General features: G+C 58.8%; 111 protein-coding genes and 7 pseudogenes (2 of these 118 running past the window's edge). 57 read left to right on the top strand and 61 right to left on the bottom strand.

What is annotated here, in order from left to right:
• Window positions 1-706 carry the 3' portion of a DMT family transporter gene (locus ACYZT6_RS15980; RefSeq protein WP_462027741.1) on the top strand. It extends 302 nt beyond the left edge of the window, so 706 of the gene's 1,008 nt are visible here — the last part of the coding sequence; its start codon lies beyond the left edge, outside the window; it ends in the stop codon at window positions 704-706.
• On the opposite strand, the pseudogene ACYZT6_RS15975 reads toward ACYZT6_RS15980, so the two are convergent.
• Window positions 662-1,147, bottom strand: a pseudogene (locus ACYZT6_RS15975) (TetR family transcriptional regulator C-terminal domain-containing protein); the annotation flags it as partial. The gene ACYZT6_RS15980 and the pseudogene ACYZT6_RS15975 sit on opposite strands and share 45 nt — an antisense overlap.
• A gap of 173 nt (window positions 1,148-1,320) precedes the next feature.
• Between ACYZT6_RS15975 and ACYZT6_RS15970 the strand changes: the two are divergent.
• Window positions 1,321-2,337, top strand: a complete 1,017-nt coding sequence (locus tag ACYZT6_RS15970; RefSeq protein WP_462027740.1) for a M14 family metallopeptidase — start codon at window positions 1,321-1,323, stop codon at window positions 2,335-2,337.
• Window positions 2,338-2,387: 50 nt separating this feature from the next.
• Here ACYZT6_RS15970 and ACYZT6_RS15965 read toward each other — a convergent pair whose 3' ends face one another.
• A complete protein-coding gene (locus ACYZT6_RS15965) occupies window positions 2,388-2,543 on the bottom strand; it encodes a hypothetical protein (protein WP_462027739.1) in 156 nt (51 codons plus the stop codon).
• A gap of 163 nt (window positions 2,544-2,706) precedes the next feature.
• On the opposite strand from ACYZT6_RS15965, the gene ACYZT6_RS15960 reads away from it, so the two are divergent.
• The 8 genes from ACYZT6_RS15960 (at window position 2,707) to ACYZT6_RS15925 (ending at window position 11,282) form a co-directional block, all read left to right on the top strand.
• A complete protein-coding gene (locus ACYZT6_RS15960; protein WP_462027738.1) occupies window positions 2,707-3,087 on the top strand; it encodes a RidA family protein in 381 nt (126 codons plus the stop codon).
• 184 nt (window positions 3,088-3,271) lie between these two features.
• On the top strand, window positions 3,272-4,621 hold the full coding sequence (locus tag ACYZT6_RS15955) for a GntT/GntP/DsdX family permease (protein WP_462027737.1): 1,350 nt from the start codon (window positions 3,272-3,274) through the stop codon (window positions 4,619-4,621).
• A gap of 138 nt (window positions 4,622-4,759) precedes the next feature.
• Window positions 4,760-6,085 (top strand): OprD family porin, encoded by a 1,326-nt coding sequence (locus tag ACYZT6_RS15950; RefSeq protein WP_462027736.1) that lies wholly within the window; start codon window positions 4,760-4,762, stop codon window positions 6,083-6,085.
• Window positions 6,086-6,918: 833 nt separating this feature from the next.
• Complete coding sequence (locus tag ACYZT6_RS15945; protein ID WP_462027735.1) at window positions 6,919-7,557, top strand: hypothetical protein; 639 nt, start codon at window positions 6,919-6,921, stop codon at window positions 7,555-7,557.
• Window positions 7,557-7,988, top strand: coding sequence for a phage holin family protein (locus ACYZT6_RS15940; protein WP_462027734.1), 432 nt, complete (start codon window positions 7,557-7,559; stop codon window positions 7,986-7,988). The genes ACYZT6_RS15945 and ACYZT6_RS15940 overlap by 1 nt, the downstream gene beginning before the upstream one ends.
• Window positions 7,985-8,809, top strand: a complete 825-nt coding sequence (locus ACYZT6_RS15935) for a DUF3618 domain-containing protein (protein ID WP_462027733.1) — start codon at window positions 7,985-7,987, stop codon at window positions 8,807-8,809. The genes ACYZT6_RS15940 and ACYZT6_RS15935 overlap by 4 nt, the downstream gene beginning before the upstream one ends.
• 355 nt (window positions 8,810-9,164) lie before the next feature.
• Window positions 9,165-10,094: a ZIP family metal transporter gene (locus ACYZT6_RS15930; protein WP_462027732.1), complete on the top strand. Its 930-nt coding sequence runs from the start codon at window positions 9,165-9,167 to the stop codon at window positions 10,092-10,094.
• 36 nt (window positions 10,095-10,130) lie between these two features.
• Entirely contained in the window at window positions 10,131-11,282 is a 1,152-nt protein-coding gene (locus tag ACYZT6_RS15925) for a carboxylate-amine ligase (protein WP_462027731.1), read from the top strand.
• Window positions 11,283-11,532: 250 nt separating this feature from the next.
• On the opposite strand, the gene ACYZT6_RS15920 is transcribed toward ACYZT6_RS15925, so the two are convergent.
• Together ACYZT6_RS15920 and ACYZT6_RS15915 are read right to left on the bottom strand one after the other, a co-directional pair.
• The gene (locus ACYZT6_RS15920) at window positions 11,533-13,239 is read right to left on the bottom strand and encodes an amidase (protein WP_462027730.1); all 1,707 of its coding nucleotides are present in this window, start codon (window positions 13,237-13,239) and stop codon (window positions 11,533-11,535) included.
• 128 nt (window positions 13,240-13,367) lie between these two features.
• A complete protein-coding gene (locus ACYZT6_RS15915) occupies window positions 13,368-14,261 on the bottom strand; it encodes a LysR substrate-binding domain-containing protein (protein ID WP_462027729.1) in 894 nt (297 codons plus the stop codon).
• A gap of 127 nt (window positions 14,262-14,388) precedes the next feature.
• Here ACYZT6_RS15915 and ACYZT6_RS15910 point away from each other — a divergent pair, with 127 nt between their 5' ends.
• From ACYZT6_RS15910 to ACYZT6_RS15890, 5 genes are all read left to right on the top strand, one after another.
• Entirely contained in the window at window positions 14,389-15,735 is a 1,347-nt protein-coding gene (locus ACYZT6_RS15910) for an NAD(P)/FAD-dependent oxidoreductase (RefSeq protein WP_462027728.1), read from the top strand.
• Between the two features lie 50 nt (window positions 15,736-15,785).
• Window positions 15,786-17,441, top strand: coding sequence for an FAD-dependent oxidoreductase (locus tag ACYZT6_RS15905; protein WP_462027727.1), 1,656 nt, complete (start codon window positions 15,786-15,788; stop codon window positions 17,439-17,441).
• 4 nt (window positions 17,442-17,445) lie between these two features.
• Window positions 17,446-18,615 (top strand): NAD(P)/FAD-dependent oxidoreductase, encoded by a 1,170-nt coding sequence (locus tag ACYZT6_RS15900; protein WP_462027726.1) that lies wholly within the window; start codon window positions 17,446-17,448, stop codon window positions 18,613-18,615.
• Between the two features lie 70 nt (window positions 18,616-18,685).
• Entirely contained in the window at window positions 18,686-19,483 is a 798-nt protein-coding gene (locus ACYZT6_RS15895) for a transporter substrate-binding domain-containing protein (protein WP_462027725.1), read from the top strand.
• A gap of 164 nt (window positions 19,484-19,647) precedes the next feature.
• Complete coding sequence (locus ACYZT6_RS15890) at window positions 19,648-20,040, top strand: GFA family protein (protein ID WP_462027724.1); 393 nt, start codon at window positions 19,648-19,650, stop codon at window positions 20,038-20,040.
• Window positions 20,041-20,058: 18 nt separating this feature from the next.
• Here ACYZT6_RS15890 and phnE read toward each other — a convergent pair whose 3' ends face one another.
• From phnE to ACYZT6_RS15865, 5 genes are all read right to left on the bottom strand, one after another.
• The gene (gene phnE / locus ACYZT6_RS15885) at window positions 20,059-20,826 is read right to left on the bottom strand and encodes a phosphonate ABC transporter, permease protein PhnE (protein WP_462027723.1); all 768 of its coding nucleotides are present in this window, start codon (window positions 20,824-20,826) and stop codon (window positions 20,059-20,061) included.
• On the bottom strand, window positions 20,823-21,650 hold the full coding sequence (locus ACYZT6_RS15880; RefSeq protein ID WP_462027722.1) for a PhnE/PtxC family ABC transporter permease: 828 nt from the start codon (window positions 21,648-21,650) through the stop codon (window positions 20,823-20,825). The genes phnE and ACYZT6_RS15880 overlap by 4 nt, the downstream gene beginning before the upstream one ends.
• Window positions 21,644-22,441, bottom strand: coding sequence for a phosphonate ABC transporter ATP-binding protein (locus tag ACYZT6_RS15875; RefSeq protein WP_462027721.1), 798 nt, complete (start codon window positions 22,439-22,441; stop codon window positions 21,644-21,646). Before ACYZT6_RS15875 ends, ACYZT6_RS15880 begins: the two co-directional genes overlap by 7 nt.
• Window positions 22,438-23,289 carry a putative selenate ABC transporter substrate-binding protein gene (locus ACYZT6_RS15870; RefSeq protein WP_462027720.1) on the bottom strand — a complete coding sequence of 284 codons (852 nt, stop codon included), beginning with the start codon at window positions 23,287-23,289 and terminating at the stop codon, window positions 22,438-22,440. Before ACYZT6_RS15870 ends, ACYZT6_RS15875 begins: the two co-directional genes overlap by 4 nt.
• A gap of 175 nt (window positions 23,290-23,464) precedes the next feature.
• A complete protein-coding gene (locus ACYZT6_RS15865) occupies window positions 23,465-23,947 on the bottom strand; it encodes an HIT family protein (protein ID WP_462027719.1) in 483 nt (160 codons plus the stop codon).
• A 195-nt stretch (window positions 23,948-24,142) separates the two neighbouring features.
• Here ACYZT6_RS15865 and ACYZT6_RS15860 point away from each other — a divergent pair, with 195 nt between their 5' ends.
• The gene (locus tag ACYZT6_RS15860) at window positions 24,143-24,526 is read left to right on the top strand and encodes a VOC family protein (protein WP_462027718.1); all 384 of its coding nucleotides are present in this window, start codon (window positions 24,143-24,145) and stop codon (window positions 24,524-24,526) included.
• 418 nt (window positions 24,527-24,944) lie between these two features.
• Window positions 24,945-28,490: an Ig-like domain-containing protein gene (locus ACYZT6_RS15855; protein ID WP_462027717.1), complete on the top strand. Its 3,546-nt coding sequence runs from the start codon at window positions 24,945-24,947 to the stop codon at window positions 28,488-28,490.
• 144 nt (window positions 28,491-28,634) lie between these two features.
• Here ACYZT6_RS15855 and ACYZT6_RS15850 read toward each other — a convergent pair.
• Window positions 28,635-29,026, bottom strand: a pseudogene (locus ACYZT6_RS15850) (IS4 family transposase); the annotation flags it as partial.
• 256 nt (window positions 29,027-29,282) lie between these two features.
• Here ACYZT6_RS15850 and ACYZT6_RS15845 point away from each other — a divergent pair.
• Window positions 29,283-32,378 carry an Ig-like domain-containing protein gene (locus tag ACYZT6_RS15845; RefSeq protein WP_462027716.1) on the top strand — a complete coding sequence of 1,032 codons (3,096 nt, stop codon included), beginning with the start codon at window positions 29,283-29,285 and terminating at the stop codon, window positions 32,376-32,378.
• 316 nt (window positions 32,379-32,694) lie between these two features.
• On the opposite strand, the gene ACYZT6_RS15840 is transcribed toward ACYZT6_RS15845, so the two are convergent.
• Together ACYZT6_RS15840 and ACYZT6_RS15835 are read right to left on the bottom strand one after the other, a co-directional pair.
• Window positions 32,695-33,057 carry a DUF6124 family protein gene (locus ACYZT6_RS15840; protein ID WP_462027715.1) on the bottom strand — a complete coding sequence of 121 codons (363 nt, stop codon included), beginning with the start codon at window positions 33,055-33,057 and terminating at the stop codon, window positions 32,695-32,697.
• Window positions 33,058-33,480: 423 nt separating this feature from the next.
• Window positions 33,481-33,729 carry a hypothetical protein gene (locus ACYZT6_RS15835; protein ID WP_462027714.1) on the bottom strand — a complete coding sequence of 83 codons (249 nt, stop codon included), beginning with the start codon at window positions 33,727-33,729 and terminating at the stop codon, window positions 33,481-33,483.
• A gap of 206 nt (window positions 33,730-33,935) precedes the next feature.
• Here ACYZT6_RS15835 and ACYZT6_RS15830 point away from each other — a divergent pair, with 206 nt between their 5' ends.
• Both ACYZT6_RS15830 and ACYZT6_RS15825 read left to right on the top strand, forming a co-directional pair.
• Window positions 33,936-34,277 (top strand): hypothetical protein, encoded by a 342-nt coding sequence (locus tag ACYZT6_RS15830; protein WP_462027713.1) that lies wholly within the window; start codon window positions 33,936-33,938, stop codon window positions 34,275-34,277.
• A gap of 191 nt (window positions 34,278-34,468) precedes the next feature.
• On the top strand, window positions 34,469-35,467 hold the full coding sequence (locus tag ACYZT6_RS15825) for an acyltransferase family protein (RefSeq protein ID WP_462027712.1): 999 nt from the start codon (window positions 34,469-34,471) through the stop codon (window positions 35,465-35,467).
• Between the two features lie 84 nt (window positions 35,468-35,551).
• Here ACYZT6_RS15825 and ACYZT6_RS15820 read toward each other — a convergent pair whose 3' ends face one another.
• The 3 genes from ACYZT6_RS15820 to ACYZT6_RS15810 form a co-directional block, all read right to left on the bottom strand.
• Window positions 35,552-36,154, bottom strand: coding sequence for a P-loop NTPase family protein (locus tag ACYZT6_RS15820; RefSeq protein ID WP_462027711.1), 603 nt, complete (start codon window positions 36,152-36,154; stop codon window positions 35,552-35,554).
• Window positions 36,155-36,478: 324 nt separating this feature from the next.
• The gene (locus ACYZT6_RS15815) at window positions 36,479-36,913 is read right to left on the bottom strand and encodes a GNAT family N-acetyltransferase (RefSeq protein ID WP_462027710.1); all 435 of its coding nucleotides are present in this window, start codon (window positions 36,911-36,913) and stop codon (window positions 36,479-36,481) included.
• 81 nt (window positions 36,914-36,994) lie between these two features.
• Window positions 36,995-37,372 carry a winged helix-turn-helix transcriptional regulator gene (locus ACYZT6_RS15810; protein ID WP_462027709.1) on the bottom strand — a complete coding sequence of 126 codons (378 nt, stop codon included), beginning with the start codon at window positions 37,370-37,372 and terminating at the stop codon, window positions 36,995-36,997.
• 91 nt (window positions 37,373-37,463) lie between these two features.
• On the opposite strand from ACYZT6_RS15810, the gene ACYZT6_RS15805 reads away from it, so the two are divergent.
• The gene (locus tag ACYZT6_RS15805; protein ID WP_462027708.1) at window positions 37,464-38,621 is read left to right on the top strand and encodes an alkene reductase; all 1,158 of its coding nucleotides are present in this window, start codon (window positions 37,464-37,466) and stop codon (window positions 38,619-38,621) included.
• 169 nt (window positions 38,622-38,790) lie between these two features.
• On the opposite strand, the gene ACYZT6_RS15800 is transcribed toward ACYZT6_RS15805, so the two are convergent.
• Window positions 38,791-39,309, bottom strand: coding sequence for a cysteine hydrolase family protein (locus ACYZT6_RS15800; protein ID WP_462027707.1), 519 nt, complete (start codon window positions 39,307-39,309; stop codon window positions 38,791-38,793).
• Window positions 39,310-39,703: 394 nt separating this feature from the next.
• Between ACYZT6_RS15800 and ACYZT6_RS15795 the strand changes: the two genes are divergently transcribed.
• Window positions 39,704-40,162: a metallophosphoesterase family protein gene (locus tag ACYZT6_RS15795; RefSeq protein WP_462027706.1), complete on the top strand. Its 459-nt coding sequence runs from the start codon at window positions 39,704-39,706 to the stop codon at window positions 40,160-40,162.
• A gap of 95 nt (window positions 40,163-40,257) precedes the next feature.
• Here the strand turns inward: ACYZT6_RS15795 and ACYZT6_RS15790 are convergent, their stop codons facing one another.
• A complete protein-coding gene (locus tag ACYZT6_RS15790; RefSeq protein ID WP_462027705.1) occupies window positions 40,258-41,322 on the bottom strand; it encodes an alpha/beta fold hydrolase in 1,065 nt (354 codons plus the stop codon).
• Window positions 41,323-41,649: 327 nt separating this feature from the next.
• Between ACYZT6_RS15790 and ACYZT6_RS15785 the strand changes: the two genes are divergently transcribed.
• Window positions 41,650-42,249: an HD domain-containing protein gene (locus tag ACYZT6_RS15785; protein ID WP_462029964.1), complete on the top strand. Its 600-nt coding sequence runs from the start codon at window positions 41,650-41,652 to the stop codon at window positions 42,247-42,249.
• A 72-nt stretch (window positions 42,250-42,321) separates the two neighbouring features.
• On the opposite strand, the gene ACYZT6_RS15780 is transcribed toward ACYZT6_RS15785, so the two are convergent.
• Both ACYZT6_RS15780 and ACYZT6_RS15775 read right to left on the bottom strand, forming a co-directional pair.
• Window positions 42,322-42,690: a DoxX-like family protein gene (locus tag ACYZT6_RS15780; protein WP_462027704.1), complete on the bottom strand. Its 369-nt coding sequence runs from the start codon at window positions 42,688-42,690 to the stop codon at window positions 42,322-42,324.
• The gene (locus ACYZT6_RS15775) at window positions 42,687-43,139 is read right to left on the bottom strand and encodes a thiol-disulfide oxidoreductase DCC family protein (RefSeq protein ID WP_462027703.1); all 453 of its coding nucleotides are present in this window, start codon (window positions 43,137-43,139) and stop codon (window positions 42,687-42,689) included. The genes ACYZT6_RS15780 and ACYZT6_RS15775 overlap by 4 nt, the downstream gene beginning before the upstream one ends.
• Window positions 43,140-43,354: 215 nt before the next feature.
• Between ACYZT6_RS15775 and ACYZT6_RS15770 the strand changes: the two genes are divergently transcribed.
• On the top strand, window positions 43,355-43,813 hold the full coding sequence (locus ACYZT6_RS15770; RefSeq protein ID WP_462027702.1) for an arsenate reductase ArsC: 459 nt from the start codon (window positions 43,355-43,357) through the stop codon (window positions 43,811-43,813).
• Between the two features lie 83 nt (window positions 43,814-43,896).
• Here the strand turns inward: ACYZT6_RS15770 and ppk2 are convergent, their stop codons facing one another.
• A complete protein-coding gene (gene ppk2, locus ACYZT6_RS15765) occupies window positions 43,897-44,814 on the bottom strand; it encodes a polyphosphate kinase 2 (RefSeq protein ID WP_462027701.1) in 918 nt (305 codons plus the stop codon).
• Window positions 44,815-45,013: 199 nt separating this feature from the next.
• On the opposite strand from ppk2, the gene ACYZT6_RS15760 reads away from it, so the two are divergent.
• Window positions 45,014-45,949 carry a Ppx/GppA phosphatase family protein gene (locus tag ACYZT6_RS15760; RefSeq protein ID WP_462027700.1) on the top strand — a complete coding sequence of 312 codons (936 nt, stop codon included), beginning with the start codon at window positions 45,014-45,016 and terminating at the stop codon, window positions 45,947-45,949.
• Between the two features lie 197 nt (window positions 45,950-46,146).
• Here the strand turns inward: ACYZT6_RS15760 and ACYZT6_RS15755 are convergent.
• The 3 genes and pseudogenes from ACYZT6_RS15755 to ACYZT6_RS15745 form a co-directional block, all read right to left on the bottom strand.
• Window positions 46,147-46,218: pseudogene (locus ACYZT6_RS15755) on the bottom strand (DUF3077 domain-containing protein); the annotation flags it as partial.
• A gap of 258 nt (window positions 46,219-46,476) precedes the next feature.
• Window positions 46,477-46,935: pseudogene (locus tag ACYZT6_RS15750) on the bottom strand (DNA cytosine methyltransferase); the annotation flags it as partial.
• Window positions 46,896-47,096, bottom strand: a complete 201-nt coding sequence (locus ACYZT6_RS15745) for a Com family DNA-binding transcriptional regulator (RefSeq protein WP_462029963.1) — start codon at window positions 47,094-47,096, stop codon at window positions 46,896-46,898. The pseudogene ACYZT6_RS15750 and the gene ACYZT6_RS15745, both read right to left, overlap by 40 nt.
• Before the next feature lie 141 nt (window positions 47,097-47,237).
• On the opposite strand from ACYZT6_RS15745, the gene ACYZT6_RS15740 reads away from it, so the two are divergent.
• Entirely contained in the window at window positions 47,238-47,525 is a 288-nt protein-coding gene (locus tag ACYZT6_RS15740) for a hypothetical protein (RefSeq protein ID WP_462027699.1), read from the top strand.
• A 34-nt stretch (window positions 47,526-47,559) separates the two neighbouring features.
• On the opposite strand, the gene ACYZT6_RS15735 is transcribed toward ACYZT6_RS15740, so the two are convergent.
• Window positions 47,560-48,549, bottom strand: coding sequence for a hypothetical protein (locus ACYZT6_RS15735; protein ID WP_462027698.1), 990 nt, complete (start codon window positions 48,547-48,549; stop codon window positions 47,560-47,562).
• Window positions 48,550-48,575: 26 nt separating this feature from the next.
• On the opposite strand from ACYZT6_RS15735, the pseudogene ACYZT6_RS15730 reads away from it, so the two are divergent.
• The 4 genes and pseudogenes from ACYZT6_RS15730 (at window position 48,576) to ACYZT6_RS15715 (ending at window position 50,125) form a co-directional block, all read left to right on the top strand.
• Window positions 48,576-49,114, top strand: a pseudogene (locus ACYZT6_RS15730) (PAAR domain-containing protein).
• Window positions 49,115-49,360, top strand: coding sequence for a hypothetical protein (locus ACYZT6_RS15725; RefSeq protein WP_462027697.1), 246 nt, complete (start codon window positions 49,115-49,117; stop codon window positions 49,358-49,360).
• A 24-nt stretch (window positions 49,361-49,384) separates the two neighbouring features.
• Window positions 49,385-49,801 (top strand): peptidoglycan recognition protein family protein, encoded by a 417-nt coding sequence (locus tag ACYZT6_RS15720; protein WP_462027696.1) that lies wholly within the window; start codon window positions 49,385-49,387, stop codon window positions 49,799-49,801.
• Between the two features lie 36 nt (window positions 49,802-49,837).
• Complete coding sequence (locus ACYZT6_RS15715) at window positions 49,838-50,125, top strand: hypothetical protein (protein WP_462027695.1); 288 nt, start codon at window positions 49,838-49,840, stop codon at window positions 50,123-50,125.
• Between the two features lie 304 nt (window positions 50,126-50,429).
• On the opposite strand, the gene ACYZT6_RS15710 is transcribed toward ACYZT6_RS15715, so the two are convergent.
• The 3 genes from ACYZT6_RS15710 to ACYZT6_RS15700 all read right to left on the bottom strand — a co-directional run bounded on the left by ACYZT6_RS15710 (window position 50,430) and on the right by ACYZT6_RS15700 (window position 52,244).
• The gene (locus ACYZT6_RS15710; protein ID WP_131063042.1) at window positions 50,430-50,723 is read right to left on the bottom strand and encodes a DUF3077 domain-containing protein; all 294 of its coding nucleotides are present in this window, start codon (window positions 50,721-50,723) and stop codon (window positions 50,430-50,432) included.
• Between the two features lie 943 nt (window positions 50,724-51,666).
• Window positions 51,667-51,873 carry a helix-turn-helix transcriptional regulator gene (locus ACYZT6_RS15705; protein WP_462027694.1) on the bottom strand — a complete coding sequence of 69 codons (207 nt, stop codon included), beginning with the start codon at window positions 51,871-51,873 and terminating at the stop codon, window positions 51,667-51,669.
• Complete coding sequence (locus tag ACYZT6_RS15700) at window positions 51,870-52,244, bottom strand: hypothetical protein (protein ID WP_462027693.1); 375 nt, start codon at window positions 52,242-52,244, stop codon at window positions 51,870-51,872. The genes ACYZT6_RS15705 and ACYZT6_RS15700 overlap by 4 nt, the downstream gene beginning before the upstream one ends.
• 178 nt (window positions 52,245-52,422) lie before the next feature.
• Here ACYZT6_RS15700 and ACYZT6_RS15695 point away from each other — a divergent pair, with 178 nt between their 5' ends.
• Entirely contained in the window at window positions 52,423-52,758 is a 336-nt protein-coding gene (locus tag ACYZT6_RS15695) for a hypothetical protein (RefSeq protein WP_462027692.1), read from the top strand.
• A 294-nt stretch (window positions 52,759-53,052) separates the two neighbouring features.
• On the opposite strand, the gene ACYZT6_RS15690 is transcribed toward ACYZT6_RS15695, so the two are convergent.
• From ACYZT6_RS15690 to ACYZT6_RS15680, 3 genes are all read right to left on the bottom strand, one after another.
• Window positions 53,053-54,738 (bottom strand): sensor domain-containing diguanylate cyclase, encoded by a 1,686-nt coding sequence (locus ACYZT6_RS15690; RefSeq protein ID WP_462027691.1) that lies wholly within the window; start codon window positions 54,736-54,738, stop codon window positions 53,053-53,055.
• Window positions 54,739-54,925: 187 nt separating this feature from the next.
• Window positions 54,926-55,234: a DUF7693 family protein gene (locus ACYZT6_RS15685; protein ID WP_462027690.1), complete on the bottom strand. Its 309-nt coding sequence runs from the start codon at window positions 55,232-55,234 to the stop codon at window positions 54,926-54,928.
• A gap of 55 nt (window positions 55,235-55,289) precedes the next feature.
• Window positions 55,290-55,877, bottom strand: coding sequence for a thioesterase family protein (locus tag ACYZT6_RS15680; protein WP_462027689.1), 588 nt, complete (start codon window positions 55,875-55,877; stop codon window positions 55,290-55,292).
• Window positions 55,878-55,982: 105 nt separating this feature from the next.
• On the opposite strand from ACYZT6_RS15680, the gene ACYZT6_RS15675 reads away from it, so the two are divergent.
• The 3 genes from ACYZT6_RS15675 (at window position 55,983) to ACYZT6_RS15665 (ending at window position 59,121) form a co-directional block, all read left to right on the top strand.
• Window positions 55,983-56,948 (top strand): GlxA family transcriptional regulator, encoded by a 966-nt coding sequence (locus ACYZT6_RS15675; protein ID WP_462027688.1) that lies wholly within the window; start codon window positions 55,983-55,985, stop codon window positions 56,946-56,948.
• A gap of 38 nt (window positions 56,949-56,986) precedes the next feature.
• Window positions 56,987-57,376: a c-type cytochrome gene (locus tag ACYZT6_RS15670; RefSeq protein WP_462027687.1), complete on the top strand. Its 390-nt coding sequence runs from the start codon at window positions 56,987-56,989 to the stop codon at window positions 57,374-57,376.
• 536 nt (window positions 57,377-57,912) lie between these two features.
• Window positions 57,913-59,121: an MFS transporter gene (locus ACYZT6_RS15665; protein WP_462027686.1), complete on the top strand. Its 1,209-nt coding sequence runs from the start codon at window positions 57,913-57,915 to the stop codon at window positions 59,119-59,121.
• 134 nt (window positions 59,122-59,255) lie between these two features.
• On the opposite strand, the gene ACYZT6_RS15660 is transcribed toward ACYZT6_RS15665, so the two are convergent.
• Together ACYZT6_RS15660 and ACYZT6_RS15655 are read right to left on the bottom strand one after the other, a co-directional pair.
• The gene (locus ACYZT6_RS15660) at window positions 59,256-59,912 is read right to left on the bottom strand and encodes a hypothetical protein (protein ID WP_462027685.1); all 657 of its coding nucleotides are present in this window, start codon (window positions 59,910-59,912) and stop codon (window positions 59,256-59,258) included.
• Between the two features lie 33 nt (window positions 59,913-59,945).
• The gene (locus tag ACYZT6_RS15655; protein WP_462027684.1) at window positions 59,946-60,464 is read right to left on the bottom strand and encodes a hypothetical protein; all 519 of its coding nucleotides are present in this window, start codon (window positions 60,462-60,464) and stop codon (window positions 59,946-59,948) included.
• Between the two features lie 222 nt (window positions 60,465-60,686).
• On the opposite strand from ACYZT6_RS15655, the gene ACYZT6_RS15650 reads away from it, so the two are divergent.
• Window positions 60,687-61,166: a VOC family protein gene (locus ACYZT6_RS15650; RefSeq protein ID WP_462027683.1), complete on the top strand. Its 480-nt coding sequence runs from the start codon at window positions 60,687-60,689 to the stop codon at window positions 61,164-61,166.
• A 26-nt stretch (window positions 61,167-61,192) separates the two neighbouring features.
• On the opposite strand, the gene ACYZT6_RS15645 is transcribed toward ACYZT6_RS15650, so the two are convergent.
• The 8 genes from ACYZT6_RS15645 to ACYZT6_RS15610 all read right to left on the bottom strand — a co-directional run bounded on the left by ACYZT6_RS15645 (window position 61,193) and on the right by ACYZT6_RS15610 (window position 73,343).
• Entirely contained in the window at window positions 61,193-62,086 is an 894-nt protein-coding gene (locus ACYZT6_RS15645; protein ID WP_462027682.1) for an alpha-amylase family protein, read from the bottom strand.
• Window positions 62,053-63,027: an alginate O-acetyltransferase AlgX-related protein gene (locus tag ACYZT6_RS15640; protein ID WP_462027681.1), complete on the bottom strand. Its 975-nt coding sequence runs from the start codon at window positions 63,025-63,027 to the stop codon at window positions 62,053-62,055. Before ACYZT6_RS15640 ends, ACYZT6_RS15645 begins: the two co-directional genes overlap by 34 nt.
• Window positions 63,024-63,677 carry an alginate O-acetyltransferase AlgF gene (locus ACYZT6_RS15635; RefSeq protein WP_462027680.1) on the bottom strand — a complete coding sequence of 218 codons (654 nt, stop codon included), beginning with the start codon at window positions 63,675-63,677 and terminating at the stop codon, window positions 63,024-63,026. The genes ACYZT6_RS15640 and ACYZT6_RS15635 overlap by 4 nt, the downstream gene beginning before the upstream one ends.
• A gap of 8 nt (window positions 63,678-63,685) precedes the next feature.
• Complete coding sequence (locus tag ACYZT6_RS15630) at window positions 63,686-66,229, bottom strand: NfrA family protein (protein ID WP_462027679.1); 2,544 nt, start codon at window positions 66,227-66,229, stop codon at window positions 63,686-63,688.
• A complete protein-coding gene (locus tag ACYZT6_RS15625; RefSeq protein ID WP_462027678.1) occupies window positions 66,226-68,340 on the bottom strand; it encodes a glycosyl transferase family protein in 2,115 nt (704 codons plus the stop codon). The genes ACYZT6_RS15630 and ACYZT6_RS15625 overlap by 4 nt, the downstream gene beginning before the upstream one ends.
• Window positions 68,341-68,352: 12 nt before the next feature.
• Window positions 68,353-70,566, bottom strand: coding sequence for a hypothetical protein (locus tag ACYZT6_RS15620; RefSeq protein WP_462027677.1), 2,214 nt, complete (start codon window positions 70,564-70,566; stop codon window positions 68,353-68,355).
• A gap of 41 nt (window positions 70,567-70,607) precedes the next feature.
• A complete protein-coding gene (gene wecB / locus ACYZT6_RS15615) occupies window positions 70,608-71,846 on the bottom strand; it encodes a non-hydrolyzing UDP-N-acetylglucosamine 2-epimerase (protein WP_462029962.1) in 1,239 nt (412 codons plus the stop codon).
• A 609-nt stretch (window positions 71,847-72,455) separates the two neighbouring features.
• On the bottom strand, window positions 72,456-73,343 hold the full coding sequence (locus ACYZT6_RS15610) for a LysR substrate-binding domain-containing protein (protein WP_462027676.1): 888 nt from the start codon (window positions 73,341-73,343) through the stop codon (window positions 72,456-72,458).
• A 135-nt stretch (window positions 73,344-73,478) separates the two neighbouring features.
• On the opposite strand from ACYZT6_RS15610, the gene ACYZT6_RS15605 reads away from it, so the two are divergent.
• The 4 genes and pseudogenes from ACYZT6_RS15605 to ACYZT6_RS15590 all read left to right on the top strand — a co-directional run bounded on the left by ACYZT6_RS15605 (window position 73,479) and on the right by ACYZT6_RS15590 (window position 77,683).
• Window positions 73,479-74,531, top strand: coding sequence for an agmatine deiminase family protein (locus ACYZT6_RS15605; RefSeq protein WP_462027675.1), 1,053 nt, complete (start codon window positions 73,479-73,481; stop codon window positions 74,529-74,531).
• A 4-nt stretch (window positions 74,532-74,535) separates the two neighbouring features.
• Window positions 74,536-75,442, top strand: a pseudogene (gene aguB, locus ACYZT6_RS15600) (N-carbamoylputrescine amidase).
• Between the two features lies 1 nt (window position 75,443).
• Entirely contained in the window at window positions 75,444-76,541 is a 1,098-nt protein-coding gene (locus ACYZT6_RS15595; RefSeq protein WP_462027674.1) for an extracellular solute-binding protein, read from the top strand.
• Window positions 76,542-76,564: 23 nt separating this feature from the next.
• Window positions 76,565-77,683, top strand: a complete 1,119-nt coding sequence (locus tag ACYZT6_RS15590; protein WP_462027673.1) for an agmatine deiminase family protein — start codon at window positions 76,565-76,567, stop codon at window positions 77,681-77,683.
• A 49-nt stretch (window positions 77,684-77,732) separates the two neighbouring features.
• On the opposite strand, the pseudogene ACYZT6_RS15585 reads toward ACYZT6_RS15590, so the two are convergent.
• A pseudogene (locus tag ACYZT6_RS15585) lies at window positions 77,733-78,090 on the bottom strand (DUF6124 family protein).
• Window positions 78,091-78,588: 498 nt separating this feature from the next.
• On the opposite strand from ACYZT6_RS15585, the gene ACYZT6_RS15580 reads away from it, so the two are divergent.
• Window positions 78,589-79,056, top strand: a complete 468-nt coding sequence (locus ACYZT6_RS15580) for an NUDIX hydrolase (RefSeq protein WP_462027672.1) — start codon at window positions 78,589-78,591, stop codon at window positions 79,054-79,056.
• 177 nt (window positions 79,057-79,233) lie between these two features.
• Here ACYZT6_RS15580 and ACYZT6_RS15575 read toward each other — a convergent pair whose 3' ends face one another.
• Window positions 79,234-79,470 carry a hypothetical protein gene (locus tag ACYZT6_RS15575; protein WP_462027671.1) on the bottom strand — a complete coding sequence of 79 codons (237 nt, stop codon included), beginning with the start codon at window positions 79,468-79,470 and terminating at the stop codon, window positions 79,234-79,236.
• Window positions 79,471-79,947: 477 nt separating this feature from the next.
• On the opposite strand from ACYZT6_RS15575, the gene ACYZT6_RS15570 reads away from it, so the two are divergent.
• Window positions 79,948-80,772, top strand: coding sequence for an alpha/beta fold hydrolase (locus ACYZT6_RS15570; protein ID WP_462029961.1), 825 nt, complete (start codon window positions 79,948-79,950; stop codon window positions 80,770-80,772).
• A 118-nt stretch (window positions 80,773-80,890) separates the two neighbouring features.
• Here the strand turns inward: ACYZT6_RS15570 and ACYZT6_RS15565 are convergent, their stop codons facing one another.
• Window positions 80,891-81,808, bottom strand: coding sequence for a LysR family transcriptional regulator (locus tag ACYZT6_RS15565; protein WP_054598044.1), 918 nt, complete (start codon window positions 81,806-81,808; stop codon window positions 80,891-80,893).
• A 125-nt stretch (window positions 81,809-81,933) separates the two neighbouring features.
• On the opposite strand from ACYZT6_RS15565, the gene ACYZT6_RS15560 reads away from it, so the two are divergent.
• From ACYZT6_RS15560 to ACYZT6_RS15535, 6 genes are all read left to right on the top strand, one after another.
• The gene (locus tag ACYZT6_RS15560; RefSeq protein WP_462027670.1) at window positions 81,934-82,692 is read left to right on the top strand and encodes a 5-oxoprolinase subunit PxpA; all 759 of its coding nucleotides are present in this window, start codon (window positions 81,934-81,936) and stop codon (window positions 82,690-82,692) included.
• Window positions 82,693-82,786: 94 nt separating this feature from the next.
• On the top strand, window positions 82,787-83,032 hold the full coding sequence (locus ACYZT6_RS15555; protein WP_095079351.1) for an acetyl-CoA carboxylase: 246 nt from the start codon (window positions 82,787-82,789) through the stop codon (window positions 83,030-83,032).
• A 10-nt stretch (window positions 83,033-83,042) separates the two neighbouring features.
• Window positions 83,043-84,416 (top strand): acetyl-CoA carboxylase biotin carboxylase subunit, encoded by a 1,374-nt coding sequence (locus ACYZT6_RS15550; RefSeq protein ID WP_462027669.1) that lies wholly within the window; start codon window positions 83,043-83,045, stop codon window positions 84,414-84,416.
• Window positions 84,413-85,285, top strand: coding sequence for a 5-oxoprolinase subunit B family protein (locus ACYZT6_RS15545; protein WP_462027668.1), 873 nt, complete (start codon window positions 84,413-84,415; stop codon window positions 85,283-85,285). Before ACYZT6_RS15550 ends, ACYZT6_RS15545 begins: the two co-directional genes overlap by 4 nt.
• On the top strand, window positions 85,282-86,256 hold the full coding sequence (locus tag ACYZT6_RS15540) for a 5-oxoprolinase subunit C family protein (RefSeq protein WP_462027667.1): 975 nt from the start codon (window positions 85,282-85,284) through the stop codon (window positions 86,254-86,256). Before ACYZT6_RS15545 ends, ACYZT6_RS15540 begins: the two co-directional genes overlap by 4 nt.
• Window positions 86,257-86,367: 111 nt before the next feature.
• On the top strand, window positions 86,368-87,690 hold the full coding sequence (locus ACYZT6_RS15535) for a purine-cytosine permease family protein (RefSeq protein WP_462027666.1): 1,323 nt from the start codon (window positions 86,368-86,370) through the stop codon (window positions 87,688-87,690).
• Here the strand turns inward: ACYZT6_RS15535 and ACYZT6_RS15530 are convergent.
• Together ACYZT6_RS15530 and ACYZT6_RS15525 are read right to left on the bottom strand one after the other, a co-directional pair.
• Complete coding sequence (locus ACYZT6_RS15530) at window positions 87,673-88,473, bottom strand: alpha/beta fold hydrolase (RefSeq protein WP_462027665.1); 801 nt, start codon at window positions 88,471-88,473, stop codon at window positions 87,673-87,675. The two genes, ACYZT6_RS15535 and ACYZT6_RS15530, sit on opposite strands and share 18 nt — an antisense overlap.
• A gap of 187 nt (window positions 88,474-88,660) precedes the next feature.
• On the bottom strand, window positions 88,661-89,242 hold the full coding sequence (locus ACYZT6_RS15525) for a hypothetical protein (protein ID WP_462027664.1): 582 nt from the start codon (window positions 89,240-89,242) through the stop codon (window positions 88,661-88,663).
• Between the two features lie 268 nt (window positions 89,243-89,510).
• On the opposite strand from ACYZT6_RS15525, the gene ACYZT6_RS15520 reads away from it, so the two are divergent.
• Window positions 89,511-90,437, top strand: coding sequence for a Gfo/Idh/MocA family protein (locus tag ACYZT6_RS15520; protein WP_462027663.1), 927 nt, complete (start codon window positions 89,511-89,513; stop codon window positions 90,435-90,437).
• 16 nt (window positions 90,438-90,453) lie between these two features.
• On the opposite strand, the gene ACYZT6_RS15515 is transcribed toward ACYZT6_RS15520, so the two are convergent.
• The 3 genes from ACYZT6_RS15515 to ACYZT6_RS15505 all read right to left on the bottom strand — a co-directional run bounded on the left by ACYZT6_RS15515 (window position 90,454) and on the right by ACYZT6_RS15505 (window position 92,774).
• Window positions 90,454-90,615 carry a DUF2986 domain-containing protein gene (locus ACYZT6_RS15515; RefSeq protein ID WP_462027662.1) on the bottom strand — a complete coding sequence of 54 codons (162 nt, stop codon included), beginning with the start codon at window positions 90,613-90,615 and terminating at the stop codon, window positions 90,454-90,456.
• Between the two features lie 83 nt (window positions 90,616-90,698).
• Window positions 90,699-91,394, bottom strand: coding sequence for a tRNA (adenine(22)-N(1))-methyltransferase (locus tag ACYZT6_RS15510; protein WP_462029960.1), 696 nt, complete (start codon window positions 91,392-91,394; stop codon window positions 90,699-90,701).
• A 462-nt stretch (window positions 91,395-91,856) separates the two neighbouring features.
• Window positions 91,857-92,774: a LysR substrate-binding domain-containing protein gene (locus ACYZT6_RS15505; protein ID WP_462027661.1), complete on the bottom strand. Its 918-nt coding sequence runs from the start codon at window positions 92,772-92,774 to the stop codon at window positions 91,857-91,859.
• A gap of 345 nt (window positions 92,775-93,119) precedes the next feature.
• Between ACYZT6_RS15505 and ACYZT6_RS15500 the strand changes: the two genes are divergently transcribed.
• Entirely contained in the window at window positions 93,120-93,572 is a 453-nt protein-coding gene (locus tag ACYZT6_RS15500; protein WP_462027660.1) for an Ohr family peroxiredoxin, read from the top strand.
• A 104-nt stretch (window positions 93,573-93,676) separates the two neighbouring features.
• Window positions 93,677-94,882, top strand: coding sequence for an epoxide hydrolase family protein (locus ACYZT6_RS15495; RefSeq protein WP_462027659.1), 1,206 nt, complete (start codon window positions 93,677-93,679; stop codon window positions 94,880-94,882).
• 139 nt (window positions 94,883-95,021) lie between these two features.
• Here the strand turns inward: ACYZT6_RS15495 and ACYZT6_RS15490 are convergent, their stop codons facing one another.
• The 3 genes from ACYZT6_RS15490 to ACYZT6_RS15480 form a co-directional block, all read right to left on the bottom strand.
• Window positions 95,022-95,474, bottom strand: a complete 453-nt coding sequence (locus ACYZT6_RS15490) for a hypothetical protein (protein ID WP_462027658.1) — start codon at window positions 95,472-95,474, stop codon at window positions 95,022-95,024.
• Between the two features lie 55 nt (window positions 95,475-95,529).
• Window positions 95,530-96,561 carry an NADPH-dependent aldehyde reductase Ahr gene (gene ahr / locus ACYZT6_RS15485; RefSeq protein ID WP_462027657.1) on the bottom strand — a complete coding sequence of 344 codons (1,032 nt, stop codon included), beginning with the start codon at window positions 96,559-96,561 and terminating at the stop codon, window positions 95,530-95,532.
• 300 nt (window positions 96,562-96,861) lie between these two features.
• Window positions 96,862-97,290: a nuclear transport factor 2 family protein gene (locus ACYZT6_RS15480; protein ID WP_462027656.1), complete on the bottom strand. Its 429-nt coding sequence runs from the start codon at window positions 97,288-97,290 to the stop codon at window positions 96,862-96,864.
• A 243-nt stretch (window positions 97,291-97,533) separates the two neighbouring features.
• Between ACYZT6_RS15480 and ACYZT6_RS15475 the strand changes: the two genes are divergently transcribed.
• Complete coding sequence (locus ACYZT6_RS15475) at window positions 97,534-98,865, top strand: IS4 family transposase (RefSeq protein WP_462027655.1); 1,332 nt, start codon at window positions 97,534-97,536, stop codon at window positions 98,863-98,865.
• 58 nt (window positions 98,866-98,923) lie between these two features.
• On the opposite strand, the gene ACYZT6_RS15470 is transcribed toward ACYZT6_RS15475, so the two are convergent.
• Window positions 98,924-99,247 carry a hypothetical protein gene (locus ACYZT6_RS15470; protein WP_462027654.1) on the bottom strand — a complete coding sequence of 108 codons (324 nt, stop codon included), beginning with the start codon at window positions 99,245-99,247 and terminating at the stop codon, window positions 98,924-98,926.
• A 131-nt stretch (window positions 99,248-99,378) separates the two neighbouring features.
• Complete coding sequence (locus ACYZT6_RS15465; RefSeq protein ID WP_462027653.1) at window positions 99,379-99,951, bottom strand: chorismate mutase; 573 nt, start codon at window positions 99,949-99,951, stop codon at window positions 99,379-99,381.
• 190 nt (window positions 99,952-100,141) lie between these two features.
• On the opposite strand from ACYZT6_RS15465, the gene ACYZT6_RS15460 reads away from it, so the two are divergent.
• The gene (locus tag ACYZT6_RS15460) at window positions 100,142-101,047 is read left to right on the top strand and encodes a LysR family transcriptional regulator (RefSeq protein ID WP_462027652.1); all 906 of its coding nucleotides are present in this window, start codon (window positions 100,142-100,144) and stop codon (window positions 101,045-101,047) included.
• 2 nt (window positions 101,048-101,049) lie between these two features.
• On the opposite strand, the gene ACYZT6_RS15455 is transcribed toward ACYZT6_RS15460, so the two are convergent.
• Window positions 101,050-101,451, bottom strand: coding sequence for a RidA family protein (locus ACYZT6_RS15455; protein ID WP_462027651.1), 402 nt, complete (start codon window positions 101,449-101,451; stop codon window positions 101,050-101,052).
• A gap of 196 nt (window positions 101,452-101,647) precedes the next feature.
• A complete protein-coding gene (locus tag ACYZT6_RS15450; protein WP_462027650.1) occupies window positions 101,648-102,010 on the bottom strand; it encodes a hypothetical protein in 363 nt (120 codons plus the stop codon).
• 218 nt (window positions 102,011-102,228) lie between these two features.
• On the opposite strand from ACYZT6_RS15450, the gene ACYZT6_RS15445 reads away from it, so the two are divergent.
• Genes ACYZT6_RS15445 through ACYZT6_RS15435 form a run of 3 tightly spaced genes read left to right on the top strand, consistent with a single transcriptional unit; the run spans window position 102,229 to window position 104,574 of the window.
• Window positions 102,229-103,779, top strand: coding sequence for a phospholipase effector Tle1 domain-containing protein (locus ACYZT6_RS15445; protein ID WP_462027649.1), 1,551 nt, complete (start codon window positions 102,229-102,231; stop codon window positions 103,777-103,779).
• Window positions 103,779-104,432, top strand: coding sequence for a DUF2931 family protein (locus ACYZT6_RS15440; RefSeq protein WP_462027648.1), 654 nt, complete (start codon window positions 103,779-103,781; stop codon window positions 104,430-104,432). The genes ACYZT6_RS15445 and ACYZT6_RS15440 overlap by 1 nt, the downstream gene beginning before the upstream one ends.
• Window positions 104,433-104,490: 58 nt before the next feature.
• Window positions 104,491-104,574, top strand: a complete 84-nt coding sequence (locus tag ACYZT6_RS15435; protein ID WP_462029959.1) for a GNAT family N-acetyltransferase — start codon at window positions 104,491-104,493, stop codon at window positions 104,572-104,574.
• A gap of 460 nt (window positions 104,575-105,034) precedes the next feature.
• Here the strand turns inward: ACYZT6_RS15435 and ACYZT6_RS15430 are convergent, their stop codons facing one another.
• Together ACYZT6_RS15430 and ACYZT6_RS15425 are read right to left on the bottom strand one after the other, a co-directional pair.
• Window positions 105,035-105,334 (bottom strand): hypothetical protein, encoded by a 300-nt coding sequence (locus ACYZT6_RS15430; RefSeq protein WP_462027647.1) that lies wholly within the window; start codon window positions 105,332-105,334, stop codon window positions 105,035-105,037.
• Between the two features lie 120 nt (window positions 105,335-105,454).
• Window positions 105,455-106,129, bottom strand: a complete 675-nt coding sequence (locus tag ACYZT6_RS15425) for an NADPH-dependent F420 reductase (protein ID WP_462027646.1) — start codon at window positions 106,127-106,129, stop codon at window positions 105,455-105,457.
• A gap of 392 nt (window positions 106,130-106,521) precedes the next feature.
• On the opposite strand from ACYZT6_RS15425, the gene ACYZT6_RS15420 reads away from it, so the two are divergent.
• A complete protein-coding gene (locus ACYZT6_RS15420; protein ID WP_462027645.1) occupies window positions 106,522-107,898 on the top strand; it encodes a cytochrome ubiquinol oxidase subunit I in 1,377 nt (458 codons plus the stop codon).
• Between the two features lie 12 nt (window positions 107,899-107,910).
• Entirely contained in the window at window positions 107,911-108,912 is a 1,002-nt protein-coding gene (gene cydB / locus ACYZT6_RS15415) for a cytochrome d ubiquinol oxidase subunit II (protein WP_462027644.1), read from the top strand.
• A 10-nt stretch (window positions 108,913-108,922) separates the two neighbouring features.
• Here cydB and ACYZT6_RS15410 read toward each other — a convergent pair whose 3' ends face one another.
• The 4 genes from ACYZT6_RS15410 to rclC form a co-directional block, all read right to left on the bottom strand.
• Window positions 108,923-109,453, bottom strand: coding sequence for a cupin (locus ACYZT6_RS15410; protein WP_462027643.1), 531 nt, complete (start codon window positions 109,451-109,453; stop codon window positions 108,923-108,925).
• 219 nt (window positions 109,454-109,672) lie between these two features.
• On the bottom strand, window positions 109,673-110,167 hold the full coding sequence (locus tag ACYZT6_RS15405; RefSeq protein WP_462027642.1) for a PaaI family thioesterase: 495 nt from the start codon (window positions 110,165-110,167) through the stop codon (window positions 109,673-109,675).
• A 114-nt stretch (window positions 110,168-110,281) separates the two neighbouring features.
• A complete protein-coding gene (locus ACYZT6_RS15400; protein ID WP_462027641.1) occupies window positions 110,282-110,515 on the bottom strand; it encodes a DUF2790 domain-containing protein in 234 nt (77 codons plus the stop codon).
• A 26-nt stretch (window positions 110,516-110,541) separates the two neighbouring features.
• On the bottom strand, window positions 110,542-110,682 hold the end of the coding sequence (rclC, locus tag ACYZT6_RS15395; RefSeq protein ID WP_462027640.1) for a reactive chlorine resistance membrane protein RclC. Its footprint extends 432 nt past the window's final position; only the last 141 of its 573 coding nucleotides appear in the window; its start codon lies beyond the right edge, outside the window — the gene reads right to left on this strand; the stop codon is at window positions 110,542-110,544.

Raw genomic sequence — 110,682 nt, 5'->3', positions numbered from 1 at the left:
AATGACCACCCTGTATTTTTCCGCGCCGATCATGGTTACGGTGCTGGCGGCGGTGATTCTCAAGGAGCGCTCCAGCGGTTGGCAGTGGTTTTCCCTGATCATCGGTTTTGTCGGGGTCATCATCGCCTGCCGCCCGAGCAACATCGCCGATCCGTGGCCGATTGTGCTGACACTGCTGGCGGCGATGTGCTGGGCGTTCACTTACATTCAACTGCGCCAGGTGGATGACCAAACCTCAGTGCTGGAGCAGATGCTGATCACCAACGTGGTGTTTGTGTTGTGCATGACGATCGCGTTGCCCTGGACGCACACCCCGGCACCCACCCCGGCCTGGCTGGGCATGCTGGTTGCCGGCCTGGTGGGCGGTATCGGCCAGTTCCTGTTGTTCGCCAGTTTTCGACGAGCCACCGCCACCTTGCTCGCGCCGTTCGAATACACCGGGCTGATCTGGGCGTTCCTGCTGTCGAGTCTGATCTGGGGCACGCTGATGGACGTGTCGCTGATGATCGGTGCCGGGCTGATCGCGGTCAGCGGCACCCTGGCGATGATCTTCGGTCGTCACCCATCACAGGACGTCGTCGGCGCTGAATGCTCCGTGACGCAACCCCTTTATCCAGCAACGACAGATGTGGAGGCCGTTGGCGGGGCTGAAGGTTTCGGGGTTGAGGCACCACTCGATCCAGAGTCCGTCGAGCATCGCCGATAAACCGATGGCGGCCAGGCGCGTGTCGTGAATCACGAAACCTTCGCTGGCGGCCATGTCATCGAGCAGTTGGCGCAGCAGATCGAGGTAGGCGCGGTAGCTTTTTTCGTGGGACAGGCTGACGTGTTCCGAGTGCCGAATCAGGCTCCAGAACACCACCCAGACACTCAGCAATTGCGGGTCCATGACCCTTGGCGAAAAAGAGCCTTTGAGAAAAGCGTCCATCTTTTCCGCCGGGGTGCCGACCTGTTGGATTTCATGGAGCAGGGCGGTGGTCAGTTCGTTCGCGATCTTCTGGTACGTGTCGGCGATCAACGCATCGATGCTGCCGAAATGGTGATTGAGCAGGCCGACGGACACCCCGGCTTCGGTGGCGATACGGCGCACGGAAATGCCCGCATGACCGTCACGCACCAGGCAACGCACCGTGGCGGCCACCAGCATTTCGCGGCGCTCATCGGGTTCTGTGCGACGGTTCTTTGGAGAGGGGGTTGTCACAAGGGAATCCTTGGGTGCAGTGCCTGGTTGGCGAGCTTAGTTGAACATGCGTTCAATCTCCAGTGTCGGCCGCCGCGATGCACCGGTTTTTAACGTTCATGACGGGGGAGGACAAGCAGATGGCGCAGGATATTTCGTTCAGTGTTCGCAACAATAACGGCGACGCGGTGCCGGTCGGCGCGTGGCGTTTCGAGGGCGACGGCAGCGGGCCGAAAGTGCACTTACAGGCCGGCGTGCATGCCGATGAAATTGCCGGGATGCTGGTGCTGCATCTGTTGATGCAACGGCTTCACGTCGTCGAGGCCGAGGGCCGGCTCAAGGGCAGTGTGACGGTGGTGCCGCAAGCCAATCCCCTGGGCATCGGGCAGTTTCGCCAAGGGCGGATTCTCGGTCGCTTTCACGATGCGACCGGGCATAACTTCAACCGTTCGTTCGACCAGTCCGCAGCGATGGAGCGACCTTCGACCAACGTCCAGGAATGGCAAAAAAGCCTGGTGCAACTGGCGGCCACGGCGGATGTGATGCTCGACCTGCACACCGATGACGAGGCCTTGCCGTACCTCTACGTGCACCGCAGTTTCTGGCCCCGAGCTCGCGAATTGGCGGCGGCGATGAAGATGGACGTGGCGATCATCTGGGATGACGGCGGCGACGGCTCCTTTGAAGAAACCATCATCGCGCCGTGGCTGCGTGATGGCGTCACCGACCAGCGCATGGCCGCGACCCTGGAGTTGCGCGGGCAGGGCGATGTCAGTGATCGGTTTGCCGAGCAGGATGCCGCGGGGCTGTACGCCTGGCTGTGCAGTTGCGAGGTCATCGACGAGGCGTTGTCACACGGTGAGTGGCCTGTCGAGGTGATGGAAATGGGCCAGATGGAGACCATCCTCGCACCGCAGCCCGGGGTGTTGATCTTTGAAAAGGAACTGGGCGATTTCGTCGAGGAAGGGCAGCGCTTTGCGCGGATTCTGCGGCGCCCCGGTGATCCGTCTTCCGAAGTGGTGCTGGTGGCCGAGCAAGCGGGACGGATGGTGACACGCTATCGGGATCGGCTGGTGTCGCAGGGCATGGTCGTGGCGAAATTCACCGGGAGCCGTGTTTCACGCAATTGGAGCGGCGGTTTGCTGGACCCGAACTAGGTACAAAGCATTGGCCACGCCGCTGAACACCAGCGGTCGTGGCCTTCACGCTAGTTCCCATCCGCCACTTTGCGTTGTATCTCGTCTATTTTTCGTTGGAGCACCTCCGATTCCTCTTCTTCGGGAAGCGTTGCCGGATCGGCCTCTTCGGCGTCCCTGTCCTTCCGATCCCGTTCGGTGTCATTGACACTGTCATCGTTGTTCATCTCACCTACCTCCGTTGACCTAAACATTGGATGCAGCGGCAGGGATGGAGTTCGAGATTTTTTTGCCGGGGTTCAAGCGCACACGCAATCCCGGCTTCGGGCTGTAAACTGTCCGCGCAAAAGGCATCGACCGCCTCTTTACTACTTCACGCAAGAGACTCCCATGGCAAACCAAGACATCGCGTTCACCCCCGATCCCGACGCGGACTCCATCTCCTCCGACGTCGCTGGTTTTGGCGGCATTCTGGTCTCCACCCAAATCCCTACCCACGCCGACGGCAGCCTGGAGCTGGGCGATATCACCCTGCAGAGCGAATGCACGTTGCAGGCGCTGAAGGTCGCGCTTGAGCGCGCCGGCAGTTCCATGGACCGGGTTCTGCACCTGACCATCTACCTCACCGACATGGCCGACCGCGCCGCGTTCAACGAGGTCTACAAGCGTTTCTTCGCCAAGCCGTGGCCGGTTCGCGCCGCCGTAGGCGTGGCCGCGCTGGCGGTCGAAGGCATGCGCGTGGAAGTCACCGCGATGGCAGCCAAAGCCTGACGTTTCGGGTCAGGTGTGATGAAAATCCGCCTGACCCAGTTTCAAAAACAACGACGACTCATGCCTCTGTGCGACAAGCCTTATCCCTCTACGAAAATTAGTTTCGCCTCGTTTGAAAATCACGCCTCGAAATGTTTTATGAGTTTCACAACCCATTCGACGTGACCCTTTCGAGGAGTACCGCATGACCCTGTCCTTCGGCTATTGGCTGCTGGTGTATGCCGCCATCGCCATTATTGCGCTGATCGTTCTGATCGCCCGTTACCGACTCAATCCCTTCATTGTGATCACCCTGGTCTCCATCGGCCTGGCGCTGCTGGCGGGCATGCCGCCGTCCGGCGTGGTCGGCGCGTATGAGGCGGGGGTCGGCAAAACCCTGGGGCACATTGCGCTGGTGGTGGCGCTGGGCACGATGCTCGGCAAGATGATGGCCGAGTCCGGTGGTGCCGAGCAGGTGGCGCGGACCTTGATCGACCGTTTCGGCGAGAAGAACGCGCACTGGGCGATGGTGTGCATCGCCTTTCTTGTCGGGCTGCCGCTGTTCTTCGAGGTCGGTTTTGTGTTGCTGGTGCCGATCGCCTTTACCGTGGCCCGCCGCGTTGGCGTGTCGATCCTGATGGTCGGTTTGCCGATGGTCGCCGGCCTCTCGGTGGTGCATGCGCTGGTGCCGCCGCACCCGGCGGCGATGCTGGCGGTGCAGGTGTATGGAGCGTCGGTGGGGCAGACCTTGCTCTATGCGATTCTGATCGGCATTCCGACCGCGATCATTGCCGGCCCGCTGTACGCCAAATTCATCGTGCCGCGCATCCAACTGCCGGCGGAAAACCCGCTGGAACGGCAGTTCCTCGACCGCGAGCCGCGCGACAGCCTGCCGGGGTTCGGCATCACCATGGCGACCATTCTGTTGCCGGTGGTGCTGATGCTGATCGGCGGCTGGGCCAACCTGATCTCCACGCCGGGCAGCGGTTTTAACCAGTTTCTGTTGTTCATTGGCAACTCGGTGATCGCCTTGCTGTTGGCGACCTTGCTGAGCTTCTGGACCCTCGGCATCGCCCAGGGTTTTAGCCGCGAATCGATCCTCAAATTCACCAACGAATGCCTGGCACCGACCGCCAGCATCACCTTGCTGGTCGGCGCCGGCGGCGGGTTGAACCGGATTCTGGTGGATGCCGGGGTGACCAACCAGATCGTCAGCCTCGCCGATGAATTTCACCTGTCGCCGCTGATCATGGGCTGGCTGTTTGCGGCGTTGATGCGGATCGCCACCGGTTCCGCCACCGTGGCGATGACCACGGCGTCGGGGATCGTGGCGCCGGTGGCCATTGGTCTGGGTTATCCGCATCCGGAGCTGCTGGTGCTGGCGACCGGTGCCGGGTCGGTTATCTTTTCCCACGTCAACGACGGCGGCTTCTGGTTGATCAAGGAATACTTCAACATGACCGTCGCCCAGACCTTCAAGACCTGGACCGTGCTCGAGACCATTATTTCGGTGGTCGCTTTTGCGCTGACAGTGGGTCTTTCCTACCTGATCTAACCCGAACACTCCGATCGCTTTCCTCAAGGCTCATGGTCACCCATCGAGCGCGTCATCGTGCGCGCCGCTGTTGGGTGCCAGCAGCGGAGAGCGGTCGCCAACACTTAAAAAAAACAAAAAATCACCCTGGAGCACCGTATGTTCAAGCGAGCAATCCCCACCGCATTCTTGTTGGCCACAGGTTCCATGTGTGCACAGGCAGCCGACTCTTCTGCCCACGGTTTTCTGGAAGACAGCAAAGCCAGCCTGTCGATGCGCACCTTGTATTTCAACAGCGACAACCGCGACGGTGCCGCCGATCCCTCGAAAACCGAGGAGGCAGCCCAGGGTTTTGTATTGCGCTATGAATCCGGGTTTACCCAAGGCACGGTCGGGTTCGGGATCGATGCCCAGGCGCTGCTCGGCGTTACGCTGGACAGCGGCACCGGGCGCCACAACGGCAGCGGCATGATCCCGACTGATGGCGACGGTGCGGCGGACGCCTGGAGCAGCTTCGGCCCAACCGCGAAGATGCGCATTTCCAAAACCGAATTTCGCTACGGCACGCTGCTGCCGAAATTGCCGATCCTGATCTCGAACGATGCCCGGGTATTGCCGCAATCGTTCACGGGTGCGCAGGTCACTTCGAACGACATCGATGGCCTGATGCTGACCAGCGGTGTGCTTGAACACGCGGTGGGTCGTGCCTCGACTGACCGTACCGGCTTGTCGGTGGCGGGCAGCACCCGGGACAGCAACAAGTTCTACTTCGCTGGGGGAGACTACACCGTCACCAAGGACCTGAAGGCGCAGTATTACTTTGCGCAGATGGAAGATTTCTATAACCAGAACTTCTTCGGTCTGACGCACGTCTTGCCAATCGACGGCAAAAGCTCCTTCACCACTGATTTGCGTTATTTCCGCACAACGTCGACCGGTGCCAACAGTTCGGCTGCGGGCAGGGCGCAAGGTTATCGGGTGTCGGGTTACACCGAGGACAACAACGGTGAGATCGACAACAACACCTGGGTGGCGATGGTTACCTATGCGAACAATGGTCATGCGGTGTCGCTGGGGCATCAGCGGGTGGGTGATGGCAGCAACTTTGTCCAGCCGAACCAGGGGAGTCTGATCGATAAAGGGGCGGGTGGTGGTAGCGTGTACTTGCCTACTGACCGGATGATCCAGAGCTTTGCCCGGGCGGGCGAGGAGACCAGTTTTGGTCAGTACAGCTATGACTTTGCGCCGTTGGGTGTGCCGGGGTTGAAGGCTACGATCGTGTATCTGAAGGGGACGGGGATCAAGGCACAAAATGCTGGGGATCAGTCTGAGTGGGAGCGGGATATGACGCTTGATTACGTGCTGCAATCGGGGTCGCTCAAGGGGCTTGGGTTCAGTTTGCGTAATGGCAAGTCGAATACGGATGCTGGGCGGAATGTGGATCAGAACCGGTTCATCATTAACTACACGCTTTCGTTGTTGTAACCCTTTTTGGGGGCATATCCGTTTCTGCGGTAACGGCCGCTTAGGGTTCCGCCCTTACGGCGGGTCACTTGGAAGAGCCTGCGCGGCCCGGCGCCAAGTAACCAAACGCTTTCGCCCCTGACGTAAGGTGCCTCGCCCAGGCTCGGCATGCCCTCGCTCCGGTCCTGCTCCGTGGGCGCGCCGCCATCGGCCATCCATGGCCGGGGGCGGCTACCGCGGCATCCTTGCCGCGGTGCCCACTGCGCAGAACCTTCGCTCGGCCTTCCGACGGGGCAGATCAAGATCAAAAGCCAGATCAAAAGCCAAAGCGAGGCGGCCTGATAGCCGACCTGATGTGCGTCAAGGTCATCGGCAGTGAACACCATGTCATACCCGCCAAAAAATCCCTGTGGGAGCTAGCCTGCTAGCGATGGATGTCCAGACACCGCGTTCATTCAGACCGCACGCATAATCGTTAACGTCCATCGCTAGCAGGCTAGCTCCCACAGGGGAAATGCATACGAACGAAGAGCCAGATCGGCCCGAAGGCCGCCTCGCGGTGCTGTGGCGGTAGTCGCCCCCTCGAGAGGCTTCGTTCCGGTTCTGCGCAGTGGGCACCGCGACAAGGATGGCGGCGGGCCGTAAGGGCGGAACCAATAGCCGCCGTTACCGCAGAAACGGATATGTCCCCCACCTTAAAGTTCAGCAACCAACACCCAAGCGACGAACTGAACGTATCACTCATCATTCCGTTGGAACTCCCCATCATCCCCCTTCGTCATCTGCAATGAGGGAGGCTGCACTCACTGCGAACTCCCGGAACGCTTGTTTACAGACAGAAGGCGAGGGATGACATGAATACTTCAGACAGCACGACCGGGAGTCAGCCAGATAAGCCCAATCCCGCAGGGCCGGAGCCAGGCTTTGACCACTTGAAGGAGGACGTGACAGAAGCTCTTGAGGGCGCGCGACAACAGGCGGACGCTCAGTTCGGGCAATACCGCGACACCGCAGCCGATCAAATCGAGGCATTGGCCAAAGGAGCGAAATCATTCGTGTCCGAACTTGAAAGCAAGGACACCCTTGGCATGTCCGATTACCTGACCGACATGGCGGAGTCCATGAGCGGCCTGGCCGGTAATCTGCGCGGAAAAAGCGCCGAACAGCTGCTCCATGACGGAGCCGAGCTGGCCCGCAGCAACCCTGGGCTGTTCATTGCCGGCAGCATTGCGCTGGGCTTCGGCCTTTCGCGATTCCTGAAAGCCGGCAGTTCCCCGGCGGCGACGTTCGCCAACGCCGACAACCCGGCAGCCGGTCACTCCATGCCACCGTCCGGCGGTTTTGGTGCACATCGACCCTATGAAACCTCCGCTGCATCACGCAGCGATCCAAGCCCTGGCATCACGCCGGCCTCGCCGAACGAGCAAGACCCCCCTTCGAACTTCGCGACGTCCTCGACACCGGGTTCGACAAACTTCAATGGAGCACTGTGATGAACAGAGAAGAACCAGATTTTCCGGGCTCAAGACCCGTGTCTGCGCCTGATCATGACGCTTCGGTCGTCGGGCTGTTACGCCAGTTATCCCGTGAAGTGCCCGCGCTGTTCACCAAGGAACTGGCGTTGGCCAAAGCCGAGCTTCAAGCCAGTCTCACGACGCTCAAAGCAGGGATTGCCGGTGTCGCCGGGGGTGCAATTGTGCTGTTGGCGGGGTTCATCATTCTGTTGATGTCCGCGGTCTACGGCCTCAGCACCATGATGGCGCCGTGGCTGGCGGCGCTGATTGTCGGTGTGGTAGTGATGATCGTCGGGTTCGCCATGCTGCAGTCCGGGAAAAAACAATTCGAGCCGTCCCACTTCAAGCCAGATCGCACGCTGGATGCCCTGAACAAAGACCAGGAAGCGCTGCGGAGGAAAGTCTCATGAACAGTGAATTCGACAACGAGGCGGCAAAAAGCCCTGAAACCATCGAGCGTGAAATCGACGCGCAGCGGGCGAGTATCGGCAACATCGTCGATGCGCTGGAAAGCAAGTTCACCCCCGGCCAGATGTTCGATCAGGCGCTGACGCTGATGCAGAGCAACGGCACGACATTCCTGACCAACCTGGGCACCAGCGTTCGCAATAATCCGGTTCCCGCCGTCCTGACATCCGTCGGATTGCTGTGGTTGATGATGAGCCAGAATCGTCCGCCATCACCCCGTCCAGGCTATCGCGTGGGCCCGGATCAGAACACCGTCGGAGAATGGGCCGACGGCCTGGCGGACGGTATCGACAGTGCCCGTGACCATTTGCACCAGACGGCTGATACGCTCAAGGACGGTTATCAGAACGTCAAAAGCAAGGCTGCCCACCTGGGGGATAACCTGGGTGCTGCTACCGACAACATCGGCCATGCCGTGCATGACGTCAGTGACCGATTGGTGCGCAATACACAGGTGCTGGGCAATCAGTTCAGTCAGTTGCTGAAGGAGCAACCGCTGATGGTCGCCGCGGCGGGCATCGCGTTAGGCGCCATGCTGGGCGCGGCATTGCCTTCGACAGCGACCGAGCAACGCTACATGGGCAAAACCAGCGCAGGCCTTGCCGACAAGGTAAAGCAGCAGGCAAGGGAGGGATTCGAAGCCGTGCGCGACACCGTGACCAAAACCACCGATCACTCGGACGTAGAGACGAAACCGGAAGGGGAGTACCGCGCAGCCTCCGATACGCCTGCCGATCTGTCCCGAGGTTTGGGTACTTCGTAATCAGGCAATTCGTAAAGCGCTGCAAAAGGGCGGGAGGTCTGACACAGACCTCCCGTTTTTCTTTCGATTTGCGCGCACCGTCGAACGATGAAAACGCTCGTGACTGCGGTGGAGATCTCCAGGCGGAAAAAAGTTTGAATCGATTGATTGATCGCCGACGACTGGTGATAAATCCGCGCAAAAACCCCTCTTGATTGCCGCCTGTCGCGAGCGGCCAATTTTTTTAAAATTTCTCGGGCACGGCACCTTCAGATAACTGTGGACGACGCATTTGGTCATTCACCAAATGAGTGTCTCATTCGGTGTGTGGCTTTCTTGTGTTGAATCAGCGCGCCAACGGAAAACAGGTGTCCTCATGTCGGAACATTCTTCGCCAGCAAGAACACCTTGGCGCGCTTGGTTTGACCGGGGGAAAAGTGGCAGTTGGCCGAGCATTCTGTTCTGGTCGACCTTGGTGGGTGTCACGATTCTGCTGCTGGTCAGCGGGTACAGCGCCTTGACCGGTGCGGACAGGGTCAACTTGCAGTATGCGTTCCTGGGCGGCGTCTCGGGTTTTGCCGCGACCGCACTCGGCGCGGTGTTAGCCGTGGTCTTGCGCGATATTGCCGCACGGACCCAGGACATCATGCTGGGCTTCGCCGCCGGGATGATGCTCGCGGCCAGTTCGTTTTCACTCATCCTCCCCGGCATCGCGGCGGCGCAGGCCATTTGCGGTAACAAACTGCTGGCGGCGTGTATCGTGGTCGTGGGGTTGGGCCTGGGTGTGGCGCTGATGATCGGGCTGGATCGCTTTGTCCCCCATGAGCATCAGAGCATTGGTCGTAAAGGCCCGCAAGCGCAGCGCATCAATCGGGTCTGGCTGTTCGTGTTGGCCATCACGCTGCACAACTTGCCCGAAGGCATGGCCATCGGCGTCAGTTTTGCCAATGGCGACATGAAGGTGGGTTTGCCGCTGACCACGGCGATTGCCATTCAGGACATTCCAGAAGGCCTGGCCGTCGCACTGGCGCTGCGAGTGACGGGCATCTCGACGTTGCGGGCGGCGTTGATCGCGGTCGGCTCAGGGCTGATGGAGCCATTGGGAGCTGTCATGGGGCTCGGTATTTCCACGGGTTTCGCGCTGGGTTACCCGATTGCTTTGGGCCTGGCGGCTGGCGCGATGATCTTCGTCGTCTCCCATGAAGTGATTCCCGAGACACACCGCAATGGCCATGAAACCCCGGCGACGCTGGGACTGATGCTGGGTTTCGGGCTCATGATGTTTCTCGATACGGCGTTAGGCTAGGCTTGTAATCAAGGGCGTAAGGCGAGGGGTGAAGCGATGATCAGACACCTGAAGTTTGGCATTGAAGAGGAATACTTCATCACCCGCCTGGACACCCGGCGCATGTCCGAGAACCCTTCCGACGTTTCGATTGAAGCGTGCCAGGCGATGTTGGGCGATTGCTTCGCGCATGAGATGTTCAAGGGGCAAATCGAAGTCGCTTCCCCCATTTTCACCAGCGTCACGCAAGCAACGGAGTATCTGTTTTCCGCGCGCACAAGGTTGCGGCAAACGCTCGAAGGGTACGGTCTGGGACTGCTCAGTGCCGGGAGCCACCCGTTGGCGGATTGGCGTTTGCAACAAGCCACGGACCAACCTCACTTTCTTCAATTGTTCGAGGACTATCAGCGCGTGGCAAGGCGCAGCCTGCTGTCCGGCCTGCACGTGCATGTTGAAGTGCCGGGGCGTGTGGATCGCATTCGGGTGATGAACGAAGTCTTGCCGTGGATGCCGTTGTTGTTGGCACTGAGTACGTCTTCACCCTTTTGGGATGGCGCCGACAGCGGCTTTATGAGCTACCGGCAGACGGCGTGTGATGAGTGGCCGCGGATGGGCATTCCGGAGTTCTTCGAAGATCAAGGCGCCTATGACGCCTACGTCGCCTTGCTGATCCGCACCGGCACGATCAAGCAGGCGGGCGATTGCTGGTGGGGTTTACGACCCGCCGCGAAGTACCCGACGTTGGAGATGCGGATGACGGACGCCTGTCCACGCCTGGATGACGTGTTGTGCATTGCCTCTTTGTTTCGACTACTGGTTGCCCATGCTATTGATCAACCTCAACCGGGATCGAGCTATTCGCAAGCGTCGCAATGGATCCTCAAGGAAAATCGTTGGCGGGCGAAACGATCCGGCATTCACGCCTCATTCATCATTGAAGGTTACGACCGGCCGTTCTCTGCCGGGCAATGGCTGTTCAGGGCGCAACAGATTCTTGGGGGCACGGCGCGGAAGATGGGTGTGGAGAACGTGTTTGCTCAAGCCCGCCGGATTCTCAGGGATGGGACCAGTGCAGATCGGCAGCGGGACGTCTATGAGCGAGCCTTGCGCGGGGGGGAGGATGTGCCAGGCGCTCTGTCGAACGTGGTCGATCAGTTGCTGATGGAAACGTCGCAAGCACCGTGCACCAGTGAAATGGCGCTCACCTGAAACAATCTTGAGTCGAGCAAGCACCCTGTGGCGAGGGGGCTTGCCCCCGTTCGGCTGCGAAGCAGTCGTAAAACCGGACAACTCGGTCTGTTTGAGCGGACGCTGGGGGCCGCTTCGCAGCCCAACGGGGGCAAGCCCCCTCGCCACAGGTTTTTTGTTCGACTGGAGATAGGAGGGGGTGTCTTGAGACCCTGGCATATTGATTGCGAAGCGGGATTGGAGCCTGAGCCCCAACCCGCTCGCAGTTTTTTCAACCCAACAACGGCGGGGTCCGCGGCGGGATCATTCTTTTGGTGCCAATCGATTCAAACGCCGAAGCAAAGCGCAGCAGCGCTGAATCGTCATAGGCACGCCCGGCAAAGGTCAGCCCGACCGGCATGCCGATATCCGGCATCACGCCCATCGGCACCGTCACCGTCGGAACACCGAGGTGACGGATGGCGAGGTTACCGTTGGCGACCCACACACCGTTACTCCACGCGATGTCCGCCGATTGCAGATCGACATCGGCATTCGCCGGCCCGACGTCGGCCACTGTCGGGAACAGCACCGCATCAAGGTTCAGCCGATCCATCCAGTCTTCAAGGTCGATTCGACGGGTCTCTTCCAGTCCACGCAGGCCGTCAGGCACCGTGACGATCCGGTCCCACGGCGTGATGCCACGTTCGGCCATCTTCACGTATTCGTCCATGCCCGCGGCAAGGTCGTCTTCGCGGTTGGGCAGGGTGCCCGGGTCGTGGGGGAAAATCAGCGGTCCGTCGACATCGGCCAGGCGGTTCAATTTCGGATCACCGTTGGCCCGCAGGAAATCATCGAACGCCCAGGCCGACAGGTCCCACAACTCATGGTGCAGGAACTCCTTGGACACCAGGCCTCGGGTGAACACGGTCGGCGCGCCAGGGCGATCACCTTCGCAATTGGAGACCAGCGGGAACTCGACCTCGATCACCTCGGCGCCCGCGGCTTCGAGTGCCTTGCGCGCGTCCTCCCAGAGGCTGATCACGCTAGGGCGGGTATTGATTTTCTGCCCCGTCGGGCCACCGATGCCCGGCGCTTCGCTGGTGCCCGCTTCGGGGTCCGCGTTGATGTACATGCGCGGAACGCCGAAGCGTTTCCCCGCGAGTGAATCCGTCTTCGCGGCCAGCTCGGCATAGGAGGTGGGGCGCACCGCAGCGACGCTCGGAATCGGCACCCACGGTTGCATCCGCCACAGATCGCCCCGTGTGTCGGGATCATCCGCCACCACCACGTCGAGCACTTCGAGCAGGTCCGCCATGGTTCTGGCGTACGGCACCACCACGTCCATCGTCGGCGTCAGCGGCCAGTTGCCGCGCACCGAGATCACGCCGCGCGAAGGCGTGTAGGCGCACAAGCCATTGTTCGAGGCCGGGCCGCGCCCGCTCGACCAGGTTTCTTCGGCAAGGCCGAATGCGGCGAAACTGGCGGCGGTTGCGGTGCCGGCGCCGTTCGAGGAGCCCGAGGCAAAAGGGGCTGTCAGGTAGTCAGCGTTGTACGGGCTCTCGGCACGACCATAGACCCCGCGCTGCATGCCGCCATTGGCCATCGGCGGCATATTGGTCTTGCCCAGGCAAATCGCCCCGGCGGCGCGCAGCCGTTCGATGGTGAACGCATCGCGATAGGCAATCAGGTTCTTGAAGGCCGGACTTCCAGAGGCTGCCGTGAGGCCCTTCACCAGATAACTGTCCTTGGCCGTGTAGGGAATGCCATCCAGCGGACCGAGGGTTTCGCCCTTGGCCCGACGGGCATCGGACGCCTGCGCTTCTGCGAGCGCCTCGGGATTGCGAACCACCACCGCGTTGAGCGCGGTCGGCGTGTCGGGGCCGTCGTAGGCTTCGATCCGGGCAAGATAGGCCTGGACCAGCTCAACCGCAGTGGTCTGGCCAGACTCCAGCGCCGCACGCAGTTGGGCGATGGAAACTTCGGTGACTTCGATCATGCTGTTGTCTCAAAATGGGTGTTCATATCGGTTTCTCGTTGCACGGCAATACACGACAGGGTCTGGACTTGTAGCCTGGGCGTCCTATTTAGCATCAAGGCGGGCGCAGATGGAAACGGTGAAACGGTTTAGGCGCTGTTTCGGGTTTGGCCGGGCACTTCCTGTTCCAGCCAGTCGAGGAACTCGGAAAAGCCGCTTGAGCGCTTCACCCGCTTTGGATAGACCAGCGTGTAACGTCCGCCGGTGATGATGCGGCCAGCATGCACGCGGGTCAGTTGCCCGGTGAGCAATTCATCGCGGGTGAGCACGGCGTCGACGAGCGCGATGCCCTGACCGCATTTCACGGCGACGATGGCCGACTCCAGCGTATCGAACGTCAGATGCGCGTTATCGGCCCCGGTCGAGCCCGGGTAATACTCTTCCCAGCGGCGCCAGTCCAGGCGATCCATGCTCGCGTCCACAAGGCGTCCGGTCCTGAGCACTTCTTCCGGGGTCGTCCCGGCGAGCAATGCCGGCGAGCACACCGGAATCAATTCCTCTTCCCACAACTCCAGCGCTTCGAAGTCGGGCCAGGTGGCGGTGCCGTACGCGATCATGGCGTCGATCGATTCGAACGCAAAGTCGGGAAAGCGGTGGTACACCGTGTCGACGCTGACGGTCACTTCCGGGTGCAAGGCATAAAACGCCGTCAGCCGTGGAATCAGCCAGCGCGCCGCCATGGTCGGATGGGCGCGCAGGCTGACACTTCGTCCCACCGAGGCAAGCATGTGCGAGGCATCCGACAGCAGGCCGATGACCTGCTCCGCCACCGGCACCAGGGATCGGCCTTCGGCGGTGAGTACGATTTTGCGCGTGTGCCGCTCGAACAGGCGGTTATCCAGACGCGCCTCCAGCTGCGCAATCTGCCGACTCACCGCGCTCTGGCTCAGGTTGAGCTGCTCGCCGGCCTTGCCAAAGTTGCCCGTCTTCGCAACCGTCAGGAAGGCCTGCAAAAGCTCGATGGATGGCAGTTGGCGGCTCATGTTTCTATGCGCTCCTCGCATGGGATTAATGCAGATACATCACTGTAACTTCGGATGATCGAGGCACATTCTTAGCCGAAACAGCGATGTCGCGCTACGCGTCATTCTCAACCTGACGGTTACCCTTATGAACACTCCAGCAGCGGCATTTGCCAAAGTCCCGGCCTCCAGGGAAGACCTTCTGCCTCGTGAAGTCGACGTGGCGATCATCGGCGGCGGGCTGATGGGGTGCGCCTGCGCGTACTACCTTAGCAAAGCGGGCGCCAAGGTTCTTCTGCTGGAAAAAAGCCAACTGGCAGGGCAGCAATCGTCACGCGCCTGGGGCTTTGTTCGCCAGCAATCCCGGGACGAGGCCGAAGTACCGATGATGCAAGCCAGCATCGAGATCTGGCGTTCGCTGGAACACGAACTCCAGACCGACCTGGGATGGCGCAACGACGGCTGTCTGTTCGTCGCAGGCAATGAGGTCGAACGTGAGGGCTACGAATCGTGGCTATCGGTCGCGCGCAGCTTTTCCCTAGATACCGTGATGCTGTCGCCCCGTGAGGTGGCCAAGAAACTACCGGGTTACGCGGTCCCGCAACTGGGTGGTTTATTTACCGCCAGTGACGGTCAAGCGGAGCCCACGCTGGTGGCTCGTGCGTTCGCGATGCGCGCCCGTGAACTGGGCGCACACATCGTCGAACAGTGCGGCGCCAAAGGCATCGATGTCGCCGCCGGCCAGGTCGTCGGCGTTGAAACCGAACGTGGCTACGTGAAAGCGAAAACGGTGGTGTGCGCCGCTGGCGTCACGACCTTCCGCCTGCTGAAGATGCTTGGCATCTCCCTGCCGCAGCAGCTGGTCAGGGGGACGGTGGCGCGGACCACGTCTGGCCCGACGCTGAGCGGCATCTCGACCATCGCCAATGGTGTGGGTTTCCGGCAACGGCTGGATGGCAGCTTTAACATTGCCGACGACGCCCATGTCGATGTCGACATGACGCTCGGCCATCTGCGCGCACTTCATTGGTATGCACCATCGCTGTGGGCGCAGCGTAAATCGTTTCGCTTCAATCTGAACGGTGCGTGCCTGACCGATCTGCACCAGCGCATGCCGTGGTCGGAGGCGTCGCGGCTCGGCGCGGGGATTCACCAGCGCAATCCGCTTGTCCACCCCAATGAAAAGGGACTGGGACACGCCATGCACGCGCTCAAGGCGGCTTTCCCCGGGCAGGTTAATACGCAGATCGTCGACCGATGGGCCGGCGCGATCGATGTCTTGCCGGACGGCATTCCCGTTATCGACGCGCAAACCTCGCCGCGCGGTTTGGCGGTTGCCACCGGATTCTGTGGCCACGGCTTTGCCATGGGCCCCATCGTGGGCAAGACCCTGGCGGACTGGATTCACTCTGGCAACCCGGGACTGGACGTGCGCCAGCTGCGTCTGTCGCGATTCGCCGAGGGCGACGTCAAGCCGCCGTCTTCGCTGTTCTAGTCCGTACCTATGCATCAAAGCTCACGCGCCTACATTCCGGGGAAAACACCGTGAAACGACCTATCGCACCCAACCTCTACTACGACCCCGCGTCGTTGGCCGGCAAAGCTCCGCCGATCAGCGACGAGACCGATATTCTCATCGTCGGCGCGGGCCCGGCCGGCCTCGCTGCCGCATTGACCGCCGCCGGGCAGGGCCTGCGTGTGACCCTGGTGGACGAAAATCCGGTGCCCCTCGAAACCATGGGCGAAGAGGTGCCGCTGCATTTTGGCGGACGCATGGGCGCTGCGGTTTCCAACCACAACAGCGTGCTGCAGACGCTGCTCGATGCCCGCCCGGAGATCGCCGAGGCGCTCGAAGCCGAGGTCGACGTGCGGCTCGGCACGGCGGTCTGGGGTCTGTTTCCTCAGCAACGCACCACGGCGTGGATCGAGGGCACCGTCGCTGGTCTCGCCGATGCCGAGAACGCGTATCTGCTGCGCTTCAAGCAGGTGATCGTCGCCGCCGGAAGGCGCGACATGGGCCTCGCCTTCGACGGTTGGCATCGTCCCGGCGTGATGGGCGTCAGCGCTGCGTATCGGCTGGCAACGGTTTACGAGGCGCTGGATTGCAAGCGCGCCGTGCTGATCGGCAGCGATACGCAAGCGCTGGTGTCGGCCCACGCGCTGATCAGCAAGGGCGTGCAGATTGCTGCAATCATTGAACAGGCCGGGCAGGTGAGTGGCGATTCCGCGTTGCTCGGGCTGCTGGTCGAGCAGGGTGCTCAGGTGTTGACCGGGCATGTCGTTCGCGAGGCGACCGGAGATGCCTTCGGCGTGAAGCGGATTACTGCGGTGACTGTCGACGCGGCGGGTAGCCCCGTTGGCGGGGCTCTGACCGAAATTGAATGCGACACGGTTTTGCTGGGGGTGGCTGCCATTCCGGCCATCGAACTGATCGAGGCAGCAGGGTGCAGCACGTCATTTCAGGCCGACCGCGGCGGCCACGTCACCGACACGGACTCGGCACAACGCACGTCGTTGCCGTTCGTGCTGGTGGCTGGCGACTGCGCCGGCGTCTGGGCCTCGAAAAGCCTCGACGATACGATTTCCCGGCGCGAAGGGCGGATCGCCGCGCATACCGCGCTGGCGGCGTTGGGTGTGGACGTTGCGCAGAACGACAACGCATCGGCGCCTGACGTGCCGGTCTGCAACGTTGCCGCCAATCGCGAGGCCTGGGTGCGTGCGTCCACCGTCCATGCGCAGAACGAACCCTTCGTTTGCCTGTGCGAAGAGGTCACGGCCAGCGAAATCCTCGGCCAGCAACCGCCGCGCTATCTCGACTGGACACCTGCCGACGCGGCCTTGCAAAACACCATGGCAAACGACTCCCCCCACCCGGATGTGACCAAGCGTCTCACCCGCGCCTGCATGGGTCCCTGCCAGGGACGGCGTTGCCGCGAACAGGTCGCGGCCTTGCTCGGCATCGGCGCCGGTTTGAGTGTCAGCGAGATTGCGCTGGCCTCGTTTCGCCCACCGGTCCGCCCGCTGGCCCTGCACCAGATTGGCCAGATCGAGGAAGCGCCGTCGATGCATAACCGCTGGGATGCCTGGTTTGACATGCCGTCACAGTGGACGCCGTTCTGGCTGTGCACCGGGCAGCAGACCGTGGCCAGGCGCCCGCAGGATGCCGTCGATCACATAAACCCGTCGCAGAACGAGGGCTGACACCATGCAGACAGTCAAAAAATCCTCCAACCGTGCGTCCGTCGTCATCGTCGGCGGCGGCGTCACCGGACTGAGCGCCGCCTGGTGGCTGGCACGCGATGGCGTCGATGTGCTGGTTCTCGACGCCAACCTGATTGGCTGGGGCGCCTCGGGCCGTAACGGCGGCGGGTGTTCGCATCACCACAGTCCGCTGTTTGTGGAAGAACAGCGACTGTGGCCGATGATGGATGAATTGCTCGGTTACCCCACCGAGTATCGACCCGACCGTATCAGCATCGATCTCACCGAACACCAGTTGTCACTCGACAAAAAAGTCGTGGATGAAGCGAAGTATTATGGGTTGCGCGTTGACCTCCTGGACCCTCAGGAGGTTCGGGAACTCGTGCCCTTCGCGGGCGATAACGTGTTGGCGGGCTACTACTACCATTTCGGCGGCCACGCCAATCCGCACCGTACGCTGCAGGCCTACGCATGGGCGCTGCAAAATCTCGGCGGCCGCGTTCTCGAGCACACGCCCGTCGTCGCCATCGAACGCCAAGGCGACCGCGTGACGGGCGTGCGCACTGCACAAGGCCTGATCGCCTGCGACCACTTGGTGATTGCCGCCGGCCCGCATACCGGTGAATTGGCAGCCCAGCTTGGCGTAGACATTCCGCTGGTCACCGCTCGTGCCGAGATGATCGTGACCGAACCGCTGCCGTTACTGGAGGTGGGTGGTGTGGATGGCAATGGTTTGTATGGCAGGCAAACCCTGCGCGGCAACCTGGCGTATGGCGGTGGCCCGCATGAATGGGTCGAGCTCGCCGACCTGCGCGGCACACGTCCGCAGTCGACCCCGCTGCAATGCAATATCGCCAAGCGACTGGCCGAACTGTTCCCCAAGATTGCTCACAAGCGGGTGATTCGCAGTTGGGCCGGGTTTATCGAAAACACACCGGATGGTCGTCCCGTCATCGATCGTCCTGCGGCGCTGGATAACGTCACGGTCGCGACGATGTCCGGTGTCGGTTTCGGGCTCTCACCGGCGAGCGGTCATGCCATCCGCGATCTGGTAGTCGACGGTGAGTGCAGTTTTGCCGACCTGTCGACGTTCTCGCTCTCTCGTTTTGCGGCCCTCGAGTCAGATTGGCAAGCGATCCAGGGATGGCTGCCGTTGCCTGTACCCGGGGCTTAAAAAGGCTTTTTTGTTCTGATGTTGAATCGTTTTGTTCGCAACCATCCTCCTGAAAAAAAAGGGATCGACCATGAAACGAATATTCCGCAATCTGGTTTTACTGGCCTCAATCGGCATGACGTTGAGTTCCTTTACGGCTCCGGCCAGCGCAGCAGACGACAAGCTGCGTTTCGGTGTGGCCGCCGAGCCGTATCCACCGTTTCTGGTCAAGACACCCACCGGGCAATACACCGGTTTCGAGCCCGACCTGATCCGGGCACTCTGCGAGCAGATGAAAGCCGAGTGCGAGATCAAGGAAGTAGCTTGGGACGGCATTATCCCGGCGCTGCTCGCCAACAAGTTCGACGTGCTTTTCAACTCAATGGGCATCAGCCCGGAACGGCAGAAAGTCATCGCCTTCTCGCGTCCTTACTATGAGACGACAGGGATTTTCGTTGCTGCGAAGGACGTCAACCTGACGCTGACACCGGAAGGCCTGGCCGGTAAATCCATCGGTGTGCAGGGCTCGACCACCAACGCCGAGTTCATCCAGACCGCTTACGGCAAGGCCTCGAACATCCGAATCTACACCACGCAGGATGACTGCAACGCCGATTTGCTGGCGGGTCGTATTGACGTCATGTTCCTCGACAAGTTGGGCGACATCGATTTCCTGAAGTCCCAGGACGGGTTGGCGTACGAGGAGAAGGGCGTCGGCAGCGTCAAGATGGACCCGTTGCTTTATGGTCTGGGGGTCGGTGCGGGCCTGCGCAAGAGTGACACAGCACTCAAAGAGCGAATCGATGTGGCGCTCACGCAGTTGCATGCTTCTGGCAAGTACACGCAAATCTCGCAAAAGTACTTTCCGGTCGATCTCTGGCCACACTGACATCCAGCCGCGGAGGAGACCTTAACAGCGTCTGATTTTATCTAGCGACCGGCCGCTGCATCTGCCAGTGCAGCGACCACCTGTTTCTCGATGTCCTTCTCGTCCGGACGCCCGACGGCGCTCCTTGTAAACACTTCGATCGCTTGATTCAGAGGAGACGCAACATGGATCGATTCACCGGCGGCTGCCTGTGCGGCGATGTTCGAATAGAGGCGTCAGGACGGCCATACCGGGTCGGCCTTTGCCACTGTCTCGACTGCCGCAAGCATCACGGGGCACTTTTCAACGCCAGTGCGATTTTCCCTCAGGAGTCGGTGAAGATCGTTGGCGAAACACGTGACTACGCCGGGCGGCATTTTTGTCCCCGCTGCGGCTCTTCCGTTTTCGCACGCACGGACGACGAAATCGAAGTGAACCTGGGTTCCCTGGATGCCCCTGACCAACTGATGCCAACTTACGAGAGCTGGATCGTGCGTCGCGAGTCCTGGTTGCCGGCGTTTCCACTCGTGAGACGTTACGAGCACGATCGTGAGGGTACGGGGAGGTCTGAGGAGTAGACGGTTCTGCGAAAGCCGTCAGGCCTTGACCCAGCGTTGGCGACTCCAGCTGCTCAATGAACCGACGGCGAAGACCAGGAGCAGCATGGCCAGGATCACCGTGCTGGCTTGAGCTTCCTGGAACAGGCTGAGACTGACATAGAGCATTTGCCCCAAACCACCGGCGCCGACGAAGCCCAGCACACTGGCCATGCGGATATTGTTTTCCCAGCGGTACAGGATGTAGGCCAGGAGCTGTGGCAACAGGTTGGGGAGGGTGCCGTAACAGAATGCCCAAACGGCATTACCGCCTTGCAGGCGGATGGCTTCGGCCGGTTCTGGCGGGGTGTTTTCAAGTGCTTCGGCAAACAACCGGCCGAGTACGCCAGTGGTGTGCAGGGCCAATGCCAGGGTGCCGGCATTGGGACCGAGCCCGGCGGCCAGGACCATCAGCGCGGCCCACACCAGTTCCGGAACCGCGCGCAAGGCGTTGAGCACCAGACGCGACGCACTCTGAAAAGGCCAGCCGAAACGCCCGGCCGCAGGCAATGCCAATAGCAGGCCGAATACCGCCGCGAGCAGGGTGCCCAGGGCAGACATGGCAATGGTTTCCAGTGCGCCGTGTCCGATGGCTTGCAGATGACCCGCGCTCAGGTCCGGGCTGAGAAAACGCTGCGCATAGCCCCCCATCTGTTTCAGGTTGCCGGTGGCACCGAGCTCGCCAAGGTCGATGTTCAAGTAGCTGAAAGAAGCGGCGACCGCGATGCCGATTGCAACGACCAGGGCCAGGTTGATCAGGCGATTCATGCCAGCCTCCAGCGCAGCAGGCGGCTGAGTTGATCAGCGAGCAGCACCAGTAAAAGAAACGTCAGCAACAGACTGGCCACTTCACCGCCAGCGAACATGCGTAACGACAGATCCATTTGCTGGCCCAGGCCACCGGCACCAACGAAGCCCATCACCACCGAGGCGCGGATCGCGCACTCCCAGCGGTACACCGTGTACGACATCAGTTCCGCCGCGACGTTGGGCAATATCCCGTAGCAAAATGCCGCCAGCCGACCGCTGCCTGAACGCAGCAACGCGTGGGCCGGGCGCTGGTCCACCGACTCGAAAATTTCCGCGTAGACCTTGCCCAACATGCCGCTGTAGGTAATGGCAATGGCCAGCACCCCGGCGGTCGGGCCGAGGCCGACGGCGCGCACGAACAGCAGGGCCCAGACGATTTCCGGCACGCTGCGCAGGAAGATCAGCAACCCGCGTACCGGCCAACGCAGCAATTGGCCGCCGAAGCTTGGGCGACCGGCACGAGAGGCCGCCGACAGCGACAGGGCGCGACTGGCCAGCAGGCTGGCGGGGACGGCCAACAGCAACGCCAGGGCCATGCCGGCCGTGGCGATGGCCAGGGTTTGCAAAGTGGCTTGCAACAGCAGTTCAATGAACTCTTCGCCATGGGCCGGTGGCCAGAAGGCCGATACAAACCGGCCCATCTCGCTCTGACTGTCACTCGCCACCAAGACACTGAGGTCCAACTCGCTGTAGCGGATGCCCGGCCACAGCAAAGCGATCGCCAGCAGGCTGAGCAGCAGACGGGGCAGGGCGGCAGGATCGCGGGAGGCGGACGTCAGCATCGGGGAATCTGCACACTCAGGGACACCGGAGGCACGGGCGAGGATTGCAGTTGTTCGTTGGCGTAGAGCTTGTCGAGCAGCTCGCGGTCTACCTCGCTGGCCGCAAGGTCGAACAGGATCTGCCCGTCACGCAGGCCGATGATCCGTGAAAAATGCGCCAGGGCCAGCTCCACCGCATGCAGGCTGGCGACCAGGGTGACACTGTGCTCCCGGGCATGGCGACAGAGCACCGACAGCGTGTGCTCGGCCAACACCGGGTCCATCGCCGATACCGGCTCATCGGCCAGCAACACCTCGGGCGCTTGATACAACACGCGGGCTATGCCCACGCGCTGAAGCTGCCCGCCGGACAGTTGCTGGCATTGCGCGAACAACTTGTCGCCGAGGTCCAGCCTGGCCAATGCCGCACGTGCGCCGGGAACATCCAGCGGATGCAGCAGGTTCAGCAGGCTCTTGCCCAGGCCCCACTGACCCAGCTTTCCAGCCAGCACCGCAGTGACTACACGCTGGCGCGGTGGCAGGGGCGGCGATTGATGGATCAGACCGATACGCGCGCGCAGACGCTGGCGCTGCCGGGCAGACAGCTGCCACGCGCGCTCGCCGAGCACCTGCAACTCGCCGTTGTCCGGTCGCAGGGCGGTGGCCAGCAGGTTGAGCAGGCTCGACTTGCCAGCGCCGGACGGTCCGATGATGGCAACCTGTTCGCCCGCACCGATGTGCAGGTCCACGTCACGTAACGCTTGCACGCCATTGGCGTGAGTCAGGCTGGCCTGGGTCAGACGCAATGTCATTTCAGCAGTTCGGCGGCGCGTGCGGCTTCCTCGATGCCTTTGTAATTGTCAGGACTGGTTTCGATGAAACGGCTGGCGGCCTGCAAATCGAGAATTTCCTTGTCCTTCGGGTTCGCCGGATCGAGTGCGAGGAAGGCTGCCTTGATCTTCGCTGCCAGCGCCGGGTCGAGGGTGCCGCGCACGGTCCAGTTGTAGTCGAAGTAGGTCGGGGTGGTCGCAAATACTTTGACCTTGTTGGTATCGACCTTGCCGGCGGCGACCAGTTTTTCCCACACGCTGGCGTTCAGAACTCCAGCGTCGACCTTGCCGGCCTGAACCCAGGCAACGGTAGCGTCATGGGCACCGGAGTAGCCCACGCGGCTGAAGTAGGTTTCCGGCTTGATGCCGTCCTTCAGCATGAAGTAGCGCGGCATCAGACTGCCCGACGTTGAGGACACCGAGCCGAAGGCAAAGGTCTTGCCCTTTAGATCGGCGAGGGATTTGACGTTCGGGTCGGCAGTGATGAATTTGCTGGTGAACTGGGCGTCCTGTTCGCGCTGTACCAGCGGAATCGCATTGCCGGTTTTCAGGCGCGCCTGCACGAACGTGAAACCGCCCAGCCAGGCCATGTCGATGCGGTCGGTCGCCAGCGCCTCGACCACGGCCGGATAGTCGCTCACCGGCACGAACTCGACCTTCATGCCCAGTTTTTCTTCGAGATAGGTGCCAAGCGGCTTGAACTTGCGCAGCAGTTCGGTCGGGGCTTCATCGGGAATCGCGCTGACTTTCAAGGTGTCGGCGGCCTGCGCCAACAAGCTGCCAAAAGACAGGGTAAAGCCGACGGCCAATGCCAGGGTACGCTTGAGCATGAAAGCTCTCCGGTGGAATGAACGGAAGAATGTCGATGCGCCTGGCACAAGCTGATTGCTGCCTGGCGCTTTTTGAGAGGGTAGACGAAGCGCAGCGATATTAACCGCTTTTGACCTAATCAATATGTGTCGTGGAGGGGGGCAATCGACCCCAGAACAGACAAACTCGCTGTCCCTATCTGAATGCTTTGCGCAAATCATCAATGACCCGGTTGATTGATGGCCCTTGCACTGCCGGCGGCTTCGGGCTCTCTCCAAATTCACGCCAGATGAACAGCGTCAGTTCCGCTCCGTCAGTCAGTGACCGGGCGTTTTCGTTGCTGGCGAATGTCTGCAAAAGCCTGTACCTGGCATCTTTCCAGAAAAGCTCCTCGACCCAGACGTACACCGGAATGAAGTGAAAGTGGATCGGGTAGCCAGGGTCATGACCGAATCGACTGATGTACAGCCACTTCGGCTTCAGCTGCCATACAAGGGTTTTCTGGATGTTGGCCATCAGCCCACCCAACTCCGCCAGCGCACCGTCGGGAAGGTCAGCCAGCGAGTTGACGTGAGTCTTCGCCCCCAGCATCAGATAGCCGGGAAGCGCCGATGACAGGTGATGATTGAGAAGCCAATGGTCGGTTTCAAGAATGACGAATTGTGGTGCTACTTCCATGTGCTGATGTCCATGATCATGAGGCACACAGGGTATCAAGGCATCGGCTGTTGTGAAGGGCACCGCTGTTTCTATGCGCTCTTCGCATCGGATTAATACCGATTCATCACTGTTCTTTCAAATGACCGGGGCACATTCTTGGCCGAAACCACGACGCCGTACGCGTCATTCTCAACCTGACGAAGAGCTATAAAAATGAGCGTATTCACTCACGTTACAGTCGGCACCAATGACTTGAGCAAGGCCCGCAATTTCTATGACAACGTACTGGGCGAACTTGGCCAGAAACGTATCGCAGATCTTGGCGACAACGGTTCTATCTGGGGCGAGAACGCCCCGGCTTTCTTCGTTCTGAAACCGGCGAACGGCGCACCTGCCAGCGTTGGCAATGGTGTGACTGTGAGTTTCGAAGCACCGACGCGTGCCGCCATCGACGCGTTTCATGCAGCCGCATTGGCCGCTGGCGGTACGTGTGAAGGCCTCCCGGGACCGCGTGGCTGGGCGCCGAATGCTTACGCTGCGTATGCCCGTGATCTTGATGGCAACAAACTGGCTGCCTATTGCTTTAATCCCGCTTAAGCCCGTATGAGGCTGATGCCGTTCGCTAAAAAAATCCTCAGTTGAGCAAGACCTGTGGCGAGGGGGCTTCTGTGGCGAGGGGGCTTCTGTGGCGAGGGGGCTTGCCCCCGTTGGGCTGCGAAGCGGCCCCCGTGTCCGTTCAAATGGACCGAGTTGTCCGGATTTACGACTGCTTCGCAGCCGAACGGGGGCGAGCCCCCTCGCCACAAATGCAGGTGTCTATGGCTAATCCCACGGACAAATAACGAACCTCCCGGACCAATCACGCAGTCATTTTCGATAAGGGGACGCATCTATTTATCCCATCTCCCCCAACCATTCGTCGCCACTGTCAGATCTGACAGTAGCCAGCTCCCCGCCGATCCTTGTGTGATAGCCCCATCGCCTGGCCTCGTCCGCCAGCCCAAGGAGCCTCACCATGACCACCCCGTCCCCCGTCGAACCGAATAAAATCACCGCCGTCCTCAGGCCGCCGTATATTTCGGGCATGACGGAGATGAAGGACCAGCCGCCCTACGACGGCGGCATCCCGTTGCGGGCGCTTGAGGGCGATCTGCAGGTGATCATCAACGCCTGGGAAACGATGAACATCGGCGATCTGGTCGAGATGTTCTGGGGCAACAGCAGCGCCCCGGTGTGGAGCAAAACCATCGAGCTGGAGAGCGAGCTCAACAAGGACGTGGTGTTCCGCATCCCCGAAGGTTTTATCCTCGACGGTGACGCCACCCCGGTGTTTTACCGCATCACCCGCCCGACCCAAGGGCCGCAGGATTCCACGCCGATCTTGACCCTGCTGGTCAAACGCACTCGTCCCGGCGGCCTCGACGACAGTCCCGAACCGGGGCACGACGGGCTCAAGTACACGCTGACCCCGGACATTTCCAACGGCGTCGACCCCGGCATGGCCGAGCAGGGCGTGCAGATGCGCATCGAGCCGTACGAAAACATCACGGTGTACGACCGCATCATCGCGCGCTGGGGCAGTCAGGAAGTGATGTATTACCCGGTGACCCCACAGCAAGTCGAAAACTCGGATCCGATCGTCATCACCTTCACCAAAGCCGTGATCGAAGCCGCCGGCGACGGGACGCGGGTGGCGGTAACCTATCAGGTGATCGACCGCTGCAACAACTACCCCGACGAGCGTGCGCCGTGGGCGGCCAGCACCCATGTGCTGGTCGATCTGGGCGGCAACCGCTTGAACGCGCCGCTGGTGCTGGTGGAGGGCAGACCGACCAACACGATCGACCTTGAGCAACTGGGGGAGACCGATGTCGTCGTGCGGGTGTATACGCCTGAAGCGGACTTTGCCATCGGCGACAAGATTGTCATGACCTGGTCCGGCACCCCGGCCGAAGGCGGGCCGATCGTGGTCGGGCCACTGGAGCAAACGGTCGAGTTCATGCCGTTTCAGTGCGACTTCATCATCCCCAATGCCTCGGTCAAGGCGATTGCCAAAGGCTGGGCAACCGTGTCGTACCTGCGTGTGCGGGACGGCGTGGCCAATCGGCCGTCGAAAAATGCCAGCGTCGACGTGGTGGGCGAGATCAGCCACTTGCTGGCGCCGAGTGTCAAGGAGGCGCCGGGTGGGGCGCTGCCAACGGAAACGCTGTGGGCGACGGTGAATATTCCGTGGTATCCGGGGCGTCAAAGCAGTGATCAGGTGACGCTGATCTGGGAGGCCCAACGCGGCGGTACCACGGTTTACTACGAGGATTCGCGCCCGGTCGGCAACATCGCCGATCATGACCCTGTCCTGCGCAGCGTGGGCAATGCCGAGATCCGCCGGTTCGACGGCCTCAAAGTGAAGGTCTATTACCGCGTGGCCAACGACGATGCCTTGGTGCGCAGCGTGCGCGAGTCGCAGGCGTTCTGGATGCAGGTGGGCGAGGTTGCGCCGCAGTTTGTGCGACCTGAAGTGCAAGAAACTGAACCCGACGGCGACGTGCTCGACCCGGACAAGGTGCCGCCTACCGGCGCCACCTTGATCGTGCCGTTTTTGGGAACTCAGGCCTTGGATCGGATGACCTACCGCTGGCGCGGATCGGCCAGCGGCGGCAGTACCAGCGATTTTGTCGACCTGACCTCGCAGACGGCGGGGAAGGTGGTGAAGTTCACCATCGCCAAGTCCTACGTGATTGCCAACCTGAACGGCACGGTGGTCGCGGACTACACCATCGTGCGCAACGGGGTGACGCTTGGGCAATCGTTTGAGTTGAGATTGGGCATTGGCTACATCGAACCGGAGATTCATTCGGTCAAAGATCTTGCAAATGCTGAAATTCCCAATGGCGGTGCGACGATCGAAACCAGCATCACGCTGACCGGCACGGCCAGTAAAGGTCAGAAAGTCGATGTGCTCGATGGCGCGGTCTCCAAAGGTCAGGCCACCGCGAACCTGACGACGGGGATCTGGACGCTTCTGGTGACGGCACTGAGCGTGGCAGCCCACAGCTTCACTGCCAAGGCGTTGTACGGTCCGGGGCAGAGTTCCGCGGCACGAACCTTGACCGTGACAGCGGTGATCGCACCGACTATTTCCTCGGTCAAAGGCAACCCGAGCGGGGTCGAAATTCCCAATGGCGGTACGACGATCGAAACCAGCATCACGCTGACCGGCACGGCCAGTAAAGGTCAGAAAGTCGATGTGCTCGATGGCGCGGTCTCCAAAGGTCAGGCCACCGCGAACCTGACGACGGGGATCTGGACGCTTCTGGTGACGGTACTGAGCGTGGCAGCCCACAGCTTCACCGCCAAGGCGTTGTACGGTCCGGGGCAGAGCTCCGCGGCACGAACCTTGACCGTGACAGCGGTGATCGCACCGACTATTTCCTCGGTCAAAGGCAACCCGAGCGGGGTCGAAATTCCCAATGGCGGTGCGACGATCGAAACCAGCATCACGCTGACCGGCACGGCCAGTAAAGGTCAGAAAGTCGATGTGCTCGATGGCGCGGTCTCCAAAGGTCAGGCCACCGCGAACCTGACGACGGGGATCTGGACGCTTCTGGTGACGGCACTGAGCGTGGCAGCCCACAGCTTCACCGCCAAGGCGTTGTACGGTCCGGGGCAGAGTTCCGCGGCACGAACCTTGACCGTGACAGCGGTGATCGCACCGACTATTTCCTCGGTCAAAGGCAGCCCGAGCGGGGTCGAAATTCCCAATGGCGGTACGACGATCGAAACCAGCATCACGCTGACCGGCACGGCCAGTAAAGGTCAGAAAGTCGATGTGCTCGATGGCGCGGTCTCCAAAGGTCAGGCCACCGCGAACCTGACGACGGGGATCTGGACGCTTCTGGTGACGGTACTGAGCGTGGCAGCCCACAGCTTCACCGCCAAGGCGTTGTACGGTCCGGGGCAGAGTTCCGCAGCACGCACTTTGACCGTGCTTACGGAGTTCAAGCTTGATCCGACCCCAATGGTGCTCAGCGGCTTCAACATTTCTATCGCGGGTACAACGCTCGATTGGGATCATACCGGCAACAACCCCGCAGGCACCGTAGAAACTCGCAGACCTACCGGTGGCCTCCCTCCTTACACCTATGAGTCTTCAAATCCTGCGATTGCCTCTGTCAGCAACTTAGGTCAGGTGTGCAGCGAAGGAAATGGAACTACCACCATCACCGTGACCGATAAAAGCAAGCCGCCTCAAACCAAGTCATTCAGAGTGACGGCCTCAAATGTCATCCGTATGCTCCACAACCCAACACCCCTCATGTACCCTCAATCCCTTAACTGGATCAACAGTGTCGGCGGCACACTCATACCGTATAATGTTTACGATTTTCGCTTCCAGATCATCGTTACTCGCTATAGGACGCGCTCATACAAGTACAACATCGGCTCGGTCATACCATCATCACCCAACAACGACCCACACCTTTTTCTTTATACCGGTCATAAGTGGGGGTTCGCAGTCATGAACGGCCCGTCCGCTCTCCCCGTCGTGTGTTACAAAATGTAGTGGACAACTTGGCGAGGGATTGCGATCGAAAAACGTTCATTCACTTTGTCATGAGAAAAAGGGGACCAAGTTAAGTCGACAGATCTGTTCACGCGTCGTTACGTTCATGACCGGGGCGAAATGAGGACGGAAATTGAATGGCACTTACTTAACATGTTTAGTGTGCCCATTTTTCCTGGCATCTGCCCGTGCTAATCGACGTGATTTGGTCAGCAGGAGTAGGCTTGAGGCCTTCGTTTTATGCCTCGCGGCTCGATACGACCAGGCCGGTTTCCAACGCGCCTTTGAGCGATCAGCGTCAATAAATTTGAAAGGCCATCCTCTTCTTCAGGGCGGCCATATTGTCGCAGCGCCAGCCATAGTTGAAGGCTGTGTTTGAAGCTCAGTTCGCGAGGTAAGCAGTCAGCTAATAGAGCCGATTGTGGCATGAGCATTCGGATCAGATTGTGTGCCAACAGATAGACCCATAACTCCTTGACTGCCATGCCTGGGGTTTTGCAGCTTAACTTTCCAAGTACCAGCGTAGCTTTGAGATTTCAAGGGAAAAGAAGATGCATTTATTTATAAGTTCTGTCTCTGATGGATGTTTACTCCCGCTGGATCGTGCAAGGAATCCAAAAAGGCACCGCTGCACAGCCCAACGTCAGGGGAGAAAAAAGGAGTGCACCCATTCATCCCATCATCCCCAACCATTCGTCGCCACTGTCAGATCTGACAGTAGCCAGCCCCCCGCAAAACCTTGTGTGATAGCCCCATCGCCTGGCCTCGTCCGCCAGCCCAAGGAGCCTCACCATGACCACCCCGTCCCCCGTCGAACCGAATAAAATCACCGCCGTCCTCAGGCCGCCGTATATTTCGGGCATGACGGAGATGAAGGACCAGCCGCCCTACGACGGCGGCATCCCGTTGCGGGCGCTTGAGGGCGATCTGCAGGTGATCATCAACGCCTGGGAAACGATGAACATCGGCGATCGGGTCGAGATGTTCTGGGGCAACAGCAGCGCCCCGGTGTGGAGCAAAACCATCGAGCTGGCGAGCGAACTCAACAAAGACGTGGTCTTTCGTATTCCCGAAGGTTTTATCCTCGACGGTGAAGCCAGGTCGGTGTTTTACCGCATCACTCGCCCTACCCAAGGGCCGCAGGATTCCACGCCGATCTTGACCCTGCTGGTCAAACGCACTCGTCCCGGCGGCCTCGACGACAGTCCCGAACCGGGGCACGACGGGCTCAAGTACACGCTGACCCCGGACATTTCCAACGGCGTCGACCCCGGCATGGCCGAGCAGGGCGTGCAGATGCGCATCGAGCCGTACGAAAACATCACGGTGTACGACCGCATCATCGCGCGCTGGGGCAGTCAGGAAGTGGTGCATTACCCGGTGACCCCACAGCAGGTCGAAAACTCGGGTCTGATCGTCATCACCTTCACCAAAGCCGTGATCGAAGCCGCCGGCGACGGGCCGCGGGTGGCCGTCACCTATCAGGTGATCGACCGCTGCAACAACTACCCCGACGAGCGTGCGCCGTGGGCGGCCAGCACCCATGTGCTGGTCGATCTGGGCGGCAACCGCTTGAACGCGCCGCTGGTGCTGGTGGAGGGCAGACCGACCAACACGATCGACCTTGAGCAACTCGGGGAGGCCGATGTCGTCGTGCGGGTGTATACGCCTGAAGCGGACTTTGCCATCGACGACAAGATTGTCATGACCTGGTCCGGCACCCCGGCCGAAGGCGGGCCGATCGTCGTCGGGCCACTGGAGCAAACGGTCGAGTTCGTGCCGTTTCAGTGCGACTTCATCATCCCCAATGCCTCGGTCAAGGCGATTGCCAAGGGCTGGGCGACTGTGTCGTACCTGCGTGTGCGGGACGGTGTGGCCAATCGGCCGTCGAAAAATGCCAGCGTCGATGTGGTGGGCGAGATCAGCCACTTGCTGGCGCCGAGTGTCAAGGAGGCGCCGGGTGGGGCGCTGCCAACGGAAACGCTGTGGGCGACGGTGAATATTCCGTGGTATCCGGGGCGTCAAAGTAGCGATCAGGTGACGCTGATCTGGGAGGCAAAACGCGCAGATAGCACTGTCTACTACGGGGATCCGCGTCCGGTCGGTAACATCGCCGATCATGAGCCTATTCTGCGCAGCGTGAGCAATGCCGAGATCCGTCGCTTCGACGGCCTCAAAGTGAAGGTCTATTACCGCGTGGCCAACGACGATGCGTTGGTGCGCAGCGTGCGCGAATCGCAGGCGTTCTGGATGCAGGTGGGCGAGGTGCTGCCGCAATTTGTGCGGCCTGAAGTGGATGAAGTCGAACCCGGCAGCGACGTGCTGGACCCGGACAACGTGCCGCCTACCGGCGCCACCTTGAAAGTGCCGTTTCTCGGAACTCAAGCCGGGGATCGGGTGAGCTACAGCTGGTGTGGATCGGCCAGCGGCGGCAGTACCAGCGATTTTGTCGACCTGACTTCGCAGACGGCGGGGAAGGTGGTGAAGTTCACCGTCGCCAAGTCCTTCGTGATTGCCAACCTGAACGGCACGGTGGTCGTGGATTACCGCATCGAGCGCAATGGCGTGATGCTGGGGCAGTCGTTTGAGTTGAGGTTGCGGGTGGGCAGTGCGGTGGTGGAGCTGGATGCGCCAACGCTGGTATCGTCAGCGACCAACCCCATTGATGCGCTCCACTATCCAAATGGAGTTGATGTGCGAGTCGACTTTACGGCGGCATTGGCCGGAGATCAGGCACAACTTATCCTGCTCAATCCGTTGCCAGGTTCACCGGAGTTTGCGGTGTTACTACTGGAGCAGAAGTTCGCGATATTCAAGCTGGATGCCGCGTTTCTCGGTCGGTGGCACGGCAAGGGGCCGCAACTGGCCTGGAAGCTGATTCGGGGAGGGCAGGAGATTGCCGAGTCGTTATCGCTGGTGGTGACGGTGAATCGAATCGCGAATGAGGATTCGCGGTTGCCGAGGCTGATGATCGATGGCGCGACAGCAGATGGGATCCTGGATGTCACCGAGATGCAGGACACCGCGCAGTTGAGGGTGGCCGCGTGGTTGCTTCAGGTGTCAGGACACTGTGTCTGGCTGCGGTATGACGGTACCCTGGAAAACGGTCAACAAACCGAGAAGGTGATTTGGCAAGGGGCCGCTCATGCATCGACCGACGGATTGGTCACCCTGGCCGCCATCGAGTGGTTGAAGACACTCAAGGGCGGCAGCGACGTCACGATTACCTTCAAGGTGAACTTCGACAAGGTGGCCAACGAACCTACGGCGGTGGCTTTCCCCCTGTGCATCTACAGGGTCAGAACACTCCCTGCGTTCGAGCTGGATCAGACTCCAATGATTCTCAAAGGTATCAATGTTTTTATCGCAGGCACAGGGCTCAATTGGCAACCCACCGATCACGAGCCAGCAGGCACGGCCATGACCCGAACCCCCACCAGCGGCACCTCGCCCTTCACCTATCTGTCCACCTATCCAAACATCGCAACAGTCGATAGCAATGGCCGGGTACGCAGCGTGGGAAACGGATCGGCCACAATTAAAGTTTCAAACCATGAAGGCACGAAATCGTATCAAGTCACCGTATCCGAGGTATATCGGTGCCTCTATACCCCCATCCCGCAAGATTACGAATCATATGCGCGATGGGTGACGGACGTACAGGGCGACATTCCCACATACCTCTCCCCCCATATCCTCAATGTTCTCATTGCCAAATACACACCCCCTCCCGAAGGATTCCCTGTCACACGCTTCGGACCGAAATTTTCCCCCAGCGGAGGTTGGGTAAGCGCGACTTTCAATGCCACCGCCACCACCGGCTGGCAAAGAAAAAGTTTGAAACTGCATGTGATGGCCGGTGGTATGTGCGTCACCTTCCGCCCATGACTTGAATCAAGGCTTAGTACGAAAAACGTTCAGCCACCTCAGCCACTTTTTCGCGGGGGAAGTGGCTGAGGCTTACTCCTAAAGCAGGCGGTTTTCGATGATTAGGGCGTAGGACGATAGGAGAAAGTGTCTAGTCCTGAATAGGTTTACACCTTTTTCAGGACTAGACGTTTGGTAAAAAAAGGGGACGCATCGGAAAAGGGGACGTCCATTATCGGTCTCTCGTAGATATCGCTACCATTGGCCGCGCAACGGCCCCCAAAGACACCGCTGCGCTGGCCAACCACATTTATCCACTCACCCCAGCAAACCGCCCCTAGTTGGGTAGATCAATTCTATCCAACACTCGGTTGGCGGTGATCTCCGCCATCATGATGCTGTTGGAAATACCCAGCAGCGCGTAACGCGATTCACCCTCCAGATGATCCACCAACTGGTGGACCATCACATCAACCGAGGCCAGTGTCTCGACCAAATAAACCGCCATTGTTTCGGCCGTGGCCTCGGGATCGACGGAAAAAAGACTGCTGCGTGTTCGCGGGGTGGCTTTGATGTCGGCATTCGACGGGAAGTGAAAATCGAGAGCTCGCTCGGCGGCTTCGTTGAGTTTTTTGGAATCGGCGGTTTCGTAGGGGGAAACGTCGTCCGCTTCTGGTGGGTTTGGTGTTGGTTTGAACATAGATGGTGCTCCAGATAATAACTAAGGAGCCATCACCCTCGCTACCAACGAAGGGTGGCGGCCATACGCAGGTTGGTAGACCGGTTACCTGGTGCAAAACCCGGCGCATCCGAGGATGCCCTACGCATGACTGCCATAAACAGAAGACGAAAAAAATCTCTGCATTACGTTGCGTTATGCGACAGGTAACCGGGCTACCAAACCCGATCGCTGATATTCAGCGACCCGGAAACGATAAAACCCAGGCCCTAGGCGCACAAGCCGGCGGATTCTGGCGCAGCCGTAGGCAACGGCGCAAGGTTTTGTAGCTTTCAGGACGTAAACTTGAGGGCGTTTAAACAAGCGCTCTCCAGCCTGTTAAATCAGTGAGCGCGCGAGCTAATCAAGGACCAATTCCGGCCAACAAAGCGACTCGCGAACCCGTCATTGGTCAGGCAAAAGCCACGTATCCACCACCCGCCGATCGAGCTCCTCCCAATCCGCCATGCCCAACACCCGCGTGGTGTTCAACCCGCGCAAATAACCGCGCAGCTGATTGGCGGTGGCTCGCACAAGCTCCGGGTCGGGCGTGTTTTCGCACAGCAGTACGGTTTCATACTCGATCAAGTACTCGGCCACCCGATCACGGAAATCGGGCAGGACGGCGTCGCGGATCAGGTCAAACGTTCTCAAGGAGAGGCCTCATCTATCTTTTTCAGTTGTGATTGAGTGTGTACGAGTCTCCACGGCGCGCAACTATTGCGTGAAGTAATAGTGACAATCACGAAACACACGTTCTGCTTTGTCGGTAATCACCGGAGAATCGCCCCCATCGAACACCGCCCGTGGCGCTGCCCCGTCGCGTGATGAACCGGACTTTTATTTTCAGGATGACACCGATGCGCCCTTTGTTTGTGCCTGTCATGGCGTTTGCCACTTTGTTGCTCGCCGGTTGCGCCTCTGCGCCGAACGACCCGACCCTGACCTTGCAGACCCACAAGACACCTGCGCAATACGCCGATTGCGTCGTACCGAAATTGCAGGGCAGTGCGTTGAACCCGACCGTTTCGCAGACCCAGCGCAGCTACCGGATCGTGGTGCCGAGCAAAGTCTCCGCGGACAACGTGCTGGAAGCCTACAAGGCCGGCAGTGGCGGCAAGGTGTTCATCTACGAGCGGCACTTGCTGGCCTCGAACTACCTGCCTTCGAGTTTTGGACGCGCCGCACAGGATTGCATCTGACCCCGGCCGTTAACGTTTTTCAAGCGCTCCTTTGGTTGGCCGCAACCAACCAATTTTTTGCCCCGCACCGCGTTTCGGTTGCGGGGCTTTTTTTTGTTCCTCACGGAATCCCGCGCCACAAAAAACCTGTCCTCATGGCGAAAATCAACGTAGTTTACGCGCCATAAATATAAGGACGTCTGGAGGGGTGGGTGGGAGCTTTTCGTCTGTTATTGGCCGTTCTGGTGGCCGTTTCTCATATGGGCAAGACGGTCGCGGGGCTTAACCCCGGCGTGGTTGCCGTGATTTCCTTTCTGATCATCAGCGGCTTTGTGATGACCTCGCTCATCGAGCGCAATTACAAGACGCCGGAGACAATCGGCCTGTTCTACATGGACAGGGCTTTGCGGCTTTACCCGCAGTTCCTGTTCTACTTCCTCGCATCCTGCGCCGTGATTTATTTCCTGCTGCCCGGCACGCCGCAAGCCGCCGAGCTGACGCTGAGGAACATCGCGCAGAGCCTGCCCATGGTGCCCCTCGGTTTCTACATGTTCGGGGTCGCGGGGTCGCTTGTCTTGCCGCCGGCCTGGTCACTGGGTCTTGAGATGTGTTTCTACTTGGTGATCCCCTTCCTGATTATCTATAAGGCGAGGGGTGTTGCGTTTGCCCTGTCTGTCGCGGTTTTCATGACCGCCTCTTTTGGTTTCATCAACACCGATGTGTACGGCTACCGATTGTTGCCGGGCGTCTTGTTCATGTTCCTGTGCGGCAGCTACTTGTACAAACCACAGGCGAAGGGCTTGGCGATCGCCGCCGGCACCGCCGTGGTGGCTGCCTTGATGTTTGCGGCAATAGAAGCGGGACTGATTGAGCGTCGGCCGTTTAACGCGGAGGTGACTGCGGGCATCGCGTTAGGCATCCCGGCCGTGTACGTGCTGACGAGACTCAAGTTTCATCGGATTGACGAGTTCCTCGGGGACATCAGCTATGGCGTGTTTTTGAATCACTTTGTGGTGATGTACTTCCTGCGCGCTTTCTGGCCCGTTGCCTACGACGCGCACATCGTTGCCGCCGTTCTGGTCCTGTCGTTTGGATTGAGCTGCGTTTCGTACTACTCCATCGAACGGCCGGCCCTGAAACTCCGTCATGCGCTTCGGGCTGGTGCGAGGTATGGCGTGGGTAAATCGCAAGGCGGCGAAACAGCGGTTTAGTGAGTGTGGTGGCTGGCGTTCGTAGAGCGGAGGCCGGGTGGCCATCGACGGTGATGCCTTTCGCTGGATTGCGGCCTTCTGGGATTACTGACCGCTTGTTGGGTCCGGACCTCCGTCCAGGCCAAGGCAGCCCGCCCGCGCGGGGTGTGCAGGCCGGACGGAGGTTCCAGACGTTGCGGACAAGCTATCGAGAAATGCGGAAATCTGCCGCGTGCCGCGCAAGTGCAGCGTAGGAATTTGCGGGCCTATGGCCAGGCGCACCACCTCGATACCTGCGCGGTAGCCACGATCAAAATTCCACACGAAGTTCAGAAAGGTCAGGAACGCCCGGTCGAGCTTCTCTCTACAGCCTGCCGGCAGGTCAGCGCGAGGACGGTTCATTACGCTGCGCATGATCACCCGGGCGAAACAGGTGAGCCGCGGCGTATCGAGCCAGATGATCAGGTCGGCACGGGGCAGGCGAAGGTCGAAGGTTCGCCGCGCATAGTTGCCTTCACAAATCCACGCATCCGCTGCGATTGCTTCGCGGACCCGTGCGCGGAATCGCTCAGCGTCCGGCTCGACCCAATCGGGCTCCCAGAACAGCGTGTCTAGGTGCACCACGGGCAGGTTCAAGCGTTTGCCGAGGGCACGGGCGAGGGTAGATTTGCCGCTGCCGGCATTACCCAGAATTACAATCCGTTGCATGGGGACATCCTGTCGCGAAAAAAGCCGGCGATTGTACCAATGCCGATCAGTTAAGCAATTTCCGCGGCAATGCAATTCTTGTAGCAGCTGGCGAAGCCTGCGTTCGGCTGCGCAGCAGTCGTAAACCCTGACAACTCGGTCTTCCTGAACACCGCATCGTCTGATTTCACGACTGCTGCGCAGCCGAACGCAGGCTTCGCCAGCTGCTACAGATCGCGTTACGGCTTAACTGACTGGCATTAGGCATTTTTGCAGGTTTTGGGTGGTCAGTTAAAGGCTGAAGTGGCGCGGGACCGCACCACGGGAATCAATGCCGTCACTCGGTCAAACGTTCTCATTATCCGATCGGGTAAACGAATACCGATCGATATCAGACCTGAGCTGCCAACCCTGGCTTTGCCAATAGCTGGCAGCTGCTCCATTGGTCTTGAAAACGTCGAGATGACATTTAAGTATTCCGAGCTTCTCAAGACTTGAAAGACAGCGCTCTACCAGCGCATTGGCGATGCCTTGCCGCCGATACTGCGGAAGGACAACCAAATGCTGCAAATAGCCTCTACGACCGTCGTGGCCACACATGACGCAACCGCACAGAACGGCGCCGACTTCAGCCACGAAGCTCATTCCGGGATTTCGTTCCAGGTATCTCAAGGTCGATTCACGAGAGTCGGCATCCCGCAAGGAAACGCCCGGGGTACGCTTCATGAGGTCGATGACCGCATCGTAATCGTCCATGGTCATCACACGGATGTTGAACATTGCTTGAGCCTGGCTTTGATCACTGTCGGGTTGGGCAGACTAGCAGATGCACCGAGCGGCGATCGACCCCAGGAATACGAGTCAGTTAACGCGATCTCGAACGACCGCCTCGCATGGCAGCAGCCTATGGCCCTCGTCGAGTTCTTCGGCGTGATGGACGCCCCAATCGATGAGCGATTCCAGGATGGACCGCAGGCTTTCGCCCAGTGGGGTGAGCAGGTATTCGATCCCCTGACGATCCTGGGCGCTGGGTTGCCGGCTCACCATTGCGTGTTCTTCAAGCGCTCGCAGTTGCTCGATCAACACCTTCTGTGAGAGGCCGACAATGCGCTTCTCCAAATCACAGGTACGGTGCGGTCCGTCCAGCAGCACATGAAGGATGACTCCCTTCCAACGCCCGGAGAGGACGGCCAGCGTGCGCTCGATCGGCAAGCCCGGCAGTCTGTTGATTGTCTTCATTTGCCACCACTGACTAAACGGTGTGTAGATGGGCGCGACTCACGAAAAGTACGCTTTCCTTCCGATCAAAAACCGATCCGAAGGAAGCCCCATGATAGACCTGTTTGAATCCCGGTTGCTTGGCGGCAACGTTGTGCTGAAGAACCGCATGGTCATGGCACCCATGACTCGCACGAGGACGTCCGAGGGTGACGCCCCGAACGAGTTGATGGCCACCTACTACGGGCAGCGAGCCAGTGCCGGCCTGATCATCACCGAGGCAACGGACATTGCGCCGTCCAGCAATGGCTACGCCATGACCCCCGGCATCTACACCCAAGCCCAACGGCAGGGCTGGCGTTTGGTGACCGATGAAGTTCACCGCAATGGCGGCACGATATTTGTGCAACTGTGGCACGTCGGCAGGATGGCCCATCCATCATTCCTTCCGAACGGCGAGGCACCTTGGGGTGTGACCGAGGAACGGGCTGACTCGCAGGTGTTCGCCCACGGCCTGGATGGCAAGTTGGCCCATATCCCGGCAGGCAAGCCTCGGCGCCTGAGGCCGGAGGAAGTGATGGCTTTGGTCGATACCTTCACCCGAGGCTGCGTCCACGCCCGGGAGGCCGGATTTGACGGTGTCGAAATCCACGGAGCCAACGGTTATCTGTTCGAGCAGTTCATGAACTCGGTGCTCAATACACGCACCGATTTATATGGAGGCGCAAGCGTAGAAAACCGCACACGGTTTCTGCTGGAAGTCGTTGAAGCGGCGGTGCGTGAATTGGGCCCGGGACGTGTGGGGGTGCGCCTGTCGCCGTTCGGCAAGTTCAACGGCATTCCGGCGGACCCTCGCACCGAGGAAACCTTGCTGTACGTTGCCGAGCGTTTGGGTCGTCTGGGCGTTGCCTATCTGCATCTGGTCTACGAGCTGATGCCTGAGGCGAACATGGAGGTTGCCGAGTTCAAATCGCACCACCTCGACCACGCGCTGCTGGCCAAGGTTCGGGCAGCGTTTCCTGGCGCAATCATTTGGTGTGGTGGATTCACTGATCGCCCAAGCGCTGAGGATGCGCTCGACACCGGGTTGGTGGACTTGATCGCCTTTGGCAGACCCTATATTGCAAACCCGGATCTGGTTGAGCGTCTCAAGCATGGCTGGCCGTTGGACGAAGCGGACCGATCTACTTATTACACTCGATGTGGCGAGGTGGGTTATACGGACTTTCCTGCCTATTCCCTCGGTAGTGCTTCTCGCCGGGTAGGCTGATAGCAGCAGAGGGTAGAGCAGGCGTTCGGTGGTTGGGCATGCGCGAGTCGACCTGATCATAGGTGGCGTGTTTATAGTCAGTTTTTGGCCGGTTGTTGCTTTCGCGACGGCTCCAAACGACGCAAAGCGGACGGATCGGTCCAGACTCGGACCGGTCCGTCGATGGCGGTTAGAAACACCATTCCTCAGCGTTTACGACACGACAGAATGGACCCGCGAGGGTCGCATTGTGATGAGCGACAATTTCTTCGGCCTTCAGCGCAGGGGTGTCCGAGCAGGTATGGCCATCGGCGATCAGCACCGCATCGAAACCTTGGTCTCGTGCGGCGCGGCAGGTGCTGTCGACACAATATTGGGTCTTCATTCCGGCAATGACCACACCCAGAGCACCACAAGCCCGTAGCTGATCGGCCAGAACTGTCTCGGTGAAGGCGTTGGGTCGTTTTTTTTCGAAAATCACTTCGTCGCCCTGTAGCACCAGTTCCTCCACCAGCTGTGTCAACGGGCTTCCAGGCTCGATTGGCGAGCCAGGTGGACCCATGTGGCGGGCGAGAAAAATGGGGGCGCCCGCACTCCGGGCTTTATTCAACAGATTGTTCAACGTGTCTACCAGCGCTTCGCCAGCCCATGGCTTATCCGCGCCATGAAACAATCCAACCTGCATATCGAGAATCAACAGTGCATACATCGTGCTTTTCCTTGCGTTTTGGCCAGCGACACAAGGGCAAAAGAAAAGGCCCTATCCATCACTGGCGGGCCTTTGAAGTTCGTACGTTATTGGCTCACGACACCTCTCACGACCCGCCTTTGGCGGTCGTGGTAGTCGTGGTCAAGGTAATTCGTGGTTGATTCATAGGGCTGACAGTAGCTGCGTGGTACCGGGTTGGCAAGTCAGCGCTACGAGCGTGAAGACTGATTGTAGTATCGATCGTTGTTCGTTTCTGGCCGTCAGCCGCCCATCAGAAGGAACAGCAAGCGATCCAGCCCAACCTGAAACAGCAGCCACAAAAACCACGTCAAGGCTGCTTGCCCTCACCGGGTTACACTCTGTTCTGATTCCTGATCATGCAGCGGAGCCGTACATGAAAGTTGGTGTGATTTCCGATACCCACGGCTTGCTCCGCCCTGAAGCCCTTGCTGCCCTGGCGGGGTGTGAACAAATCATTCACGCGGGCGACATCGGCGACGCCGAAATACTCGATCAACTACGGGCTATCGCTCCCCTGTACGTCGTCCGCGGAAACAATGACCTGGACGCCCCGTGGGCAGAAAATATCCCCGATCTGCTTCGTTTCGATCTCGATGGATGGGAGACGCTGCTGGTGCATGACATTGCTGATGTCCCAGTCGAGCTTGAGTCGAGTACAAAACTGGTGATCACCGGCCATTCGCACAAGCCCCGCATAGAGTGGCGTGGCGAACAGCTTTACCTCAATCCCGGCAGCGCGGGAAGGCGGCGCTTCAAGCTGCCAGTGACGCTGGCGCTGCTGGAGGTGCTTGAGACCTCCCTGGAGCCGCGTCTGGTCTCGCTGTTGGAGTGATTTTCGCTAGCAGGGGCACTGGAGCATTTTCGCAAAAAAAACGGCCCGTTTAATAAAACGAGCCGTCGTTGTGAAGGTGCTATTTCAGATCTGCCTCACAAGTGATCCGCATCAATCACAGCCTTGGCGAACGCCTGCGGATCTTCCTGCGGCAGGTTGTGGCCAATGCCGCCGCTGATCAGCCGGAACTCGTATTTGCCGGTGAAACGCTTGGCGTAATCCTCAGGCTTAGGGTGCGGTGCGCCGTTGGCATCGCCTTCAAGGGTGATGGTCGGCACGCTGATCGACGGCGCGGTGGCCAGTTTCTGCTCGAGCGCCTCGTATTGAGGCTCGCCCTGGACCATGCCCAGACGCCAGCGGTAGTTGAAGACGGTGATCTCGACATGGTCAGGGTTGTCCAACGCCTTGGCGCTGCGGTCGAACGTGGCGTCGTCGAACGCCCATTTCGGCGAAGCCAGTTGCCAGATCAATTTGGCGAAGTCATGGGTGTTTTTCTCGTACCCGGCGCGGCCACGGTCGGTGGCGAAGTAAAACTGATACCACCACTGCAATTCAGCCTTGGGTGGCAGCGGGTTTTTGCCGGCCGCCTGATTACCGATCAGATAGCCGCTGACCGAAACCAGCGCCTTGACCCGTTCTGGCCACAGCGCCGAGACGATGCCGGCGGAACGCGCGCCCCAGTCGTAACCACCGAGCACGGCTTGCTTGATCTTTAGCGCATCCATGAAGTCGATGACGTCACTGGCCAGCGCGGCCGGTTGGCCATTGCGAAGGGTTTTATCGGACAGGAAATGCGTATCGCCGTAGCCACGCGCATACGGCATCAATACGCGATAACCCTTCGCCACAAGCAGCGGGGCCACTTCGTCATAGCTGTGAATGTCGTACGGCCAGCCGTGCAGGAGAATCACCACCGGCCCATCGGCCGGACCGGTTTCGGCGTAAGCCACGTTCAGCAGGCCGGCCTTGATGTGCTTCAGCGGGCCGAACGGAGAGGGTGTTGAATAAGTGGCGTCGGCCTTGATTGCGGCTGGCTGCGCGGCGGCGGGCGTTTGTGCGTGGGCCGCACCGAGCGCGCCGAACAGGGCAAACGCCAGGATCGACGAGCTGACCAAGCGGCGGCGGGTGTTGCCGGTGTTGTTTTGCATTGCCATCTTCATGGTGATGTCTCCGTTGCAAGCCGTTGGCCAGGGGTTCTGGCTGAGCCCCTTGAAACCTTGAGTGCATTTGAACGCGGTGACGTATCTGGCCTGTGTCGAATCCCGGGCCCGGTGAAAACTGATGTATCAAGAGGATAGCCAGACACACTGTGATACACAGCGGCACAGCAAAATAACGGCCATTGGTGCACTCAAAATTCGCGATATTGGCGCTGTGTTGCGTCCCAGACGACGCGTACTCTTTTCAAGATCGACGGGCAGATCTGTGACAGAGGAAAAACCGTGGCGACGAACGACCTTTTCAGCGTGAAAATCCCTGACAGCAAAATGGCCCGCGAGGTGACGCAGCTCATTCGCGATACCGAAAGCGAGTTGCTGTTTTCCCACTCCACGCGCGTTTACTTGTGGGGCGCTTTGCTCGGGAAGCGCAAGGGCCTGGCCTTCGATCCGGAGTTACTCTACGTCGCTGCCATGTTCCACGACCTCGGCCTGACCTCGATTTATCACGAGAGTCAGCTTCGCTTTGAGGTGGACAGTGCGAATGCCGCGCGCGATTTCCTGCGAGGCCATCACATAGCGGAAGGGAACATCGAGAAAGTCTGGAACGCCGTCGCGCTCCATACGACGCCGGGCATTCCTGAACACATGCATTCAGAGATCGCCCTGGTGCAGGCCGGCGCGGGGATGGATGTGGCTGGACGTGGTTTTGAGTTGTTCACAGACGAACAGCGCGAGGCGGTGATCGCCGCTTATCCCCGCGATAACGACTTTGCCCATCAGATGATCGACGCGTTTTATCACGGGCTGCAGCATCGGCCCCAGAGTACATTTGGGACCTTCAACGATGATTTTCTTGCCTACAAGGATCCGGGTTTCCAGCGAGTGAATCTTTGCAGCGTCATCTTGGGCTCGAGTTGGGAGCGGTGAGTTTTCCACTCCACGGCCCGGATTCTTTGGCCGGGAGATGCCTTTCGCGTAGATCGGTTCACACTTGTCCGCTCAAGCCCTGGTATTCCACGCCACCGCACACAGCGCAAATCCGGCCACATTGAGGGTGACGGGATTGAAGGCATCCGTGAGCATGGATGGATTGAAAACCGCGACATCCAGCAGCAGCCCCACCAACGCCGTCGAAGCAACGATCAGCGGCCAGGCGAGCCGTGGCGCGAGCAATATCCATAAGGCCAAGGCAATTTCCGCGACCCCGGCGGCATAGGCAAACAACTCCACCTGATCGATGCCATGGGCTTGAATCATCATCCGCTCGCCGGGGCTCAACCACAGCAACTTGGGCACCAGACCGTGGTAGGTAAACATGAACGCCAGGCTTCCACGGGCGATCCAGTGGGTGCGTTTCAAGGCGCTCACGTTAGCGTTTTCAAGAATCGACGTTCATGGTCGGGAGTGGGCAACAGGCACGTGTCGTATTTTCCAAAGAGCCGATATCGATTCAGCGCAATGCGATCGTAGGCCCAATCTCGCAGCCTGCGTGGACAGGCGCGCAACAGTCTTAATGGATGCCAGGCACCGGGCAACTGGGCGATGACTTCGAAGACTGCATCCGAACGCACCCAGTAGTGCCGGTCGCGGATCACGGCCATGGTATCGAATTGATCCAGGGGTAAACCGGCCCACGCCAGCAGCGCCTGCCCCTCGGGCGATTGCACTGCCGCCAGCCGCACGCGTCGGTGGCGGTCGTGGCGGATCAAAAATCTTGCCCAGCCATTGCATAGCTTGCACACACCGTCGAACAAGACCACGGTTTCGCCTGGCTGGAGGAACGGCGCGGGTGAGGGCCGGATTCTGGACGCTGGCATAGATATGAGGCCGAAGGGGGGTTACCCCGGATCATACCCGCGAGTCAGGGCGAAAGTCTTTTCGGCTTGCCTGTCACATCAACCCATCAGCGTTGAGCCTGTGAAAGTGCGTCCCATCGGTCAAAACACCCCACAAGCAAAAACGCTGCTCTACTCTAATCAGCGCAACCCTCATCCAGTTCACTCTCGCTACCGAATAAAAAGGGGAAATGACCATGACCGAAAAATTGCGTGTTCTGTTCGTCTGCGCGAAAAATGATATTCGTTCATTGATGGCGGAAGCCCTTCTCAGGCATACCGACTCCGATCACTTTGAAGCGTTCAGCGCAGGTCTGGAGGGCAGCGAGGTCGACCCGCGCACTCGCGATTCGCTCGACCATATCGGCATCGAGACAACCGGGTTGCGCAGCAAATCAATCGAAGAGTTTGAGGGGCAGGCGTTCGACTATGTCATCACCCTGTGTGACAAGTCATCCGCAGAGGCCGACAGGATGTCGTTCCCCGGCGAGGTGATGACGTGGAACTTTGAGGACCCGGCAAGCAGTGAGAGGCACGAACCTTTTCGTCACGCGCTCCAGGAAATTCACGATCGCGTCAAAATGTTTGTCACTGTAAAGACTCGCCATTCAAGCGCAGAGGCTGGCGTTGCTCCACCGGACACTACTCAAGCCTGATCCGTCCCGCGAGCGTGGAAGCGGCAACCTCTATCGGGATTGCCGCTGTACGAAACGGGGTAGACAACTCCGTCTGTCCGGTCTCAATAAACCTGAGGCACGATGATTTCTGGTGGTGTCGGATTGCGTGAATAGTCTTCCTGACGCTCGCGTTCCGGGAGTTCGATCATCGCCTGTTGCACCTCTTCATAAGGCATTTGCCCAAGCAGGTGACTGATGCAGTTGAGCCGGGCTTTTTTCTTGTCGTCGGCCTGCACCACCCACCACGGGGCTTCGGCGATGTGGGTGCGTTCGAGCATGATTTCCTTGGCCTTGGTGTAGGCCTCCCAGCGTCGACGGGACTCCAGGTCCATGGGACTGAGTTTCCACTGTTTGAGCGGGTCATGAATACGGCTGAGAAAGCGCAGATGCTGTTCCTGGTCGGAGATGGAAAACCAGTATTTGATCAACTGAATACCGGAGCGGGCCAGCATCCGTTCGAACTCCGGTACGGTGCGGAAGAACTCTTCATATTGGTCGGCGTTGCAAAACCCCATGACCTGCTCGACACCCGCGCGGTTGTACCAGCTGCGGTCGAACAGGACGATTTCACCCGCGGCCGGCAGGTGTGAGACGTAGCGCTGGAAATACCACTGCGTACGCTCGCGATCGTTGGGCGCGGGCAGGGCGGCGACCCGGCAGACCCGGGGGTTGAGCCGCTGGGTAATGCGCTTGATCACCCCACCTTTACCCGCCGCATCACGTCCTTCGAACAGAATCACCACTTTGTGCCCGGTCTTGACCACCCAACTCTGCAACTTCACCAGTTCGCCTTGCAGACGAAACAGTTCGCTGAAGTAGCGTCGTCTTTCTTCCTTTTCGTCGTTGTCGCTCAGGTGCTCGTTAAACAGCGCGTTGAGGTCGTGTCCGTCCTCCAGTAATTCCAGTTCCAGCTCCTCGTCACTGTGATCGAGCAGCTCGCGATGGATGCGTTGCACCAGGGTGTCATTGGTTAAAAGCATGGCTGGAACTCCTGACGAGGTGGAAGTGCCCATGCTAGGCCGGGGGATATGACGCAGACGTGACGATGAAGGGGTGGGGTCAATAAAGGGCGGTGTCATCTTGGTGTCACCTAAGGCATGGCAGGATCATCGCAAACCGTCTTGAACACTCAGCGCACCCCCCGCCCGCGGGCTGATGAATCTGCCAGGAATCCCCATCATGAAAGGAGACGCCTCCCTGTTTGCGGCCATTGACCTGGGCTCCAATGCGTTTCGCCTGATGATTGGCCAGTCGGTTAAGCGGAACCAGCAGATCGTGATCCAGGAAGTCAAAACCCTGCGCGAGCCCGTCCGTTTGTCGGAAGGATTCCAGGGCGGCGCGCTGGATGAGTTGGCGTTGGATCGGGGGTGGCAAGCGCTCGCGCGATTCGGCAAAAAACTGCGCGGCTTCGAGGCCGGACGGGTGCGGGCCGTGGCGACCAGCGCGGTGCGCGAAGCCGACAATGCCCAACTGTTTCTGACCAGTGCCGAGCGTCACCTGGGGTTTCGGATTGACGTGATCTCCGGGCATGAAGAAGCGCGACTGGTGTATGCCGGCGTTGCCCATACGATACCGAGTGCCGCGAGTATGCGACTCGTCGTGGACATTGGCGGCGGGTCCACCGAGTTGATTCTGGGGCAGGGCACTCAGCCGCTGTTGACCGAAAGCATTGCCATTGGCAGCGGCACTTTTGGCACACGTTACTTTCAGGGTGGGTGCATAACGGCCCAGGCCCTTCTGGAAGCCGAGCGTGTGGCCACGGTGCAGTTTGAAAAGGTTGCACGCCGTTACCGTGCACTGGGTTGGCAGCAGGCCATCGGCTCTTCAGGCACCGCGCGGATGCTCGCCAAAGTCCTCAAGGCCAACGGCTTGAATGATGACGGCCAAAGCGGAATCACCTACGGCGGCCTGCTGCGTTTGTCGTTGCGCCTGCTTGAAGCGGGGCATGTCAATCAACTCAGGTTGGCGGGCTTGCAAACCCATCGCCTGAGTACCTTGCCGGGCGGTCTGGTGGTCATGCTGGCCGCGTTCAAGGTATTTGGTATTTCGCAGATGACACCTTCTGAAGCGGGGTTGAGGCTCGGGGTGCTTCATGGGTTGATGGCCCGGCACTGACTGGGTTCTGCGCGCCAGGTTTTGCCTGGGCGCAAACCGTCTTCTGCGACAATGCAATTTCTGTCATTGAATCGACTCGCCCAAACCGAGGCGTCTGTGCGCCACGGTGGCATTCTTATAGAAGCCCCGACCAAGTTGGGGCAACCATCTGGAGTGATCAACCGCTATTTTGCGACTTTCAGACTCGCTCTATCAGGTCATGGCGTCACCGCTTTGACCACATCATCGATCACCGCTTTCCCCATTGCCGTTAAATAATGCGCGGCCCACAATGATAAATAAATGCGTCCCGTCCCCTTTTTTCCAACGAAAGTGGTACAGCCCAGAGTGATTTGGGAGCCGGCCTTGCTGGCCAATAGAGTATTGGCAGCCCAGGCATCCGCGGGGCGTGGCCACTGGATCGACTGAGACGCTGGAGGTATTGCGTCCACTGGCGCGGCGTCAGCCAGGAACTCGAAGGGGGGCATTCGTCGATAACCTGCGACCAGGAATACTCGGCGACGTTGCTGGGGGACTCCGAAATATTGAGCATTAAGCACTCGCCAAAATCCCACATACCCGCAGTCCGCAAGGGCCCGGATGACTGTTTCAAAGTCTTGGCTATCGTTGACAGCGAGCAGGTTAACGACGTTCTCAAGGACCACCCAGCGAGGTTGTGTTTCTTTGAGGATTCGTATGACTTCCCAGAACAGGCCGCTGCGTTCGCCGCGTAGTCCGCGGATGTCTCGGTTGCTTTGCCGGGCACCGGCAACGCTGATGTCCTGGCAAGGGAAACCGGCGGTGAGGACGTCGACGGGGGACAGGTTGTGGGCGCCGCACTGGCGCACGTCTTCAAACTGGCGTGCATGGGGAAATCGATCGGCAAGCACAGCCCGGTTGACCGGGTTGAGTTCAACTTGCCAGGCGCTGCGGAAACCGGCGTTTTCAAATCCGACATCAAAGCCTCCTATGCCTGCGAACAGGCTGCCAAGGGGGGGTTGCTGCATTCATGAACTCGTTGTTCTGGATGCTCGCGGCACGCTTGGGGGAGGCTCTGGGCCTTCAAGTGGTTGAGTGTCCGGCAACGCGGGCACTTGATCTGTAGTTCAACGAAGCCGCTGGCGGCGGCGAGTTTGCGGCAGCAGTGGCCGCAACGGATGTCTTGCATATATTTGTCCGTTTTTGCGATGCGGGAAGTAACCGTCATTTCGAACAGTTCTAAAAAACTGTTATTTCTTACAGTAGCCACAAGTTTGATGCATCGTGAAAATAACCAAGCATCGTAATAAATTCAGCTGAGGGTAACGATATGATCCAGCAAGAGATAATTGACCAAGTTCCTCCAGAGGCTAATGAAAAAACAATCATGGAAGGCTTCAAAAAGCATCCCAAGGGAAAAGGATGCGAAGTACTAAGTGTTGACATTGATCGGTCGAGTAATACGGCGGTTGTTAAATATAAGGGCGGCACTACGGCTGCCCCTAAGAAAATGTCTTCTTCGATGTCTACGAGAGGGGTGTTAGGCAACCCCAATCGAGAACTTGCTATTCAACTCTCGTACCGCGAACTTCACAGTTTGTCTGATATTTATAACTAAGTCTCTTGGTTTTAACAGTCTACGCAACCTCGCACTAACCTATAATTGATTTCAACTTCGCAGCCAAAATAACGGCTTCTCCAGCATGAGCGACAAACTCACCGGCATTGTCCGGCGGGGGTGTCGCTCCATGTTTATGGGCCGCGATCGCTGTGTTCATTTTTTCTACTAAGTTGATCAAGTCACACAACACCTGCAGCACGTTGACCCCCTCCGACCCCAAGTGGGTTTTAGGCGCGACCAGCCGCTGCCCGACCGCCGCCACACTTTGCCGCAGGCCCTGAATCCGCTCCTGCATATCCCCACCCACTGTCGCGTTGTGCTTCTGGCCAACCACCAGGTTCAAATCCCGGCCGGTAGCCATGTGCATATCATCAACGGCTGCAAGGCTCGCCGAACCGCCAGACAGCAGTTTCAACGCGCCCAGTGCCTCTACAGTCTTGATCCCCCCAACAGACTCCGTGCTGTGATCGTCCACCTCAACGGTGCTGCTCTGATAACGCTCGGCATTGTCCAGCGCCTCCACCTCACGCTCGCTGGCCCGATCGGTGATCTTGGCGTCCGTCTGACGGATCCAGTTGCCGTCGGCATCAGCCCGCTGCTGCACCGCCTCGCTGTGCTGCCACACCTGATCACCTTTCGGCACCTTGGGCAGACTCAATCCGTGAGGCAGCACTTGCAGAATGAACGGCTTGTTCGCCAGCCCGTAGGCGAAGCTGACCACCACGGTGGTGCCTTCCTCAGGAAAGGCATAAACCCCCCTCTCGGTACCGCCACCGGTCACCGGCAAGGCCACGCCCAACAGGTGGGGCAACGAGGGATCCGCCTCGCCGTCAGGGCTCAGCACTTCCAGGTCGACGCCGTAGCGTGGTCGGAAGTCGTCGCACAGCCCTGTGTCTGCTGGCGGATAGGCTACCGACATCATTTGGGCAATGGATAAATGGCGCCGTCCCTTCAATTTGGTCAGGGGCAATTGCAGCTGGCGAGCCTTTCGGAACGCCCGGTGGTACATTACTGCCCTCATTAAGAGCAACCAGAAAGGAATCTGAGATGGCAAAGCCTGCCGCCCGCATCACTGATCCTACCGCGTGCCCCTTGCCTGGGCATGGTACAAATCCGATCGTTTCCGGCTCCCCCGATGTTTTTTTGATGGACTGGCTGCAGCCAGAAAATCGGATACGAGCGCGTGCGGAAGCGCGTTGGTCGGTGATGTCTCCGCTACTGTTTTCATTAACGGGTTAAATGCCGCGACTGTGGGGAGTACTGGAACTCATGGGAACTCCGTCACAGCGGGATCCGGAACCATCATCATTGGAAGCTCTCACACCCCAGCCCCATTCATTGCGCCACTCCCGTTGTCCTTTCAAAAAGTATTCGGGCAATCATTCAGCGTTAGCGATAGCGAAACTGGGCAGCCTTTGGCTTTACGGGAGTTTGTCGCCACCGTTGATGGTGTGCAAACCCCGGGAGTGACCGATGCGAGCGGGGTCGCACATGTCAAGACGCCGTCCCCCGATTCTATAATCTCCCTGCATATTAAATTCAGCGCGCCCGCGCGTACTCTCCATGAAATGTCGGAGGGCGTTTGAATGGGCGCCAAATTTGCTACCGAGGCGACCGCTCAGGAGATCAAGCCTGGCGAGTTCATATGCCCGGTGCCGATTACCATTAATGACCGTGCTGCCACTCGCGAGGCAATCATCAAAAAGGTCCAATCGCTTGGGCACACTTTCACTGAACGCTCAGAATGGGGGGCTTTGAAAGGAAGGCCGGATATGGTGAAAGACTGGGACTGCACAATGATCGCCTTGCACCATGCTGGCCGGTCATATTAATGCACGCCTGGTGGAGTCAAACAGATGCAGGGCGTTCAAGCACACCACATGGGTAACAAATACGACGACATCGGCTATCACTACGGCATCGCCTGTGACGGTACCGTTTTAGAAGGGCGTGATATCCGGTTACAGGCATCCAGTGTCAAGCTATTCAACACAGGCGTTATTGGCATCGTCCTTCTGGAAAATCTAACGACCGCAGAAGAGGGCGGAGACATCGTTGCCAAAGGGCGTGAAGCCCTTGAGTACTTGGGCTATAGCACAACGAATGTCATACCTGCGACGCAAATAGACGCTCTGCTGCACCTAGTGGAAGCCCTGAAAAGTGTATTTGTCATTGAACGGTTTGGCGGGCATCGAGTTTCCAGGTCAAGACAGAGACGGCAAGATTTGTCCGGGGAATATTGGTATGGAGCTGGTAAGGAATATCCGCACTAAAACGCAGCTTCTGCCACCGCCTCGGCCGGCCGTAGAATGAAATACTTTCTATTAGCAGGCGTGCTTGCATTGCTGGTGGTGCTAAATATTGGCTACTACAACGAAGTTTCAGATGGTGAGGTCAACACCATCTTCTTTGTGAAAAAGACGCCTACGTTGAGAATGAAATTCTTCAACATTCACGCCAACGACGGTGACTACCGGAAGGTAGAGAAGCTGAGCGATGAGTTGCGCCAGGACATCATTGACTACTGCAAATACAGATTGGGCATTGAAACGGAAGTGAAGACGCAGGCTGACGTCGAGACGTGCGCGAAAATGTAGGTGTGTGGTTGCAGGTAGGGTTGTTATTCATCCACTGCGGCATTGTTCAGAAGCCCCGACAAAGCCGCAATGCTGTTCACTTAAGACAATCTTCAGTCGAGCAAGAAACTTGTGGCGAGGGGGCTTGCCCCCGTTCGGCTGCGAAGCAGTCGCAAAACCGGACAACTCGGTTTGTCTGAACGGACGCCGGGGGCCGCTTCGCAGCCCAACGGGGGCAAGCCCCCTCGCCACAAATGTGAGTGCTCGCGCTTAAGTGAACAGCATTACGACAAAGCCGGGGCAAACATCTGAAAGTGAATGGCCGCTATTTTGCGACTTTCATACTCGCTCTATCAGGTCGTGGCGTAACCGCTTTGACCACATCATCAATCACCGCTTTCCCCATTGCCGTCAAATAGTGCGCGGCCCACGAAAAACGGTCCGTTTCTCTGTCATAGGCGGCGTCTTTTGTAAGCGCCTTGGCCAGGAACAGTAGATCTGAAGCCATTGCCAGTGCTGCGTCGACAGGAACGCCGGCGCTGACATGGAACAGTGGGCGGTCTACGCAATAGATGCAGGGGGTGAAGCCAATGGTTTTTGCTTCGGTTGGTTCGGTCATTTTCCACCCCCGATTATCAAGCTGAAGGGGTGGTCGAGCGATAGATCATTGCGCGCTTTAGTGCGCAGAAAAGAAAGGCTGAGCTTATACGGATTAACAGTGTGCATTTGTCCAACTCCTTGACGTGAGGAGCTGCCACTTTTCGTTACCAAGCGAATGGGTGGCAGCTGCGCGCAGGTTGGTAAACCGGGAGTCAAGGAGACCGGCACGCCCGAAGGCGTCCCACGCACAGCCGCCATAACACAAGTTCGTAGCCGTACGACTGCCAGAAACTGTGAAGGGAGCGCTGTTGCGCAACTCGACGGGTTACCAAGCCCGATCGCTGAATGTGCAGCGACGTCTGAAGAATATCCCGTCGGAAGAAAGGCCAACAAGGCTATAGCTTGCTGAAAAGCACTGAAACGCGCTTCCTTACGCAACTCTCGGATTTTGCCTACAACTCCGACATGAAGCCACCCAATATTCTGAAAATAGCACCGCCAGCGACGAAGACGGCCCGCTGCTCGGCGAGGTGGCAGCGCTGGCCCCGGTGCAACGCACATATGCAAGACTCAAACGACGGGCGAAAAAAAACCGCCTTTGCGGGGCGGTTCTTTTGTAAGCCTCAGTTTGCGGCTGGGGCCTGAGCTTCTCGTTCTTCTGCTCGGAACTGGCCGACTCGCCGCTGTGGGTCATCGGCACCGAGGTGTCCCACGAACACTCCGCAACCTCCAGCGCCTGCACCTTCACGGGCATGGCCCTGGCGGGCGCCGTGTCGCCGGTAGTGATCGGTTGGTGCTGGACATCACGGGGAATAACTGGGCGGTGGCGTTCGGTGCTTCGATCGCCGTGGTGCTGATGAGGCCGGAGGGAAGAGGGGGGTCGTGCACGATTGATGGAGTGGCGATGGAGCTGTGTCAAAAGCCGCCGTTCAACAGCGGCGGCAATTGACCAGAGCCACGCATCAGCCTTGACTGGAAAACTCATCGTCAAAAATGCGTTCGATGGGTAACTCAAAAGCCCTGGCGATTTGAAATGCCAGCGGAAGGCTCGGATCATAACGATCGTTTTCGATCGCATTGATCGTCTGGCGAGAGACATTCAACAGAGATGCCAGATCGACCTGCGACCATTTACGTTCGGCACGAAGTTCCTTGAGTCGGTTCTTCATCGATAGCGGCGTCTGGCGACTTGCAACCCGATGATCCACATCAATCCCATCACCGGCCACACCCACAACCAAGGCAGATGGGGCGCTCCGACATTTTCCAGAAAGCCGTAGCTGAAGGTCAGTAAAGCGGAAGCCGCAAACGCGAAGCCGAGCGCTTCGAATTGAATGCGTAAATGCATTTCGTCCAGGCGCCGAAGCTGCCGCACGACGGCCCAGCAAATCAAAGCGGCCGGAATCACCGGGGTGAGTGTGATGACTGTGCGTAGAACAATACTTGCGTCTTGCATACGCAGAAGCAGGAGTATCGAAGCCATCAACACGACCGAATACAAGGCCAGCCCTGCGCCCATTTCGTAGTAGTACCGTTTCATTTCGTTGTCCTTGATGTAAAACGTCCTTTACATATTCGCCGATGCTTTTATGGATGTAAAGTACCCTTTACATGGATTTTTGCAGTCTTGCGCGTGCGATACCAATCGGCCATCACATCCGTTAAAGTGTGCGCCGCCCGAGAGATGGATCCCGGGCAACATCTCATGGAGTTTTTCAGTGAAGTACCTCAGTAAAGTTGTTGCCGTTGCCCTGTTCGGTCTGGTTCTGGCGGGTTGCACCGGCACTCCGATGAACACCCAGCACTATGAAAGCAGCCAATACACGGTGATCGGCCACAGCGAAGCGACGGCCACTGGCCTGTTGCTGTTCGGCATGATTCCGATCCAGCAGAACAACCGTTTTGTTCGCGCTCAGAACGCGGCGATCAAAGCCAAGGGCGGCGACGCGATGATCAACACCCAGGTGCAGGAAAACTGGTTCTGGGCTTGGGTCCTGACCGGCTACACCACCACGATCTCCGGTGATGTGGTCAAGCTGAAAAACGTTCAGTAAGCTCAACGCACCGTCACGCGTTGATCTGAAAAAGCCCGGCTAAGCCGGGCTTTTTCGTAGGTGTAAGTTGAAGAATCGCGACGCTCTAATCTGTAGCAGCTGGCGAAGCCTGCGTTCGGCTGCGCAGCAGTCGTAAATCCTGAGCACGCGATTTTTCTGATACACCGCATCGTCTGATTTCACGACTGCTGCGCAGCCGAACGCAGGCTTCGCCAGCTGCTACAAGAGTTGTGTGACAGCAGAAATTGCTTAACTGGCCGGCCTTTTTCATTGGGTTTTGAAGAGTTGGGGCACTCAGTGGCGTTCCGTCACGCGGGTCTGTGGAGCCACCCGATTCCTTCCCGACCATTTCGCCTGATAGAGCTGCTGATCGGCGCGTTTGATCAGCGCGGTGGTATTGCTATCCGATGACTCGGCAAGCCCGATGCCGATACTCACCGTGACGTGCCCGACCGTGGCAAAAGTGGCCGTGGAAATCGCGGCGCGGATCTTCTCGGCGACGATCTCGGGACTCTCGGGTTCCTCGACTTCCGGCAACAGCACCGCAAATTCCTCACCACCGTAACGGGCCACGAAGTCGGTGGCGCGGGTGTTGTCCTGAATCAGTCGGGCGAGTTGGTGCAGCACTTCATCGCCGATCGCATGGCCGTGTGTGTCGTTGATTTGCTTGAAGTGGTCGGCGTCAATGAACAGCAGCGCGAAGGGCCGTCCCGTGCGTTGAAACAGCAGATTGCACTCGTCCAGTTTCTCGTCGAATCGCCGTCGGTTGTACACGCCGGTCAGCGCGTCGTGGGTGGCCAGTTTCAACAGATCGGCATTGGCTTGGGTGAGGGCGGCGGTGCGTTGTGCGACGGTGGCTTCCAGCGATGCATTGGCCTCCTGCAACTCGCGCTCCTTGCCGAGCAAGGACTGCGTCATGCCCTGGAGTGATTGGCCCAATTGGGCAATTTCTCGCACCGAGTGATCACGGGGGAAGGTCGCGCCGGGTTGTTGGTTCTGTACCTGTTTGGCTGACTTTGCCAGTTGCTCGATCGGGCGACTGAGGTACAGCGCCAGGTAGTAGGCCACCAGACCGAACACGATGGCGGCGATGACGCCCAACACCAGCAACTTGTAAAACAGGATACGTGCGGGCTGAAGCGCGATATCCAGTGGCTGCCGGACCGCGATGTACCACGCAAGGTCCGTACTCGATGGTGTCGGCACCGCGACAACGCTGGTCAGGTAACCGTTGCCCACTGACCAGCCAGCGGTGTCGGAATGGTTTTCCCGAGCCTGCGGCATGTTCGGCACGTGTTGCCCCATGAGCGATTCCGGGTAGAGCACTTTGCCGTCGTGATCGACAATCAGCGCCTCCACTTCAGGCGTCATGTCCTTGCGCTGCACCGCCGCGTCAACAATCCGCGTCACCCAACTCCAGTGGGCATGCGCGCCCAGCACACCGATGACCTGGCCCCCGGCATTGCGGATCGGCGCGGCGAAATCGATGAAGCGCAACGGCTCGCCACTGGCGTTCCCCGGCAGCAATTTGGCCAGCAACACCGCCTCGTGGGGATCGCCGGTGTAGGCACCGCGCAACCCGGCTTGAAACCACGGGCGCTCCTTCACCGATTGATTCACCAGCAAGCCATTCACGGCTTGCCGCACACGCCCGTTGGCGTCCGCCACGCCCATCCAGGCGTACTCGGCGCGGGATTGCGAACGCAGCTCCATCGACGACAAGATATCCGGATCGTCCAGGTCGCCACGCTTGAAAAGCGGGGCCCGACTGAGCAGCGACACTTCGAGCTGACGTTCATGCAACTGAGCGCCCAACAACTCGGCAGCAGACCTTGCCGTGCTCAACAACGCATTGCCGCTCGCTTGCTTCATCTGCTCGGTGGCGATGTGGCCCACATAGAAACCCACGCTCACGAGCGTGAGCAGTGACAAACCGGCAAACCAGAGAGTCAGGTGGCTTCGCAGACTGGCTTTGATCATGGGGGCCTGGCTGAAGTTTTTGGAGTCGCGGCATGGTATGCGCAATGGTCGGGTGGGTGCCAGTGGCGGCGCTTTCATGGCCCGGGTGGATCGGGCGCTAGGGAGCCGCTCAGGTCGATGTCGCGCAACATTCGCCAGTGCGATGACGTGAAGCAGATGCAGCGTTACAAACCGGACTGGAAGGCAGTCAAGCCGCGGTTTTGAGATCCGTCAGCATCCGCTCAATCTGCGCCAACTCCCAGGTGCTGAGCAAACTCACCGGGTCGGTGCCGTAACGTTGCCAGCTACCGAGTTCACCCTCACGGCCGTCCGGGCTCTGGCAACGTTGGCAATGCAGCAGGCGAGGGCCGTCAACACCGAGGCTCAGGCGCCAGCCTTCGATATCGACGTGCACGTGGCCGGGCTCGGATTGTTCGGCGAGACGCTTTAGAGACCGAACTTCCATGGCGGCGTCGCGCAACTGCTGGTAAACCTCGCGGGCGGTCAGGGGGGGCACAGAGTTCTCCGGTGAAATCGCGGGGTGCACAGGATAGAGTCTGCGCTTGCCGCTGTCAGCGGATAACTGGCGCCTCAAACTTCCTCGACTGCCTGCGGGCGTCGGGCAAGCTGACCTTCCTCCTCTCAAGGCTCATGTCGTTGCAGCTTTGCGACCAGTCTGTCAGCCACTGCGGCATCGGTGGCGATTGCTCCGCCAATCCCAGTTCCCGGGCAAATTCGCCGGGTGCTACCGTGCTTTTGCCGGCGCGAAACAGGCCGCGCATCACGACGATGCCAACCACGCGTCCTTTGCTCACGAAGCGGTGTTCCATAAAGCTCCACTTATCGTCCCAGCCAAGCATCCGGGTGTGAATCTCGAAGGCTTCGAACAGCTTCAGCTCACGACGGAATTTGCCCCAGGTATCGCCAACGATCGGCACCGCCTTATTGCGCAAGGCCACGCGGAATGCGCCGCTGCGCAGTACGTAGTCCATGCGCCCCAGGTCGGCCAGGGTGAAATAACGGCCATTGGTCACGTGGCGGTTGAGGTCGAGGTCGAGCGGCCAGACGCGCAGACGGATGACGGTGGTCGCCAGGGCGTCGACCGGCTTGCGCCACGGACGACGAAACAGCATGAGGAACAGTCGAAACCAGAGATTCATAAGTACGCCGATGATTGAGTGACCGGTGCACTTTAGGGAGGAGGGATCAGGTAAGGTAGGTGCGCAAATGACTTTTTTCATGCGAAAAGCGCAACGGGATCATTGATGCACGTCACTCTTTTATTGGCGGACCAATGTTCCGCCGCCAGCGCCACCATGGCACTGGAAGTGCTTAGCGCCGCCAACCTGTTCGCAGACACGGCGGTTGCGCCTTTTGAAGTCGTCATCGCTTCCCTTGATGGCAATGATGTCGCCGCGAGGGGAGGGCAGACGCTGCGCGCGGACCTGTCCACCGACGAGGTCCCGCGAACCGATCTGGTGCTGATCCCAGGATTTCTCTTCACCCTGCGGGACGCCTTGCCGGCATTTTCGGCCTATGGGCCATGGCTGCGTCAACAGCACGCACAGGGTGCGGTTGTGGCTTCAATGTGTACGGCGGCGTTCATGCTGGCCGAAGCGGGGCTGCTGGATGGCGTTCGGGCAACCACGCATTGGGCCTTTGCGGACCTGTTTCGTCGTCGGTACGCCGAAGTCTGCCTGGAGGAGACGCAGATTCTCTGCGAGGACAATCGCGTGATCACCAGCGGTGGCGCGAGTGCTGCCATGGACCTTTTGCTGCACCTCGTGCGCCGGTTTGCTTCATTGGATCTGGCGCAGAAATGCGGCAAATACTTGCTCGTCGACACGGTGCGCAGCGAGCAATCGGTGTATGTCATGTGGTCTATGCCGAAGAGTCACGGGGATGGCGACATCCTGCGCTCGCAAAACTGGCTGGAGGCGCACTTCGATCAACCGCTGCTGATTGACGATGTCGCCCAGCACTTCGGGTTCGGCGTGCGCAACTTCAAAAGGCGCTTCAAGGAGGCCACCGGGTATACGCCGATCACCTACCTGCAAACCTTGCGTTTGGAGAAGGCCAAGCAGCTGCTTGAGTCCACGCGAATGACAATGGACAGCATCACGTACGCCGTGGGCTACGAAGATGGCAATTCATTCCGTAGACTTTTCCGCCAGCGGGTGGGTTTGCTGCCGGCGGCTTACCGGAAGAAATTTCAACCGGGTGCGAGTTGATTCACAAGCGATGAGCCACAGATGATTTGGAGCAGGACATGAAGAAAGCCGCAGCACTCACCCTGGCCTTGGTGCTCAATGCCGGGTTGTTCAGCGTGCAGGCACACGCGGCCGGCGATGCTGAAGCGGGCGCAACATTGTTCAAACGGATATGCGGCGGCTGCCATCAAGTCGGGGAGTCGGCGCGGGGTTCGTTCGGGCCGCAACTCAATGGCATTTTTGGACGCCCTTCAGGCAGCACTGAGGATTATCAATATTCCGACGCGATGAAATCAGCCGGCATCGTCTGGACCCGCGAAACTCTGACCGCGTACCTTGAAGATCCAAAGGAAGTGGTCCCTGGCACCCGCATGATTTTCTGGGGGCTCAGCGATCCGGAAAAGATCGAAAACCTGTTGGCGTACCTTCAGTCCTTTCAGCCGCAATAGGCTTCCCGACGTATCGGAGCAGGCGCCGAGTTTTGTTTATCGGGTAGCTCGCAGCTAGTTGACGCGCGTTCCGGGCGAGCGTCACTGGGCGTTCTCGACCGTTGTTGACTTCGATGTGTCATGGGTAGACTCTTGGTTTTGATGGTCCCCGGAGATGTAACTTGAGTTTACTGTTACTGGAAACAATCAATCTAATAGGATTTATGGACTCGCACTTGCATGATGTAGGTGTAATCAATCAATAGAAGTGATGTTGTTTACTTCTTGGAGGCAAGGATGCATGACCCAATAATTGTTCAATATTCAAATTATCTGTCTGATTCGTCCTCTATTCGAGAAATCGTCAATCGACCGCGTTCGCCAGAAGTGATGGTGACGCTCATCTACATGCAAGTGGGGCTGATGCAAGTTATATAACTGCCAGCTTGTGTGCTTGCTCAGATACACCATTCAGTCGCCGATATACCGCCCCCCCATTAGTCTGCATCGCATGCAGTGGGCAACTCATCAGCGTCGAATTATAAAAAGGAGAAATCATGGCTAATCCCTACCGCGAACTACTCACCACCCCGGGCGTCATGGGGTTGGTGATCGCGAGTTCCATTGCCCGTCTGCCACAGGCAATGATCGGCATCGGCATCATTACCATGTTGGTGCAGCAGACGGGTCTCTATTGGCTGGCGGGCTCGGTCGCCGGTACTTTTACCTTGGCGAATGCGCTTGTTGGCCCGCAAGTATCAAAACTGGTTGATCTGCGGGGGCAGCGTCGGGTTCTGCCTGTTGTGACTGCCTTCAGCATTGGCATGTTGCTGGCGCTGATAATCGCCGTCTATCTGAGGGCTCCGGGCCCACTGCTGTTTATTCTTGCGGCATTGGCGGGCACGATGCCCAGCATGCCCGCGATGATAAGAGCACGCTGGACGCAGCTTTTTCGTGGCAAGCCGCAATTGCACACGGCGTTTTCTCTGGACACTGTGCTAACCGAACTTGCTTTCATTATCGGCCCGCCACTTGCCATTGGTTTGAGCGTCAGCTTTTTCGCCGAAGCCGGGCCTCTTGTCGCCGTCTTGTTGCTGGTTGTCGGCGTGACAGCTTTTCTTATGCAGCGGCAGACAGAACCGAAAGTGATTGTGGGCATTAAAAGGAGCGCGAGCTCGACCCTGCTTATCCCCGGCGTTCGTACCATCGTGCTGGCGCTCTTGGCGATGGGCGTGATTGGCGGATCAATCGATGTGGCGGTTGTGGCTTTCGCCACCGCACAAGACTGGCCAGCGGCTGCCAGCTTCATCCTGGCAGCCTATGCGCTCGGTTCCATGATCGCGGGCCTGACGTTCGGGGCGCTAAGGGTTTCCTTGCCGATTGAAAAGCAGTTCTTTATCGGCGTACTGATAACGGCAGTCACAGCCGTGTTGCCCATATTCTCGACGGACGTCTACATCCTTTCGGGGATGCTGTTTGTGGCCGGTATGTCATTTGCGCCAACGATGGTCGTCGTCATGAATCTCGGTACCATCATTGTTCCGCCGTCCAGGATCACCGAAGGACTGACGTGGATGACGACAGGCATCAGCATCGGCGTAGCGCTCGGAGGCGTACTGGCGGGGCTGGTCATTGATGTCTATGGCGCGCAAGCAGGGTTCGGCGTCGCCATTGTCGCGGGGCTTGCCATGGTGGTGATCGTGCTTCTGGGGCTGCGTACACTTCGTGCCACGTCTGCGGTTGGTGCCGAGCCGAGCTTCCAGTAATCAGTGCTGATTGGGACTGATTTATTTTTGCGCACGAAAAAGCCCGGCTGGTCAGGCCGGGCTTTCATTGAATATTGCGTTGAGACTATTCATTTATGCCGGGTGGTCAGTAGTTAAGCCCGAGCGCATTATTCTTATTCCTTTGGCGGATAACTATAATCCCAGCGAAAAAAACCGTGCTCTTTGAAGTGAGAGTCGCGAAGTGACTCCTGTTTGCTTTTAATATAGTTTGGCGGTGGACATGTCACGTTGGACATCCAGTAACCCGGGAACCAATTTTCCATGCCGGGAAGGTTGTTGATCTCTTCATGGTAGGGGTTTAGTTCGGGAAGTGAAAAAAATACAAATTCACCAATGGATTCCTTCAACCATTCTTCTGGACTTTGCGTCTGCGAAAGAGGCGTGACGTGTAAAGGAGATTTTGCCAGTTCTACAAAATCTCGGGTTGTTGTCATAGACCAACCGCAAAACTCCAGATTCACCTCTGTGTCATACGCAATATCACTGAGTCGGCTAATTGTTTCTTCAGGTGGAGGTATAAATCTTTCAGGAAAGTGCTCTGTGTTTTTTTCAATACAAAAAAGAATATACGCAGCCACTAATGATCCAAGTCCGTGGATGACTATAGCCGGATGTTCGCCAGCCCCACCTCCGATAACCAGATTGTCGGGGGCACATGAGAAGTCATGTTCACCCCATCTTCCTGCTTTATTTAGTTCAAGAGGATGATATATCGGCAAGCCGTTGATGTAGCCGACTAGCTCATGTTTGATCGTGTCAATATAGCTCATGCATTCTCCCTCCGGGCCGGTGGTCTTTTGCTTCTATTTGACAAACGTGAGGCACGCAAAACGCGTCTTGATACGCAGCTGTTGAATGGGCTCAACGCTCTCTTGAACTCCGATTTTTTTGATTACCCCAATTCCGCAGTGATACTGATTGTTCGTGAAGATGGGCAGGATTCCCGGTTTGGATTCACTCCAGGAGCCCGACTTCAACGTGTATGTGGCTCCCTCTTGAGGCGTGAAGGAAAAAGGGATTTGGCACATAGTGCCCCCGACTACGTGCCGGTACGTCAACACCAGCTCTTTGTCCACGGCTACCGGCGCTTCGAAAAAATCGTTGGTGTAGGTCAATGGTGTGAAACCGGCGTAACAACCCGATTCGTTGAAGGTCATCGCATCCAGGCTGGTGCCACGTTCATATTTAAGTCGAACCGTTGCAGAAGGTTCATCCGGTCGGGGAAATAGATACTGCTTACCCTGAAAGAATGACGTACAACCGCTGAGTGCCACCGCTCCAGCCAGCAGCGCGCACCCGCCAAACTTGTCATTGCCGAACATCAACCGCTCCCCGTTACCTGCGGGCCCCTCTGAAATTTCAGGGCCCGGCCAATATTCAATACTGGCCTTATGGTACTAGATCTTCTAAAGGCCCAGTCAGCTTGTAAAGGGAGGCACAAAAGAACGGCTGTGCCCAAGCGGGTGGTGTGCGACGAGGCGACGTGGTCAGGCTGGTCCCTCAGCTAGAATGATTCATTCATTCCCCAATGCTGGAGAACAAGAATGGTCAGCAAAAACACGATTTGTCTCTGGTATGACGGCGCTGCGCTGGACGCCGCGACGTTCTACGCCAAGACGTTTCCCGACAGCGCGGTGGGAACCATCCTTCGCGCGCCTGGTGACTATCCGGCGGGCAAGCAGGGCGATGTGTTGACGGTCGAGTTCAGGGTGATGGGCATTCCTTGTCTCGGCCTGAACGGAGGATCGGGGGTCAAGCACAACCAGGCTTTCTCGTTCCAGGTGGCGACCGACGACCAGGCCGAAACGGACCGCTTGTGGAGCGCGATTATCGGAAACGGCGGCGTGGAAAACGTCTGCGGCTGGTGCCAGGACAAATGGGGACTGTCGTGGCAGATCACGCCACGCGTGCTGACGGACGCCATCAACAATCCTGATCAAGCGGCGGCCAAGCGCGCGTTCGACGCCATGATGACAATGGGAAAAATCGACGTCGCGGCGATCGAAGCGGCTGTTAAGGGTTAACCCGACCTGAGGCCTAGTGATCGCCGTTATCGCGCCAGTTGCTCCACCAGCTCAGGCGTCACGTAGTGCGGTCCGTCGAACAGGTAGAGCGGATAACCCTCATAGGCCGCTAATTGCGGTTTCAGCTCGGCGGCGGTTGCGGAGCGGAATCCGCCACCGAAGTTGGGACGGAAGGCCTCGACGATGATTCGCACCCGGTCCTTGCCCAGACGCTGGCGCAAGGCGTCGGCGTAGGTTCTGGCGACCGGTGCGGTGCGGGCGTAGACCCCGACGCCATCCTGGAAGAACACGCCAATGTCATTTGGCAGCCACTGTTTGAGCCATTCGGCCGTAGCGACGGGGCCGATATTGGCGCCGTCATACACGCTGATCCATAGCGGTCGCGGTAACTTGGCCAGCAGGGCGGGCAGTTCTTTGGCGCGGGTCCAGCTGGGGTCGACTTCGGCGGGGAAATACCAGCCGGTGACGTGCAAGGGTGTCGGCAATTTGGCGATGCGTTCCGAGACAGCGGCCAGTTGCTCGATGTTGTCCCGTGAACGGTTCTCACTGAAATAGCCGGCCAGTCCGAGGATGACGTCTTGCGCCCAGGGGGCCTTGGCGATGCGTGCCCAATCGGGCAGGACCGGTACGCTGGGCAGGCCGGTACCGGGCATGAATGCCTGATCGTCGACGACGGTCCATTGCACCAGCAGCTCACGAGCGCCGAGTTTTTCCCAGTGGCCGTTGATGCCCACGGTCTTGTTGTCCGGCTGCCAGACGATGCCGACGATGTCCGGGGCCGAGGCCTTTTTGTTCGTCATGTAGAGCGTGCCGGTCCCGGTCCCGAGGATGACGGCAAACAACAGACCCGCAACGGTCGCGCGACTGGCGGTGTAGCCAAGAATATTCACGGAAGTGCCTTGTTGATGCGCTGATGCCATTGGCTCAGCGAGGTGACGCCTTTGGCGTTCCAGTTGGCTGCCGCATCAGGGCCGAGGTGGAATTGACCCTCATTGAATTGCCAGACGATCACTTGCGGTTTGTGTTGGGCAAAATCCGCCGACTCCAGGTATTGCAGCAGCGTAGCCCACGGGCCGACGTCGCCGGGGTTCCAGGTCAGTGCGACAGGACGGTCCAGGGCATTGGAAAGCTTCTGGGTAAAACCCAGGTAAGGCTGGACAAAACTGTTGCCGATCACCTGAACCGGTGCCGGTGCGTCATCGATCAGCAAGTCGTTCTCTGCCTGATGGCGAACGGTGTAGATGTCGCGACCAATCGCCTTGCGCTTGATCGCCGGCAGGAAATTGCTCGCCAGATCACCGAACGCGCGTCGGTCGAACCACCGGCCCAGCGCCGCGCCACCGCCGGGTTCGCCTTGCAGACGGTAACGCTCGGTGATCAGTTGCGCTGTGGCGTCGGCGGTGTTTTCCGCGCTCCAGGCCGTCCAGTGGTAGTCGGCGCGGTAAAACGCGGTCTGTTTGCCGTGTTCGGTCCGTTGCAGGACAGGCTTGATGTTCAGCGTGGTCAGGCCTGCCTGCGTCAGTTCGCTTTGCAAGTGGTCGTAACGCTGCATCACGGCCGGACTCAAGGGCTGATCGGCGGGGAGGCGTGCGGCATAAAAAGGCGCTTTCATTGGCACCACCAACACGACCAATCCGATGTGTTCCCGTGCAAGGTGCTGCTGGAGTTTCTTGACCAGCGCAATGTTGCGGGTCGCCCCTGTGCTGTCGACCTTGTTCAGGCTTTCCCAGGCCGGGAATAGCCAGCCACCTTCGCCGGTAATCACCGCCGAGGCCGCTTGAGCGTGGGTGCCGGACAGGCTCAATAGCAAGCCGGCGATCATGGCAGGCACCGGCAAGCGAGATTTCAATTGAAGGGTCATGGCGCGGTCTGGTCGACAAGGCCAATCAGGCGTGGAGCTTGCCGGGAGCCCACCAGGAACAGGCTATAACGATCGCCGGCCTTGAAGGGCGCCAGCTTGAACGGCAGGCTGATGTTCTGCTCGCAACTGGCAACCAGCGTCGCCTGCACCGGGTTGATCGTGCGCTGGGCTTGTCCGTTGAACGGCACCTGATTGAATACCGGGGCACTGTTCGCCAGTTTGACTCCGGCCTTTTCGCAACCGTTGGCCAGGTTGTAGACGTTGAGTTCGGCGCGCAGGTCTTTGCCGCGCAGCGGTGGGTCGATGACCAGGCGTGGCGCTCGTGCCGGGTCGCTGTCGAGAATCAGCGTGACCCACGCACTTTTCGGCGCACTCAGGCCCTTGATCTCGCGACCGTTGACGGTCAGCTGTAGCGGCTGTCGCGAGTCCACGACCTGGAACGGACTGGCCACCGTGGCTTGGGCGGAAAGGGCGAAACTCGCGCCTTGACCGACCTGGACCTGCATGGCGGTGTCGGAGGGATTGACCACCCGCACCCAGGCCGAACCCTCGGGCAGTTTTTGCGCGTACAGCTGGGCAATTTCAGGGGCGGCATTTGCCCACATCGGGCTCAGGCCAAGTCCCAGCCACAAACAGAATCGAATGTTCATGCAAATCCTCAATAGGAATAAGTCAGGCGACCGAAGACACCTTGAGCGCGATCATCGCCCAGTACCTTGACGCGGTACTGCAGGGAGAAGTCGACATAGGAGCGGGGCGCGTTGTATGCATCCTCGCGGAACCAGTACCGGACGTTGTTACCGACACCGATGCCTCCAGCCTTGCCGGACGATGAGTCCGACTTGCCGTCGGAGTCGGTCCCGCTGTTCATCTTCGAGTCGTAATCGAACGCGGCCACCACATGGGGGAACGTCACCCAGCGCGAGCCTGCGCCACCGATTGCGTAGCTGCGGCCGACTTGCCATTCGCTGTTGAAATAGTCGCGCGAGTCGTTGACGTAATGACCGGCTTCAGCGAACAACTGCGAGGTCCACCAGCTGGAGGCGTCGACCCGCAGATCGGTCCCGACGCTTGCGCCGTAGCCCAAACGCAGCAGCCAGTCACCGTCGACGTCCGACGATCCCAAGGGGAACGTGCGCTCGACGGCGGCCATCACGTTCAGCGATGTGAACGGTTTGACCCGTACACCCACGGCGCCTTGCAGCGCATCGAAACCGGTATCCGAATCGCTGTTCTTGCTCCACAGCGTGTCGGTGACGCGTCCGTAGAGTTCGACAAATCGTGCGTTGCGATAACCCAAAGGGCGCCACGACAGTTCGGTGCTGTTTTGCAGGCTGTCATTGCTGTTACTGCCGCTGCTCGGGGCTGAGCTCAAACCACTGCTGGAACTGTTGCCGCGATAACTGGTGGTGTTGGTCAAGCCCCAGGTGCGCGACACATCGGCCACCGCGCGACGGGTGTCGAACAGTTGCTGCGCAGGCATGTCCAGTTCACCGGCGTTGTTTGCGTCGATGACGCGCTTGAAGTAGCTGACGGCTTGCTCGTCGTCGTTGACCCGCATCGCGTTATAGGCTGCATCCTGCGTGGCTGTCGGCGTGAGTCCGGTGTCGGCATCGGCCTTGCGGAACGATGCGTGGGCACCGTCATCGTCGCCGGACTGGACCGACAAGTAAGCGATTTGCAGGTCGCTCATCGATTCCAGTTCGCCGGTGTCCCGCGCTTGTTGCAGCCGTTCGCGCGCGGTGCGGCGCTGGCCGATGGCGGCATACAGACTGGCCTCTTCGTAAGCGGGCAAGCTGCCAAGTGCCAGGGCTTGAGTAAAGTCCTTGCGCGCCCCGGCATCGTCACCCGCTTGCTGGCGAAGGCGACCACGCTGGGCCAGCAATCGCGCGTCATCGCCAGTGATTTTCAGACCTTCGCTGGCCGCCGCGATGGCTTCTGGCACACGTTTCTGATCACTCAGGGCGCTGACTAACAATCGTCGGTACGCCGGATTCTGCGGCGCACGGGCAATGGCTTCGTTCGCCAGGACGACCGCCGAGGCGGGGTCCTTGCTGGCGAGGGCCGCGTAGGCTTGGCCGGCCTTGTCGGTTCCGCCGTCGCGCTGGTTGCCCGGCCAGATATCACAGACCAGGCCGAAGGCCGTTTCCTGACAGTTCAACGCCGGAGCCGGGAACTGGGCGATAGCGTTCAGGCCATTGTTTTTCTGTCGCAGCGCCATTCGGGCGGCGGTACGTCGGCGGGCCACTTCGCCGCCTTCGTCGTCGGCCAATGGTTGCAGCTGATCGAGCGCCTGCCCAGGCTCGCCATGGGCCAGCGCGGCGTCGGCAGCGAAGAAACGAATGTCGCGGGTTTCCGTTTCCAGCAGGCCATCGATGGCCAAGGCGTGCTTCAGATCAGCCTGGGCTGCCGCTGTTTTGCCCTGACGATCAAGGGCATAGCTGCGCAGAATCCACGGTGCGATTTCCCCATCGTCCTGGGCCAATGCACCGGACGCGGCCAGCTCGGCCCCTCGGTAATCCTTGGAAGCGAGCAGGGCGCTGATCAGCAGTTGCTGATTGGCGCCGATTTCCGGCGCCCAGGCGACCGCTTTCCTGGCCTGATCCACGGCTAACGGCAGTTGGCCTTGCTCCAGGGCGCGATAACCCTCGACCGCCAACGGTGCAGCCAGTTGGCGACGAATCGCTTCGCGACGCATCAGCAACGTATCGTCGTCCGGGAACACGGCCAATGCCAAGGTGGTGGCCTGATCTGCTTCCTGCAAATGCTGTTGGCGTTGTAACGACTCGATCAGCAGCAGTCGATAATCCATGCGCTTGGGCGCCTGAGCGATGGCTTTACGTGCCGAAAGGGCCGAAGCGCCGAAGTCATCGCGATCATAGGCCTTGAAGGCCTGGGCCGCGGCGCCGAAGCCTGGGGCGTGACGTGACGGCGCGTAGCGCTTGGGATGATCACGCAGGTCCTTGTCACGCTGAGCCAGCACGATCAGCGTGTTCAATCGGGTAATGTCGGCGCGCTGACGCAACGCTTCGCGAGCCTTGGCGATGGCCAGGTCGTAGTCTTTGCGCTCGTAGGCACTGTACGCCTCGTTGGCGGTGACATAGGCCGGGCCGGTCAACGGCAATGGCAGTGTTTCGGCATGAGCCAGCGTCGGTATCAGGCTCAGCCCCGTGGCCATGAGGGTCAGCAAGGGGCGATTCATGCCGGAAGCTCCGCAGGGTAGTGGCTGTGCTGGCGTGCCACGGCCTTTTCGATGGTGGCGCGGGGCAGCACGCCGCTGTCGACCAGATAGTCGCCGATGCGCCCGTGACGCTGCGGGCGGTACTGCAACATGGTGCGGTTGAACACGTCGCGATCCAGCAGGCCCATTTCAATCAACAGATCACCCAGCAGTGGTGCGCGGGCGTCCGGCACCGCTTGGCCATCGCGCACGTTCAGTAGACGCAACTGCGCGACGATTTCGCTTTCCCGGGCAATCAGCTGCACCGGTTCGCTGCCCAGAACCTCGCTGACTTGTTGCAAGCCTTCGGCCGGCAACGGGCTGGCGACGGCAAGTTGTGCTCGGCCGTCGGCATTCAAGCCAACCGGCACCACGCGCCAGCGCAGCGCGAATTCATCGCCCAGGTTGAGGGTCGACGCCTGCGCCTTGTGGGCCACATCGAACACTCGCGGCAGGTCGTTCTGGAAAGCGATAGCTTCAGCCAGCGTCTCATCGTCCAGCCAGCCGTTGCTGAGCAAGATCCGCCCTAATGGCATGTGCCGGGTTTTCTGTTCGGCGAGGGCACTTTGCAGGTCGGTTTCGTTGATCGCCTGCCAGGACAGCAACACGCTGCCCAGCTTGCGCGGCGCGGCAGCAACCAGGTCGGTGGATGGGAAGTCGTGCATGGTCTTGTCCCACACCAGTTTGCGGTTCATGACCTTGCCGACCAGGAACATACGCCACGCCCGTGACGCGGCCATGAAGTTGACGAAGTTGCCCACGACCATGCGCGGGATGGACAGCAAACCATGCTGCCAGCCGTACAGCACGGTGGTGAAATAGCAGCGGTGCGCAATGCGCCACGCCAGCGCAATACCGTTGGCCAGCAACAAGTATTTGATGAAGCCATTGGTTTCGAACGGCGTCGGGAAACTCACGTCCCACAAACCGCTCTGGCGCAGGACGATCAGGCCCAGCAGCTGCACCAGAATCACGTAGGCGATGATGCTGACGAACGCCGTGACCACGCCTTTGCGGTCACGAAACAGCAGATAGCGGTTGGCCAGCGAACCGTTCCAGCCCATTTGCTCCCAGCCTTGCAGGCCAATGCCCAGTGTCCAGCGGGCTTTCTGGCGAAACGCCGTGCGGAAGGTGTCGGGAAAGAATTCACGTACGCACAACGGCATCCGCAGGGTCGATTCGTAAGGCTTGCGAAACCAGGATTTACGCAGCACGCGAAACTGCACCGGGAAACGCACGAAGATCGCGTTCATGCCAACCTTCGCCAAACGCGCACCGACGTCGTAGTCCTCGGTGAGGCTGTCGGTGTTGAAGGGCTGGTTCTGGGTTTCCCCGGCCAGCACGCGCAGGGCACGGTGGGAGAAACAGGTGCCGACCCCGGCAGACGGTACCGTGTCGGTCATGCTTTCACGCACCACCAGATCCTTGCCATGCCATTCGGCGAATTCGTCCATGTAGGTGCCGGCCACCCATTCGTACCAGTTGCGCTCCAGCGACACCACGGGCAACTGGATCATGTCCTTGCGGGGCAGCAAGTAGTTGAACAGGCGCAATTCCATCGGGTGCAGCACGTCTTCGCTGTCGTGCAATACGACGCCGGCGAAGGTCATGCCGTGGGTTTTCTCGTGCAGGAAGATCGCCTGGATGACCCAGTTCAGACAGTCGGCCTTGCAGGTCGGCCCGGCATGCGGGACTTCCACGCGATGCAGCTGCTTGTAGCGCCGACGCATGCGTTCGACTTCATCGATGGTGCGCTGGTCATTGATGTAGGTGCCGACGAAGACCACGTAGTTCTGGTAATCCAGGGTCGACACCATGTTTTCGATCATCGGCGCGATGACGTCGTATTCCAGCCAGGCCGGGACCATGATTGCCAGCGGCTGCTCATCCCTGGCCATCAGCTGCTCGGCGGTCAGCGGCCGGTATTTTCGATCCGCGGTGAACTTGCGAAACAGGCGGCGAGACCAGTACCACAGGTCAATGAACAGATCGTCCAGGCTGGAGATCAGGATCAGTATCGCGACCACGATGGTCGAGATCTCCAGAAAGCTGTAGTAGTGGGCCAGCCAATAGGGCCAATAAAGCGACGTCATCGGAAGGTTCCGTTACTGGCGATTGCGACGGGCGTTACGGCCAGCCAGCAACAGGATGAGAACCAACAGGATGCCACCCGGAATCAGCCACAACAGCGACGGCGTACGCCAGGCGTCCAGGCCCTTGGGTTCTTCGTTGTCGATCAATTGGCTGCCGTTTGGGTCCTGGGTGTCGAAGGTGGTCAGGGCACCGTTGTCACCGAGGATGGCCACGTCACCGCGAGTCAGCAGAATCTGTTTGGCGAAGCGTGGTGCGTCACTGCCCAGGGCGCGATAGACCAGGCCGTGCTGGCCGCCGGCATCCACCACTTGCAACGTGGCCAGGTGGTTGAGCGGATGCACGTCAAGCAACACCTGATCCTTGTGATTGATGCGCAGGCGACCCTGCTCATCGACCTGCACCGACTCCTTGCTGTCCTTGATCGGCAGCTCGAAGGCGAGGAAAGCCTTGTCCAGCGTGACCGAGGCATTCGGGTCTGTGACGACCTTCAATTGCGCCCGCAGCGGCGAGACACCGGCGGCATCGGCGACCGAAATCACCTGCGGCAGGCTGCTCGCCGGATGCTCGAGGTAGGCCCGTGGCACCAGGAGTTGCGTGTCCACGGCAAAGCGCGCGGCCATGCCGGAGAAGTCATCACCCAGCGCGGTTTTTTCCAGCACGATGTGGCTGGTCGGCAGCACCGACACCGGGAAGGCTTGTGGCGTTTCCAGGCAACGATCACTCACTGGCTGGCGCTGGAAAGACACGCGCAACACGTTGGTCGCACCCACGGCATAACGCGGGATGCGCGCTTCGATGCGTTGCTTTTCACCGTTGGCCACGAGCTGCTGCGCACCAATCAGGTAATCATTGAGAAACAGCGAGGCCACTGGCGCGGTGTCCGAAGCGCCGGGTGCGGCAGACACATCAACCACAGCCTTCACCGGCAAGCGACCGTCGTACGCCACGCTGCCCAGAGGGAATGAAGTGCTCCAGTCGGATTTGGCCAGCACGTCGATAGCGCCGGGGTTGCCGCCCAGGCGCGACAGGGCCACACGGCCGTCGGTGCTCAAGGGCAACTGGGCTTCGCTGACCGTCAGTTGGCGACTGCGTGCCAATGTGTTCCAGGCGGTACTGAACAAGGCCAGCGCCTTGCCGGTGGCATGCGGCGCGATCATCAGCACCGGGCGCGTGCCCACCAAGGCCAGGCGCACATTGTCTGTGCCTTCGGCGGCAAGGCCTGCATTGATATGGCGTTCACGCCATTGCGTGAAGGCGTTGGCTGCCGTGGCGTCGAGGCTTTGAATCTGGCTTTGCAGCGCATCGAGGGATTCATTGACCGCCTTGAGCAGCTGCGGGTCGTTGACCGCCAAGTCCGCCTGGACATTCGGCGTCTGGCCCAACATCAGCAATGCGCCGATCTCCGCCGGGTTCGCCAGGGTATGCGGACCTTGGCCGTTGAGGCTGGCGAACGCGGGAATCCCTTGCAGTTCGGCCGGGATGCGCAGGCCGTTCAGGTCGACGCTGTCTTGAATGGCGGGGAAGGGCAGGATCTGGCTGTGCTTGCCAATCCGCTCCAGTGCTACACCCAGACGCCACGCCGAATCGTAGCTTTCGGCCGCCAAGGTACCCGGTGCGACCATGATCCTCGGTTTGCCAGGCAATGCCGTCCAAGCAGCACCGACGTCCCGCAACTGGCTGGCGTCGTAGCTGTAAGTGAGGCGGGTGTCCGGTTCGATACGCAGGACATTGCCGATGGCGCGTTCGTCTTCGCACAGCACACGGGACACGATCGATGACCAGGCAATGCCCAGGCGAACCGAGCCATTGTCCCGCGCTTTCTTGTCCACGCCCAGCGTGGCGCTGGCGTCGCCTTGGGCTTCGCTGAGCCCTTGGGCGCGCACCGGATAACCGTCCAGCGACAGCAGCAACGTGTTGCGGCCACCTTCGCCATTGAGGTAACTGGCGTCGAAATTCAATGTCGCATCCGTCAGCGGCACGCCCGCCGGCACCGGCAGATACAGTTCGCGGCGGGCATCGGTGGAGCCGAGGATGATCGGTGCGTCGATCCCCAGATCGCTCAAGCGCACCTCACGCTCTTGTCGGGTGTCGGCGTTGAGTCGGTTGATCGCCTGGGTGAGCGGGCTGTCCGCGGCCAAGGCGAAGGTCGGCATGAGCGCGAGCAGGCTCACGCCACAGGCAAGGGCGCTGAGCGCACCCGTTTGGATGGCTACGGAAGACTTCATTCAGGTAGATCTCGAGCTGATAAGGAGAGGAGCGGTCTGGTTTATCGAGAGGTAAAAGCCGGGTAGTTTTTCTCGGGCACAGGCAGCGCTGACGGGTAGTGCAGAAACTTGGGCAAGGGCTGACCGGTCACGATGAAATCATCCACTGGGCGGCCCATCAGGGCATCGACGATGCGCGCACTGGCCTTGCCGTCGCCGTAAGGGTTGGCCGCCTGGGAGCAACGACGCCACAGCAGGTCGTCATCGAACAGCGCGTTGACGCCAGCGATGATCGATCCCGGCGAGGTGCCAACCAGGCGCACAGTGCCCGCCGCAACCGCTTCCGGGCGTTCGGTCACATCACGCATGACCAGCACCGGTTTGCCCAGGGACGGCGCTTCTTCCTGCACGCCACCGGAATCGGTGAGGATCACATGGGCGCGTTGCATCAGGCGCACGAAGGCCAGGTAATCCAGCGGCTGGATCAGGTGCACGTTGGGCAGGCCGCCCAATTGCTCGGTGACCGGGCCCATGACATTGGGGTTCAAGTGCACCGGGTAGACGATCTGGATATCCGTGCGCCGAGCCAGTTCGCTCAAGGCCTTGCAGATGTCCAGAAAGCCTTCGCCGAAATTTTCCCGACGATGCCCGGTCACCAAAAGGACCTTGCGACCGGCCTGCAGGAACGAGAACTGCCGGTCCAGGCTTGCACGCAGGTCAGCGTCCTGCTCAATGCGCCGTGCGGTCATCTGCAACGCATCGATCACCGTATTGCCGGTCACGAAGGTGCGCCCTTGCAGGCGTTCGTCGAGCAGGTTCTGGCGCGACTCGTGGGTCGGCGCAAACAGCATGTCCGCACCGAGGTCGATGCAGCGACGGTTCATTTCTTCTGGCCACGGGCTGTAGATATCACCGGTTCGCAGCCCGGCTTCCACATGGCCGACAGGGATGCGGCGATGGAACGCCGCCATCGCGGCGACCATGGCCGAGGTGGTGTCGCCATGCACCAGCACCCGGTCCGGGCAGGTCATTTCCAGCACCGGGTCAATTGCCCCGTAAAGCGCCGCCGTCAGCGAGTTCAGCGTTTGGTGCGGCGTCATCACATCAAGGGTGTAATCGGCCTTGAGGTCGAACAGATCCAGCACCTGTTTGAGCATGCTTTGATGTTGGCCGGTGATGCATATCTGCGAATGAATGCCAGGTTCCGCAGCGAGGGCTTTGACCAGAGGCGCCATCTTGATGGCTTCTGGACGGGTACCGAAAATCGAAAGGATCTTAATCCTTGAATGCTGGCGAGCGATGATGTCTTCCTTGCGCAGTTTTAGTGCGCAGCACACTACAGGCCCAAGTTTTATTGAGACTTGAGCAAGTGGGTGTTATTTGGATTTGATTAATGCCGGGGGATCAGCGTGGGCGCTGATGTTCACTTCGTGTGAGAGGGTGGATCGCCTGTTAAACCCGGAAGCGGCCGGATTATTAGCATCGAAGAGAGATGTTTTAAAGCGTTATATGAGATTTTTTATTTAATAAATAAGTTTGAAACTTTTATAAATGTGGTCTGTCTTTTTCTGGTTTTGTACTTTTTCCCCAGTGTATTACTTGATTGTTGTTCGCATCTTAAGCTGTTGTTTTATATTGGATTTATTGTAATTTGTCCGTTCGTCAGTGTCTTTGAATTATTGAATGGTTACAGCAGTCGCGATGGGCGGTATTAATATCGTGATCATCTGGATGTCAGTCACTTAAATGACGCCTGAATAATGCCACCATACACTGAATAATCTTTTTGAACTAATAAGGTTTCTTGCAAAAGCTCTGTCGCGCATGAGTAGAGGGTGGAGTGTTTTATTGTGGGTAGTGAACTTCGCCAACTACTGGCTGCGGGTACTGGCCAATTGTCTCGCACCGATTCATGTCGCAAGCGTTGACGTCGTCTGGCTGGCTGCGTCCAGGTTATTGAGCAACCATTCGACAAAGCTTCGCGCCAATGGATTGTTCTCGCTGTCACGGTGGGTCAGCAAAGCCCAGTTCGGACCGCGAATAGTGTCCTCCACCAAGGGTTGCAACAGTCCGCGGTCCCGCGCCGGCCGACTCAGCAATTGGCTGACCAGCGCAATGCCGAGGCCCGCGCAGGCCGCGTCCAGCAGCAGGCCGGGATCGGAGAAATTCAACCCCTGATCCTTCTGGCCGACATCGATGCCAGCCTCCACGGCCCAATGATTCCAATCCATTTCCCGCTCGCCGTGCAGGGTGGTGCGCTGCTCGACGGGCACTGCCAACAGGTCCGGGTGACAGGCCGGATAGAGGCGGTCGGCGTGCAGCACCTTGAAGCTGCACTCGGCCTGGGAGCTGATGTCATCGCGCACCGCGAGGTCGATGGTCTGGGTGGCCATGTCCGGGACTTCATCGGTGCTGAAAATCCACAGATCGACCTCCGGATGCTGCCGGCGAAAATCTCCCAGGCGTGGCAGCAGCCAGTGCCGGGCGAATGTCGGCGTGGTGTTCAGCACCAGTTGGTTGGGCTTCTGGTATTGCCCGAGGCGACGGATGCCGACCGCCAGTTGCTGCAATAACGCCTGGGTCGTGCTGAGCAAATCATGCCCGGCATCGGTCAGGCTGACGCTGCGCCCACTGCGAAAAAACAACGGCTGCTCAAGGTACGCCTCAAGCGTGCGGATCTGTTGGCTGATGGCCGACTGGGTCAGGTGCAACTCATCGGCAGCCTTGTGAAAACTGCCCAGGCGGGCGGCCGCTTCAAAGCCGCGAAGGGTGCTGAGCGGAGGCCAGTGCTTAAGCATATCGATAAGTTCCTCTAATCACTTTTCTACAAAATTCGTCGTTTGTTAGCCCGTTTTTACGGCCGTAGCATGCATGCATAGACCGCCAAGGCAGTTTTCATTGAACACAATGGCTTAACTAAAGGGCTTTTTATCATGCAGCAGAACGATTTTCAAAACAGTGGCTGGTGGATGCCGGCAGAGTGGGTCAAGCACGCCGCGACCTGGATGGTCTGGCCGCACAATCAGGCGCTCTGGGAGTCGGGTTGGGGCGTCACCTTGCCGCTGGTGCAAGAGGATTTCGCCCGGGTGGCCAACGCCATTGCCCGGTTCGAACCGGTGAAAATGGTGGTCGACCCGTCAGCTGTCGCGAGTGCCAAAGCGCTGTGTGGGCCCAACATCGAACTGATCCCGTTGTCGGTCAACGACAGTTGGTGCCGGGACTCCGGCCCGACCTTCGTCTGTCATCCGCAATACGGCCTGGGCGGGGTGAGCTGGCGCTTCAATGCCTGGGGTGGCAAGTCGCTGCATAATCTCGACGAAAGCCTGGCGCGCCGCGCACTCAATCGCCTCGGCGTGCCGTGTTTCGGCACCCCACTGAGTAACGAAGGCGGCGCGATTCATGTCGACGGCGAGGGCACGCTGATCACCACCGAGTCGGTGTTACTCAACCTCAATCGCAACCCGGGCATGACCAAGGCCGAAATCGAGGAGATTTTCACGCGTCTGCTGGGCGTGAAAAAAACCATCTGGCTGCCGGGCGATCCGGACTACGTGACGGGCGACATGACCGATGGCCACGTCGATGGCGTGTGTGCATTCGCTCGCCCTGGCGTGTTGCTGGTGGACGCCACCCACGACAAGAACTCTGTGTACGCCGAGGTTGCACGGGAAAACCGTCGCGTGCTGGAACTGGCCACCGATGCCCAAGGGCGCAAGTTCGAGCTGATCGAGCTCTATGAAGCCACCGACGCCGTGGACACCGAAGCCGAAGTGTTCTGTGCCTCGTACACCAATTTCTACATCGCCAACAACGCGATCATCATGCCGGCCTATGGCATCGACGCCGACAACGCAGCGGCCGAAGTATTGGCTCAGGCGTTCCCGGGGCGCGAGGTGGTGCCGGTGCGGATCAATCACTTGGCCCATGGCGGTGGCGGGGTGCATTGCATCACCCAGCAGCAGCCGGCCTGGCCAGTGCAGGAGTGATGCCATGACCCTGTTGACGATTGCCACCACCCAGATGCCTTGCACCTGGGACTTGCCGCACAACCTCGATCAGGCCGAGCAATGGGTCCGTGAGGCGGCGGCGAAGGGCGCCCAGGTCATTCTGTTGCAGGAGCTGTTCCACGCCGTATTTCTGCATCGAACAAAGCCATAAGCATTTGGAGTTGGCCGAAGAGTATCGGGACAGCCATGTGCTCAAGCGCTTTGCTGCATTGGCTAAAGAGTTGGGCGTGGTGCTGCCGCTGAGCTGGTTCGAAAAGGCCGGCAATGCTTACTTCAACTCCCTGAGCGTGGCCGATGCCGACGGGCGCTTGCTGGGGGTGTATCGCAAGACCCACATCCCCAACGCCATCGGTTACCAGGAGAAGGAATACTTCAGCCCCGGCGACACCGGTTTTCGTGTCTGGGACACGGCGTTCGGGCGCATCGGCGTGGGGATCTGCTGGGATCAGTGGTTCCCTGAAACGGCTCGTTGCCTGGCATTGATGGGCGCCGAAGTCTTGTTGTTTCCCACCGCCATCGGCTCTGAACCGGGCTGCGCAACGCTGGACTCCCGTGACCACTGGCAGATGACCATGCGTGGCCATGCCGCCGCCAACATCTTGCCGGTGATAGCGGCCAATCGCGTCGGCCGGGAAGTGGCGACCACCGATCCGGACTTGCAGATGAGCTTTTACGGCTCGTCGTTTATCTGCAACCACAAGGGCAAGTTGCTCGCCGAGGCCGACCGCGACACCAGCGGCGTGCTGGTCCACAGCCTGGACCTCGCAGCCATCCGCGAAGAGCGCCTGAGCTGGGGCATCTACCGCGACCGTCGCCCGGACATGTACGGGGCGTTGTTGAGTCAGGACGGTCGGCACCTTCATGCACGCTGGAACACTCAAGGAGTCTGACATGAGCATTCCCCACAAGCTGTTGCTCGGCGCCTTGGGATTGGCAATCGCTTCGTCGTCGCTGCATGCCGAAGAGAAAACCCTGAGGCTCTACAACTGGGCCGATTACTTCGCCGAAGACACGTTGGCCAAATTCACTGCCGAAACCGGGATCAAGGTGATCTACGACGTCATGGATGGCAGCGAAACGCTGGAAGCCAAGATGCTCGCAGGCAACAGCGGTTATGACCTGATTTTCCCCGGCGACACCGTCGCCGAACGCTTGATGCGCGCCGGCAGCCTGCTGCCGCTGGACCGCTCAAAACTCACCGCTGTGGATGACATCGAACCCGGCTTGCAGAAGCTGCGCAGGCGGTATGAAACGTCGAGCAAGGCCACCGTCCCCTGCACGTGGGGCACCATCGGCGTGACCTACAATGATCAGCAGATCAAACAGCGTTCACCGGACGCCCCGGTCAACAGCCTCGACATGCTGTTCAAACCGGAACTGGCTGCGAAATTTGCCGACTGCGGCATCTCGATGATCGACTCGCCGGACGAAGTGCTGGCGGTGGTGCTCAATTACCTGGGCCGCGAGCCACGCAGTGCCAAGCCTGAAGACCTGGCCGCAGCGAGTGAGTTGCTGATGAAACTGCGACCGTACATTCGCAAGTTCCAGTCGCAACCGGTGACCGATCTGGTGAACGGCAACCTGTGCCTGTCTCTCGGCTACAGCGGCGACATGACCCAGGCGCAACGGACGTCGGACAGCGCCGGCAAGCACACCAGGTTCGAGTACCGCGTTCCCCGCGAAGGCACCACGGTGTGGATGGACACCATGGCGATTCCAGTGGACGCCAAACACCCGGAGTACGCCTACGCGTTCATCAATTTCGTCATGCGCCCGCAGAACATGGCCGCCATCAGCAACTTCACCGGTTACCCCACCTCCAACGCCAAGGCCCGGCCGGACGTCGATGCGACGATGCGCAACAACCCGGACATCTACCTCGATGACGCCACCTATGCGCGGCTGATTCCGGGCAAGGACATTCCACAATCCGACATGCGCGCGCGGATGCGCACCTGGACCAAGTTCAAGACGGCCACCGCAAAATGAGTGCTTCACACAAGGATCCACACATGCGGACGCGTCGGGATTTCATCAAACAAGTGTCGGTCATTGCCGGTCTCGGCGCCGCTGCCTCCATCGGTTTCAGCCTTACGCCAGTGCACGCGGCGACCCAAGGTCGCTGGCGCATGCCGGATGAGGGCGACCGACACGAGCGGGCCTTCATCGCGTTCGGCGCACAGAAAGTTATCTGGGAGGATTTCACGCCCCATGTGCAAACGGCCATTGGCCTGATCGCCCGCACCATCGCCCGCCATGAACCGGTCACCGTGTTCTGCCGTCAGCGTGAACGGAGCCTGGCCGAACAACAGTGCGGCACCACCAACATCACCTACGTCACCACTGAACTCGACGACATCTGGATGCGCGACATCGGCGCCAATTTCGTCATCGACGGCGAAGGCGGGCTCGGCGCGGTGGATTTCAACTTCAACGGCTGGGGCAACAAGCAGCAGCATGACAAGGATGCGCAACTGGCCGCTTTGGTGGCCGACACTGCGGATGCCCGTTACCTGCGCAGCGAACTGGTGGGCGAGGGCGGTGGCATCGAAGTGGATGGCCACGGTACAGGAATCATGACCGAAAGCAGCTGGATCAATCGCAACCGCAACCCCGACTGGACCAAGGCTGAGGTCGAGCAGGAACTGAAAGAGCGTTTGGGTTTACGCAAAATCATCTGGCTGCCGGGCATCAAAGGCAAGGACATCACCGATGCTCATGTCGATTTTTACGCGCGTTTCGTCAAGCCCGGCGTTGTAGTCGCCAACCTCGACAACGACCCCGATTCATACGACCGGAAAGTGACATTGGCGCATCTGGAGATCCTCAAAAACGCCACCGATGCCGACGGCCGAAAGCTGCAAGTGCATACCCTGTCGCCGCCGCTCAATCCACGCAAGAGCCAGTTCAACCGCGACAACCCGGACTTTGCTGCGGGTTATATCAATTACTTTCTGGTGAATGGCGCGGTCATTGCGCCTGAGTTTGGTGATCGTTCAGCGGATGCGAAAGCGTTTGAATTGTTGTCGCAGCTGTACCCGGACCGAGAGGTGGTGCAGTTGAATATCGACGCCATTGCGGCGGGAGGCGGGGGGATTCACTGTGTGACCAGTCATCAGCCGGTGGCTTGATCGGGAGTGAAGCGAAGGCGCAATACCTTCGCCTCACGGCCTTCCGTGATTAAGCGGGTGGAACGTGGTTGTCGAGCATTCGATTCACCGCCAGTTCCCCGAGCATGATGACCTGCTGAAGCGCCAGCAAGGTGTTGCGGTGGGAGCCCTCCATCAGCCCTGCAATGTCGCTGGCCATGACACTGGCCGACGCCATGGACTCACACGCTTGCACCAGCAAAGTTTCGTCATCGACATCCGGGGCAATCATGTAAATGGTGCTGGGTTTGCGTGGTGTTTTCATGAGCGCCGCCGGATTGAGGTAGAAATTGAGCGCGCTCGGCGGCTTCGTGCAGTTTTTTTGAATCTAGGGTTTCGTAGGGGGAGGCCGGATCTGTGTCCGGTGGGTTGGGAGTAATCTTGAACATAGGTTGCTTTCTCTCTTAGTGAGGCCGCAACCATCTCGCTACTAAACGAGAGGGTGGCAGCTGTGCGCGAGTTAGTAGACCGGATAAGCAACAAAAAACCGGCGCGCCCGAGGGCGCCAAGCGCACAGCCACCATGGAGTGCAGGCGGATACCTGACTGAATGGAACTTGTGCAACCGTTGTCACTTAATCCGGGCTACTAAACCCGACCACTGATGTGCAGTGGCAAGGAAACAATAGAGGCGAGGGGGCAAAGCGCACAAGCCAGCGGATTCTGGCGGAACCGTAGGCAACGGCGCAAGGATTTGTAGCCTTTGGGAAGTAACGCGGAGTGTCGTTAAACAGCGACGTTAAACGTGTAAGCGCTCGCTTTCAACGTCTGGACGCTACCGATCTTCAGGGGCTGATATCGACCCAAAGCGGACATCTGAATATCTGGCCGCTTGCGCAAAGGATAAGGTCGTAAGATGTGTGCTTCATTGCCGATAAGGAAATCGCCATGTCACCGAACAAGGCTTGCCCCGTCATCCTCTCCAGTATTCCTGGCGCACACATCCTTCTGTTCCGCCATCCAATAGCAGGCGTACAACTGGTCAAAGGGACAATCGAGAAAGGTGAAACTCCAGCTCAGACCGCTCTGCGTGAATTAAGGGAAGAATCAGGCATAGAAGCCGCCTCGGTTGTCAGCGATATGGGGTGCTGGAACGCCGGGCATCTCGACCAGATATGGTCATTTCAGCTGTGTTTCACGGAGGCACCTTTGCCGGCGCAATGGACCCATCACGCGCTCGATGACCATGGCCATACCTTCAGTTTTTTTTGGGCTCCGCTCGATGATTTGCCGTTTGCCGACTGTCATCCGGTCTTCCGTCGAGCATTACGGTACCTGACGGCCACGCTGACAGTGCAAGGTTATGTATTGGCTCATGATCAAAGCACAAACATATCATCCGAAGCTCCGACTTGATTTTCGCAAGCGGCTTTCGAGCGGCTGTTTCTGGCTGAAGCGGTCGTGAGTCGTAGAAAGGATGTGCTATCAAGCTGTAGACCCCAACCAAGCCTGAAATCTTACGGCTATTGATAACTATCGAAGGCAACACAGCCTGAGGAAGCTAGGGCGTAAAGCCCTAGCAGATAACAGATGTCACTTTTTCTTTTTCGCCGGCTTTTCTGCCTTCTCTGATTTCTTAGCCTTTTCTGGCTTGCTATCAGCTTTTTTTGCAGATTTCTTTGGTTCGGCATCTTTTTTCTTGTCTTTCTTGTCGGAAGATTTCGAAAGAGCCGAGGCCGCAGCTGATTTCTTTGCCGGTGATGACTTCTTGTCTTTCAATTCCTTGCTGGCTTTCGAAGCGTCACCTTTGCTTTTCTCGTCTTTAGCCACGTTGACCACCTCTCGGAGTATGCCGGTATTGGCACAATTGCCTGTGCGATTCGCCACAAGCTGATCATTAGGCGAGCGCGTCCAAAAGCGGTTCAAATTATTTTGATGCGTCGAGATACGCTTTGGGACGTCGGGGAGGCAGATGGGCGGCCATGGTCGGCCATTTGCCCGCCGTTTTCGTCGTCTATGCTGATTACCGGGACCGATCTGGCACGGAGGCTGCCTTTCACTGTTCAGGACCAGTGAGGTGCGGCGATGCAGCTCAACTGCTCGCAATTCGATGAATTCGAAGAGGCTTTGTACGGCGTGCAGGGGCGCTATGTCTTGCGCACGCGGCAGCAACGCGACTGGCAACTCAACGTGGTCGACTTGAACGGCGTGGCATTGATGAGTGGGCGCGAAGGCGCTGGTACGGTGTACACGGGCGTCGGTCTGCCCGCTTCCACACAGAAAACCTCCAAGGGAGTGCACAAAACCATGAGTACCTTCACCACCGAAGAAGGCGTAGACATCTATTACAAGGATTGGGGCAAAGGTCCGGTTGTTGTCTTCAGCCATGGCTGGCCACTGAACGCCGATAGCTGGGAATCGCAGATGTTTCACCTGGCCTCCAACGGCTGTCGCTGCATTGCCCACGACCGGCGCGGTCATGGCCGCTCCAGCCAACCCTGGGACGGCAACGACATGGACCACTACGCGGATGACCTGGCGCAATTGCTCGACCACCTTGATGTGAAGGACGCGACCCTGTTCGGTTTCTCCACGGGCGGCGGCGAGGTGGCGAGGTACGTCGGGCGTCACGGGACCCAGCGGGTCAAAAAGGTCGGACTGATTTCAGCGGTGCCGCCGTTGATGGTCAAAACCGAGGCCAACCCTGGAGGGTTGCCCGTCTCCGTATTCGACGGCATTCGCGCCGGTTTTGTTGCCGACCGCTCGAAGCTGTTCATCGATATCCCGAGCGGGCCGTTCTTCGGCTACAACCGTCCCGGCGCGACGCCGTCGCAAGGGGTCATCAACGCGTGGTGGATGCAAGGGATGCTCGGCGGCCACAAGAATACCTATGACAGCATCAAGGCATTTTCCGAAACCGACTTCACCGAGGATCTGAAGAAGTTCGACGTGCCGACGCTGATCATTCACGGAGACGACGATCAGATTGTCCCCATCGACGCGGCGGGACGTGCCTCGGCGAAACTGATCAAGAACAGCAAGCTGATCGTCTATGAAGGTGCGCCCCATGGCATTACCGATACCCATAAGGAGCGGCTGAATGCTGACCTTTTGGCCTTCGTAAAGTCCTGAGCGCACATAGCAGCAGCGGCGCGTCGATCACCGACGCGCCTGACGAGGAGGTCACGGGCTTTAATTAAAAAACAGTCATCCGAAAAGGCCAGCGCTTACTCACACGAACTGACTGATTTCAGCGTCGCGCAGACAGCTGTTGCGGCGCCAGAAATGCATCGTGGAAATAGTTGCGAAACGCCTGCATCGCCGGGCTGAATTCGCGCTCGCGATGCCACGCCAGTCCGACACTCATCGGCGTCACCTTGTCGGTGACTGTCAGGGTTTCGATGCGTTTTCCTTCCAGTGACCAGGGGCGGTGCACCAAGTCCGAGAGGATTGCCACGCCGCTGCCATTGGCGACCATGCTGCGCACCGCTTCGACTGAACTGGTGCGCACCCGCACGTTTGGCTGCTGTCGCGCGTGTTCCCAGTAGCGCATGGCACTTTGTTCGGCTTCGTCAACGGTCAGCAGAATGTAAGGTTCCTTCGCAACGTCGGCGAGGCTGACTGCCGAACGCTCGCACAGGGGATGGCGGCTGGGTAGCCATAACCGGCGCTCGGAGTTGAAGAGAATCTCCGAGACGATGTCCGGGTGGGTGAGGTTCGCGGTGAGCACCACTGCCATGTCGAATCGACCTTCCAGCAGACCCTGCTCGATGGCCGTCCGTTCTTGTTCGTGGACTTCGATGGCCACGTCCGGATGCCAGTGTTCAAGCCGTTGCAGGTGGTGCGGGAGGAAGTAACCGATCACCGTGTAGCTCGCCGCCAAGCGCAATACACCACTGGCGCGGATGTCCGGCAACGGGCTGTTCAACGCGTCATCGACGCTGCGCAAAATCACATAGGCCCGATTCAAAAAGTGCCGCCCGGCGTCGGTCAGGCTCATGCCCTGGGCCGAGCGCTGGAACAACAGCGTGCCGAGGATGCTTTCCAGTTCCTTGATCGCCGTGGTCACCGCCGACTGGGAAATATTCAAATGAATCGCGGCTTGAGAGATTTGCCCGATCTCTGCGGTGGCGACGAAATAACGGACTTGGCGCAGGGTCAGGGACATGAGCACTCCGGGTGACGAGTTATCTGTTTTTCAGAAGATACCCCATCTGATAATAGATCTTCCCAAGGGGTTAACAGGAATCTAACTTGGCCTGCATGAAGTCACAAGCGTCGGGAGCAAGCGTCATGCAGGCAGTAGATTTCAACTCGGACATGGGCGAAGGCTTTGGCCCCTGGACCATCGGCGATGGCGTCGACAATGAGCTGATGGGCTTTATCAGTTCGGCCAACATCGCCACCGGTTTTCATGCCGGCGACCCCAGCACCATGCGTCGCACCGTCGAGCAGGCCAAGCGCCTGGGCGTGGCCATCGGCGCGCATCCGGGGTTTCGCGACCTGGTTGGTTTTGGCCGTCGGCACATCAATGCGCCGGCCCAGGAACTGGTCGACGACATGCTCTATCAGTTGGGCGCCTTGCGTGAACTCGCCCGGGTTCAAGGCGTGGCTCTGCAACACATCAAACCCCACGGCGCGCTCTACATGCACCTGGCCCGAGACGAAGAGGCCGCCCGTTTGCTGGTGGAGAACCTCCAACGTCTGGAACCGGAGTTGCTGCTGTATTGCATGCCCGATTCGGTGATCTGGCGGGTTGCCACGGAACTCGGCCAACCGGTAATCCGCGAGTTCTACGCCGACCGCGAATACGACCTCAGCGGCTCCATCGTCTTCACCCGAAACGTGCGGGCTTACGACCCGGGCCACGTCGCCAAGCGAGTGCTGCGTGCTTGCCAACAAGGCGTGGTGCGCACCGTCGAGGGCGAAGACCTGGCGATTGAATTCGATTCCATCTGTTTGCACAGCGACACGCCGGGTGCCCTGGCGTTGGTCCAAGCCACGCGTCATGCACTTGATGGCGCGGGCATAGAGGTCCGAGCACCGCGCTGAGACCGAACGAAAACACCTGGCACACAGACGCCAGGGAATGCCCACCGATTTACCTTTTGCCTGCCTTTCTACAACTATTCCAAGAGGAACAGACATGGCCGAACACACTGTAATCACCCCGTTGCCGGGGACCTTCTACCGCAAAGCTACCCCGGAATCGGCGAACTTCGTCGAGGTCGGCGCGCAGGTCAGCGCCGACACGGTGATTGGTCTTATCGAGGTCATGAAGCAGTTCTCCGAACTGACCGCCGGGACGGCCGGTCGCCTCAGTGCCTTTTTGGTAGAAGACGGTGATCCGGTGGAGCCGGGTCAAGTCGTCGCAACACTCGACGACGAGTGAGGGCGCGATCATGACCCACGCCATTCATAAATTGCTGATCGCCAACCGTGGCGAGATCGCCGTGCGGATTATCCGCGCTGCCAAGGAACTGGGCATTCCCACCGTTGCCGCGTGCAGCGAGGCGGACGTCGATTCCCAGGCTGCGCGCATGGCCGATGAGGTGCACATTCTCGGCCCGGCCCGTGCCGACAAAAGTTACCTGAACGTTGAGGCCTTGCTCGGCGCCTTGAAAGCCACTGGCGCCAACGCAGTGCATCCCGGTTACGGCTTTCTGTCGGAGAACGCCGATTTCGCCGAAGCAGTGATGGCTGCCGGCGCCATTTTCGTCGGCCCGAGCGCGGAGACGATCCGGCGCATGGGCGATAAAGCCGAGGCGCGGCGCACGGCGCAAGTCGCTGGCGTGCCGGTGGTGCCGGGTTCGCCGGGTGAACTGTTCGACGTTGAATCGGCGCTCAAGGCTGCCGAATCCGTTGGCTTCCCGCTGCTGATCAAAGCTTCAGCTGGTGGCGGCGGGCGCGGTATTCGGCTGGCGGAAAACGCCGAGCAACTGAGCGAAGAATTCCCCCGTTCCCAGCGCGAAGCCCAAGCGGCGTTTGGCAACGGCGCGGTGTATCTGGAGCGGTTTATCAGCCGGGCCCGGCATATTGAAGTGCAGGTGCTGGGCGACGGTCAGCACGCCGTGCATTTGTTTGAACGCGAGTGTTCGCTGCAACGGCGCCGGCAGAAAATCTTCGAAGAAGCGCCGTCGCCGGTCCTCAGCCAGCAGCAACGGGAAACGCTGTGCGCCAGCGCCGTGCGCCTGACTGAATCCCTGGGCTACAAGGGCGCCGGCACCCTGGAATACCTGTATGACGATGCTACCGGTGAGTTCTTCTTTATCGAGATGAACACGCGGATTCAGGTGGAGCACCCGGTCAGCGAACTGATCACGGGCATCGACCTGGTCCAGGCCATGTTGCGCATTGCTGGCGGCGAGCCGCTGGGCTTCAAGCAAAGCGACATCCGACTCAACGGCGCCGCCCTGCAGATGCGCCTGAACGCTGAAGACCCGGCGCGGGATTTCTTCCCGAGTCCAGGCCTGGTCGAGGAACTGATCTGGCCGAATGGCGAGGGCATTCGCGTCGATACGCATCTGTATCAAGGCTACCGCGTGCCGCCGTACTATGACTCGCTGCTGGCCAAACTGATTGTTCACGGTGCGGATCGCGCCGAAGCCCTGGCCCGAGCGCGAATGGCGGTGGCGCACACCACGCTCACCGGCATGGCCAACACCTTGGCGTTACACGGTGAATTGCTGGAACAACCGTGGCTGCACAGCGCCGACTTTCACACCGGCACCCTGGAAACCTGGCTGGCCGAGCGCCGCAGCGGAGGTGAAGCATGAGTAATCCCATCCGCTACAGCTTTGGCGCCGATGAGCATTTGTTTGCCGAAGTCAGCGACAGCATGTCCCTGGACGCGTTCTTCAAAGGCCTGGCCGTCACCCGCGCCGTGGAACGGCTGGCGCTGGATGGCGTGCTCGATATCTGCCTGGCTAACGCGTCATTCCAGATTCGTTTCGACCCGGATCGCATCGCCCCTCACACCTTGCTCGAAGCGGTAAAAATCGCCGAGGCCGGGGCCGTCGCCGAGCGCACGTTGCACACGCGGATCATCGAGATTCCCGTGCTCTACAACGACCCCTGGACCCACGAAACCTTGATGCGTTTTCGCGACCGCCATCAAGACCCGAGCGCCACGGACCTGGAATACGCCGCACGAATCAACGGTCTGGCCGACGTCGATGCATTCATCGCGGCCCACAGTGGGGCGCCGTGGTTTGTCTCGATGGTCGGCTTCGTTGCCGGGTTGCCATTCATGTTCCAGATGGTCGAGCGCGAGCGTCAGTTGCAGGTGCCCAAGTACCTGCGCCCGCGCACCGACACACCGAAATTGACCCTTGGTCACGGCGGTTGCTTTGGTTGCATTTACTCAGTGCGCGGCGCCGGCGGTTATCAGATGTTTGGCGTCACGCCCGCGCCGATCTACGACCCGCAACAGAACCTCGCGTACCTCAAAGAGCACATGGTGTTTTTCCGTCCAGGCGACATCGTGCAGTTCAAACCGATGGACCGTGAAGCCTACGACCACGCGGTGGCCGAAGTGGAAGCCGGTTGCTTTGATCTACGGATTCGGCCGGTGGAGTTTTCGCTGGACGCGTTCCTTGCCGATCCCGTTGGCTATCCCAAGTCGTTGCAGGAGGTGTTGGCATGATCAAGGTCCTCAAACCCGGCCTCGCCACTTCGGTACAAGACCTGGGCCGCGAAGGGTATTACCACTTGGGCATTCCGCCGTCCGGCGCGCTTGATCAATACGCCTTGAGCGCGGCCAATCAACTGGTCGGCAACCCGGCAGGTTTGGCGGCGCTGGAATGCACGCTGCTGGGGCCTGAGTTGGAGTTTCAGCAGGATGCATTGGTGGCGGTCAGCGGCGCGCACATGACGCCACGGGTCGATGGCATTGAAATGCACCACGACACCGCGTTCACCGTGAAGGCCGGGCAAGTGCTGCGCTTTGACTTTCCCAAGGCTGGTGCCCGCGCTTATGTGGCGGTGGCCGGCGGCATTGATGTGCCAGTGGTGCTCGGCAGTCGCTCCACCTATGCGCTGGGCGCGCTCGGCGGTTTTCAGGGGCGACGCCTGATTGCAGGTGACGAATTGCAGGTGGGCATCGCCAGTGGCAAGAGCCGCGCCGGGGCCAGTTTGCCCATGGCGTTACGGCAATCATTAGGTGGCGAAATCACCCTGCGGGTGGTGCCCGGTTTGTACTACCACCGCTTGACCGAATCGGCGGCGAAGAGCTTTTTTGCCGAGCCGTGGACGGTCGGTTCGGAAGCCGACCGCATCGGCTATCGCTTCAAGGGCGGCAGCGCGCTGAGCTTTCAGCCCCGGGAGCAGCCGTTCGGCGCCGGTTCCGATCCGTCGAACATCGTCGACAGTTGCTACCCGATCGGCTCGATCCAGGTGCCCGCCGGGCTCGAACCCATCGTGCTGCACCGTGATGCGGTGTCCGGTGGCGGCTACGCGATGATTGGTACAGTGATCAGCGCCGACCTCGATTTGATCGGCCAGATGCAACCCAACCAGAAGGCCCGCTTTGTCGCGGTAACCCTGGAAGAGGCGCTGGAAGCGCGACGTTCCTATAAGAAAAAACTCAGCTGCCTGAGCAAGCTGTTCCCTTCCTGATTCTGCCCGCCGTCTAGCGCGGGCCATGCCAAACGGTACGCTAACGCCGCACTTCGGTGCGGTGACGGCTGCTCGCGCTTCAACCTTTGACTGGTTTTGGAGTTCACGCATATGGCTGCTTTATCGCAATCGAGTCAAACCGGGCAAGACCCGGCGCATCATCCTGTTCCCACCGAAGCGCGCATGGGTCGACTGTCCCTGACCATGGCCTGGTGGGCGGTGTGCAGTGCGATGTTTTACATCGTGGTGGGTGCTTCATTGGCGTTGTCGTTCGGTGCGCGCAATGCGCTGATCGGCATGGTCCTGTCGGTGATCAGTTATGGACTGGTGAACAGCGTGCTCAGCCGCTTTGCGATTCGCAGCGGTTTGTCGGTGGCGTTGTTTTCACGGCTGTTGTTCGGCAGCACCGGGGCGTGCCTGGCGACGTTGATTTTCTTCTCGACCGCGATCTATTACGCGGTGTTCGAAGGTTCGGTGATCGCCGTCGCGCTCAATCACCTGTACCCGGAGCTGGTCTATCCGCTGGCGGCATTGGCGGTGGTGCTCTACAGCGTGCCGATGATCCTGGGCAGCGTGCAGCACTGGCTGGACAAGCTCAACGGCGTGTTGTTGCCGGTGTACCTCGGTGGTTTGCTGGTGGCGGTGGGGCTATCGATCAGCCGTTATGGCTACCAGCCGCAATGGCTGGATTTCGGCCCGGCAACGCCGAGTGCATTCGGCTGGTGGGATTGTTTTGTCGCCTACATGGGCGTCTGGGTGTTGATGCTGTTCACCTTCGACTATGCGCGTTTCGGCAAGCCTGAAGACGCCGAGTACCACGGTCGCTGGAACTTCGGCATGCCGTTCTACGCAGTGACGTTTCTGCTCAACGGCGCGGCGGGCATTTACCTGGTCAGCAGCATTCCCCACGAAGGCGCGCTGAACGAAGTCTCGGTGGTGATGGCGATTTTGCAGTTGATGGGCCTGTGGGGATTGCTGTTTGTCTGGGCCACGCAAACGCGGATCAACACCGCCAACTATTACTTGGCGACTCTGAACATGCAGGCGTTCTTTGGTCGATTTGGCCTTCGCGGTTCGTACCTGATGTGGGCAGTGGCGGTGGGGGTGATTGTCTACGGCTTGATGCTCGCAGACGTGTTTGCCTACCTCCTCAAGGCGTTGGCCTATCAGGGGATTTTCGTGGTGGCCTGGGTGGGTGTGGCGTTGGCGCAGATTCTCTACGGGCGCAGTGACGTGGCAGCGCTCGAACGGGTGGTCGCGTTTAACCCGGTGGGCTTGACGGCCTGGTTTGGCGCCACCGCATTGGGTCTTGCGTTGATGTTTTCCGGCGGCGGCCTGAGCAGCTTTTCCGCGCCATCTACCGTGATAGTTGCATTTGCCTTGCAAGCAGGCTTATCCCATCGAAGCCGGTTGCGGTTACGGTTGGCAGAGTAGCGTTGGCTCTTCGTCGCCGTGCTGCTGGCAGAGGAATTCGCGAATCGCTTCAGCGGTTCGCCTGGCGCTGGTCACCACGAAAAAATGTCCCTCGCCCTGCAGGATGTGCAGTTCAGCACGGCGAATGGTGCGGCGCAGTATGTGCGCGTTGTACAGCCGCACCAGGGTGTCGCGCTCGCCGGTGAGGATCAGCGTGCGCTGGCGCAGACGGAACAACCGCAGCAAGCTGGTCCAGCCGACCAGGGCGGTGAGCTGGTGGTAATAGGTTCGCGGGTTGACCGTGAGCATGCCGTTCACCACACCGAAGCGCAGCAGCGTCTGTATCGAATTGCGCGAGCCTTCTTGCTTGCGCAGTTTGGCGCTTTTTCTCGTACCAAAAAAATCCAGGATGTCGGCGGGTTTCACCAGCATCGCCGGGCCGGCCGAGGTCGCCGCGAGGATCAGCCGGCGCACCCTGCTCGGGTAACGCAGGGTGAATTCTTGCGCCAATGCACCGCCCCAACTCACGCCGAACACATCGACCTGGTCGATTCCCAATTGATTGAGCATCTCGGCGATCAGGTCGGCATGGCGCGGCAGACGCATCGGCCAGCGGGGCATTTGCGATTTGCCGACCCCGGGCACGTCCAACGTAATGGTCCTGTAGTCCACTAGTTCATCGCGCAGGGGATCGAAGCTACGGATCAAACCACCCAGACCGTTGAGCAAGAGCAGCGGTGAGCCTTGGCCGCGGATTGACACGTTCAACTGCAAGTCTTTAATGGTTAATTTTTGCGTTGTCATGGGTTTCCCCTTGGCCGTTGATCATGAGCCAATACATAACCTTGCGCTGTCAGCGTGGAAGTCAGGTACCGTAATGCTCGACGGAAGACAGGAGACAGTCGGCAAACGGCAAATCATCGAGCGGGGCCCAGAAAAAGCTGAAGGTATGGCCATGGTCATCGAGCGCGTGATGAGTCCATTGTTCCAACTACGTTAGCTCAAATCGCTCTAACGCATAGTCCTTACCTGCCAAGGTCAGTTCAAACGTGGTGGCGCCGAACGTACCCCGTGTCACTTTTTGCGTCACAAGACGTTTAGCTTGGAGTTGCTTTAGACCGGCTTCGACTTCTAACGTGCTGAGTGAGACAAGTTTGCAAACCGAGTTTAAATTTGCAATTTTTCTGAAGTTTGCATGGTAGGCCAAAGCCTCCATCAGTAGCGTTTGGTTATCTGTCAGTCGTGGAAACTGAGGGTTGTTCATTTTGTAAACTTTTCGCTCTATCTCATGTAGTTCGCCGTAAGCTCCATCAGTGGTGCGGGTGTAGTAAATCGCTACAGACAGAGTGCTGATTAAAATCGCGATAATCATCAGCAACGACCAATTCGGCATTGGCGTTTCCAGCAGAAGCCAATCCAGAAAACGTAGCAGCCAGCTTGTGGTGTCTGCCAGCAATGTCTGGTCGAAGTAAGTGTCGAGCAGCTTTATGCCAGCCCAGGCGACAAGGAAAATTCCAGCCCAGTAGGCCATCGCCTTGAATGTGAACGGGGAATGCTTGCCCTGTGCTGCCATGCTATTCGTCTCTAGTGAAGAACAGATGTTATCAGCATAGCAGTGGAAAACCGGCCCTCTGGCAGCTGACCTGCAAGGTCAGCAATTGGCCGATTGCTACCCATCACGAAGGGCTGCAATCCACCCAAAGCGTTCGTCAGTTGGGATACCCGTGCTCAAGCTCGCGTGTCAGATGAAACGTAAGCACGTCATCAATGACTTCCCCGCTACACAAACGTAATCTTGCCGATTCGCGTATCAAGATAAAACAAAAAATCAGGAGTCATTGATGCAACCGATCCGTCTCGGTCTGGTGGGCTATGGCAAGATTGCCCAGGATCAACACGTCCCTGCTATCAACGCCAACCCCGCGTTCCAGTTGGTGTCTGTCGCCACGCAAGGGCAGCCCTGCGCCGGGGTAGAGAACTTTCAGTCCCTGAGCGAGCTGCTTGAAAACGGCCCGCACGTCGATGCGATTGCGTTTTGCACGCCGCCACAAGGACGATTCGCGCTGGTGCAACAAGCGCTGGCCGCTGGCAAACACGTGCTGGTAGAAAAACCGCCGTGCGCCACATTGGGTGAAGCGATGGCGTTGGTGAGTCAGGCACAGGAGCAAGGCGTCAGCGGTTTGTTCGCCTGGCATTCACGCTACGCGCCCGGCATCGAAGCCGCCCGTGACTGGCTGGCCACCCGTACCCTGCAAAGCGTACAGATCGACTGGAAGGAAGACGTGCGCAAATGGCACCCCGGCCAGGCATGGATCTGGCAACCCGGAGGCCTGGGCGTTTTCGATCCCGGCATCAATGCGTTGTCGATTGCAACCCATCTGCTGGCGCTTCCGCTGTTTGTCGAATCTGCCGAACTGCGAGTCCCCGATAACTGCCAGTCGCCTATTGCCGCTTCCATCAAAATGTCTGACGCGCGCCACCTCGATGTTCGCGCGGAGTTCGACTTCGACCACGGTCATGATGAACTCTGGAGCATCGAGATTCGCTGCACCGAAGGCCTCCTTCGACTGGATAACGGTGGTGCACTGTTGAGCATTGATGGCGTGCGCCAGACCGTATCGGAGGAGGGCGAGTACGCGGCGGTGTATCGACATTTCCAACAGCTGATTGGCGACAAGGCCAGTGACCTGGACCTCCAGCCACTGCGACTGGTTGCCGACAGTTTTTTTGTCGGCAGTCGGGTGTCGGTTGAGCCGTTCTACGATTAGTGGCTGCTCGGGTTGATCAGCTCTCAGGGGAAATGATTGAGTCTTCACTGGGTTCAGCCGCCAGTTTCAATCGGTCCGCTTTGCTGATGTATTTCGACTTGCTTGCCGGTGCCAATTTGGCACTGGCCTTTTTGGCGTGAGCCTTTAATAACTGCTTTATTTTTTTTTGACGATTCATGTTTTTCGCTCAGCTGGAAAATTCTTGAATGATGCTTGCCTGGTCGCCGCTCGGCGACTGTTCGTACAAACCCTGGACCCGTTTCAAGCCAGCAACTCGGTGATCCATCGGGCTTGCCGGGCGACGTCCTGCACTTTCTCCTCGGGTACGACCTGCCGCGCCCGGGCGAAGTGGGTCAGGGTCTGCTGCTTGTGGCGCAGTATGCGCTGCCACTTGACCAGGAACGCCGGAGTGCGTGCCTGCATCTGCAGCGGGCCGAAGTACAGTTCCTCGGGGGTGTACATCACTGGTCCGGCGCGCTCGGCGACGATAATTTCGTAGTCGAAGCGGTTTTCCCGCAGCAGTTCCTCGCAGAGGATGCGGTAGTCATTTTCCATCAGCCATTGGCGCAGTGGCTGCTCGCCGCCGTTGGGCTGCAGGATCAGGCGTTCCTGGCCGCTCAGGCGTGTTTTGCCGCTGTCGAGGATGTCGCGGATGGTCTCGCCGCCCATGCCGCAGATGCTGATCGCCGTGATCCCGTCTGCCGGCTCGATCGCCGCCAGGCCATTGGCCAGGCGCACGGTGATCCGCTGGTCCAGGCCGCTCTCGCGCACGGTGCGTTCGGCCGAATGGAACGGCGTCAATGCCACTTCGCCAGCGACCGCCGCCGCGATGGCGCCACGGCGCATCAGCGCCACCGGCAGGTAGCCGTGATCCGAGCCGATGTCGGCCAGGCGCGCACCTGCTGGCACATGCGCCGACACGCGCTCCAGGCGCATGGACAATGTCTGTTCGTTCAACTGCAGTTCCTTTTCACCACGAATGTCCCGCACCCTGGACCGGATCGGGGCGCCATTCTGTCGAGCAATGCCGTGCATTTCAAATTCCTGCGACCACGGCCCTGGCTCGACACATATCTGATGCCCGAAACGTAGATGAATCCGACCTCTTTTTGTCTCAGTACGGTACGTTTGAAACACACGACTAGCGTAGTGAATTGGTTACATTGCGTATCAACTGAAATGCGCTTCAGCGGAATTATCACAACAGGGGTCTACAACTAAATTAGAGATAACATTTTTCTCAGGTGTCTCTCATGATTCAGAACATTATGAAATCCGCTTGCCTGACGACCCTTCTTTTCGTGTGTGCAGCAATGTCGGTTCAAGCACAACCACTGCCGCTTGGTAAAACCGGTGCTTTGTATAATGAAGACGTGGAGTGGCGTAGCTTTTCGTTCGTCGAAGTAATCGCTCCGGTATTCACCCCTTGGCTCGGTGACGCAAGCGCGAGTAAGAAATCAGCATGCTGGTCAGCTCTTGTGTGACTTGGGTGAAGGGTGACACTCGGCGGCTGATCAAGCACACCTCACCTGACTCCAACGGCTCCCGAATCGAAATGCTGATAAGCGACGAGCAAAACAGCTTCATGCCGGGAAGCATGCTGGGTTCTATGGTCAAGTAATCCGTCTCGGAAATGATGTGCAGGATTTCCAGCAGCGATTCGGTGGTGATCACGATCTTCGGAGGAGGTAAGCCTTGGGCCCTGAACAGCTCGATCAGATGCTTCTCCGCGCTACCGACGACGCCAGCCGGCCGGACGCTGATCCACTGGCAATCGACCAAGTCGCGCACTGATCGAGCCTCCGCCATTGGATGCCCCTTGCGCGCAATCACGCTGGCTTTCCAGCTGTAAAGACGCTCGATGTGCAGGTCGATATCGCAGACATCGGGACTCAGTGGACACATCACAAAGTCGAGCCGGCCAGCGCGGATCATCTCGATCAGCATCTTTGTTTCTCCACCGGTGACGTGTAACTGCACTTTTGGAAACCTGCGGGTAAAACTGCTGAAGACCGGCATCAAACACACCGCCAATGGTTCCGCGGTGACACCCAATGCGATCTGACCTTCGGGCGCTCCATTCCATTGTCGGACGTCTTGTACCGCGCGGTCGCAATCCAGAATGATCGAGCGTGCCCGGGTCAGGAACACCTTACCGGCCAGGGTCAGACTGATGCCCTGATTTGAGCGCACCAACAAGGTGACCCCCAGTTCTCTTTCAAGACTTTGAACCGACTCGGTCAGCGTGCTCTGGGCCGCGTCCAGCTCGCGTGCCGCTGAACGAAAACTGCCCTTGTCGACCACTGAGCAGAAGGCTCGAAGCTGGATCAGTTTCATGAAGCAGTGATCCAGTTGTTGCCGTTGTGGCCATGGGAAGCGTGATCGGCAGTAATAAACAGTGTGTGGCTGCTTCCGGTGTTCATGGCTGAGTCTCCAAATGGCAATGGCTGATTATCGTGATCGATAAGATCGCATGCGATGTATAAATATTCCCCCAAAGACCCAATGAAGTCAAAGCGCACGTTGCGACTTGGCGACGAGCGGTGGTGGACGGAAAAGCCGAAGGTGATCGGTTTTTCCGTTCTTCTCGATGCCTTGTTCGTGCCTATAAAATCAATGCTGTCAGATAGTTACGTATCTTTTCTGCTATTTGAAATCTTATAAAAACTTCAAGGAATCACAATGAGCAACATCGAAAAAGTCTTGGTTACTGGCAAAACTCACACCACCCTGAGCAGTGCCGGCAACACCCCGCGTGGGCACAACGGCAACCTCGACATCGAACTCTCAACGCCCGGAAGCGCCAAAACCGCCCACCTATTCGCCGCCACTCAACCGCACCCGACGGCCGAGCAGTTGTTCGCCGGGGCATGGTCGGCCTGCTACATCGCAGCCGTTGGCCTTGCGGCCAAAGAGTTGAAGGTGACGCTTCCAGCCGACATGTCCGTCGATATCGAGATCGATCTGGGTCAAACCGGGAACGCTTACCTTCTGCAGGCCCGGTTCGATGTACGGCTGCCAGGTCTGCCGCATGAGGTCGCTTGCGCTGTCGCCCATGCGGCGGATCAGATGTGCCCCTACTCGAAGGCGACGCGCGGCAACATCGACGTTGCGTTTAATGTTCAGACGTCGTGATCAAACAACTTTCTCTCACCAGACGTAAGTTTTGCGGCGCTGCGGCAGTGGCATGTGCGGCTGCACCGTTAGGGTTACTCGGTTTATCAATCAGGACTGAAGCTGTGACTAATACTTCGACAAAAACAGAAAGTGTTTCAGCTGAAATACGCCCCTTTCATTTCAGCGCCCAAGAGTCAGAACTTTTAGAGTTGCGCAGACGTATCGAAGCAACGAGATGGCCGGACAAGGAAACCGTCAATGACTCCTCGCAAGGTGTGCAACTGGCGACGATCCAGAAACTGGCCAGACACTGGGCGACAAAATATGACTGGCGAGTAATCGAATCCAAAATAAACGCAGTTCCAAACTTCATCACCCAGATCGATGGACTGGATATACATTTCATTCACGTCCGCTCCAAACACGAGAACGCGTTACCGCTGCTGATGGCGCACGGCTGGCCTGGCTCGATCATCGAATTGATGAAAGTCATCGGGCCACTTACTGACCCTACGGCGCACGGCGGCAGTGCCTCCGATGCGTTCAGCCTGGTCATTCCATCAATGCCGGGTTACGGCTTTTCGGAAAAACCGACCGAGCCCGGCTGGAATCCCGAGCGTATCGCCGATGCCTACATCGAGCTGATGAAGCGTCTCGGATACACCCGGTACGGGGCGCAAGGTGGTGATTGGGGTTCTATCGTTGTCGATCTGATGGCTGTAAAGGCGCCACCTGGCTTGATCGGTATTCATTCGAACATGCCTGGCGTCATCCCGCCTGAACTTGATGCCGCGTTATTTCGCGGCGACCCGGTACCCAGTGGTCTTTCTGCGGAAGAGAAGCAAGCGGCAGATCAACTCGCCAACACCTACAAACACATCGGCTACGCAATCATGATGGGTGACAGGCCTCAGTCGTTGACCGGTCTTAATGATTCACCCGTTGGCTTGGCGGCCTTCATGCTTGATCACGATCCTAAAAGCTACGAGATGATCGCGCGTTCCATTGACGGGCAACCGGAAGGCCTCACACCCGATGACGTCCTCGACAACATCACGCTGTTCTGGCTGACCCAAACTGCCGTTTCCTCGGGTCGGCTCTATTGGGAGAACAAGTCGACATTCTTTGCCGTCAAGGGCGTCAACATCCCGGTTGCGGTGAGTGTGTTTCCTGATGAGCTGTATGCGGCACCGAAGAGCTGGTCGCAGAAGGCCTATCCCAACCTTGTGCATTACAACAAGCTTCCCAAAGGAGGGCACTTTGCTGCGTGGGAGCAGCCGGCGCTTTTCTCGCAGGAAGTCCGGGCCGGATTCAAGCCGCTGCGGTAAGTGACAAGCCCACAGGTATCGAAGACCTGATGTTGTAAAAGATCGAGGTGGTCCGGTTCGGATCGTCATGCGTGAAAGCGATCCGGACCGCGTAACCAACCTCTCGGACGCGAGCCGAAAGACGAGCGCCGGTTTCTGGCTACGTCACTGCGCCTCCTCGCTTGATATCCCCGCAGAAAATATCAACGTTGCCACTCTCCGGGGCCGTTCGCACGAGGATGGAATAGTCACCGGAAAGCAGATCTTGCAGTGCGATCGGTGCGCTTCTTGAGAATGACCAGCCGCGTACGGCTTCGCGCGTAGTGTTGACCTTGTCATTCATTGCAAAGGCGACTGGCCCGGGTTGATGGCAGCTGCCTTTATGGATGAAGGAATAGAGACGCAAGGGCAGCGTCGCTCCGCTTGGAGCACCACTGATGAAGAAGCTGAGCCCGGTTTGTTTGTCCCAGCTTGTCAGCGTTACATTGCCGATCTGCCCGGTATTCTGCCGGGTGGCAACCAACGGGACAGACACGCCATGGTCTGATGAAGTGGTGCAGCCGAAGAGGCTGGTGGCGATCATTAGGGAAGCAAGTGAGAGTCTGAAATTCATTGCCAACTCCTGCGTAAGAACTGCAATGGGTGTTATCCATATCAGCGTCAGTCCGTCATTGACTCGCATCCAGCACAACGCGGTAACGCGCCTTGCCGCTGCGCAAGTGATCGATCGCTTCGTTGATCCGACTCATGGGAAAGAGCTCGACCTGCGGCAGGATCTGATGACGTGCGCAGAATTCCAGCATGGTCGCCGTATTACTCGGCGAGCCGACCGGCGAGGCGGACAAGGTCTTTTGTTGGGGAATCAGGTTGAACACATGCACCGGAATAGCGTCGGGCACAATGCCGACAAAGTGCAGGCGACCCTTGCCGCGCAGGGTGGCAAGCATGGCCGTCCAGTCGAGGTTGGCGTTGGCGGTCACCAGCAGGAAGTCCAGGGTGCCGGCAATGGCGTTCAGCGCGTCGCTGTCGGTCGAGGCGATAACGTTGTGCGCGCCCAAGCGTCGGGCTTCGTCCGTCTTGTTCAACGACGAGGTAAACGCCGTGACCTCGCAGCCCCAGGCATTCAGGAAGCGCAGTGCCAGGTGGCCGAGGCCGCCGATGCCAACCACACCGACCCGGTCAGTGGGTTTGATGCCGAATTCCAACAATGGGTTGAACACCGTCGAGCCGGCGCAGAACAGCGGCCCGGCCATCGCCGGGTCGAGTTCGCCCGGTATTGCCAGCGCCCAGGCCCAGTGTGAACGCAGGCGGTCGGCGAAGCCTCCGTTGCTGCCGATAATGGTCGGTTTGGCGGTGCCGCACAGATGGTGAGCGCCGCCGATGCACGAGGAGCAGTGCATGCAACTACCCTTGTACCAGCCAATGCCCACCCGTTGTCCCACTTCGAGCCCGCGTACCTGCGCGCCCACTCGCACAATGCTGCCGACCACCTCGTGGCCAGGCATGAAAGGGTAGTTGCTGACGCCCCATTCGTTATCGATCATCGACAGGTCGGAGTGGCAGACGCCGCAATACTCCACGGTGACTTCCACCTCCTCATCCCCCAATGGACCGGGGTCGTAGCTGTAACGCTCCAGTGGCGCGCCGGCCGCCGTTGCGGCCCAGCCGGTGAAGGACGTGACTTCGGTGCTATCGCTCATGGGATACCTCCAGATCAGGAGACACAGGGGTTTGGCTGCTTGGGTGTCGCAGCGGAGCAAGGCAAGTGCAGCGACCGCATGAAAGGATAGTCCGGGATCCTGGAACCAAGGGGGGCAACCCGACAATCAGTTTGCCAGGTGTGGTTCAGTAATGGCGGTAAGCTGAGGGGAGGTCCGAATTCGGCGGGCTATGCGTCTGAGCAGGTTAGCGACATCCTGCTTATCCCAGGTCATAGCGGTGGCCTTGTGAACGAGGTGCTCGGGTTGCCCGTAGCACCTCGCCCAAACGTTGCAACGCAATCAGGCTTTGCTGGCCGCCAGATACGCGCCAAGGCGTTGTCCCATTTGCTCGCCCAAGGCTTGCAACGCACTGAATGGGCGGACCATCACCTCGAACTCAACGATTTTTCCTTGTTCATTGAACCGGATCATGTCGATGCCCTTTAACTCTTTACCGCTGACTTTGGCGCTGAACTCCAGGACGACGCTCAAGCCGTCTGCTGTCGACAGTTCCCGGTGGTAGGCGAAATCCTCAAATACATTGACGACCGTGTTGAGAATCATCGATACCACGGCCGCTCCCGGGTAAGGCTTGTGAGCCATCGGCGAGCGGAATACCGCTTGAGGGTCCAGCAAACCGGGCAGGGCGCTCAAGTCACCCTTGCGGATCATGTCGTGCCATTGGTTCAAGGACTGTGCAGCGTTGGGATGCAGTTTCAGATCAGACATTTTCAACTCCTGTATTTTTGTTGTTCTGTAAAACGCGTCAGTGTTGCGCATGCAGCGTTGCCCGATGGCTCGCCGCAAGTCTTCAATAGTGCCGCCAAGATCGAACGGCGGCTATACGAATGAATTAAAAGTAGCTCACGAAAAAGCCCGGCTGGTTAGGCCTAATGCTGTTCACTTAAGTATTTGAGTCCAAGCCGGGCTTATCCGAAAATCCGATGCCAGACCTCTGGCATCGGATTTTTTATGTCTGTTCAACAAGATCTGCTCGACTTCGGCGACCTTTTCAACTTCTGCGACCTGAGCACCTTCACCCAAAACATTCCCATCGAGTGGGTAGCGTCTGCGCTGGATCTTTCCAGTCAGGCGACCATTCGCCGACGTCGCCTGCCCGCTGACCAAGTGCTCTGGTTGGTACTCGGCATGGCCTTGTTTCGTGACGAGCCGGTTCATGAGGTGGCCAGACGTTTGAACATCTGCGCTCAAGGCCTGGCCACCGACCACTTGTTGGTCCGCAGTGGTGTGACCGAGGCGCGCAAGCGACTCGGTGCCGATCCTGTTGAGTGGTTATTCCGCAAGACCGGGACCCAATGGGGCGCGGAGCGCTATGACGATGATACCTGGCATGATCTGCAGGTATTCGCGGTGGACGGTGCACTTTTGCGTACTCCGGATACGCCCGAGCTTCGAGATCACTTCGGGTCGGGAAACACTCCAAGCGACCGCCAGACGCCGTTTCCGATGCTGCGCTTGGTGGCCCTGATGAATGTGCGTTCGCACGTGATCATGGATGCTCAATTGAGCCCTTATCGACGCAGTGAAATGCGCTTGGCCGACGAATTTTTGCAGCAGATACCCGACCACTCGGTGACGCTGTTCGACAAAGGTTTTTGGGGTGCCGAGCTGCTGTCGAGCCTGAGCGGAGCAGGCATCAACCGTCATTGGTTGATCCCGGCAAAAAAAGGACTGGTCTGCGAGGAAGTGGCCCGTTACAGCCAGCACGACAGGTTAGTGCGTATGAAAGTCTCACCGCAGGCCAGAAAGCGAAACCCGGTTCTTCCAACGCACTGGGAAGTACGCGAAGTCAGTTATGAAATCAAAGGCAAGGTGAAGACCGTCATGACGTCGTTGCCGGCCAAGACCTACAACACTCAAGCCGTTGCCAAACTTTACCAAGAGCGTTGGGAAATCGAATTGGGCTTCAGGGACATCAAGAGTTCGATGCAACAGAACGCAATGACCTTGCGCAGCAAAAAAGTCGAGCTGATCTATCAGGAAGTGTGGGGGCTATTGCTGGCTTATAACGTGATTCGTCGAGAGGCCAGTCAGGCGGCGGTGGCGTTTGGCCGACCACCCTCGGACATCCGTTTCAAACCCGTTTGTCAGTACATCGCCGTGCAACTGATCGTGATGGCGGCGGCTAATCCGATTTCAGCCACAGGAAGACGCTTGGCTGAGTTGAGAGCAGGGATAGGAGGATTGTTTCTGGATCACCGCCCAAGGCCTTCGAGACCAAGGACGGTGAAAATTTCGAAAACCCGATTTCCAGTGGACCGTAAGGCTGCTCCGCTTAAGTGAACAGCATTAGGCTGGTTAGGCCGGGCTTCTTGTTGGGTACCGCTGTAAAGCCATTCATTCAAGCGACGCGGTTTTCGATCAGGCGGTCAGAGCCACCTTCGGCGACGCGGTTTTCGATCAGGCGGTCGGAACCACCTTCGGCGACGCGGTTTTCGATCAGGCGGTCAGAGCCACCTTCGGCGACGCGGTTTTCGATCAGGCGGTCAGAGCCACCTTCGGCGACGCGGTTTTCGATCAGACGATCCGACCCACCCTCAGCCACACGACTTTCAATCAGACGATCCGAGCCACCTTCAGCGACAACCGGGTGAGCAGAGGTAGCGGCGAAAGCGTTAACTGCAAAAACCGAGAAAGCGATGCTGAGAAGGAGTTGGCGTTTCATGATTGTGTGCTCCGGGGTGTAGTTGGTTGGTATGGACGCGATGTTACGCCCCGGAGTTTTTAAGAGAACTTCATTGAGTTAATGGTGACTATTGACGCAGTCAATGGCTGCGCGGAACGGGCGTTGCCCTGTCACTGCCCAGCGATACACAACTCCCCGGTAGCGCGTATCAACGCCTGGCCGTGCAGTTGATCCTTGATCAGACCGGCTCGCGCCTCGCCCAGCCAGTCCGGGCAGTTCGGGTCTTTGCGATAGGGCGCGAAATCAGCGTATTGCTGCAGCAGACGGCTTTGCAATTCATCCAGCTGTGGGCGGATCTGCTTGGCAAGGTCCGGCCGCGGTGTGTCAGGCGCCTTGCCGGCCGCCCGCCAAATAGCGAGCAGCCCGTACTGTACGAGCTTGTTGGCTTCGATCTGTGCGGCGAGCAACTCGGCGACCTGCTCCGGGTCCAGTTTTCGTTTGACGGCCATCTTCCTGGCATTCGAGATGACTTGCGCTTCACGGACGCTGTCCTGAATCGGTTTGCCACTGTCCCATTTAGTCAGCGCCACGAGATCACCGATGTTCAGGCGCTCGTTCATCGTCACCAGTAGTGGTTGCAAACTGACGGGCACCGGGGCGGGCGTGTTCGCCTGTGCGCCGCCAGCCAGTAAACCGACCAGGGTGCAGGTCAGCAGTTGCGGGATGCGTGGGAAGCGGGGCATAAGCAAAACCTCATCAGACTCAAGACTTACAAATTCAGGGTGTTGTGTATCACAGATGGACGGCAAGCATACAACGCTGGAGCGCCCGCTGAGTTAGACTGAAATGCAGAACAAACATACTGATTTCGGTCATCACTGTGCAGATTCATGGACAGTGGGGTGCAAGTTCATCATGACGCGGGAGACCACTGTGAACCAACTTTTAGCAATGCGTGCGCTTGTACGTGTTGTGGAAACAGGCTCTTTCAGCCGGGCTGCAGACCAACTGGCGCTTCCAAGGTCGACGGTCAGCAAGTTGATAACCGACCTCGAAAAACATCTGGGTATCAAGCTGATGCACCGAACCACCCGTGCGGTCGCCGCCACATCGGACGGGTTGGAATATTACAGTCATGCGATGCGTCTGATTGCCGAACTGGACGCAGTGGACACCGCCGCGCGTGGTAAAAAGCTCAAGCCTGGCGGGCACCTGAGGATCGATGCGCCGGCCTCATTCGCCAATTGCCTGCTGATACCCGCGCTGCCTGATTTTCATCGCGAGTATCCCGATATCACCCTCGCGTTAGGCATCAGCGACCGGCCAGTGAATATCGTTGGCGAGGGCGTTGATTGCGTCATTCGTGCCGGTGAACTGGATGACATGACGATGATCGGGCGCAAGATCGTAGACCTTCAATACGTCACCTGCGCAACCCCTGCTTATCTCGAACGCATGGGTACGCCTGCTTCTCCCATCGACCTCCAGACAAACCATGTCCAGGCAGGCTACTTCTTTGCCGCGACGGGTAGACCGGAACCCTTGATTTTCAAGAGCGACACTCATCGATACGAAGTCGGTGACTGCGAATTTTCGACCAATGACGGTAACGGCCTTAAAGAAATGATGCTCGCGGGCTTGGGCGTCGGGCAGCACTTCAGGCGCATTGTTCAGCCCTATCTGGACGCTGGCGATTTAGTTGCTGTATTGGAGGACTGGTCTCGGCCCGCCATGCAGTTTCATGTCCTCTATCCACCCAATCGACATCAAAATGCCCGGCTAAAGGTTTTCATCGACTGGGTGATTCAGACATTCAGGGAAGAGCCGCCCGCAAATTGAACTCAAGGAACAATGGCGGTAACGCGGATTTCAATACGCATCGTCGGAAGGCCTAGCGCCGCGACCCCGAGCTGCGTCCAGATAGGGGCGTGGTTGGGCATGTAATGGCGATATAGCCTGGCCATCGTCTCATTCACTATCGGGGGGAAACCTCCGACATGGTAAGAATTGACGTGGACCACGTGCTCCCAACTGGCACCTGCCGTCGCCAGGGTTCGTTCCAGATTGCGAAATGCCTGAGCAATCTCGTCCTCGATCGAGTCGGGAATCTGTAAATCGTCATCCCAACCGCCCTGGCCTGAAGTCTCCACTCGATTGTCCATTTTTAAAGCTTGCGAGTAGTGCAAAGCGTTGAGCAGGGTTTCGCCATAACCTGGCGTAACAAAAAACTCGGGCTTGTTCATTGTGTTCCTCTGATCAGTTTGATGGCCGGTAGAGGCTTCTACCTGCGGTTGATGCTAATAGACTGAATAGCGGATCAATAGCCGTTAAAGTTGTCATGACTATCCATATGTATGGATAGTTGGATGACGTTGTGCACGAAAAAGCCCGGCTGATGAGGCCGGGCTTTTCATTGAGTATTGCGGTAAAGCCATTCATTTATACAGCGCGGCTTTCGATCAGACGGTCAGAGCCACCTTCAGCCACGCGGTTCTCGATCAGACGGTCGGAACCACCTTCAGCCACGCGGTTTTCAATCAGACGGTCGGAACCACCTTCAGCAACGCGGTTCTCGATCAGACGATCCGAACCACCTTCAGCGACGCGGTTTTCGATCAGACGACCCGAACCACCTTCAGCCACGCGATTCTCGATCAAACGATCCGAACCACCCTCAGCCACACGACTTTCAATCAGACGATCCGAGCCGCCTTCAGCGACAACCGGGTGAGCAGAGGAAGCGGCGAAAGCGTTAACTGCGAAAACCGAGAAAGCGATGCTGAGAAGGATTTGGCGTTTCATGATGGTGTGCTCCGGGGTGTAGTTGTTTGGTATGGAGCCGATCTTACGCCGCGGATTTTTTATGAGAACTTCATTGAGTTGATGGTGACTATCGACGTCGGCAATGTATGGCCGAAGCTTAATTCCATCGGGTGATGGCCTCTGGCTACGCGTTGCTTGATTGGATCCACAGTGGCACCCTCAGCGCCTGCTGTACCAAGGAGCCAGGTGATCAAGGAATGAGTGGATACGTCCCCAACCCCCCGAAGAACTACCGATACGACGAAGCCAAACCCGTCGACATCCATGCCCGACGCTGGGCGGAATACGAGAAACACGGCAAGGCACCGTTGCCTGCGAAAGAAAAAGTCAGGGTCGCGCTGCGCATTGGGGTGTTCTTTGACGGGACGCTGAACAATGCCGGCAACTCGGCTTCGGGGCTGCTTTGCGGCGCGCATCATCCAATCCAGACAGCGGATGTTGATGCGAGTTGTAAGCCTTATATGACAGATCCTGAAGGTAGTTATGGCAATGATGTCAGTAATGTCTCCAAGCTGTTTGATCTCTACCCCTCAGCCAAAGACATCGAGGGTGAAGGCACCGTCAGGCTCTCCTTACGAAGTATCTACGTTGAGGGTATTGGGACGACCGGAGGAGCAGAGGATAAGTTATTGAATGCCGCCACCGGACGTGGTGATACCGGTGTTGCGGCCAAAGTCCAGCAAGCGTTTTCCGACCTGAATGATTCGATAAGAGAACTCATTGATAAGAGCCCTGGTTGCGAAATTACGTCGCTGACCTTCGACACGTTTGGCTTCAGTCGGGGGGCAGCGGCGGCCCGTCACTTTGCGAATGAGATAGTGCGTTGCAAGCAAGGACCACTTGGGGAAGTGCTGCGTAGAAACCCCAAAGGATTTAGTTCCAGCTTCGGCAATCAGTTCAACAGCGAAATCATCATCGGCTTTGTCGGATTATTCGATACCGTACCTTCCGTGGCGGGCTTAACGAATTTTGGAAACATCCAAAGCCCGGTTGCTCCTGGGATCAAGCTATATCTGGATCGCCGATACTTTACCGATGTTGTCCAACTTGTCGCACGTGACGAACACCGAGCGAATTTCGCATTGAGTACAGTTGTGCCTGCCCATCCGGAAATTCCGTTGCCTGGGGTGCATTCCGATATCGGCGGTGGCTACCGCGAAGTCGTGGAGGAGTGTGTGCTGGTTAATCCAATGCAGGCGCTTACAGTGCCGCATGGTACGGATATCCGCTCCACTTCCATTTACCTGGATGTCCAGCAGCAGAAAGCACGCATGGTGGCCCAAGGTTGGCCCGAATTCATGCTGGAAATTGTGACCCCGACGCCAAGCGTCGCGCCTGACTGGGAACAGGAGAAGGCAGGGCCGAAGAAGCTGAGGGTATATGCAGGCTTGCAGCTCAAGCGGACGGTCAGTGGCAAACTGGCTGTGGTTTACCTGCGTTTGATGCATAAATTGGCCAAGGAGAAAGGTGTGCAATTTGAGGTGGTCGACGAGAATGACCCTGCTTATAGCGTGCCCCCTGAACTTCAGCCTTTCTGTGACAGAGTGCTCGCCGGTGAATACAAGCCAGAACCCGCCGAAGAAGAGTTATTGAAACTGAAATACGTGCACATGTCCGCCAACTGGAACAACCCGATTGGTGGAAGTCGTGAGCAAGGTGTAACCCTCCGATACGCCAATGCACCGACCGACGACGGTGTACGTGTGCGCCATCCTCACGTAACTGATTCCCCTTGGAGAACATTTTGATGCGCGCATTCTTTATTTTGCTGGGCGCACTTCTGGTCACCGCTTGCCAGGCAGCTGCTCCTGCTGACAAAGCCGGCCCGAAGAATTCATGGTGGAGCCTCAGTTTTGTTGAGCCCACCTATATGAAGGTCTGGGTGGAAGACACTGCTGTCGAAGACATCAATGGAAAGCTGTTCCGTCGTACAGGTAGCGGCACCGCAGCAAGTGATGAGCCCACGGGTGACGCTGAATTTGCTCGCGGCTGGAGCGAAAAAATTAGCAGTGGTACTCGCGGTGTAGTCGGTGCGGATTTACCCAGACGTATTTATGTTCGTTGGCAGTCGGTAGTCGAGCCGCAAACTTATCGTGCATGGGTCGACATTCCTGAAGAGGCTCGACAAATCTTAAATGCTTCAGTGAATGAACGTTGTGCATCCAGGCCTGAAGAAACCGCCAACTACAGAGCCAAGGTTTATCTCGGGCTCGCGCCTGGAGGTATCGTGCAGGTGTGGGTACTGGATAAATGTATGAAATCAATCAAAGTCGCCCACGCCCAAGCAGAAATTGAGCCTTTGGGGCCTCACCTTGGAAAATCTGGCGGAAAGTATTATCCGCTTTCCGAAAAGTCAAAAAACTACGTCGAGAAGCACGGCATTCCTTACGGGAGTTGGTAACGGTACGGCCCGTCTGTCGCGCAAACTTGAACCGGTATCAAGCGCCTGTGAATGACACCTGCATCTGAACAACATCGCCGTACTGCCCAGGTTCAAGGGAAAAGGAATCGGAAAGGCACTGATGGCATTCTGTGAAGAATAGGCGCAGGTCAACGGTTGCGCTGCCATTGAGCTCTACACCCATCAACTGATGATTGAAAACATAGAAATCTTCAAAGAGCTGGGTTATCAGGAAACCACCCAGCAACGGAAAACGGGTCCGCCGGGATCTTCATGCGTAAACCGATCAAAGTGCGTTCAGCCTGATGTTATCAGCGGCGGGGTCGGGCGGACGGGGCCGGTTTTTGTTCTCTTGAACGTTCGGGCATGGCAGGTTTTGTGATTTCGATGGGGCGCTCTGGCCGAAGATTGCTGATGAGAAAATGAGACCGCGTGTCGCCGAATGGCATTGCGGGCAAAGCTGCACTACCGTGTAGGTGTAAGCCCTCGTGCCGCAGTCCTATTCTGGTTGAGAGGTGGGTTTCATGAACAACATCATCTACATCGTCGGGTTAGTAGTGGTCGTCGTGGTAGTCCTATCATTCCTCGGATTTGCATAGGTTTCAGTTCCTGCACTCCGCCAACACCACTTGGCAGGTATTCGGCGTGCCACCGGATCGGCCGGCATAGCGGATGCAATTACTCAGGGATTTTTGGCGCGCCATGCTTAATGTGGAGCCCCAGGCCAGGCCGCCTTCGCCGGCGGTAGGGAGCGCTTTGGCATAGCAGACCGAGCCTACGTTTGAGGCCGCATAGCGAGCGGTGGACGTTTTGCCTGAACATCCCGCGATCAGCGCCAGGCTGATGGCGAGCAGGGAAGGTATGAGCCATGACGAGCAATGACGTGCTGTTTTAACGGTCATCCCGTTTCCCCTGTATCAAGAGGCGTGTTTGGGTCCTGCTCTATTCAGATTAGACGGTGTTGGGCCGGGGCTTGTATCGGTTTCAAAATACAGCGAGTTTCAGTATTCCGGGATTGCTCGCTAAGGGCCCAGCCGTTGCTTGAGTTCGGCTTCGCTCCAGACGCCGCTGAGCGGGCCGCTCGGTAAACCTTCATTGGCTCGCGCCAGCGGGAAAAGCACTGGCACAAATCCAGCGTCGCGCACTAATCGGGCACCGAGTTCTCGGGCCTGGGCATCGTCGGCGAAAACGGGAATTGCCTTGCCTTTGCCTGACAGGTCTTTCATTGATGCGTAGCCGATGGCGTTGAACGCCCGCACCAGGTGAACTGCGGGCAAATATTGCTGGTCCGCCAGGGCGACTCCCAGACCAAGCGCCTTGCGCCCGACGTCACCGTCTCGGCCGCTGAAGGGGTTGCTGGTGCTGAACAGCACTTTGCCGTCCAGCTTGCCTTTCAGCTGTTCGGACAGCACCGGCATTGCGCCGTAGGGAACGCTCAACACGATCACGTCGCCCCATGCCGCGGCATCGCTGACCGACCCTGCCTGAGCGTTGGGACCAGCCGTCTTGACCAGGTCCGTCAGCTCCTCGGGGTGGCGTGACGAAAACATCACCGAGTGCCCGGCCTTTACCCATAGCGTGCCAAGCGTACCGCCGACCTTCCCGGCGCCTATCACGCTGATCTTGAGCGTATCCGCCATCGCCGGGCTGGTGCAGAGGACCAGGGCGGCGAACATCAGAGAGAGGATTCTGGACATGTACTGCGCTCCTCGGTTGGAAAGCGGTCGTGGAATAACCGTAGTTGAGCCCACATATAAACGATGCGCACGAGCAGGGATATTTGATGAGCGGCGTGAGGCAGGTTCAGCAGGGGCAGCTATTGTCTATGTGTCCGCCTTGCCAGTTGCCGCCCAACCAGCTCGTCCCTGAGGAGGCTGGCGAGGTGGACTCTCCTTTGATCATTTTGCGTTTGTGACCTGAAGCTCGCGAAGGAAGCCTTCAAAGATCGACCACGATCGCTGCCTCTTGAATTCGCTTGTGCTGCATCGGACAGGTGCCATGCTGACTCTCGCCAAAGTCTTTGACTGTCTAAGTAACCCTCAGTCGACAGTTCCGTTCTGCTCGACTGGGCGAGCGGTGAGTGGACGGCATGGACGCGCTTGATTCGGCGCTGATGGCGGCGCGTGTCCAGTTTGCGATCACCATCAGCTTTCATATTGTGCTGGCTGCACTCACCATTGGTTTGTCCAACTTTTTATTGGTGCTCGAAGCGCAGTGGCTGTGGCGTGGGCGACAGATCTACCTCGACGTCTATCGATACTGGCTAAAGGTATTTGCCCTCACTGTGGCGGTGGGCACCGCTTCGGGACTGATTCTGGAGTATCAGTTCGGCCTCAATTGGTCGCGGCTTTCAACTCGGGCCGGCGACATCCTTGGCCCCTTGATGTTTTACGAAGTGCTGGCCGCCTTTTTTCTAGAGGCAGGTTTTCTCGGCATCATGCTCTTCGGAATGAAGAAGGTCGGACCACGGATTCATTTCTTCGCCACCTGCGCGGTGGCCGTCGGATCGCTGATGAGCGCGTTCTGGATCCTGTCGGCCAATTCCTGGATGCAGACACCCGCCGGTTACTCGATTGACGCCGAGGGTCGTTTCATTGCCGAGAATTGGTGGGCGATCATTTTCAATCCGTCGTTTCCTTATCGGCTTGCGCACATGACGTTGGCGGCGTTCCTTGGCAGCGCCACGCTGGTGGCCGGCATCAGCGCCTGGCAGTTGTTGCGTGCGCCGGAAAATCCGCGGGCACGGCTTGTCTATTCCATGGCGCTGTGGACGATTGCCTTGCTCATGCCTGTGCAGATCGTGGTCGGGGATCTTCATGGCCAACACAGCCTCATCGTTCAGCCGCAGAAGGTCGCCGCCATCGAAGGCTCCTGGACTCGCCCGCCTGAGGGTGCGGGCGAACCCTTACGCTTGTTCGCCCTTCCAGACATGACTGAGCGACGCAACCATTGGGAAGTGGCGATTCCACGCCTAGGGTCGCTCTACCTTCGGCACGACCTGAGTGGCACCATCGCCGCGCTGGACGAGTTCCCGCCTCAAGACATCCCGCCGGTGCCAGCGGTCTTCTTCGCTTTTCGAATCATGGTCGGCCTGGGCCTGTTGATGCTGGGGCAGGGCCTGGCCAGCCTGGTATTGCGCTGGCGAAAACGGTTGTACGCAGCGCGCTGGATGCTCCGAGTGTGCGTGCTAATGGCCCCGGCGGGATTTCTGGCGATGTTGAGCGGCTGGGTGGTGACCGAGGTCGGACGCCAACCCTTCACCGTCTATGGTTTGCTGCGCACGGCTGACAGCCTGTCTTCGGTGTCTCGACAGCAGGTGGTAGGCGCGACGTGGACGATCCTGGCGTTTTATGGGGTGACCTTCGGCGTGGGGCTATGGGTGCTGCTGCGACTGCTGCGTGAACCACCTCACGAGGACGAGCCCGGACCGCAACCTACGTTGGCTGACGAGACGGGTAAACCGTGAGGGCCTGCACCCATGTTGGATATTGAATGGATAACCCTGCTGTCCGCTGCGGCCCTGGGTTTCTCGGTGTTGAACTACGTGCTGCTGGACGGCACTGATCTGGGTGTGGGCGTACTGCTTGGCCTTACCCGATGCAGTCGGCACCGTCGTTCCATGGCGGTGACCATCCTGCCGATCTGGGACGCCAATGAAACCTGGCTGGTGCTGGGAGGCGGTGGTCTGCTGGCGTTGTTCCCATTGGCTTACGCGATCCTGCTGCCGGCGCTTTATCTGCCGTTTATCGCGATGTTTTTGGCACTGATTCTTCGCGCCGTAGCGCTGGAATTTCGCGACTACTCGCCCAACGATCGTATCAAGCGCGGGGTCGATGGCTTGCTGCTGGTCGGGTCGCTGCTGGCCGGGGCCACTCAGGGGATTGTGTTGGGTATGCTTGTCCAGGGTGTACCCAATCAGGGCGGGCAGTACAGCGGGGACGGCTGGGAGTGGTCGGGTCTGTTTCCGCTGTTTTGCGGCGCGGTGCTTGTCATGGGCTACACGTGGTTAGGCGCCTGCTGGCTGTATTGGCGCACTGTCGAAGACCTGCAACAGCGATCAGGTCGACAGGCGAGGGCGCTGGCCATGATCACCCTGGTGCTGTTGGCCGTGTTGGTGGTCTGGACAACGACACTGGACGCCCGATATGCGAGTCGACTTTCCAATCGATTTGTCTGGCTGCCAGCCGCAACATCGCTCATTGCACTGCTGATTGGCTTCACCTTGGGGTTTCGAAGCCGCTGGCATTGTCTGCCGCTGTTCGCCGCATTGGGAATCTTCGTGTTGGCGTTCGCGCTGATGATCGCAGCGCTGTTTCCGTTGATTATTCCGCCGAACCTGACCTTGCAGGCAGCCGCCTCAAGTCCCACCAGTCAGATGTTCATGTTGGTCGGTTTCGCCGTGCTGATCCCGGTGACGCTCATCTACAACACTTACGGCTTCAAAGTCTTCAGCGGAAAGGTTCGCGCCGTTCGTGACTGACCGCAGCCTCTCAACGCTGGCCGGCCCAATACTGGTGGACGGCGCCCTGCGAGCCTTGCACCGGGTCCTGGTCGGGAAACGGCAGCGTGTCGATCCTCGCCAATTGATTCTTGGTGGGCGCCTCGCGGCAGATATCGGCCTGCTGACCCGGCGGATAGGCACCGACCACCAGAAAGTCGTCGCTGGCGTCCAGACTGCAGTGGCCGGTGCCAGCAGGCAGTAACAAGACATCGCCTGAACTGACTTCAACTACCTGTCCATCGGGGCCACCCAGCATCAACCGGGCATTGCCGCTGACGATGCCGAGTACTTCATGACCTTCGGTATGGTAGTGGTGGTAGCTGTAAACCCCGTATCGCCATTGTGGTGGCCAGCCGTTGGCGCTGAAAGTTTGCTCGAACAGTGCAGCCGGGTCATCGCCCTGAACTGCAATCGCGTTGGGGTAAATGAGTACCGGCAGGTGCGGGTTGTTGGGCACCCATTCGTGGCGCTCAAACATCAGGGTTTGTACGGTATCTGGCACAGCTTGCGAGTTGTTCATAAAGGCTCTCCGAAACCTGGCTGCGCCATTGGATTTTTCAGACGTCGATCTGCAATTCCAGATCCCCGTTATCTAATTTGGCCCGCCTCCAAGACACTTTTAAATGAGCGCTATTGTCCTGTTGCCATTAGTTACGACTGACCGTTATTAGCCAATGTTAGCCCAGCAGGAAGAAAAGACATGCGCCTGAACAGACGGTCTCTGGAGCATGTAAACAAGCTACCGATTATGCGCAACCGCCGCCAATTGTTCGGTATCCACCCGAACAAACACGGAGTCTCCAACAGCCGTGAGCACGTCCCCGGCGTAGACCTCGCAGATGACACGGGTTTTGCGCCCGACATCGCCTTCCACTCGTGCACGCAGGGTCAGTGGTACGCCCATCGGTGTCGGTTTGATGAACTTGATGCCAAGGTTGCCGGTGACGCAATTGATGCGGGGAAGGCTGGCGACTTCGCGGTTTTCTATTCGGTAGTGGTAAGCCATCGCCGTCCAGTTCGAATGACAGTCAACCAGCATCGCGATCAGCCCGCCGTACACCAGATCCGGCCAGCCGCAGTACATGGCATCCGGTACGTGCTCGGCCATGACATGCACGCCGTCCTCATGCCAGAAGCTCTTTATGTGGAGCCCGTGCGGATTGTTGCTGCCGCAGCCATAACAAACGCCATCAGGCGCGGCGGTGTCTTGCAGGGAGGTGTCGAGACTGGACATAACGGGATCTTCCTCAAACATATGAACCAAACCTGTCGGATTTTAACGCTGCAATCGGGCCGCGGTCACTCGTGCAGCGACGGGCCTACAAGGCGGGTCGTGTCAGGTCAGTCTTCAACCCCCCGCGCAGCCTTCGCCCATTACCGAATAAGTCGCGACGTGCCGCGCACCGTGTGAGTCTTCATACACCCATTCCACCGGTACCACGCCGCACTCCTTGCTGGTGTCGGTCACGCTGATGGTTTTCGCCACATCCAGTGCCACGCCGGTGCGGGCGGGTTCAGGCGCGGTGGCGGCAAATGCGCTGCCGGTGACGAGGGTGAGTAACAAAACGGCCAGGGTTTTCATAATGATTTTCCAGAATCCAAAAGTGGTCAGGCGTGTTCTTGCAGCAAACGGCGGGCGGAATCGGCCATCACCGGCAGGGCACCGGCGAGCATCAGCACATCCTTGAGTACAAGGCGCCCGCCGCCGGACAGGTAAGGAAAGCCGTGCTGGGCATCGCCGGCGGCCGC

The sequence above is a fragment of the Pseudomonas sp. RT6P73 genome (assembly GCF_054897715.1).
Note: the sequence above shows the minus strand (reverse complement) of the source record. Positions and strands in the feature narration are given on the sequence as shown.

Bases quoted from the DNA above. Each gene is read 5' to 3' on its own strand.
- ACYZT6_RS15970 (WP_462027740.1), top strand. From the start codon at position 1,321: ATGGCGCAGGATATTTCGTTCAGTGTTCGCAACAATAACGGCGACGCG.
- ACYZT6_RS15965 (WP_462027739.1), bottom strand. From the start codon at position 2,543: ATGAACAACGATGACAGTGTCAATGACACCGAACGGGATCGGAAGGAC.
- ACYZT6_RS15960 (WP_462027738.1), top strand. From the start codon at position 2,707: ATGGCAAACCAAGACATCGCGTTCACCCCCGATCCCGACGCGGACTCC.
- ACYZT6_RS15955 (WP_462027737.1), top strand. From the start codon at position 3,272: ATGACCCTGTCCTTCGGCTATTGGCTGCTGGTGTATGCCGCCATCGCC.
- ACYZT6_RS15950 (WP_462027736.1), top strand. From the start codon at position 4,760: ATGTTCAAGCGAGCAATCCCCACCGCATTCTTGTTGGCCACAGGTTCC.
- ACYZT6_RS15945 (WP_462027735.1), top strand. From the start codon at position 6,919: ATGAATACTTCAGACAGCACGACCGGGAGTCAGCCAGATAAGCCCAAT.
- ACYZT6_RS15940 (WP_462027734.1), top strand. From the start codon at position 7,557: ATGAACAGAGAAGAACCAGATTTTCCGGGCTCAAGACCCGTGTCTGCG.
- ACYZT6_RS15935 (WP_462027733.1), top strand. From the start codon at position 7,985: ATGAACAGTGAATTCGACAACGAGGCGGCAAAAAGCCCTGAAACCATC.
- ACYZT6_RS15930 (WP_462027732.1), top strand. From the start codon at position 9,165: ATGTCGGAACATTCTTCGCCAGCAAGAACACCTTGGCGCGCTTGGTTT.
- ACYZT6_RS15925 (WP_462027731.1), top strand. From the start codon at position 10,131: ATGATCAGACACCTGAAGTTTGGCATTGAAGAGGAATACTTCATCACC.
- ACYZT6_RS15920 (WP_462027730.1), bottom strand. From the start codon at position 13,239: ATGATCGAAGTCACCGAAGTTTCCATCGCCCAACTGCGTGCGGCGCTG.
- ACYZT6_RS15915 (WP_462027729.1), bottom strand. From the start codon at position 14,261: ATGAGCCGCCAACTGCCATCCATCGAGCTTTTGCAGGCCTTCCTGACG.
- ACYZT6_RS15910 (WP_462027728.1), top strand. From the start codon at position 14,389: ATGAACACTCCAGCAGCGGCATTTGCCAAAGTCCCGGCCTCCAGGGAA.
- ACYZT6_RS15900 (WP_462027726.1), top strand. From the start codon at position 17,446: ATGCAGACAGTCAAAAAATCCTCCAACCGTGCGTCCGTCGTCATCGTC.
- ACYZT6_RS15895 (WP_462027725.1), top strand. From the start codon at position 18,686: ATGAAACGAATATTCCGCAATCTGGTTTTACTGGCCTCAATCGGCATG.
- ACYZT6_RS15890 (WP_462027724.1), top strand. From the start codon at position 19,648: ATGGATCGATTCACCGGCGGCTGCCTGTGCGGCGATGTTCGAATAGAG.
- phnE (WP_462027723.1), bottom strand. From the start codon at position 20,826: ATGAATCGCCTGATCAACCTGGCCCTGGTCGTTGCAATCGGCATCGCG.
- ACYZT6_RS15880 (WP_462027722.1), bottom strand. From the start codon at position 21,650: ATGCTGACGTCCGCCTCCCGCGATCCTGCCGCCCTGCCCCGTCTGCTG.
- ACYZT6_RS15875 (WP_462027721.1), bottom strand. From the start codon at position 22,441: ATGACATTGCGTCTGACCCAGGCCAGCCTGACTCACGCCAATGGCGTG.
- ACYZT6_RS15870 (WP_462027720.1), bottom strand. From the start codon at position 23,289: ATGCTCAAGCGTACCCTGGCATTGGCCGTCGGCTTTACCCTGTCTTTT.
- ACYZT6_RS15865 (WP_462027719.1), bottom strand. From the start codon at position 23,947: ATGGAAGTAGCACCACAATTCGTCATTCTTGAAACCGACCATTGGCTT.
- ACYZT6_RS15860 (WP_462027718.1), top strand. From the start codon at position 24,143: ATGAGCGTATTCACTCACGTTACAGTCGGCACCAATGACTTGAGCAAG.
- ACYZT6_RS15855 (WP_462027717.1), top strand. From the start codon at position 24,945: ATGACCACCCCGTCCCCCGTCGAACCGAATAAAATCACCGCCGTCCTC.
- ACYZT6_RS15845 (WP_462027716.1), top strand. From the start codon at position 29,283: ATGACCACCCCGTCCCCCGTCGAACCGAATAAAATCACCGCCGTCCTC.
- ACYZT6_RS15840 (WP_462027715.1), bottom strand. From the start codon at position 33,057: ATGTTCAAACCAACACCAAACCCACCAGAAGCGGACGACGTTTCCCCC.
- ACYZT6_RS15830 (WP_462027713.1), top strand. From the start codon at position 33,936: ATGCGCCCTTTGTTTGTGCCTGTCATGGCGTTTGCCACTTTGTTGCTC.
- ACYZT6_RS15820 (WP_462027711.1), bottom strand. From the start codon at position 36,154: ATGCAACGGATTGTAATTCTGGGTAATGCCGGCAGCGGCAAATCTACC.
- ACYZT6_RS15815 (WP_462027710.1), bottom strand. From the start codon at position 36,913: ATGTTCAACATCCGTGTGATGACCATGGACGATTACGATGCGGTCATC.
- ACYZT6_RS15810 (WP_462027709.1), bottom strand. From the start codon at position 37,372: ATGAAGACAATCAACAGACTGCCGGGCTTGCCGATCGAGCGCACGCTG.
- ACYZT6_RS15805 (WP_462027708.1), top strand. From the start codon at position 37,464: ATGATAGACCTGTTTGAATCCCGGTTGCTTGGCGGCAACGTTGTGCTG.
- ACYZT6_RS15800 (WP_462027707.1), bottom strand. From the start codon at position 39,309: ATGTATGCACTGTTGATTCTCGATATGCAGGTTGGATTGTTTCATGGC.
- ACYZT6_RS15795 (WP_462027706.1), top strand. From the start codon at position 39,704: ATGAAAGTTGGTGTGATTTCCGATACCCACGGCTTGCTCCGCCCTGAA.
- ACYZT6_RS15790 (WP_462027705.1), bottom strand. From the start codon at position 41,322: ATGAAGATGGCAATGCAAAACAACACCGGCAACACCCGCCGCCGCTTG.
- ACYZT6_RS15785 (WP_462029964.1), top strand. From the start codon at position 41,650: ATGGCCCGCGAGGTGACGCAGCTCATTCGCGATACCGAAAGCGAGTTG.
- ACYZT6_RS15775 (WP_462027703.1), bottom strand. From the start codon at position 43,139: ATGCCAGCGTCCAGAATCCGGCCCTCACCCGCGCCGTTCCTCCAGCCA.
- ACYZT6_RS15770 (WP_462027702.1), top strand. From the start codon at position 43,355: ATGACCGAAAAATTGCGTGTTCTGTTCGTCTGCGCGAAAAATGATATT.
- ppk2 (WP_462027701.1), bottom strand. From the start codon at position 44,814: ATGCTTTTAACCAATGACACCCTGGTGCAACGCATCCATCGCGAGCTG.
- ACYZT6_RS15760 (WP_462027700.1), top strand. From the start codon at position 45,014: ATGAAAGGAGACGCCTCCCTGTTTGCGGCCATTGACCTGGGCTCCAAT.
- ACYZT6_RS15745 (WP_462029963.1), bottom strand. From the start codon at position 47,096: ATGCAAGACATCCGTTGCGGCCACTGCTGCCGCAAACTCGCCGCCGCC.
- ACYZT6_RS15740 (WP_462027699.1), top strand. From the start codon at position 47,238: ATGATCCAGCAAGAGATAATTGACCAAGTTCCTCCAGAGGCTAATGAA.
- ACYZT6_RS15735 (WP_462027698.1), bottom strand. From the start codon at position 48,549: ATGAGGGCAGTAATGTACCACCGGGCGTTCCGAAAGGCTCGCCAGCTG.
- ACYZT6_RS15725 (WP_462027697.1), top strand. From the start codon at position 49,115: ATGGGCGCCAAATTTGCTACCGAGGCGACCGCTCAGGAGATCAAGCCT.
- ACYZT6_RS15720 (WP_462027696.1), top strand. From the start codon at position 49,385: ATGCAGGGCGTTCAAGCACACCACATGGGTAACAAATACGACGACATC.
- ACYZT6_RS15715 (WP_462027695.1), top strand. From the start codon at position 49,838: ATGAAATACTTTCTATTAGCAGGCGTGCTTGCATTGCTGGTGGTGCTA.
- ACYZT6_RS15710 (WP_131063042.1), bottom strand. From the start codon at position 50,723: ATGACCGAACCAACCGAAGCAAAAACCATTGGCTTCACCCCCTGCATC.
- ACYZT6_RS15705 (WP_462027694.1), bottom strand. From the start codon at position 51,873: ATGAAGAACCGACTCAAGGAACTTCGTGCCGAACGTAAATGGTCGCAG.
- ACYZT6_RS15700 (WP_462027693.1), bottom strand. From the start codon at position 52,244: ATGAAACGGTACTACTACGAAATGGGCGCAGGGCTGGCCTTGTATTCG.
- ACYZT6_RS15690 (WP_462027691.1), bottom strand. From the start codon at position 54,738: ATGATCAAAGCCAGTCTGCGAAGCCACCTGACTCTCTGGTTTGCCGGT.
- ACYZT6_RS15680 (WP_462027689.1), bottom strand. From the start codon at position 55,877: ATGAATCTCTGGTTTCGACTGTTCCTCATGCTGTTTCGTCGTCCGTGG.
- ACYZT6_RS15675 (WP_462027688.1), top strand. From the start codon at position 55,983: ATGCACGTCACTCTTTTATTGGCGGACCAATGTTCCGCCGCCAGCGCC.
- ACYZT6_RS15670 (WP_462027687.1), top strand. From the start codon at position 56,987: ATGAAGAAAGCCGCAGCACTCACCCTGGCCTTGGTGCTCAATGCCGGG.
- ACYZT6_RS15665 (WP_462027686.1), top strand. From the start codon at position 57,913: ATGGCTAATCCCTACCGCGAACTACTCACCACCCCGGGCGTCATGGGG.
- ACYZT6_RS15660 (WP_462027685.1), bottom strand. From the start codon at position 59,912: ATGAGCTATATTGACACGATCAAACATGAGCTAGTCGGCTACATCAAC.
- ACYZT6_RS15655 (WP_462027684.1), bottom strand. From the start codon at position 60,464: ATGTTCGGCAATGACAAGTTTGGCGGGTGCGCGCTGCTGGCTGGAGCG.
- ACYZT6_RS15650 (WP_462027683.1), top strand. From the start codon at position 60,687: ATGGTCAGCAAAAACACGATTTGTCTCTGGTATGACGGCGCTGCGCTG.
- ACYZT6_RS15645 (WP_462027682.1), bottom strand. From the start codon at position 62,086: ATGGCATCAGCGCATCAACAAGGCACTTCCGTGAATATTCTTGGCTAC.
- ACYZT6_RS15640 (WP_462027681.1), bottom strand. From the start codon at position 63,027: ATGACCCTTCAATTGAAATCTCGCTTGCCGGTGCCTGCCATGATCGCC.
- ACYZT6_RS15635 (WP_462027680.1), bottom strand. From the start codon at position 63,677: ATGAACATTCGATTCTGTTTGTGGCTGGGACTTGGCCTGAGCCCGATG.
- ACYZT6_RS15630 (WP_462027679.1), bottom strand. From the start codon at position 66,229: ATGAATCGCCCCTTGCTGACCCTCATGGCCACGGGGCTGAGCCTGATA.
- ACYZT6_RS15625 (WP_462027678.1), bottom strand. From the start codon at position 68,340: ATGACGTCGCTTTATTGGCCCTATTGGCTGGCCCACTACTACAGCTTT.
- ACYZT6_RS15620 (WP_462027677.1), bottom strand. From the start codon at position 70,566: ATGAAGTCTTCCGTAGCCATCCAAACGGGTGCGCTCAGCGCCCTTGCC.
- ACYZT6_RS15610 (WP_462027676.1), bottom strand. From the start codon at position 73,343: ATGCTTAAGCACTGGCCTCCGCTCAGCACCCTTCGCGGCTTTGAAGCG.
- ACYZT6_RS15605 (WP_462027675.1), top strand. From the start codon at position 73,479: ATGCAGCAGAACGATTTTCAAAACAGTGGCTGGTGGATGCCGGCAGAG.
- ACYZT6_RS15595 (WP_462027674.1), top strand. From the start codon at position 75,444: ATGAGCATTCCCCACAAGCTGTTGCTCGGCGCCTTGGGATTGGCAATC.
- ACYZT6_RS15590 (WP_462027673.1), top strand. From the start codon at position 76,565: ATGCGGACGCGTCGGGATTTCATCAAACAAGTGTCGGTCATTGCCGGT.
- ACYZT6_RS15580 (WP_462027672.1), top strand. From the start codon at position 78,589: ATGTCACCGAACAAGGCTTGCCCCGTCATCCTCTCCAGTATTCCTGGC.
- ACYZT6_RS15570 (WP_462029961.1), top strand. From the start codon at position 79,948: ATGAGTACCTTCACCACCGAAGAAGGCGTAGACATCTATTACAAGGAT.
- ACYZT6_RS15565 (WP_054598044.1), bottom strand. From the start codon at position 81,808: ATGTCCCTGACCCTGCGCCAAGTCCGTTATTTCGTCGCCACCGCAGAG.
- ACYZT6_RS15560 (WP_462027670.1), top strand. From the start codon at position 81,934: ATGCAGGCAGTAGATTTCAACTCGGACATGGGCGAAGGCTTTGGCCCC.
- ACYZT6_RS15555 (WP_095079351.1), top strand. From the start codon at position 82,787: ATGGCCGAACACACTGTAATCACCCCGTTGCCGGGGACCTTCTACCGC.
- ACYZT6_RS15550 (WP_462027669.1), top strand. From the start codon at position 83,043: ATGACCCACGCCATTCATAAATTGCTGATCGCCAACCGTGGCGAGATC.
- ACYZT6_RS15545 (WP_462027668.1), top strand. From the start codon at position 84,413: ATGAGTAATCCCATCCGCTACAGCTTTGGCGCCGATGAGCATTTGTTT.
- ACYZT6_RS15540 (WP_462027667.1), top strand. From the start codon at position 85,282: ATGATCAAGGTCCTCAAACCCGGCCTCGCCACTTCGGTACAAGACCTG.
- ACYZT6_RS15535 (WP_462027666.1), top strand. From the start codon at position 86,368: ATGGCTGCTTTATCGCAATCGAGTCAAACCGGGCAAGACCCGGCGCAT.
- ACYZT6_RS15530 (WP_462027665.1), bottom strand. From the start codon at position 88,473: ATGACAACGCAAAAATTAACCATTAAAGACTTGCAGTTGAACGTGTCA.
- ACYZT6_RS15525 (WP_462027664.1), bottom strand. From the start codon at position 89,242: ATGGCAGCACAGGGCAAGCATTCCCCGTTCACATTCAAGGCGATGGCC.
- ACYZT6_RS15520 (WP_462027663.1), top strand. From the start codon at position 89,511: ATGCAACCGATCCGTCTCGGTCTGGTGGGCTATGGCAAGATTGCCCAG.
- ACYZT6_RS15515 (WP_462027662.1), bottom strand. From the start codon at position 90,615: ATGAATCGTCAAAAAAAAATAAAGCAGTTATTAAAGGCTCACGCCAAA.
- ACYZT6_RS15505 (WP_462027661.1), bottom strand. From the start codon at position 92,774: ATGAAACTGATCCAGCTTCGAGCCTTCTGCTCAGTGGTCGACAAGGGC.
- ACYZT6_RS15500 (WP_462027660.1), top strand. From the start codon at position 93,120: ATGAGCAACATCGAAAAAGTCTTGGTTACTGGCAAAACTCACACCACC.
- ACYZT6_RS15490 (WP_462027658.1), bottom strand. From the start codon at position 95,474: ATGAATTTCAGACTCTCACTTGCTTCCCTAATGATCGCCACCAGCCTC.
- ahr (WP_462027657.1), bottom strand. From the start codon at position 96,561: ATGAGCGATAGCACCGAAGTCACGTCCTTCACCGGCTGGGCCGCAACG.
- ACYZT6_RS15480 (WP_462027656.1), bottom strand. From the start codon at position 97,290: ATGTCTGATCTGAAACTGCATCCCAACGCTGCACAGTCCTTGAACCAA.
- ACYZT6_RS15475 (WP_462027655.1), top strand. From the start codon at position 97,534: ATGTCTGTTCAACAAGATCTGCTCGACTTCGGCGACCTTTTCAACTTC.
- ACYZT6_RS15470 (WP_462027654.1), bottom strand. From the start codon at position 99,247: ATGAAACGCCAACTCCTTCTCAGCATCGCTTTCTCGGTTTTTGCAGTT.
- ACYZT6_RS15465 (WP_462027653.1), bottom strand. From the start codon at position 99,951: ATGCCCCGCTTCCCACGCATCCCGCAACTGCTGACCTGCACCCTGGTC.
- ACYZT6_RS15455 (WP_462027651.1), bottom strand. From the start codon at position 101,451: ATGAACAAGCCCGAGTTTTTTGTTACGCCAGGTTATGGCGAAACCCTG.
- ACYZT6_RS15450 (WP_462027650.1), bottom strand. From the start codon at position 102,010: ATGAAACGCCAAATCCTTCTCAGCATCGCTTTCTCGGTTTTCGCAGTT.
- ACYZT6_RS15445 (WP_462027649.1), top strand. From the start codon at position 102,229: ATGAGTGGATACGTCCCCAACCCCCCGAAGAACTACCGATACGACGAA.
- ACYZT6_RS15440 (WP_462027648.1), top strand. From the start codon at position 103,779: ATGCGCGCATTCTTTATTTTGCTGGGCGCACTTCTGGTCACCGCTTGC.
- ACYZT6_RS15430 (WP_462027647.1), bottom strand. From the start codon at position 105,334: ATGACCGTTAAAACAGCACGTCATTGCTCGTCATGGCTCATACCTTCC.
- ACYZT6_RS15425 (WP_462027646.1), bottom strand. From the start codon at position 106,129: ATGTCCAGAATCCTCTCTCTGATGTTCGCCGCCCTGGTCCTCTGCACC.
- ACYZT6_RS15420 (WP_462027645.1), top strand. From the start codon at position 106,522: ATGGACGCGCTTGATTCGGCGCTGATGGCGGCGCGTGTCCAGTTTGCG.
- cydB (WP_462027644.1), top strand. From the start codon at position 107,911: ATGTTGGATATTGAATGGATAACCCTGCTGTCCGCTGCGGCCCTGGGT.
- ACYZT6_RS15410 (WP_462027643.1), bottom strand. From the start codon at position 109,453: ATGAACAACTCGCAAGCTGTGCCAGATACCGTACAAACCCTGATGTTT.
- ACYZT6_RS15405 (WP_462027642.1), bottom strand. From the start codon at position 110,167: ATGTCCAGTCTCGACACCTCCCTGCAAGACACCGCCGCGCCTGATGGC.
- ACYZT6_RS15400 (WP_462027641.1), bottom strand. From the start codon at position 110,515: ATGAAAACCCTGGCCGTTTTGTTACTCACCCTCGTCACCGGCAGCGCA.